The following is a 114,933-nucleotide window of genomic DNA, read 5'->3' on the forward strand; positions in this document are numbered from 1 at the left end:
AACTCCGGCGCGCGCAAGGTGCAGTGCATCAAGGTCCTCGGCGGCTCCAAGCGCCGCTATGCAGGCCTTGGCGACGTCATCATCTGCAGCGTCAAGGAGGCAGCTCCTAACGGCAGCGTCAAGAAGGGCGACGTTGTCCGTTGCGTCGTCGTTCGCGTGAAGAAGGAAGTCCGTCGCAAGGACGGTTCTTACATCCGCTTTGACCAGAACGCCGCCGTGCTGATCGACAACTCCGGTGCTCCCAAGGGCACCCGCATCTTCGGCCCCGTGGCTCGCGAGCTGCGTGACAAGAAGTACATGAAGATCGTGTCTCTGGCACCTGAGACGCTCTAAGGGAGGTGCACGAAACATGAACAGCATGAAGGTCAAAAAGGGCGACAAGGTTCAGGTCATCGCTGGTAAGGACAAGGGCAAGCAGGGCACCATTCTGCGCTCCGTTCCTACTCGCAACCGCGTTGTCGTCGAAGGCTGCGGCATCGTGAAGAAGGCCGTTCGCCCCACCCAGCAGAACCCCCAGGGCGGCATCATTTCCATGGAAGCCCCCATTCACGTTTCCAACGTGATGCTGGTCTGCCCCTCTTGCGGCAAGCCGGTTCGCACTGGCAAGCGCATCAACGACGAGGGCAAAAAGGTCCGCGTCTGCAAGAAGTGCGGCAAAGACATCGACTAGAAATAGTCCACCGGTTGAATAACCAGTGAATTTTAAGGCGCATCCTGCGGATTTTCTGTGGGATGCGCCTTATGCCGTGTAGAATATGGCCCTGGCTGCCTTAGGCGGGCAGGGACGCAGGGTCGGTAATCCTGCGTTTAATTCATCGACAAAGGAGAAACTTACCAATGGCTACTCCTCGCCTGAAAGAACTGTACAAATCTGAAATCGTCTCCAAGCTGGAGAGCGAGCTCGCTATCGACAACATCAACAAGGTTCCTCGCCTTGAGAAGATCGTTGTGAACATGGGCGTCGGCGAAGCCGCGTCTGACTCCAAGCAGCTCGACGCAGCTATGAACGATATGCGCATCATCACGGGCCAGCAGCCCTGCGTCACCCGCGCCAAGAAGTCCATCGCAGGCTTCCACATCCGCGAAGGCCAGGCTATCGGCTGCAAGGTTACCCTGCGTGGCGACCGCATGTGGGAGTTCCTGGACCGCCTGCTGTCCATGGCTCTGCCCCGCGTTCGCGACTTCCGTGGCATCTCCCCGAAGAGCTTCGACGGCCGTGGCAACTACACCCTCGGCATCACCGAGCAGCTCATCTTCCCCGAGATTGAATACGACAAGATCGATCGTACCCGCGGCATGGACATCACCTTTGTCACCACTGCCGAAAACAACGAACAGGCCAAGGCTCTTCTCGACGCTTTGGGCTTCCCGTTCAAGAAATAGTAATTCATTCGGCAAAATCCGAGTGGAGATAGAGGAAAGAAGGAAAGCATGGCAAAAAAATCGATGATCGCCAAGGCTAATCGCGAGCCGAAGTTCTCGACTCGTGCCTACACCCGCTGCACCCGCTGCGGCCGTCCGCGTTCTGTGTATCGCAAGTTCGGTCTGTGCCGCGTGTGCCTGCGCGAGTTGGCTAGCAAGGGCGAACTCCCCGGCGTGACCAAGGCTTCCTGGTAGGCCCACGCTAGGTGCTTGCCGGTAAGGCGCACACGCCACGGGCGTCATTGCGTACCTCCGGCTGAGCTCATCACGAACCAAAGGAGAATCAAATGACCATTAACGACCCCATCGCAGATATGCTTACGCGCGTGCGTAACGCCAACTCTGCGGGCAAGGCGACGGTCTCGATGCCGTCTTCGAAGAAGCTCGTCGAAATCGCTCGCATCATGACCGAAGAGGGCTATGTCCAGGGCTATGAGATCATTGAGAACTCGCCTCGCGACATTCTCGAGATCACGATGAAGTACGGCGAGAAGAAGGCGAAGACCATTCGCGGCATCAAGCGTATTTCCAAGCCCGGCCTGCGTATTTACGCTGGCAAGGACGAACTGCCCCGCGTTCTCGGCGGCCTGGGCACTGCTATCGTGTCCACCTCCAAGGGCGTCATGGCCGACCGCGACGCTCGCAAGGCTGGCGTCGGCGGCGAAGTTATCGCATACATCTGGTAAGGAAAGGATAGGAGCTTACTATGTCTCGTATCGGCAAACAGCCCATTCCGGTTCCTGCCGGAGTTACCGTTACCATCGAAGGTAACAAAATCACCACGAAGGGCGCCAAGGGCGAACTCTCCTACGAGTTCAACCCCATGATGTCCATCGCTCAGGAAGGCGAGGAACTCATCGTTTCTCGTCCTGACGATTCCCGTGAGGCCAAGGCATTCCACGGCCTTACCCGTTCGCTCGTCAACAACATGGTCGTTGGCGTCCACGAGGGCTACGAGAAGAAGCTCGAGCTCGTTGGCGTTGGCTACCGTGCTGCTCTGAAGGGCAACAGCCTGGAGCTTTCTCTCGGCTACTCCCATCCGGTTGTCGTTGAGGCCCCCGAAGGCATCACCTTCACCGTGCCCGACCAGACGCACATCACCGTTTCCGGTGCCGACAAGCAGGCTGTTGGCCAGACTGCTGCCGTCATCCGTAAATGGCGTGCTCCCGAGCCTTACAAGGGCAAGGGCATTCGTTACGAGGGCGAGCAAGTTCGTCGCAAGCTTGGCAAGGCTGCCAAGGGCGACAAGTAGCTTAAGGTCTGAAGGGATATAAGATGAAGAAACTCCAGAAGAAGCAGGCCGGGCTGGCTCGTCGCCACCGTCGCGTCCGCGGCAAGATTTCTGGCACCGCCGCTCGTCCGCGCCTTTGCGTTACCCGTTCCAACTCGAACCTGTACGTGCAGTTTATCGACGATGTCGCTCATGTGACCATCTGCGGCGAGAGCACCCTGGGCGAGGCTTTCAAGGCTACCGGCAAGTCCGGTGCCAATGTTGAAGGCGCTGCTGCCATGGGCGAAATCGCTGGCAAGAAGGCCATTGAAGCTGGCATCACCGAGGTCGTTTTCGACCGCGGCGGTAACCTGTACCATGGCCGCATCAAGGCTCTGGCCGATGGCGCTCGCGCCGCTGGCCTGAAGTTCTAGGAAAGGGTTTGGATATGACTCCTCGCAAAGAAGAAAAGAAGCAGTCCGCCGTTCCTGAGCTTCAGGAGCGCGTGGTCTACATCAACCGCGTTTCCAAGGTCGTCAAGGGCGGCCGCCGTTTCGGTCTGACGGCTCTCGTTGTCGTCGGCGACGGCGAAGGCCATGTCGGCGTTGGCATGGGCAAGTCTCAGGAAGTGCCTATCGCTATTAAGAAGGGCATCGAAGATGCCAAGAAGAATATGTTCGAAGTTCCTATGAACGAAGACCGTACTCTTCCGCACGACATCATGGGCGAGTTTGGCGCGGGCCGCGTTTACCTCAAGCCTGCTGCCCCTGGTACCGGTATCATCGCCGGTGGCCCGGTTCGTGCTCTGCTCGAGCTCGCTGGCTTCAAGAACGTGTTCGGCAAGTCCCTGGGCTCCTCCAACGCGATGAACATCGTGAAGGCTGCCGCTGAGGGCCTCAAGGAGCTTTCTGCTCCCACCGAGGTTGCTGAGCGCCGCAACATGACTGTTGGCCAGATCTATGGCTGGTCCGAGAAGAAGGAGGCGTAATCATGGCTGAAGCGAAGACTCTTCACATCACCCAGGTTCGCTCCCAGATCGGCCGTCCGGCCGACCAGGGCAAAACCCTGAAGGCTCTGGGCCTTGGCAAAATCGGCCGCACGGTTGAGCAGGCTGATACGCCGTCCATCCGTGGCATGATCTTCAAGGTCAAGCACCTCGTCGAGGTTGTTGAGGACTAAGCCCTCTTCGATTTTCGAACCGAAAGCCCGCTGTTCGCAGCGGGCTTTTTGTGTATATGTTTCGAAATTGTTTCGCTTGCCGACGGTGAACGGTTGTGAATACGCGGTAGGTGTCGCATCGGCTACAATTCTTTGCGCATTGATGTGTCCTCGCTTCATGGAAATGCAGCGAGGACACATCAATCGGATCTATTCCTGCATCGAAAGGGGAGACCAGTGTCGCAATTGAGCGATCTTGGCAAAGAAGCCAAGCATGACTTCGACGAAGTATCTGATTCGAAGAAGGATTTGCCCTGGTATAAGCGGCTCTCGCTCACCACGTGGATCTTTATTGCGTTGGCGTTGGGCGTTGTGGCTGGTATTGCGCTTCAGGGCAATGCTGAATTTGCCACCACGTACATCAAGCCACTTGGCACGATTTTCTTGAACTTAATTAAGATGATCGTCGTTCCGCTGGTCATTTTCACGATGACCGCTGGCGTGATTTCACTTTCTGACATCAAGCGCGTTGGTGCTATCGGCGGCAAAACGATCGTCTACTACCTCGCCACAACGGCATTCGCCATTATCATTGGCTTGGCTATGGCGAATATCCTCAACGTTGGCGGTGGGTATAGCCTGCCTGCCGAGGAGCTTTCGTATGAAGCGAAAGAAGCCCCCTCGTTCATTGACACGATCGTGAACATTTTCCCCTCAAACGTCATCCAGCCTATGGCCGACGCTACGATGCTGCAGGTAATCGTGATTGCCCTTGTCTTCGGCTTCGGCATTATGGCTGCGGGCAAGAAAGCCCAGCCCGTCGCCGATCTCGTGAACAGCATGAGCGAAGTGTGCATCAAGATTATGCATGGCATCATCTGCTTTGCCCCCTTCGGTGTTTTCGGCCTCATTACGCCCGTCATTGCAAGCAACGGGCCCGATATTTTGCTGCCGCTGCTGAAGCTGATTGTGGTTGCATATCTCGCTATGATTCTTCATATGGCGGTTGTGTACTCTGGACTGGTGAAGATTCTCGCCAACGTGAGCCCCGTTCGTTTCTTCAAAGACCAGATGTCGGCTATGGTGTTCGCATTCGCTTCCGCTTCCTCGGTTGGCACGCTGCCTGTAAACATGCAGTGCTCCAAGAAGCTCGGTGTTTCCAATGAAGTCTCGAGCTTCGTTTTGCCGCTGGGCGCCACCATCAACATGGACGGCACCTCGATTTACATGGGAGTGTGTTCCATTTTTATTGCGCAGGTGTTCGGCATCGATTTGACTATCGGCCAACAGTTCACCATCGTGCTTACCGCTGTGCTCGCATCTATTGGTACCGCTGGCGTTCCCGGCTCTGGCATGATCATGCTGGCCATGGTGCTGCAATCGGTCGGTTTGCCGGTCGAGGGCATTGCGCTCGTCGCGGGCGTCGACCGTATCCTCGACATGATGCGCACTACCGTCAACATCACAGGCGACCAGAGTTGTGCCGTGTGCGTTGACGCCATGGAGCGTCGCAAGGCCGAGCGCAAGGCCGCGAAGGCAGCGTAGGCAAAGCCTCCGCGAGCGGAAGTCGGTCCGGTATTCCCAAGACCGCGCTCGCCTACCGCTCGCCTTCGGCTCGCTATGCGCCTCGCTCCTTGGCTTCATTTTAGAAGGAAGAGCATATTTGAAGCTCAGAGGGTCTTGAAGAATGCCGGACCGGCTTCCGCTCGTTTCTTTCGCCTGGTTTGCGAATTCGTGTGTGGTATATTCTCATCGAGCGCGGTCAAAGACGGCCCCGCCCCAAACGGTTCCGGTTGACGTGCTCCGTGCGACAACCTCACGGGTGCAGAACCTATGAATTGAAGAGTCGTCGTGCTTGTGCAGGCGGCTCTTTTCTTGTATTCTTTGAAAGCTTGCGTTTTGGGCGTAGTATGCCCGCAAGCGGTAATGTAGTTTGCCGGCGAGCGAGCTGCCGGCGAAGGCGGGGAAGTCTCCCGCCCGAAAAGCGAAAGGATCCATCATGGAGATTAAAGACCTGGTGCCCGCAGAGGGCTCTACTAAAAACCGTAAGCGCGTTGGCCGCGGTCCCGCTTCCGGCCATGGCAAAACTGCCGGCCGTGGTATGAATGGCCAGCTGTCCCGCTCCGGCGGCGGCAAGCGCCCTGGCTTCGAGGGTGGCCAGACTCCGCTGGCTATGCGCCTCCCGAAGCTCCCTGGCTTTCGCAACTTCAACCGTGTTGAGTACGCTGCCGTCAACGTTTCTCGTCTCGAGCGCAAGTTCGAGGCTGGCGACGTCGTCGACGCCGAGTCTCTGAAGGCTAAGGGCATCATCAAGAAGCTCGACACCCCCGTCAAGGTTCTTGCTGGTGGCGAAATCACCAAGCCGCTCACCATTAAGGTTGACAAAATTTCTGCTGCTGCTGTCGCCAAGATCGAGGCGGCCGGAGGAAAGGTCGAGCAGTCTTGCTAACGTCCATCATTGATGCATTCAAGGTGCCGGAGCTTCGCAAGAAGATTCTGTTCACCTTGGGCATCTTGGCGCTGTACCGCTTCGGCGCGTACGTGCCGGTGCCTGGCATCCCCTTTAAAGAGTTCTCAGACGCTTTTGCTGCGAGCGGCGCGAGCATGACCATGCTCGACCTGTTCACGGGCGGCGCGCTGTCGAACTTCTCGGTGTTCTCGCTGGGCATCATGCCTTACATCACGGCATCCATTATCATGCAGCTGATGCAGGGCGTTATTCCCGCTGTGGGTCGCTGGGCGAAAGAGGGAGAAACCGGTCGCCGCAAGATCACCCAGGTCACGCGTTTTCTGACGCTGGGCCTTGGCTTGATTAACGCTGTCGGCTACCTCTTCCTGTTCAAGAGCTCCGCCTACGGTGTGGTGTTCACGAGCGAGGTCCCCGAGATTCTCACCGACATCATCGTCGTCTTCACGCTCGTTGCAGGTACCGCGTTCATCATGTGGATGGGCGAGCTCATCACGCAGCGCGGCATTGGCAACGGCATGTCTCTCATCATCTTCGTGTCCATCGTCTCTCGCGTTCCCGCGGCTATTTTCAGCAGCGTGAACCTTACGGGCGACACGGGCATGGGCATTGCGGTCACGCTGCTCATCGTGCTCGTGGTGCTGCTGTGCATCCCCGCGATTATCTTCGTGGAACGCGCCCAGCGCCGCATCCCGGTGAACTACGCTAAGCGCGTGCAGGGTCGCAAGATGATGGGCGGTCAGTCCACCTACATTCCCTTGAAGGTGAATGCGGCGGGCGTTATCCCGATTATCTTCGCGAGCTGTTTGATTTACTTCCCGGCTCAGATCGCTGCTCTGTTCAACATTGGTTGGCTTACCGCAGCGGCCGACGCCATGTCGACGGGTTGGATCAACTGGCTGCTTACGCTGGCGCTCATCGTGTTCTTCGCGTATTTCTACACTTCCATGGTGTTCAATCCCGAAGAAACGAGCGACAACCTGCGCAAGCAGGGCGGCTTTATTCCGGGCGTTCGTCCGGGTAGCGCTACCACGCAGTACATCAAGAACGTTATCAATCGCGTGACGTTGCCTGGTGGTCTGTTCATCGCGCTTATCGCGGTTGTTCCGTCGATTTTGTTCTACTTCACCGGCAACCAGCTTATTCAGGCGTTTGGCGGCACTTCGATTCTCATTATGATCGGCGTTGCGCTCGACACCATGAGCAAGCTTGAGAGCCAATTGAAGATGTACAACTACGACGGCTTCTTCAAGTAATCGAAAATGCGGGTCAGGTGGCCCGCATTTTTATTGCGAAATCTAGAGCTCCCTTTGCGGGAGCTCTTTTTGTACAACAATAACGTTGATTTAGCGCGGGGGAACGTAAGGAAATAAAGATTCTCGAATGGCATGCAGAGGCGTTCCCTTTCATAATGCTGGGCTTGTTGGGCTATGCAAGGAAAGGAGCGCGGCGTGATCGAATCGAATGCTCGTGTTGGCTTCGTCGGCGCGGGTAAAGTGGGCACGGCGCTCGGTGAGCTTTTCCGAAGCTGCGGCATTGCGGTTTCTGGATACAGTTCGCTGCTGGCAGAAGACGCGCAGGCGGCGGCTGAGAAAACGGCGTCCGATGCTTATGCGGATGCGGCAGAAGTTGTTGAGGCGTCTGACGTTATTTTCTTCACGGTGCCCGATGGCGAGATTTCCAACGCTTGGAAGAACCTTGTGGCGTCGTATGGCGCCGCGGCGTGCGATGCGCTGTTCGGGAAAATCGTATGCCATTGCTCGGGCGCGCTTCCGGCAGCCGTACTTGCCGATGCAGCGGAATATGGTGCGAAGGCTGTCTCGGTGCATCCGCTTTTCGCGATTTCGGGCGGGGGAAGCGCTCAGGCGAAAATCGGCACTGCGCTTTTCACGCTTGAGGGCGACGAGTCGGCTCTTGCAACGGTGTCGGCCCTGCTTGACGTGTGCGGGGTTCACCATAGGGAAATCGCTTCGAGCGATAAGCCGCTTTACCACGCGGCGGCCGTGTGCGCGAGTAATTTGGCTGTAGGCCTTTTCGCAAGCGCCCAAACGATGCTCGAACGATGCGGCTTCGGCGCCGACGAGGCTCGTGGTGCGCTGCGGTCATTATTCGTGGGCAACTGCGAGTCGATTGCTGAGCGAGGCCCCATTGACGCCCTTACGGGTCCCATTGAGCGCAACGACGCCGAAACGGTCGTGGGGCACCTCATGGCGTTTCGGGAGGACCCAACGCTGTTGAAAGAGCGCGACGCGTATACGGCGCTTTCGCGCGTGGTGGTTGAGGTTGCCGCCGCGAAGCATCCCGAGAGGGATTATTCACATATCGCGGAAATACTCAGGGCCGCACGATAGGTTCTGAAAACGACATGAGGGAAGGAAGAGCTTGGCGTGGGTGCCTCGGCTCTTAAAGAAAGGCGAATACCATGAAGAATACTGCCGCAACGTTTGCCGCCGCCAAGGCGAAGGGCGAAAAACTCTCGATGCTCACTGCATATGACTACTCGACGGCGAAGCTCGAAGACGAGTCGGGCATCAACGGTATTTTGGTCGGCGACTCGCTGGGCAATGTGGTGCTTGGCTACGAAGACACCGTTTCGGTAACCATGGAAGACATGATCCACCATGGCGCTGCCGTCGCTCGCGGCGCGAAAAACGCGCTTGTCGTTGTCGATATGCCGTTCATGAGCTATGAAGTGACCGTCGAGGAGGCCGTGCGCAATGCGGGCCGCCTTATGAAGGAAGGCCGCGCGGGTGCCGTGAAGCTCGAGGGTGGCGTGCGTGTTGCTGAGCAGATTCGCGCGATTGTGAAGGCCGGCATTCCCGTTATGGGTCATATTGGACTTACCCCTCAGTCAATCAACGTGTTTGGCGGCTTCAAGGTGCAGGGCAAAAGCGAGGAAGCCGCCCGTGCTTTGCTCGCCGACGCCAAGGCCGTTGAAGAGGCAGGCGCGTTTGCAGTTGTCATCGAGGCTGTCCCTGCGGCGCTTGCCCAGATGATCACCGATGCCGTTTCGATTCCGACCATCGGCATTGGCGCAGGCGCTGGTTGCGACGGCCAGATTCTTGTGTACCAGGATATGCTCGGCATGTTCAGCGACTTCACTCCGAAGTTCGTGAAACGCTATGCCAATGTGGGCGAAGTCATGCGCGAAGCGTTCGCCAACTATGCGGCCGAGGTGGCCTTGGGCGCGTTCCCCACGGAAGAGCACACCTACAAAATCAAAGATGATGTGCTCGAGAAGCTTTACTAAAGAAAATGGCGCGGCGCCCGAAGGAAAGCGGGCTGCCTCGAATCGATAGATTGCAAGGAGTGCTGGCGCACTCGAACCTTGAAGAAAGAAGAACGATGAAAATCGCTTATACCGTGGAAGACGTTAAGTCGCAGGTTCGCCAATGGAAAAAGGAAGGCCTTACGGTTGGCCTGGTGCCCACGATGGGCTATTTGCATGAGGGCCACGAAAGCCTGATCAAGCGAGCAGTCGCCGAAAATGATCGTGTTGTGGTGAGCGTGTTTTTGAACCCCACGCAGTTTGCCCCCAACGAAGACCTCGCGAGCTATCCCCGCGATTTCGAGGCCGATACGAAACTGTGCGAGGGCGCTGGCGCAGCGCTCGTCTTCCATCCGGAGCCGTCCGAGATGTATGCCGAAGACGCGTGCACGTTCGTTGATATGACGGCTGTCACCAAGGAACTGTGCGGAAAGAGCCGCCCGATTCACTTCCGCGGCGTGTGCACCGTTGTGAACAAGCTCATGAACATTTCTATGGCCGACCGTGCATATTTCGGTCAGAAGGACGCGCAGCAGCTCGCTGTCATTCGCCGTATGGTGCGCGATTTGAATATGAACGTTGAGGTTGTGGGCTGCCCCATCATTCGCGAGGCTGACGGTTTGGCGAAAAGCTCGCGCAACACGTACCTCTCTGAAGAGGAGCGCAAGGCTGGCCTCGTTCTGTCGCAGGCCGTGAAGTTGGGACAGAAGCTCGTCGCCGAGGGCGAGAAGTCTGCGGCGGCGGTCACGGGCGCCATGAGCGAACTCATCTCTGCCGAGCCTCTCGCGAAAATCGATTACGTCTCGATGGTGTCATGGGATTCCATCGAGCCCGTTGAGACCATCGAAGCCCCCGTGCTCGTTGCCATGGCGGTCTACATTGGCAAAACCCGCCTGATTGACAACTTCATTTACGAAGGATAGGTCAGTCGAACTTGTTGGTTTGGCGGGGTGGACATGCGGTTCCGCTTCGGGCAGGTCCTGGCTCGCACGGAAGCCACAATAAGTTCAGCTAAGCTGAACGCGCCCGCTCGGGCGCATGGTTGGGGATTGGAATGCCCAATGGGCATTCCAACGTGCGGAATCTTGCGGAACCTCATATCCACCCCGCCAACCCATTCGTATGGGCTTGCGGCTCTGCCTGGGCTTGCCGTCGAAGGTCGTCTGCGTTCATACCTGCTTTATTTCAATGTGAAACGCAGCCAGGCGAGCGCATAGTGAGCGAAGCGAACGGTAGCGAGCCGTGGCCTTGGACGGCGAGCCCAGGCAGAGCCGCAAGAGGTGTTTGGGACAAAAGAGAACAGGAAACCAATGCAACTTAATATGCTTAAAGGTAAGATTCATCGCGCTACCGTTGTTCAGGCTGAGCTTGACTACGTGGGCAGCATCACCATCGACGAAGACCTCATGGAGGCTTCAGGCATTCTGGAATACGAGAAGGTCCAAATTGTCGATGTGAACAACGGCCAGCGCTTCGAGACGTATGTCATTGCCGGCGAAGCTGGCTCTGGCATGATTTGCCTGAACGGGGCTGCTGCACGCAACGTTTCGGTGGGCGACAAGGTCATCATCATGTGCTATTGCCAGATGTCTCCCGAGGAAGTGTCCGCCAATCCGCCGCGCGTCGTGTTCGTCGACGACGACAACAAAATCGCGCGCGTGACGCGTTACGAAAAACATGGTCTTCTGAAAGACATGGAATAGCAGCACGGGCCGCACATGCGGCCTTCGTTGTTTATAATGCAGTGGTTTGAAAGAGTCGAATGGGGGAGTTCGATATGGTAGATCGCCAGCGCGATTTAGAAGGCAAGCGGGTTTTGGTGACTGCGGGGCCCACGCAGGAAGCCATTGATCCGGTGCGTTTTATTTCCAACCACTCTACGGGCCGCATGGGCTATGCCATCGCCGAGGTGGCGCGCGATCGCGGTGCGCGGGTGGTGCTCGTGAGCGGTCCCGTTTCGCTTGAAGCGCCCGAGGGTGTCGAACTCGTGAGCATCGTGAGCGCGCAAGACCTTTTCGATGCCGTAAGCGCCCGTTATGCCGAGTGCGACGCGGTTGTCGCCGCCGCCGCGGTTGCCGATTATCGTCCGAAAACGGTGGCCGACAACAAGATGAAGAAGAAGGATGGCGACTTGTCCATCGAGCTTGAACGTACGCCCGATACGCTTTCCTGGCTTGGCGCGCATCGTGTGGCCGGGCAGCGTTTGTGCGGCTTCTCGATGGAAACGTGCAATGTGCTCGAAAACTCCCGCGGCAAACTTACGCGCAAAAACGTCGATATGATTTGCGCGAACAGCTTGCGTGAGGAAGGCGCGGGCTTTGGCACGGCAACGAACCATCTCACGCTCATCTCTCGCGAGCACGAGGTCGACCTGCCTATGCTCTCGAAGGCCGATGCGGCCGACGCGCTTTTGACGGAGCTGTTCTCGCTCGACCCGCTTCCCGCGTCGACGGAAGGGGAGTAGCCATGCTGCTTACGGTTGATATTGGCAACACCAATGTGGTGATGGGCCTTATGCCCACGCGCGGCGAGCTCGCGAGCCAGTTGCGTTTTCCCACCGACAAGCGTCGCACGGTGCGCGAGTTCATGGATGGCTTCGAGGCGCTCGTCGCCATGCACGGCTTCGATTTCTCCGATGTGACGGGCGCGGTTGTTTCTTCCGTCGTGCCCGAGCTCACGGAATCGGTCGTGGCTTCGGTTCGCGCGAAAACGAATCTCGAGCCGCTTGTGGTGAACTATAAAATGAATTTGGGGTTCTCCATCGATATGGACACGCCCGAGCGTTTGGGCGTCGACATGATTGCCGACGCGGCGGGCGCCGTGAACGATTACGACGGCGCGCTCGCGATTTTCGACATGGGCACGGCCACCACGTGCTCGGTGCTCACGAGCGATCGCACGTATATCGGCTCCATCATTTATCCTGGCGTCGTGATTTCTCAGGACGCGCTTACTGCGCAGTGCTCGCAGCTGCCGTTCATCAAGTTTGAAAAGCCGAAGGGCCTCATTGGCAAGAATACCGTCGAATGCATGTATTCGGGCGTGTTGTATTCCAACGCGGCTACCATCGATGGCCTGATTGACCGCATCGCCGATGAGCTGGGCGAGCCCGTGACCGCAATTGCGACGGGCGGCGTGAGCCGCATGATCGTTCCCGCGTGTCGCCGCAAAATCGTGCATGACCCGAATTTGCTGCTGAAGGGGCTTTGGGACCTTTACAAGCTGAATGCCTAGCAAAGCAGCTACGGCACGTTTCGAATCTCGGAGCGATTAGCGCCCGTTGGTCGTTGACGGCAAGATTCCGCGCATTGTCTGGGTTTTCTTCACGTGCACGCACAAGCTGATACAATGGGGCCACTGCATAAGTTGAAAGGACTTACGAATGAATATCGTTTTGTTGGGCGCCCCGGGCGCCGGCAAGGGTACGCAGGCCGCCAAGCTGGTTGAGGAATTCGCCACGCCCCATATTTCCACGGGCGACATCCTGCGCGCTGCGGTAAAGAACCAGACCGAGCTCGGCAAAAAGGCCAAGGGTTACATGGATGCGGGCGACCTGGTTCCCGATAGCCTGATCATCGACCTCATGGACGAGCGCTTGCGCGAGCCCGACTGCGAGAAGGGCTTCATTCTCGACGGTTTCCCGCGCACCACGGCCCAGGCTGTGGCCCTCGACGACATGCTGGTCCGTCTCGAGCGCCCGCTCGATGCCGCCCTGCTCGTTGATGTTGACCCCGAGGTCATCATCAAGCGTCTCACCGAGCGTCGCTGCTGTAAGGAATGCGGCTACATCGGCACCGCTGCCGACGCCACCTGCCCGAAGTGCGGCGGCGAAATGTATCAGCGCGATGACGACAACGAGACCACGGTTCGCAACCGCCTCGACGTCTACGCCAAGAGCACGAGCCCCCTTATCGACTACTACAAGGGTAAGGGCCTGCTGAAGAGCGTTGACGGCGATCGCCCGGTCGACACCGTCTATGTCGACGTGAAAGCCCTGCTTGGCCTGTAACTCGGGATTTCGAACACGTTTCTTCATAGAGCATCCCTTATGGGGTGCTCTTTTTTATCGATTGGCTCATGCCTCTTTTTTGTTTCGCGTATGGGACTCATCGGCGTCGCGCCATTCGGCCTGCGACCTTGGGTATAATGCGCTCCATGCATGCTTTCTTGACATTACTTGGCGAGTTCATCGCCATCCATCATGCGCGGTTGCGACACTTCGCGAAGGTTGCCTGCGTTATTTTGCTGTGCGCCGCGGCGCTTGAGGTCGTGGTATTCAATTTCAACCATTGGCGCAGCCTTACCTGGCAGCCCATCACGGCGAACGAGCAGTCGAACCTGCAGGAAACAGCCGACGAGCGCCTGCGCATCTCCGCTATCGACAATACGATTGAATTCGATTACGTCGGCGTGCCCGTGCACAATATCAAGCTTGATTTTTCAGGGAATCAGTCAGCGCAAAACGTGCCTGTGAAAATCTGGTTTACCGATGACGCGCATTCGACGTATTTCGATGACGACGAGTACACGGCTGGCGTGCCGGTTACGTATGTCTCCACGAACAACGAAGAGAGCAAATACCTCAATATCAATGCTTCGGGATCGGTGTATAAGCTGCGCATTCAAGTGGGCATCGACGATGGGGAGACGAAGGTCACCTATCCGCTGTATCTGTCGAAGGTCGTGCTCAACGCGCCCGAGCCGTTCAGCTTCAGCGGCGAGCGCTTCTTGTTTGCGGCCTGCATCATGGCGCTCATATACGCGTTTCGCCCCAAGTCGAGCCTCTATCGCACGCAGCTGCGCGAGCACCCGCGTCGCACCAAAATCGCGGTCATCGGCGTTGCCGCGGTGGAGATTTTGGTTGGTGCGGCGTTTCTGCTGTTCGGCACGAACCTCGTGGGCGTTGCCACACAACATTACAACTCGGGTTCGTGGGATGGCGTGAGCGTTGTCAATGTGTTTGAATGCGGCGGCGAAAATGCGCAGCAATACGCCGAGCTTGCGAAATCAATGACGCACGGCAAGCTATATTTGGAAGAAGAGCCGCCTAACTGGCTGCAGAATATGGATGACCCGTATGACCGCGGCGCCCGCGACCAGCTGGTGAAAGAAACCGGCGAGAACTACTTGTGGGATACTGCATATTACGAAGGCCACTACTACGTGTACTTCGGCGTGGTGCCGGTGTTGCTGTTCTATTTGCCGTTCTATCTTGTTACGGGAGCGAATTTCCCTACGGCGATCGGTGTGCTCATCGGCATGGTGTTTTTCATCGTGGGCCTTTCGGCGCTGCTCGACCGCTTTGCCCGCTACCACTTCAAACGCATGACGACCGGCGTGTTCCTGCTGCTGCAAATCGCGATTGTGACGTGCTGCGGCATGCCGTATTTGCTGAAGTTCCCCACGTTCTATTCGCTGCCTATTATGTTGGCGCTCGCGTTTTCGGTGTGGGGCCTGTATTTCTGGATGGTGGGTCGCAGCCATAAACGCCCCGAGGGCTTCTACTTGGCGGGGTCGCTGTGCATGGCGCTCGTGGTAGGGTGCCGCCCGCAGCTTGTGCTGCTGAGCTTCTTGGCGTTTCCGCTGTTTTGGCGCATGTACATTACCGAAGGCCGCATTCGCACGGTGGCGGGCGCTCGCCAGTTTGCGTGCCTTATCGCGCCTTATATCGTGGTGTGCGCGGGCATCATGTGGTACAACAAGGCCCGCTTCGGCAGCCTGTTCGATTTCGGCGCGAACTACAACCTCACGGTAAACGACATGACGAAGCGCGGTATGGCGGTGGGCCGTATCGCCCCCGCGTTGTTCGCGTATTTGTTCCAAACTCCCGCGACTACGGGCGTATTCCCTTATTTGCAGGCTGTCGCGTTCGATACCACCTATTTGGGACAAACGGTTAAGGAAGTTACGTTCGGCGGCATTTTCGCCGTGCTCCCCATTTTGTGGGTGCTTCCGTTCGCTCGGCGTATTTTGCAAATGCGTATCAACCAGCGTAAAACGCGTACGGTGGCAGGCGTTATTGGCGTGCTCATTGGCATCGGCGTGCTTATCGCTGTGGCCGATGCGGAAATGGCGGGCATTCTGCAGCGCTACTTCGCTGACTTCAGCATCATGTTCCTTATGGCGGCGGTATTGCTGCTGTTCATCGTGAACGAAAACATCGAAAACGGCTCGAAGGCGCATGCGGTATTCGTGCGTGTGTTGCCTGTGGCGGTTGCGATTGGCGTGGCCTATACGGTGCTCTTGTGCATCACGGCAGAAACGGGTTGGGTATCGGATGCCTACCCATGGGCATACCAAGGCCTGCTCGAGACGTTTCAATTCTGGACGTAAAGAGCCGCTCTGGCGTCTGGGCGGATGATGCTTCTTGACCAAACGGTTCCGAGCTCATGCAAGCAGCGCATTACGTGCTGCTTGGCTCGTGCGGAACTGCTTGGAGGCGCATCGCCCGCTCAGACGCTTTGCGAAACTTCATTGAACGTTGTACGGAAGGCTTCGGCACGAGGGGTGAAGGTGGAGCCCGAAATGCGCCGCCAGATTGCCAAGCAGCGGCGGCGACTGACGACGGCCGTCAGGTTGGCGGAAGGAGATACATGCAAAAACTTTTAGCTCAAATTGCGAAATTCGGTGTAGTGGGCGTTATTGCCTTCCTTATTGACTACGGTCTGCTCGCGTTGCTCACCGAAGCGTTCGGTGTTAACTACTTAGTGTCGGCCACCATCTCGTTCACCGCGTCGGTGGTATTCAACTATGTGGCGTCGATGCGCTATGTGTTCACGCACAAAGAAGGCATGAGCCGCCGACGCGAGTTCATCATTTTCGTGGTGCTTTCGGTAATTGGCCTTATCATCAACAACGCGTGCATGTGGGCGGGCGTCGAGCTGCTGCACATTCACTACCTCATTACGAAAATCGGCGCCACGGCAATCGTCATGGTGTGGAACTTTGTAACGCGCAAGAAGTTTCTTGATGCGGGGGACGAAGGCAAGTAATCACGCGGCTTGGATTGTTTTCAGGTCGTTCGAATAGCTCGAGGGCGCGGGGCATGCGTTTCCGATAGATTCCGCACGAGCCGGAAGCCACTTGATGTGGCTTCCGTGCGAGTCAGGACTGACCGAGGCGGAAGCGCATGTCCCGTGGCCTCGAGCGATGGGACAGGAGATACAAAATGGAAAATCGCGATGTGCGTGCTGAATTGGAGCATTGGATTGCCAATGTGTCCGACGAGGAGCTTGCGGCTGATCTGGCCGAAATGAAGAAGGCGGCCGATGCGGGCGACGATTCTGCGGCGGTAGACGCATTCTTCCAAGATTTGGCCTTCGGCACGGCGGGTCTGCGCGGTACGCTTGGTGCTGGCACGAATCGCATGAACATCTATACCGTCGGCCGCGCCACGCAAGGTTTCGCGGACTACCTGAATGCGAATTTCGAGAACCCAAGCGTTGCGATTGCGCGTGATTCGCGCAATAAGGGCGAGCTGTTCGTGAAGGTGACGGCCTCTATCTTGGCTGCTAACGGCATTGTGGCGCACGTGTATCCGAAGATTTCCCCCGTGCCCACGCTTTCGTTTGCCGTGCGCGACCTTGGTTGCTCAGGTGGCATTTGCATGACGGCAAGCCACAATCCGGCCGCCTACAACGGTTATAAGGCCTATGGCCCCGATGGCTGCCAAATTACGAGTGAGGCCGCGAAAGCCATTTCTGCTTCTATCGCGAACACCGATGCGTTCTCGGGCGTGAAGACGATGGGCTTCGATGAGGCTGTGGCTTCGGGCATGGTGAAATGGATCGACGACGCGGTGCTCGAGCGCTATTACGATGCGGTTTTGTCCAAATCGGTGAGCAGCCTTTCCGCCGAGCAGGTCGCCGAAGCTCCCTTGAAACTCGTGTACACGCCGCTCAATGGCACGGGCCTGATTCCCGTGACCACCGTGCTCGAGCGCGCGGGCATCACCGATATCACGGTAGTTCCTGAGCAGCGCGAGCCCAATGGCGATTTTCCCACGTGCCCGTATCCCAACCCTGAAATTCGCGAGGCCATGCAGAAGGGCATTGACCTGTGCGAGGAAGTGCATCCCGACCTGCTGCTCGCGACCGATCCCGATGCCGACCGTGTGGGTGTGGCGTGCAAAGACGGCGACGCCTACACGCTGCTCACGGGCAACGAGATGGGCGTGCTTCTGCTCGATTACATCGCTCGCATGCGTAGCGAACGCGGCGAGGATCTGTCCGATAAGGTTGCGGTCACGACTATCGTGTCTTCCGCCATGGTTGACGCGCTTGCTGCGGAATACGGCTTCGAGCTGCGTCGCTGCCTTACCGGCTTCAAATATATCGGCGACATCATCACCGAGCTTTCCGATGCCGGCCAGGTCGACCGATTCATTTTCGGCTTCGAAGAAAGCTATGGTTATCTGTCGGGCGGTCACGTGCGCGACAAAGATGCCGTGAATGCGAGCTTGCTCATTTGCCAAATGGCGCAGGATTATAAACTGCGCGGCATGAACTTGGCCCAGGCTATGCGCGCGCTGTACGAGAAGCATGGCTGGTGGCTCAACCGCACCGCGTCGGTTTCGTTTCCGGGCGCCGCGGGTGCCGAAACCATGCGCGGCATTATGGCGAAGCTGCGCGAACAGGCTCCGAGCGAGCTTGCCGGTCGCGCCGTTGAAGCCGTGGTCGACTACGAGGGTGGCGTGAACGGCTTGCCTTCGGCAAATGTCGTCGAGTTCGACGTTGAAGGCGGCAACAAGGTTATCGTGCGCCCGAGTGGCACCGAGCCCAAAATCAAGCTCTATGTGTTCGCGAAGGATGCCGACCGCGCTGCGGCCGACGCTCTGCTCGACGCCCTTGAGGCCGCGGGCCGCGAATTGCTGAAATAAAGGTTGTATATCGGGCGGCTTTCGGGCCGCCCGTTTTGTACGGAACGTGTACGGGCTTCGTGCCGAGCCGCGTTGTTCCGATCTCTCTTGCGAGGCTCGCTATAATGAGCGTGCCGCGTGGTAATGCGTGGTTTTGGGATTCGCAACAAGGAAGGACATCCCATGATTTTCGGAAATATCGAAAGCACCGATTTGTCGACTATCGGCCACGAAGGCGTTCGCCGCGCAATTAGATGGGCGCGCGAGCATGACTTGTCCGCGCTGCCGTGTGGTCGCAACGATATCGACGGCGATGCGCTGTATGTGAACGTTGCTGAATATGATTCGAAGGCATTCGAAGATTGCAAGTTCGAAGCGCACAAGCGCTACATCGACGTGCAGGTCGTGGCTTCGGGTATCGAGCGCATCGATTCCCAGGTGATTGCCAAGTGCGAAGCCGGCGAATTCGACGAAGAGGGTGACTTCATGCTGCTCGAGGGCGAGGCCGCTACCCAGGTGATTCTTGAGCCGGGCAGCTTCGCGGCATACTTCCCCGACGATGCCCATAAACCGGGTATTGCGGTCGATGGCGCCTCCCATAACAAGAAGTGCGTCTTCAAAGTATTGGTATAGGTTGGCATGCTGTACCTATCAGCGGCGCCCGTACTTAAAAGGTCCTAAGCTTAATTAGCATCGGTGGGCGACGTCGGTAATGCAGAAGAGCGGCTCGGATTTATTCCAGCCGCTCTTCTTCGTTTCCCGAGGTCTTTCGCGTCCTCGATACGACAAGCTGAATAATTCCTACGAAGAGCGATAGGATGGAACAGGCTCTTGCAACAAGGGGAAAGATATCCATTGGAATTCGCCCTCGAATCCAAGATTGAGGGCGTTAAACGTCGGATGCAGAAGCCTGCTAAATGCCTCGAGCATTTAGCAGGCTTCGGTTTCTGGGCGCGCTATCGAGGGCGTGAACCATGCTTCTTCAAAAGCGTCCATACGATAGCGGCCCCAATGGCTGCGGCGCAGGTGTCGACAAGCCAATCCATAGGGTCGCAGCTTCGGCTGGGGGTAAAAATCTGATGGAACTCGTCGCTTACGCCATAAAGGCTCGAGAGGATGAGCGCGATGAGCGGGTTGGGGAAGTCGCCGAGCATGCCTGCGGGGTGCGCGGTCGCGTTTCTCTCGAATATGGTCCACGGCGTGAAACGCAGCGCGTTTGTGAGCGCGGCGCCAAGCAGCAGGTATTCCGTGAAATGCCCCACGGGCGATACGTCGACCTCGTGGCCGAAGAGCGCCGTGGCGCCCGCAACCAAGAAATTTTTGACGATCGAGACGATGCCCGAGTGGTTATCGAGGTCGTTGCCTGTTTTCGCGCTCATGCAGAAAATGAAGGCGAGCATAATCGCGACGGCTGTCCATGAAAGAAGCGCACATGTGCGGCGAGAGAGGCGGGGGCGATTCGAGCCTTCGCGCTCTTCGTTGGCTGTGGCCTTTGGTTCGTCGATGACCTGCGAACTTTTGCGCATGGGAGTGCCCGCGCTTTTGTTTGTGATGCGAGATTGCGTTTTCATGGTTTGTGATTCTATCAAATCGGTGGGTTACGGCCGCAACGGCCAAGGTTTTCGTTACCATTAATAAGGTATATTCACGCGTGCGATACATTCATATTCGGAAAGGCGCATCCATGGCCGAAGACCACACGAACCAGCAGCCCCAGCAGCCGCCGCAACCTGCGGAGCCGCAAGGTTTTGACGCGCAGCAAAGCCAAGCGTACGCCCAAGGTCAGGCGCAGCCGTTTGCCCAGTCCCAGCCGTACGGGCAGGCTCAAGCGCAGCAGCCGTATGGGCAGCCCGGCGCTCATCAATACGCCCAGCCCGGGTGCGGCCAGCAGTATTATGCTCCTGCGGCACAGCCCGTGTATGCCGCGCCCGCGTCGAGGAAGAAAAACATGACGCCCTGGATTGTGCTCGGCGTGATTTTGTTCGCCGTCGTATTCTGCTTTACCATTGGGGCTATGTCGTGCTCGAGCGCGGTGCGTTCCCTCTCGAATTTCGGTATGGGCTCCGTTGAAGAAGAGCTCACCGATGGGCCCACTGTCGCGGTCATCGATATTTCGGGAACCATCCAATACGATGGCACGGCCTGCTCTCCTGAAGGCCTTTCGTCGCTTCTCAATCAGGCTGAAGAAAACGACGATATCGAAGCCGTGGTTTTGCGCGTCGATTCCGGCGGCGGCACCGCAACGGCGGGTGAGGAAATGGCTGAATACGTGAAGCGCTTCAGCAAGCCCGTGGTGGTTTCGAGCGCGTCGATGAATTGCAGCGCTGCATACGAGATTTCAAGCCAGGCCGACCTGATTTATGTGAACAAGACCACCGACATCGGCGCCATTGGCACAGTGATGCAAGTGACCGATCTTTCGGAGTTGCTCGACAAGCTGGGCATCAGTGTCGACAATATTGCGTCGGCGGAATCGAAGGATTCGAGTTACGGCACGCGTCCCCTTACCGACGAAGAGCGCGCCTACTATCAGGAGCTCATTGATGTGACGAACGAGGTCTTCGTCGAAAACGTGGCAGAGGGACGCTCCATGAGCCTCGATGAGGCTCGCGCGCTTGCGACGGGCCTTTCGTTCACCGGCGAGCAGGCTGTCGAGAACGGCCTCGCCGATGAAGTGGGCGTTTTCGATGACGCAATTGAAGCGGCCGCGCAACTCGCGGGTCTCGGTTCCGACTACAATGTGATTACGCTTACCCAGTCGAGCGATTTAGGCTCGCTGATGGATTTGCTTTCTGAAAGCGACAGCGATTCGGCAACCTCGGCCGCCGCCGCGAAATTGATTGAACTATTGAAGAACGAGGGGGTTCTTTCGTGAGCTATACCAGCGAACTAACTTGGCCTGCGCGTGCGGTTGTCACCGCGGGCATGCCCTATGGCAATAAGAAGCTGCACTTCGGCCACGTTGCGGGTGTGTTCGTGCCTGCCGACGCCTATGCGCGCTTCCTTCGCGATCGCATTGGCGAACAGAATGTGCTCTTCGTTTCTGGCACCGACTGCTTCGGCTCGCCTATTCAGGAGGGCTACCGCAAGGCCTGCGAAAATGAGGGCTTTGAGGGTACCATCGTCGACTACGTGCAGCGCAACCACGATGCGCAGAAGGCGACGCTCGATGCTTACGATATCTCGCTTTCCATCTACGAGGGTTCGGGCATTGGTCGCGCGGGCGAAGTACATCAGCGCGTGACGAACGATTTGCTCGAAAAGTTGCACGAAAACGGCCACTTACGCCTTATGGAAACGCTGCAGTTCTACGACCCTGAGGCGGGCCAGTTCCTCAACGGCCGCCAGGTGCATGGCTATTGTCCCGTGCAGGGGTGTAAATCGGAGAAGGCGTATGCCGACGAATGCGACCTGGGCCACCAGTTCGACCCTGCCGACCTTATCAAGCCCACGTCGTCGCTCACGGGTTGCGTGCCCGAGCTTCGCCCCGTGCGCAATTGGTATTTCGACTTGCCGAATTTCCGCGAACAGCTTGGCGAGATTGCCGAAAACCTCGAAGCCGACCCCGAGGTGCGTCCCGTGGTGTCGCAGACGGCCAAGGAATTCCTCGTGCCGCCCGTCATCTATATAAAAAATGAGCTCGAGGCCGATTACCGCGCTATCGAGTCGAAATTGCCTGCGCATGAGTTCCATGCCGCCGAAGGCAACAAACAGAGCTTTGAGCTCGAGTTCGCCAACATCGAATCGCGCGATGCCGCCCGCGACGAGCTCACCGCCGCCGGAATTCGTTTCCGTACGGGCAAGGCGCTCGTTCCGTTCCGCATTTCCGGCAATGTGGAGTGGGGCGTGAAGGTGCCCGAGATGGAAGGCGTGGACGACCTTACGGTGTGGTGTTGGCCCGAAAGCCTGTGGGCGCCTGTGAGTTTTTCGGCCACGGCTCTTGAGGCTCGCGGCGAAGAGTTGAGCGCGGTGCGCGACTGGTGGTGCAGCCCCGATGCGCGCGTGTACCAGTTCATCGGTCAAGACAACCTGTATTTTTACGGCGTCGCCCAGCCTGCGTTGTGGATGGCGCTTGAGAGTGGCAATGCTGAGGTCGCGTACCCGCAGCCGGGCGATTTGCAGCAAACGACGCTTATCGCGAACCACCATATTCTGTTCGGCAAGGTGAAGGCGTCGTCTTCGGGCGCAGTGAAGCCTCCCTCGGCTGACCAGCTGCTCGAGCATTATACGGTTGACCAGCTGCGCGCCCATTGGCTTGGCCTGGGCCTCGATGTGAAATCGGTGGGCTTCAAGCCCAAGCCGTTCGAGGCCGACGAGGCGAAACGCAATGACCCCCGTGTGGCCGATCCCGTGCTCAAGGAGGGCGCGTTGCTCACGAACGTGTTCAACCGCTTAGCCCGCAGCTGCTTCTACGAGGCGCAGAAGAACTTCGAGGGCTTCATGCCCCTTGGCGCTCCCGCGGCCGACGTGGTGGCGCGCTGCCATAAGGCCATGGCGGAATACGAGGCCATTATGCACAAGGCTGAACTGCATTCGGTCATGACGCTCATGGACGACTTCATTCGCTGGGCGCAGAAGCATTGGGCTGACGGCATTAAGGCCGCCGAGGGTGCCGACGATGCTGACATGCGTCGCCAGATTCTTGTCGACAGCTTCTTCACGCTGCGCGTCGCCACGTTGCTCATGCATCCTGTGGCGCCCGACGGTTGCGAGAAGATCGTGGAACATTTGGGCCTTCCCGCCGAGCGCGTGTTCAGCTGGAACGCGCCGTTCGAGGGCATGGCTGAGCTGTGCGACGCCGCCGACGTCGAGGCTTGCCGCCACGCCATTGTGGAGCTTCCGCCGCGCACCGACTTCTTCGCGAAGCACGTATCACAGTTCAAATAAGACGCACGGTGCGGAAAAGGACTCGTATGAATAAGACGAAAGCGTCTGCTCGCCGGAAAGCGCGTCCCGATTCTGTGAAACCCTCGAATCTTCACAGCTTCTCCCTTGCAATGCAGGGTAGGGGCTGTGGTATTATTCGAGGGCTGTGTCCTGCCTTGGTCGGAAACCAAGGCACTCTGTCAAAGGAGAATACCAATGAAGCAGGGAATTCATCCCGAATACGTTGAGTGCACCGTCAAGTGCACCTGCGGCAACGTCTTCACCACTCGCTCCACCAAGAGCGAGCTGAAGATCGACATCTGCAACAAGTGCCACCCGTTCTTCACCGGCACCCAGAAGCTCATCGACACCGGTGGACGCGTCCAGCGCTTTGCCGACAAGTTCGGCTCTGCTGCCGACATGGTCGCCAAGGCTGAGGCCGAGAAGAAGGCCGCTAAGGCTGCGAAGGCTGCCGAGCTCGAGGCCGCTAAGAAGGCCGAGCGCGAAGCCAAGGCTGCTGAGAAGGCTAAGCGTGCTGCTGAGTACGCCAAGAAGGCCGAGGCCGAAGCCGCCAAGGCTGCCGCTGAGGCTCCTGCCGAGGAAGCCGCTCCCGCTGAGGAAGCTGCCGCCGAGGCCACCGAAGCTGCCGCTGAGTAGTTTCAACCGCGAATACATCGCATAGAGAAGAGGCCCACTCATTTGAGTGGGCCTCTTTGTTTGCCTGAAATTCGTGAAACGTCTTGATGGATGATGCGCTATGCGACGAAAGTGCGCTATACTTCCGAGCACAAATGCTAAGACGAAGACAGCGGCTTGCAGACGTGTGCTTTTCAGAGAAGGGCCCCTTGGCTGGAAGGGCCTCAAGCGCGCAGCGACGCCGATTCCCTTCCGAGCAGCATGGTTGAACGCTGGCGGGCATATCCCGCGGATTCGCAACTAGGTCATGCCGGGCGCTCCCGTTACAGGGCATACGAGCGGGCGGCACGCTTGCGCGGTTTCGCGTGAAGGCCGTCAACCAAGGTGGTACCGCGAGAGCCTTCTTTCGTCCTTGGGCTGCGAGTTCGAGCAATCGAATTCGGCCGAGGGGTGAAAGAAGGCTCTTTTTTATTGGTGAAGGTCGCGCAACCTCGGGCGCGGCGGCTGGGCGGCGCGTCCGCTCGGCATAACAACGAAAGGCGAAGGCTATGGCAATAGTCGACGAGCTCAACGAGCTTAATGCCCAAGCCCTGCGCGACATCGAGGCGGCGGCCGACACGGCGGCGCTCGAAGAGGTTCGCGTAGCCGTGCTTGGCAAGAAGGGCACGCTTACGGGCTACCTGCGCGGCATGGGTCAGCTTCCCAAAGAAGAGCGCGCTGAAGTGGGTAAAACCGCGAACATCGTGCGCAATGCGGTGGAGTCGGCGCTCGCGAATCGCAAGGAAGCGCTTGCGAAGGCGGAGCTGCTTGCGAAGATGGATGCGGAAGCTGTGGACATCACGCTTCCCGGCCGCGGCCAGCAGGTTGGCACGCGCCACCTGATCAGCGGCATTATCGATGAGATTTCCGATATCTTCCTTGGCATGGGCTATTCCGTGGCTTCCGGTACCGAGGCCGAGACCGACTACTACAACTTCGAAGCCCTGAATGCTCCCGCCGACCACCCGTCGCGCGGCATGCAGGACACGTTCTACCTGGTCGACCGCACGGGCGAGCAGGCTGCCGTGAAGGGCGAATCGGCGGCTCTTCTGCGTACGCAAACCTCGGGCGTGCAGGTGCACACCATGGAGGAAAACAAGCCGCCTATCTACATCATCGCGCCGGGCAAGGTGTATCGCCGCGACGTCGCCGACCCGAGCCACCTGCCTCAGTTCCACCAGGTGGAAGGCCTCGTTGTCGACAAGGGCATTTCGTTTGGCGACCTGAAGGGCACGCTCGACTATTTCTGCAAGCAGATGTTCGGCCCCGATCGCAAGACGCGTTTCCGTGCGCATTACTTCCCGTTCACTGAACCCTCTGCCGAGGCCGACGTGAGCTGCGGCGTGTGCGGCGGTTCGGGTCACTTGCACAACGGCGAAAAATGCCGCATGTGTAAAGGCACCGGTTGGCTTGAAATTCTGGGCTGCGGCATGGTCGACCCGAACGTCTACGGCTTTGTGGACATCGACCCTGAAGAATACTCGGGCTTCGCGTTCGGCATGGGCGTCGAGCGCATCGCATGCCTGAAGTACAACGTGCCCGACTTGCGTATGCTGCTTGAAGGTGATATGCGCTTCCTTCGTCAATTTTAGGGTTTCGCCGTTCTGCCGAACGGCGAACCTTATCGACGCTGCGCGAACCCCTGGCGAGCGATTTGCCTTTCAATCGTCGCTTGCGTAGCGCTGCTACGCGGCGCTCCTCTTTCAAGGCAACTCACTTCGCCAGGGGCCCGCTCGCTGGCTTTTGGTTGACCTGCGGCGATTGATTAAATAAAAGGCCCGCTCGCTGATTTTTTGATAGATCAGAGATGGTTGTTTAGATAGGACGAATTATGAAAGTTTCTTTGAAGTGGCTTTCCGATTATGTCGAGGTGCCTTCTGACATTAAGGCGTTCTGCGACAAGCTCGACCTTACGGGTACGGGTGTCGAGGGCGTTGACAAGCTTGGCGCTGCATTTGACGGCGTGGTCGTGGGCTATGTCGAGACGTGCGAAGACCACCCCGATTCCGACCATATGCATGTGGTGAAGGTGAATGTGGGTGGCGACGAGCCGATTCAGATTGTGTGCGGCGCCCCGAACATCGCCGCTGGTATCAAAGTGCCCGTCGCTACGATCGGCGCGGTGCTTCCCGGCGATTTTAAAATCAAGAAGTCGAAGCTTCGCGGCGTGACCTCTATGGGCATGTGCTGCTCGAAGCGCGAATTGGGCATGGGCACCGACCATGAAGGCATTTGGGTGCTCCCTGAAGATGCACAAATCGGCCAGCCTATCGCCGATTTCATGGGCCTCATCGATACGGTGCTCGACCTGGAAATCACCCCGAACCGACCCGACAGCCTTTCCGTTGTGGGCTTTGCCCGCGAGGTTGGCGCTATGTACGCCAAGCCGTGGACGAACCCGCTTCAGGACATGGCCGCCAAGCTGGAGCTTGCGGGCGAAGTTGAGCCCAACGCCGTGAAAATCGACGTTGCCGACGCCGTGCGCTGCCCGCGTTATTCCGCTCGCGTGATTCATGGCGTGAAGGTGGGCCCGAGCCCCGACTGGATGGTCGAGCGCCTTGCCGCCATTGGCCAGCGCTCCGTGAACAACGTCGTCGACGTGACGAACTACATTCTGTTCCTGTTCGGCCAGCCGCTGCATGCGTTTGACCTGAACAAGATCAAGAACGCCGAAGGCGTGGCCCATATTGTGGTTCGAGCTGCCGAAGATGGCGAGAAGCTCACCACGCTCGACGGCGAGCATCGTAAGCTCACGAGCGACATGACGGTTATTTCCACGCCCGATCAGGGTGCCGTGGCGCTCGCGGGCGTTATGGGCGGCCTTGATACCGAGGTCACCGAGGAAACGACCGATATTCTGCTTGAAACCGCTGTGTTCGAGCCTGGCCGCACGAGCCGCACGAGCCGCAACCTGGGCTTGTTCAGCGAGAGCTCCATGCGCTATGAGCGCGGTGTTGACGACCATGGCGTCGAGGCACGTTCGGCCGCCGCTGCGGCGCTCATCGTCGAGGTTGCTGGCGGCACCGTTGCCCGCATTGGCGAAGACGGCTGCGGCATCGTTGATGTGTGGCCCGCTCCCAGCGAGCAGCCGCACCTGCAGTTCCGCGTGAAGCGTTTCCAGGCTATGATGGGCGCCGATATTCCGCGCGATTTCATCGTTGATACGCTTGAGCGCCTTGGCTGCGAAGTGGCTCAAACCGAAGATGCCGATGTGCTGTCGGTGGTTTCGCCCACGTTCCGCCCCGACCTTCCGCGCGAGATCGACCTGTACGAAGAAGTGTTGCGCCTCTACGGCATGGACAACATCCCCACTACGCTTCCTGCTGGTCGTGGCCGTATTGGCGTGCGCACGAACGCGCAGCTCGTGGATGCGAAAATCCATCGCACTCTTTCTGCGTGCGGCATCAACGAGACCATGACGTATTCGTTCGCCGCCGGCGACGACCTCGACAAGCTGCGCATGAAAGAAGACGGCCTGGGCGAGGCGGTCGAACTCATCAATCCCATGAATTCGGAGCAGGCGTTCATGCGCCGCACTGTGGTTCCCGGCTTGCTGCGCAGCGTCGCGCATAACCAGGCACATGGCGTGTCGAACATTCAGCTGTACGAAATTGGTACCGTGTTTGCGGCCCACGAAGGCGACCGCAAGCCGAAGGAGCGCCGCAAACTGGCGTGCGTTTTGGCGGGCGCTATGGACGACAAGGGCTGGAATACCGATCCGCGTGCATTCGATTTCTTCGATGGTAAGGGTGCGCTTGAGGCTATCGCTCGCGAGCTCGCGTTGCCGAAAATTCGTTTCAAGGCGCTTTCCGCCGAAGATGCGCCGCATTTGCAGCCCGGTCGCGCGGCCGAGATGCTTTCTGGTGGCGACGTGATTGGCTGGGTGGGCGAGCTGCATCCGCTGGCGGTTGCCGCCTACGATGCCGAGGGCCCCGTGGTGGCGTTCGAACTCGACATGGCTGCGCTTGAGCGCAATGCCCGTCCGGCTCGCGACTATGTCGACGTGCCTCAGTTCCCGGGCGTCGAGCGCGATGCCGCGTTTGTCGTGGACGAGGCCGTGACGTGCGAGAAAATCATGCAGTGCATGCAGAGCGCGGGCGGCAAGCTGCTCGAGAGCGTGCATCTGTTCGACGTGTATCGCGACGCCGAGCGCGTGGGCGAAGGCAAGAAGTCGATGGCGTTCTCGCTGACGTATCGCGCCGCCGACCGCACGCTTACGAGCGAAGAGGTCGATAAGGCGCACGAGAAGCTCGTGACGAAGGTGTCGAAGGCCACGGGCGCAGAGATGCGCGGCTAGCGGCTATTTCGCATACATGAAAATGGGGGCCACATCGGCCCTCATTTTTGTTTTGAGTGATTTTGAGAAATGCGTGCTCGCAAAACGAGCGCGTGGCAAATCTCTGGTTTATTGATCTTGCAACCTGCGGATGACTGCGGCGACGTTTTCTGCATCGATGCTGGAATAGCACATCACGAACACGGTGTCGTCGCCGGCGAGCGAGCCCGCGACGCCCTTGAGCTCGGCCGCGTCGAGCGCCACCGTGACGCCGCTCGCGATGCCGGAAGGCGTGCGCAGCACGATGAAATTGTTCACGACCTCGATGGAATCGACCAGTTCGCCCACCATGCGCTGCAAGCGAAGGTCTTCGGGCAACACATAATAGCCCTCGCGCGATTTCGCCAAGCCCATGCCTGCGATATCGCGAGATACGGTTGCCTGCGTGCAGTCGTAGCCTTCAGCGGAAAGCTGCTCGACCAGGTCGCGTTGGGTTTTGATGTTGCCTTTTCGGATAATGTCACGAATTACATCGTGACGTACGGCGCGTTTCGTCATTTCGTTCCCCTCAGCCGAAATTATGAATGCATAAAATACGTGGCAAAGCCTTCGTGATGCATAAATTGTACTCCTTGCAGCGGAAAAATACACCCATTTCCCCGTTCATTGGGGGATTTTTGAATATACGCGGGGGAGGGGCAAAAATGCGCGAAACGCAATAAAGGGTGCTATCGGGGTTTCTTGTGCGTCACGGTAAAACGTTGCGCAATTGCTTTCATTTTTGAACGCCATTGTCCGTCTGGTCTGCAAACCTCTCCCAAAACCGCGTGTTCGACGGCTGTTGAGCGCGGGGCTTTTGTCATGCTCCCCAACAAGCTGGCAACGCCTTCGTGAAATCGTTTTATGCTCGCGTCGAAATAAGCGCGTTCGCGTTACCATAGACGCCATACATGGTTTAGGCCCGCATGAAGGGTGGCAACGAGTGGGCGTTGTGCTGCGCGGGAGGGAAATGAGGACCTTATGAGGAAAGCAACTGCTGCGCGCAATGCGCAGCTCGCTTCGAGCCAGCCGGCGCGTGAGGAAAACATTGCTGCAATCGTGGCACATTTGCGCGCGGGCGCGAAGGCCGAATGCCGTCGAGTGGGAATCGAACTCGAGCATATTTGCGTCGATGGCACGGGCGATCCTATCACCTACAGCCAACCCAACGGCGTGCGCGACGTGCTCGCCGCGCTTCAAGAGAAATATCCCAAGGCCACCGTTCATGGTGGCGACTTGCTTGGTGTGGCGCGCCCGGGGGCGGCGGTAACCATTGAACCCGCAGCGCAGCTAGAGCTTTCGGCAGGGCCATTCGAGAACCTCATCGACGCCAAACGCGTCTTTCTCGAATTCGAAGATGACGCCTATCAGGCGCTCTCTCCCATTGGTGGGCGGGCGCTTACGCTTGGGTTCGACCCGGTGAACCGTGCGGCTGATAAGGAGCTTATTCCTAAAGCGCGCTACGACTACATGAACGAATACCTTTCATCTATTGGTCCGTGGGGCCCGCGCATGATGCGAGGAAGCGCTTCCACGCAGATTTCCATCGACTACGCCGATGAGGCCGACTGCATTGCGAAAATGCGCGTGGCGCAGGTGCTTGCGCCGCTGTTCGCGCTTATGTGCGACAACACGCCTGTGTTTGAGGGCAGCCGTCGCCCGCATGCGCTTATGCGCACCGAGGTTTGGAAATACTGCGACCCCGATCGCTGCAATTCCGTGCCGGGCATTTTCGACGAAGGTTTCGGTTTTGAAGACTATGCGGCATATTTGCTCGACGTTCCCGCGATCGTTGCGCTCGACGACGACGGCGAGGCGCGCTACGACACGCGCACGTTCGGCGAGATTTTCGCTCGTCGCGCTATGACCGACGACGAGGTGTTCCATGCTATGTCGATGGTGTTCCCCGATGTGCGCCTGAAGAGCTATGTTGAAATTCGTCCGGCCGACTCAATGCCTATTCCCTATGTGCTGGCGTATGCGGCGCTCATTAAGGGCCTGTTCTATGGCAAAAGCTCGCTTGAAACGCTCGTCCGCAGCTGTGCGGGCATTTCCGAATCCGATGTCGCCAAGGCCAAAGACGCCCTTATGGAATCGGGATATGCGGCAGAGGTGTATCAGCGCTCGGCGGCCGAGATTTGCGACGAGCTTATCACGCTCGCACGCCGCGGCTTGCCGGCGGCCGAGTGGTGCTTCCTCGATCCTCTTGCCGAATTGGTGGCGCGCCGCGTAACTCTTGCGGATTTGGATATTTCGACCCAGTAGTTTGCTATAGTTCAAGGTCACGAAAAGAAAGGTTTGACCTGATGTTCAATACATTCCGTGCCCACGCCGGGCAGTTCATGAAAATCGCCGCAATTGCGTGCGCCCTGTGCTTGGCCATGGCGGCTCTTGCGGGCTGCTCGAGTTCCGATTCGCAGCAGGAAAAAACGCCTGCCCAGGTGAATCGCGAGTACATGTCTTCGGTGAATTCCATCAGCCAGGAAGCCGCGAGCGCGCTTTCGAATTTCAGCGACGCTGCCGCGAAGCAAGATGTTGCTGCCATGCGCGTTGCCGCGAGCAACGCCACCAAGGCGCTCGATAAAATCGCCGCTCTGGAAGCGCCCGACGCGCTGAAGGATGTGAAGAGCGAATACGAGGCTGGCGCGAACGATTTGGGCCAGGCGCTTTCCGATTACGTTGAGATTTACGCGCAAATTAAGAACGCCGGCGAAAATCTCGATGCCGCTGCCGAGGCCGCGAAGGGCATCGACGACGTGAAGGCGCGTTACGATTCGGGCATCGAGCATCTCTCCAAGGCCGACTCGATGGTCGCCGATATGGCTGACAGCTCCACTTCCGACGACGCTTCGAAGTAATGGCGGGGCAGAACAACCATCGCAGTGTAAAACGCGGGTCCAACAAGGGCCCGCGTTTGTCGTATGCTGCCCAAAACCAACAGGGAAGCGCCGGGCGCGAAGGCGCACAGGAACCGCGGAAATCTCGGAGTCCCCAAAAGCAAGGCGCGGGCAAGCCTGCTCGCAAAGGCGCCAGCGGGTATGCGAAGAATGCGGCGGCTCAAGCGAAATATGCTGGGAAGGGCGCTTCTCGCAACGTTGGTGGAGGCCGCCAGAAGCATGCCGTCGTACATCACGCGCCGCGCAGCGCATTTCTTCCCGTGAATATGGACGACGTGCGGGCTCGCGGGTGGGATGGCGTCGATTTTACCTACGTGTGCGGTGATGCGTACGTCGACCAGTCGTCGTTTGGCATGGCGATTATTTCGCGTGTGCTCGAGTCACACGGCTACAAGGTGGGCATTATCGCGCAGCCCGACTGGCGCGACCCCGAAAGCGTGAATGTGTTCGGCGAGCCGCGCTTGGGCTTCCTTGTTTCGTCGGGCAATATGGACTCTATGGTGAATCATTACACCGTAAACAAGGTTCCACGCAGCCAAGATGCCTATTCGCCGGGCGGTGCGCCCAATAGGCGCCCCAACCACGCCACAGCGGTGTACGGCAACCTCATTCGACGCACGCACAAGCACACGCCTATTATTTTGGGCGGCATTGAGGCGAGCCTGCGTCGCTTGGCACATTACGACTATTGGTCCGATTCGCTTAAGCGTTCCATTCTGCTCGATTCTGGTGCCGACTTGCTTATTTATGGCATGGGCGAGCGCGCTATTGTCGAAATCGCCGATGCGCTTGCGGCGGGCATTGCCGTGGAAGATATTACGTTCGTCGACGGAACTGCCTACAAGGCTCGATCGCTCGAATGCGTGGAAGACGCCATCGAATTGCCCGCGTTCGAGGCTCTCCAGGCCGATAAGCTCGAATACGCGCGCAGCTTCAATGTGCAGTGGGAAAACTCCGACCCCTATCGCGGAAAGCGTTTGGTAGAGGAATACCCGCACAATGTGTTCGTGGTGCAGAATCCACCGCAAAAGCCGCTTTCCACCGAGGAGCTCGATGCGGTGTATGCCTTGCCGTATGCGCGCGACTATCACCCCGATTACGAAGCCGCGGGCGGTGTGCCGGCAATTAAAGAAGTGAAATTCAGCCTGTCGAGCAATCGCGGATGCTTTGGCGAATGCAGCTTTTGCGCGCTCACGTTCCATCAGGGGCGCATCGTGACGGCGCGTAGCAAGGCATCGCTCGTTGAAGAAGCGAAACAGCTTACGCGAGATCCTGAATTCAAAGGGTACATCCACGACGTTGGCGGCCCCACGGCGAATTTCACGGCGCCGGCGTGCAAAGCGCAGCTGCGTCGCGGCGCATGCGCGCACAAGGCATGCCTGTTCCCTGAACCCTGCAAGAAGCTTGAGGTGAACCATAAGCCTTACCTCGATGTGCTGCGCGCCCTGCGTGCGCTGCCTGGCGTGAAAAAGGTCTTCGTGCGCAGCGGCGTGCGCTTCGATTACGTGATGGCCGATTCTGACGACACGTTTTTGCGCGAGCTTTCACAGTATCACGTGAGCGGCCAGTTGCGTGTGGCGCCTGAACATGTGAGCGATGCGGTGCTTTCTGTGATGGGCAAGCCGAAAAACGAAGTGTACCAGGCGTTTTGCAGGAAGTTCGAAGCCATAAACGACAAGCTCGGCTTGAAGCAGTTCGTGGTGCCGTATTTGATGAGCTCGCATCCGGGGTCCACCTTGAAAGAAGCCATTGAGCTGGCCGAATTCTGCCGTGATATGGGGTTCAATCCCGAGCAGGTGCAAGATTTCTACCCAACGCCTTCCACGATGTCCACGGCGATGTATTACACAGGCGTCGACCCGCGCACCATGAAGCCGGTGTACACGCCGAAAAGCTCGCATGAGAAGGCGCTGCAGCGCGCGCTTATCCAATACCGCAACCCCGCCAACCGCGACCTTGTGCGTGAGGCGCTGCGAAAAGCCCATCGCGAAGATTTGATTGGCTTTGGGGCGAAATGCTTGGTGCGTCCGGGGGATGGCAGAAGCGGCGGCTCTGGCGGAAAAGGCGGCAAGGGAGCCGCTGCCAGCGGCGGCAATAGCGCTCGAAGCGGTAAGGGAGCCAAGGGCGTACATGGCTCTCGGGGTATCGGTGGCGGCAAGGGTGTGTCGTCGGGCCGTGGTTCCAAAGCTGGCGCGACGAAGCGCGGCGGTAAAGGCGGCCTGTCGAATGGCCGCGGGGAACATGTTGGCACGCATCGTCCCAACGCCGGCAATGGCTCAAAACGCCCTCGCCGTTAGCGGGGCATGAAGGCAAACGACCCGTTTCGTATCTGAAAAGCGGCGCTCCCGTACTTCGAAAGCGTTTGAGGCCTGCTTCTCTGAAAAACCAGGGAAGCAGGCCTCTTTTCCATTGTGGATGGATTGCTGGACCGGTCGGCGCGCCAGAAGCGGTCGAAAATATGAGGCAGGTCAGAAGAGGGAATGGGCGTGCCGGTATTGGTCACCTGGACGATGGCATGCTTGCCTTCGCGCTTCGCGCCCACGACGACGCGTCCATCGGCTTCGGCGTACTTGCACGCATTGTCAATGAGAATGCCAAGCACACGTTCGATGTCGCCTCGCACGCCGTCAATGAACACGGGGGCCGAGGAGCTTTCGGCCGCATTGATTTCAACACCACGCTCGAAGGCGACGGCTTCGAATTGAAGAACCGCGCGCTGGGCCATGCCGGCCAAATCGAGCTTTTCTTGCTGCTTGCCCATGGTTGCTTGCGCGTCGACTTCGGCGGTGTCGTGCTTGGCCAGGGTGAGCATATCTTCAACAAGGCCCTGCATGCGTTGCCCCTCGACCTGAATGCCCTCAATCCACTGGCGTTGGCTTTCGACGGTGCGCTCGGGATGTTCGAGCGCGATGGAGGCATCGGCCAGAATCACGGTAAGCGGAGTTTTCAACTCGTGCGAGGCATCGGCGATGAATTGGCGCTGAGATCGCCACGTTTGCTCGACAGGGCGCAGCGCCCAGCGAGAGAAGAACAGCGATATCACGAAAAACGCCGCGAGCGCAGCGATTGCCGCATCCACGAGCGTAAGCGCGAGCGACTTCCAGCCGGCGGCAGAATTGGCATCGGCGAACGCGAGGTACGTGGTGTCGCCAATCGTTCGCTTTTCGAAGAAGAGCCCCAAGTCAGAGAAAGAACCTGTGCCGTCTTCTGCGGGGGTAAGGCGCGAGAGCGCGGTTTCGAGCACCTCGTCATTGATGTTGGCGGTACCGGCGGGCGAGGCGTTCATCGCGCTGCCTTCGGCGTTCAGCGCATATACTGCAACGGGAATCGTTTGGCCCTGGCCTCCGCCGATTTTGGGGGCGAGAGCTCCGCTTTGGGCTTCGTCATGGCTGATGGCATCATCGTTCGATGAGGCATCGTCGCCATCGCCGACATCTGACTCGCTCTGCGGTTCGCTCTCGCTGTTCTGCACGCTGGCGTCGGTCGTGCTTACCCAGTTTCCGCCAAATTCGTGCTTGGGCGGCCTGTCGTTGTGTATTTCCCTGCGCTCGTGCTGATCAATTGCGTTGTCGAGGGAGCTGGCGATGGCTTGCTGAACCCCTGCGACGTCCTGCTTCCAGTCGAAAATGCAAATCGCGGTGAATGAGACCGCGATTACGGCCATAACGCACACCATATTTAGCGCAATGAATTTCTTTCGCAACTTGAAGAGCACGGGGTTGCCTTTCGTGCCTTTACGCATCGCGACCCTCCGCTAGGCGGTAGCCCACGCCACGAATTGTCTCTATGTGCGCGTTGGCTTCGAGGAATCGCAGCTTCTTGCGCAAGAACGAAACGTACGCTTCGACGTTGTTATCCTCGGTAACGCCCGTGGTGCCCCATACGCGATCGATGATGGTTGCTTTCGGCACGGTTTTGCCGGCATTCGACATGAGTACGCGGGCGAGTGCGAATTCTTTTGCGGAAAGGTGGATGGAGGATGATTCGGACGCGAATTCGCGTTCGGTCAAATCGAGGGTCAGGTTGAATGCGCGAAGGGTCTCGAATTCAACCTCGCCTTGGCAGCGGGTGAGCGCGCGTAGGTGCGCCATGAGCTCTGCGGGCGAGAACGGCTTGGTCATGTAGCCATCGGCGCCCGAATCGAGCCCGCGGATTTTGTCGGGCACCGCATCGCGTGCGGTGAGCATGAGCACCGGGGTGGCGATTCCGGCGCGGCGCAGGTCAGAGACGATGTCGAACCCGTTTTTCTTGGGCAGCATTACGTCGAGAATCGCGACGTCGTATTTTCCCTGAGACGCGTAGGCGTAGCCAGTTTCGCCGTCGTTCGCCGTGTCAACCGCGTGGCCAGCCTCTTCTAGGATATGGGCGAGTGCACTTGCTAGTCGCACGTCGTCTTCAACGATAAGCAGGTTCATGGTCGATGCCTTTTCTTAATCTCGGAGTCGTGCCCTGCGCGAGGTCGCTCTCGGACGCGTTTGGCACGACGCATTTTTCTTCAATGGAGCGCGCTGAGGGTTTCGGAGGCTGGCGGGCTTTCCCGAAATCGCGCTGCGGCTACCGCTCGCCATGCTCGCTATGCGCCTTGCTCTGCATGCATTGAATAAAGTCAGCTTGCTTGCAGAAGGTTTCGGGAAAGCCTGCCAGCCTCCGAAACCGAAGTGCTTTTTCAGCAATCCTTATTTTACCTGCGGCGCTGAAAGAAACCTGAAAGCTCTCGCGGCTTTTCAGCGCCCTTTCAGGCATGCGTTTTAGCATGGCGCCATCGAATTTGCCTCGATTTTACGAGATTGGAGCAGCTATGGCTGAGTTTACGGGGACGTTTGAACGCAAGGAAGTGAAGTACCGTCTAAACACCATGCAGGTTCGCGCGATAAAGCAGGCTCTGAGCGCGCATATGGCGCCTGATGAATATGGGCAAACGTCCATTACGAGCGTGTATTACGACACGCCGAATCGTGACATGATTTCTCGGTCGCTCGAAAAGCCCGCGTATAAGGAAAAGCTTCGCTTGCGCACGTATGGCCCGCGCAATGCCAGCGCCCCGGTGTTTGTCGAACTGAAAAAGAAACATGAGGGCATTGTGTATAAACGCCGCATTGCGGCAAGCGAGCCGGCGGCACAGTTGCTCATGGTGGGCGTGCCCTACGAAAGGGCGATTTCTCGCCATCCGTTGGCCGACGAGGCGCTCGAAGCGGATTCGCGCTCGGCGAGAAATCTGCAAATCGCGGAAGAGATTGCGGCATGCGTTCGTCGCAACGGTCCTGTGCTTCCTTCGATGGCCATTCTGGTTGAACGCGTGGCATGGGCGCCTCTGCTGGATGCGCGTGGGGCCGAAGCGGAGGGCGTGCGCATTACGTTCGACGAGCGCATTCGGTATCGCGATTTGTTCGCACCAGAAGGAAAGCGTGCTTCGGTGCCTTTGCTCGCTGCGGGCGAGGCAATTATGGAAGTAAAGGTTCCGGGCGCCTATCCCTTGTGGCTCGTGCGCGCGCTCGATGATTGTGGGGCCTATCCGACATCGTTTTCTAAGTATGGCGAAGCGTATTTGGCGTGCGTGGGCAAGGCTGCTCCAAAGGCCTATCGCGAGCAAGTTGCATTCGATGAGGCTATGCGCGGCGAACAGGAGCGTTCCCGGGACTGGCCCCAGGACGGCCAATTGCTCGAATTAAGTTCGTCTACGCGTGCGACCGACATTGCCGTCACGAATTCGTTGGCTTCGCAGCTTCCCAATATCGTTATTGGCGCATAAGTCTTTGTTCATCCCGTTTCTTCTAGAGGAGTTCTCTCATGTTCGACCTTGTATCTACGTCGTTGTTCGGAACGGCTGATTCCGCCATGGCGAGCGTTTCGACGCCCGAGTTCTTGATGTGCTGCGCGGCATCGATTGTGCTCGGCGCGGCATGTGCGGCCATTTACATGTTCCGGCACAACTATTCGAAGAACTTTGTGGTCACGCTTGCGCTTTTGCCACTCATCGTGCAAATGGTCATAACCCTTGTAAACGGCAATCTGGGCGCTGGCATCGCGGTTATGGGTGTGTTCAATCTCGTCCGCTTCCGCAGCATTCCTGGATCTGCGAAAGACATCGGCAGCGTGTTTTTGGCGATGGCCATTGGCCTGGCGACGGGCATGGGCTTCATCGGCCTCGCGATGCTGTTCACCATTATTGTGGCCGTCGTGAATGTCGTGTATGTGTGCACGCCGTTTGGCAAGCCCGCCGAGCCGGGCAAACGCCTGTGCGTATCGGTGCCCGAAGATATCGAATTCGATGGCATGTTCGATAGCGTGCTGGGGCGCTTTACCTCGAGCCACGAACTCGTGGAAATTCGCACGACGAATATGGGCAGCCTGTATCAACTCGAATACGAAATTCGTATGCGCAAGCCCGGTCTTGAGAAGCGCATGATCGACGAAATGCGCACCATGAACGGCAATCTGAAAATCACGCTTGGCCGCGCGCCTATGGCGAAGGAGGTCTTGTAATGACAAGGAAAACGACCGATTCTCGATGTGAAGAAGGCTCCTCCCGCACCGATTTTGTGGGCATGCTTCGCGGGGCCGGATTGCTGCTTGCGGGTTGCGGCGCCGCGGTACTGCTTTTTTCTGTGGCGGGCTGTTCGGCGACCGATGCCGGCGAACCTTCAATCGCATCGACCGCGGAAGTTCTTGAGGAAAACGCGTCTGAGAAGAGCGTTGAATACGCGATTTTTGAAGAGGTTGCTGCTGCGTTTGATGCCTCCGCCCTCAATCTTGAATATTCCAAGCGCGATATGGATGCTTCCTTTGATGAATCGTCTGCAACCAAGATAACACTCTCGGGTGATTCGGCGAGCGTATCGGGGTCGGGTGCTGTAGTAGAAGGTTCTACGGTAACGATTTCCACTGCGGGAACCTATATTGTGTCAGGAAATTTGACTGATTGATCGATTACGGTAACTACCAGCGAAAACGATAAGGTTCAGATTGTTCTTAACGGTGTAAAGATAGCGTCTTCCAGCGGGCCTGCAATTGATATTCAGTCGGCAGATAAGTGCTTTATCACGCTGGCGGAAGGAACGCAAAACAGCCTATCCGATGGAAGCGCATTTACAAGCGAAGACGCGAATGCGTGCATATACGCGACATGCGATTTGACGATCAATGGTTCGGGCTCGCTCGATGTTTCAGGTAATTATCGCCATGGGGTATTCTCGAAAGACGACCTGGTTGTCTATGGCGGATCAATCAACGTGAGTGCCGTCGAGGATGGCCTCAACGGCAAAGATTCCGTGAAAATTGGCGCGGGAGATATTTCGATTGACTCGGGTGCCGATGGCGTGAAATCGAGCAAATCGACCAATCCCGAAAAGGGCTTCGTGTATGTGAACGGTGGGTCGCTTTCGATTGACGCCGAAGACGACGGCATTCAGGCGAAGACGTACCTCTGCATAGCTGGCGGGTCGATTGAAATCGATGCCGCTGACGATGCATTGCATTCCGATTTGGAAGGCGCGCTCAACGGTGGATCGACTACGGTGCGCAGTGGTGATGACGCATTTCATTGCGAGACGAAGCTTGAAGTGAATGATGGGTCGTTTGTTGCCGAAACGTGCAGCGAGGGCTATGAGGCCGAACAGGTTGTCGTCAATGGCGGCGATACTAATATTTGCGCGCTCGATGACGCCATGAACGCTTCTGCGGCCGACTTGAGCGACGATTCCGAATCGTCCGATGCGGATACGTCGACGATCGCTCCGTCGGGCGAGCCAGGCGCGAATGCAGCCCAGCCCGATGGCTCGATCGGTGCGTCCGATGGATCGAGTGCCAATGCCGATTCGAATGGGCAGCAGAATACGGTGCCGCAGGGCGCAGGCCAGCAAGACGGTGCGACCTCGCCCGAGCTTCCGAGCGACGATGGCGCTCAGGGTGGTCAGGCGGGTGAGGCTCCGAGCGACCTTGGTCATGCCCCCGATGTCCAAGGTCGCATGGAGCGCGATGGCCAAGCCCCTGGCGGGCAGGGTGGCGCACCTGGTGCAAGCGATTCGAATTGTCTCATCCAAATCAATGGCGGCAAGGTTGTGCTTGATTCCCAGGGCGATGGCGTTGATTCCAACGGCAATGTCGAAATTACCGACGGAACGCTTCTGGTGAATGGCCCCTCGAGCGACGGCGATGGCGCGTTCGATTACGACGGTGAAGCGACGATTTCTGGCGGTACAGTGCTCGTGGCGGGCGCTGTGGGCATGGCGCAAAGCTTCACGAGCGGTACGCAGGCGTTTGCTCTCGTACAGGCGAGCGGTTCGGCTGGCAGCGTGATTGAAGCGACCGATGCGGACGGCAATGTGATTGCGACGCTTACGGCGACTAAGGCCTTCGGTTGTGTGCTCGTGAGCGGCGCGGGCGTTTCCGATGGCGATACGATAACGGCGTCGGTGGATGGCGCCGCAACTATGGCGACGGCATCCACGGCGGGCACGAGCGGCATCGCCACGGGCGGCCTGGGCGGCATGGGCGGCGGCCCCGCGAAGGGCAATCGTCCCGAGGGTCAAGGCGGCCCTGCTTAAGACGCGCCGTATATCTCGTCCTTGCTTCTCTTCATTCCTGCGTTCCTGCGCGGCTCCGTCGTTTTCGGCGGGGCCGTTCTCGCTCTAGGCATCGTTGCGGCAATCGAGGTATTCCCTGAATCGTTCTACGGCGAGCGACGGTGAGCTCGTTTTGCGCGTCAGGAAGCCAAGCGTTCGAAAGGCCCGAGGGGCGAGGGGACGCGTGGCGATGCGATAGGGCACGCGCCGTAAAACAAGGCTCGGAAGAATGCTTACGGCGAGGCCATTTTCGACCATGGACATCACGGCATAATCGTCCCAAGTGGTGAAACTTGCGTTTGGCATGTGTTCGAGCCCTGCGAAAATTTCAGCGACCTCGTCGTTTTCGTCGCGCTTAAGCTGGATGAACGCCTCGTCGGCAAATGCTTCGACGGGTATTTCTTCCAACTTTGCAAGTTCATGGTCGGCGGGAAGCACGGCGCGCAGCTCGTCTTGCTCAAGGGGCGTTTCGTTTAAGAGATAGCGGGCCGGCAATCGGGAGAATGCGCAGTCGATGCGCCCGTTTGCCAACGCGCCTTCGAGTTCTTCGTAATCGCCTAGGAACAATTCGTAGCGAATGCCGGGGTAGTCGGTCTGAAATGCCGCGATGATTTTCGGCAGCCAATGGGTTGCGATGCTCGAGATGGTCCCTATTCGAATGAGGCCCGAATCGAGGTTGTGGACTTCAGCCACGCGCGTCTCAAATGATTGTTGCGCGGCGACCACCTCGCGTGCCGCTGGAAGCAAAGTTAGGCCTTCGGCGGTAATCTGAACGCCTGAACGCGACCTCTCAAATAAGGTGGCGCCGCATTCGCGCTCTAAATCGATGATGATTTTGCTGACGGCCGATTGGGAATAGCCCATTCGGGCAGCAGCTTTTGTGAAGCTGAGCTCGTCTGCGACGAGGCAAAATGCCTCAAGGTGCTGGATGTCGTACATGGGTTTATCCTTTGCATAATTCCAAAATATCATGCAAAACATAATAAACATGAAAATTAGGAATAACAAGCAGTTCGCTTCGTGTGGCGCCGTGCTCGGAAGAAGGCGAGCTGCGGCGGGGAAGATCAACATAGGCGCGAGGGCGGTGTTTCCGCGATGGGGCTCTTAGTATGAACGATGACGGCATGTGCGGTTTTCGGTGCTTCGGTTACATCGTTGGCTTTCTTGTCGCAACGATTGCGGCATGCGGCTGCCTTGAGCCGGCGGTTTTGGCTGCTCGTCGGGCGAGCGCGTTCATCCGCCTTTGATTGGCGCGACAAAATGGATGTGGGTTGCTCTGGGCGATTGGATGGAGGGGCGCTTGTCTCATTTGGCACGATGCGCGGTTTTTTGTTAGGCTCAGAGCGTTGATTATTGGGAAGAAGAGGGAAAGGCGCGCATGGGAAGTTTTAGGAATGCGGCATGGCGTGCTCGCGACTTCTTCCGACGCGATGCCGTGCTGGCAATCGCGTGCGTGCTCGCAGCGGCGTCGTGCGTAGCGGTTCCGCCCGATGCGGGCTATGCCGACTATATTGACTGGCGCACAATTGGCCTGCTGTTTTCCCTTATGGTCGCTACATCGGGCCTGGCGCGCGCGGGCGTGCTGGCGCGGGCGTGTCGCGCGTTGGTTCGCGCTTGCAAAAGCGGCGGTGTGCTTATCGCGGCGCTCGCGGGGCTTACGTTTTTTGTGAGCATGGTGGTCACCAACGACGTGGCGCTTGTGGCCTTCGTGCCGCTCGCCCTTGCCGCCTTGCGCGAGGCGGGCCTCGTGCGTCGACTTGCGTTCGCCATAGCATGTATGACCGTCGCGGCGAACGTAGGCAGCATGCTCACGCCCATCGGCAACCCGCAGAACATCTATCTCTTAAGCGTATCCGGCATGAGCGCGGTGGAACTCGTGGGCATCATGGCTCCGTATTCTGCCGCGGCATTCGTGTTGCTTGCGGCGGCTATCGGCATTGCCGAATTGCGTGATCGCAAACGCTTCAAGCATATTCCGTCACAGATGGCGGGCGTAAATCCGAAGGCGCCGCAAGAGTCGTTCGCGCTGCGCGATGTGCTGCCGTGGATTGCGCTTTTTGTGATGTGCCTGCTGTGCGTGGCGCGCATCGCGCCGGTATGGCTGGTCGTTGTGGCGGCGATCGCTCTCGCGCTCGCTTTCGACATGCGCGCGCTTCGTCATGTTGACTATGCGTTACTGTTCACATTCGTCGCGTTCTTTGTGTTTGTGGGCAACGTCGCGCGCATTGAGGTGGTGCGCGAAGCAGTGGCCGCGCTGGTCTATGGGCGTGCCTTGCTCGTAGGCGTTGTTGCGAGTCAGATTATCTCGAACGTTCCGGCTGCGATTCTTGTCTCGGGTTTCACGACCGATTGGCCGGCGCTGCTCGTGGGCGTGAATATCGGCGGCTTGGGAACGCTTATCGCTTCTATGGCGAGTCTCATTTCGTATAAGCAGCTCGCCGTGGCATATCCCGAACTCAAGACTTGCTACTTCCGCTTATTCACGGGATTGAACTGCGCGTTTCTCGCTGCGTTGCTTTTGCTTGCGGCGGCGATAGCCTAACGAGCTCCTTGTTTCCGGCGGCGCTTTGCTGCTCATGCTGTGGCTGCTCGCACAGATATTGTTCGCATGGTTGCAGTCGTTCTTACCGTTGGTCGTTGCCGTTTGCGTCGTTGCTGCGTGCGCTGCCGCCGTTGGGGTTAGGATCGTTCGTGCTGCGCCTATTCGAGCCACTGTTGTGCGGCGCATCTTGCTACTCGCGCCTTTTTTCGCTGCGGCGTTTTCCTCGCAGGCTCCTGGGTTTGTTCAAAATGGGCCTCGAATGTGGTGTTCTTTAGGTGGAGAAGAAAGCGTGCGTATCTCCTTAAGGAATCTACCTGGGGTTATGTTGAGCCGCAACGAAGGCGATGCCGGTTTGGCAGCTGAGGTGCGGAAAAATGCCACATTCGAGGCCAGTTTTGAACATTTTTGAACATTTCGTCTTGGGGTTCCACCGAGGGCTTCGTCCCGTGGGCCTTTGCCTGCGTGTCGTTCCATGGTCTCGTTTTGGGGCCTCAGGCCTCATCTCGTGCGGTTTGAGACTCGAGACGTTCCCTGGCAGCCGCATTCGCGCGCAGCTTAGTTTTCTAAAAGAGAAAAAAGAAAGGCGAAACATAAGCTTCGCCTTGATGAATGATGAACGCTTGCGCCTCTGAGATTCGGGGCGCATATCCGCTTGAGTAGTAGGGCTTGGGCGCGTTGCCTGTTGCGTATGCGGGCGAGGTGATCGATCGTGATCGTGCGCCTCTACCATCTTGAGCGCGGCTGCCGCTGCGCACCGTGCCTTCGGCCAAGCCTACGGACGCAGGCCGCTGCCGCCCTGGACGGTGATGGTTTCGCCGGAAACGTAGGCCGACAAATCGCTCGCGAGGAATACGGCCACGCCGCCGATGTCGGTTTTCGGGTCGCCGAAACGTCCCAGCGGAATGCCCTTGATGGTGGCGGCGAACGTGTCGGGGTAGGCTTCCTTCCACGCTGCGAGCTGCTCGGTCATCGCCAGCGGGCAAATGCAATTCGCGCGCACGCCGTCGGGGCCCCACTCGGTGGCGGCGACGCGCGTCATGCCGCGAATGCCTTCCTTTGCCGCGGCATAGCTTGACTGGCCGGGCTTGCCGAACAGGCCGGCGCCGCTCGCCAGGTTGATGACGCAACCCTTCGTCTTTTTGAGCTCGGGGAAGGCGTGCTTCATATAGAAGAAGGCTCCGTACAGGCCCGTATTGATGGCCAGGTCGAAATCTTCTTTCGTGTGATCGATAAGGTTGGTGCCGCTCTTAGAGGCCTGAGCGTTGTTCACCATAACGTCAAGTTTGCCAAAATGCTCGATGCACTTTGCGACAGCCGCCTCGACCTGAGCCTCGTCGGAGCCCTCGGCAACGGTGTAGGCGACATCGGCGCCGTATTCGCCCTTAAGCTTTTCAGCCGCTTCGGCCAGACGCCCCTCGGTGCGGCCGGTAATAAACAGGCTTGCACCCTGTTCGGCGAACGCGCTCGCAATGCCGAAACCGATTCCCTTGCCGCCGCCGGTGATAATGGCGACCTTTCCATCCAAAAGACCCATGGGGCACCCCTTTCGATTGCTTTTCTTGGAATGCTACAGCGCAAGTGGCAATTTGGTGTGGGGAAGGCGTGAAGGGAGGATAACGGGTCGATTTCAACGGAGCAGCGGCGGAACGTGCGCTGCTAGGATGGGCAAAATCAAACTGTTTGACCGTATTCTGGGGAGATAGATGAATTCAATGAACGAACAGCCGACGGAGCGCGTGGCGAACGGTGTTGGAAGCGGGAGCGCAAGCGCCCAATCCTCGATGCGCTCGGCCGATGCGTCGCTTGAGGCGACACGTGCCATCCCCGTGCGTCAGGTTGTTTCGTATTCCCCCGACCAGCCGTTTTCCTCACAGCCGACGATCGCTTCGCACCCCGTTGCGCAGGCCGAGAAAACGGCGCGCATGAGTGCCCAGCCCGCAACCGGAGGTGGATATGTGCGCGACCCCTTCGAGCCAAGCACGCCGGATCCAACCACATTCCCGCAGCAGTCGTGCGCCCCGGGCTCAACCGCTCCTGTCGCGATGCGTTATTCGGAAAGTTCCCGTATGAAGAAAAAGCAACCTCTTGCCGTGATTTTCATTGGCGCCGTGGTGGCGTTGGCTGCGTGTGCGTTTGTGCTCTTCCATACGAGTGGCACGGCGGGCTCGGCCGCAACGCCCGGCGGAGGCGTCACCCAGGCGCAGCGCAGCGAGGCGGAATCGGGCGAGCCATCTTTTAAAACGCCAGGCGTGCAGCAGAATGCTGCGACGCTCACGGTCGATACGTCCGATTTGGTGGGCGAGAAGTGGTCTAATGCGAAGAAGATTCTCGAGGTGCGCGGCGCCGATGTGGGCTCCATCGTGGTGCTGACCGACGACGGCAAAGATGTGTGGGATGCCTCGAATTGGACGGTTGAATCCATCGCGGTGGAAGACGGGGCGCTTACGGCCCATTTGATGCATGACTCGGGCCTGGGCGTAGCCGACGCCGTGTCGGGCGCTTTGGAAAACGGGGCGACCGAAACGGCTGGAGACGTGCTCGATGCCGCGGGCGAGGCGGTGAAATCGACGGGCGAAACCGCCGCGGAAAAGGCGACTGACTTTATCGGATCGCTGTTCTAGTGGCGGTCGGAATCTAGGGGCCGATCGGGTATTGATGAGGGTGCCTGATAGGTGGAACGTAACGTCACTCGGGGCATCTGATAGGCGGTTTGTGACGCGGAGGCCCCGCTATCGGTGTCGAACAATCATTCGACAGCCGTCGGCGGTGCTGCCTCGAATCTCGAGAGCGTCTTGCGAACCGCGATCCACTTCAAGATACAAGTCGTTCCACGAGCCGAAGCTCGCCTCGTGACGCGCTGGCGACCGGCGAGCTGTAATTGTCACTTTCGACTTCGGCGCGTAGCCCTTCGTTCCGTCATGCTGTTCCGCATAGCGGCAAAGGACGCTGCGGGCGAGAGAGAACATGCGAGGTTTCCCGCCGGCGCCGCTTTCTTATATGATGGCAGCGTTTGAAGAAAGGACGTGCATTCATGATTCGACTGAATAACGACTACTGCCATGGCGCGATACCCGAAATTCTCGAGGCGCTGCAGACGACGAATTCGGAAGCGTATGCGGGCTACGAGCTCGACGAATGGTGCGAGCGGGCTGGCTCGCTCATTAAGGAGGCGGCTGCATGCCCCGATGCCGCGGTGCACTACATCGTAGGCGGAACACAGGCCAACGTCGCGCTCATCGCACATGCGCTTCGCCCGTGGGAGAGTGTCGTGTGCGCCGATTGCGGGCATATCAATGTTCACGAGACGGGCGCAACCGAGCATATCGGCCACAAATGCGAAACGGTTCCCGCGCGCGACGGCAAGCTCGCCGCTGCCGATTTGCGCGCCGTCGCCCAGGGCTATGCGGAAAGCCCCGTGTCCGAGCACGTCACGGTGCCGCGCATGGCGTACATCTCGTTCCCCTCTGAATCGGGCACGGTCTATTCGCTCGCAGAACTCGAAGCGCTTCGGGCGGTATGCGACGAATTCGGCATGTACCTGTTCGTCGATGGGGCTCGCTTGGCCTATGGCCTCGCCGCGTCGGGCAACGACGTGACGCTGCCCGACATCGCGCGACTTTCCGATGCTTTCTATATTGGTGGCACGAAATGCGGCGCACTGTTTGGAGAGGCCATGGTTGTGGTGAACCCGGCGCTCCAGCCGTATTTTCGCAATTCCATGAAGCAGGCGGGCACGATGCTTGCTAAGGGCTGGCTTTTGGGCCTGCAGTTTACGAATCTTTTCGAGGGCGGCCGTTATTTCGAAATCGGCAAAGTCGCAGTGGCCCAAGCCATGCGCATCAAGGCGGCGCTCGCCAAACGCGGTTTGTTGGCCGAGCCCGACAGCCCCACGAATCAGCAGTTCGCCCTTATCTCCGATACTCAGCTCACATCGCTTAGTGAGGCATGCATTGTGGAATTCGAAGGTAAAGGGGCTGACAACCGCAACATGGTTCGCTTCTGCACGAGTTGGAGCACGACCGATGCTGAAGTCGATGCCGTAGTGGCGGCAATCGAAGGCCTGCCTGAATAGCGCCGGCTGCGTAGCGTTCCTATCTCCATGAATCATCGAGGGAATCTTGGGCGATTCCCTCGCTTTGTTTTTCCGTGCATCGTAAAATAATTCAGTTAAGCAACAAACGTGTAACAACGCCTGTCTATCGAAGCCCCAACATGGTGCTTCGATAGAATCGACAGATTGAAAATTGGGGTTTCGCGACTTGTCGCGGAATGTGGGCGAGCGTCGCGTGCAAAAGCGCCACGCGATCGTCATAGACCGACTGAATGATTTAAAGGAGATGCGCGTGCACAACGTATTCCGCGTGCTTATGCGCGATTTGAAACGAATCGCGAAAGCCCCGGCAAGCTGGGTCGTTATTCTCGTGCTCATTATTTTGCCGTCGTTGTACACCTGGTTCAACGTGGTGGGTTTCTGGAATCCATACAACAACACCGGCGCGTTGAAGGTGTGTGTCGTGAATGAAGATGAGGGCGCGCACAACGACTTGCTTGGCGATTTGCGGCTGGGCGACCAAATCATGGATCAGCTGCACGAAAATACGCAGCTGAATTGGGAATTCACCGATTATGACGACGCCATGGCGAAAATTTCGTCGGGCGAGGCATATGCGGCGTTCGTTATTCCCAGCGATTTCAGCGAAGACATGACCACGTTGCTTACGGGCGAGTTCCAGCGGCCTCAGCTGGAATACTATGTGAACGAAAAGCTCAACCCCGTGGCGCCGAAAATCACCGACACGGGCGCTTCGACCCTCGACAACACGATTAATGATACGTTCGTTTCCACTGTATCGTCGGTTGTCGCCGAAACGCTCAACGACAAAATCGCCGAATCGCAGGAGTCGTTCGACGCGTCGAAGGCGAAAGTCTCGGCCCAAATCGACAAAGTTGACGCAAACCTATCCGATGCGCGTGAGAGCGTGAGCGGTCTTTCGACCGCCTCAAGCGACGCCATCGCCCAGGCGAACAGCGCGAAAGCATCGCTTTCCGACGCCCGCCGCGAAATCGGCGATATGACGCTGGCACTTTCCGAGGCTTCGGCTCTTGCCGCAACACTGAATACCGAAATCGTGAGTTTCTCGGGCAATATGTCGACCGCCATAAGCGGCGGCCTTTCGACCGTTTCTGCGGCTTCCACGAGGGCGAATGCCGCGGTGGGCGATGCCGCAACGGGAATTCAGGCGGCGCAGGGCGATGTGGAATACGCGACGAGCGTTGCCCAGAACGTCATCGATGGCAACAAGGAAATCATTTCCTATTTGCAAGCCATGGCCGATGACACCCATCTTACTCAAGACCAGCGCGATGCCGTTAACGCGGCCATCGCTACGCTGTCGCAGAGCAACGCCAATGCCGAAGCGAACCTCAAATCGATGAATGCCCTCGCGGCGAGCGCCTCGAGCACGGCCGGCTCCATTGCCAATGCGTCGAGCACCGTGAATGATGCGGTGCAGAAGTCGGTCGACAACGGTCGCGCATACAACGACGACCTGTCGAAAAATACCATTCCCGCTGTAAGCCAGGGCCTCTCGGGCCTTGCGAGCACCGCGGGTTCGCTTTCGGGCACCGTCGCCCGTCAGACGTCGCTCATCGATCAAACGTCGCTCGTGCTCGACCAGCTCATCTCAACGCTTAACACAACGGTTGATGCGCTGGGCCAAACCGACGCGCTGCTTGCCGATGTGCAAGGCGATATCGACACCGTGCGGACCGACGTGGTGGCGCTGGGCACGTCGGGCGCTCTCGCGAAGCTGTTCGGCGAAGATGGCACGCTCGACGTGAACAAAATCGCCGACTTCATGCAGTCGCCCACGCAGCTCGAAACCGAGCAGCTCTATCCGCTCAACGCCTATGGCTCAGCCATGTCGCCGCTGTTCATCAACCTCACGCTGTGGATCGGCGTGTTCATGCTCATGGTCATTATGCATATTGAGGTTGACGATGAAGAGATTCGCAACCTCACCATCGCGCAGCGTTTCTTGGGTCGCGGCATTCTGTTCGCCATCATGGTTTCGCTGCAGGCAATCGTGTGCGTGACGGGCTGCCTGTTCCTCGGCGTGCAAGCCGAAAACGTCGCCGCGCTCTATATGACAGCGGTCGCATGCTCGCTTACGTACCTGGCGATTCAATACACGCTTTCCACCACGCTGCAGCATGTGGGCAAGGGCCTGTGCGTCATTTTGGTGTTTGTGCAAATCCCGGGTGCGACGGGTTTGTACCCGGTCGAGCTTACTACGAGCTTCTTCCAGACGGTGTATCCGATCTTCCCGTTCACGTATGGCATCAACGCCATGCGCGAATGCATCTGCGGTTTCTACGGAAATATGTGGCTTGGCTTCATGGGCGTGCTTGCGTTGTTCTTCGCAGTTTTCCTGTTCATCGGCACATTTGCGCGCCCCTTCCTCACGAACCTCAATCGCATGTTCGCCAAGCAACTCGCAGAAAGCGATATCGTGAACTGCGAAGAAGTGCAATTGCCCGAACGTCGTTATAGGACGGCTCAAATTGTGCGCGCCATGAGCAACCACGAAGAATTCCGCGCCTACCTGCTGGAGCATTCCACGCGATTCATGAGGCTCTATCCGAAATTGAAGCATGGCGCATATGCGCTGGGCGTGGTCGTTCCTGTTTTGTTCACGGCCTCGATGGCTTTGTGGAGCCCGGGCAAGAAGGTCGTGGTGCTCACGGTGTGGCTGTTGTGGCTTATTGCCGTCGTCGCGTTCCTCATAATTGTTGAGCATATGAAAGACAGCCTCGAGCGCCAGATCGCGCTGAACGCAATGAGCGATGAAGAACTGCGCACGCTGTTCGCCGCGCGCAACAGCCTCGAACATGATCCTTGCATTCAGGGTGGCGAGCCTGCCGTCGGCTATGCTTCATCGGTTGCCGTGGGCCCTGAAAGCGCGCATGTGCGCGTACCCGTCGTTCCAGCCGCAGAGCCGGTGCCAGAGTCTATTCTTAATGCGAATGGTGAAAGCGGCTCTTCGGACGCGTCGATGGATGTGGCTTCGTCGACTCGCTCGCCTGCGTGCGACGACTTCTCTTCGATCGAGGTTGCGCCTGAATATGCGGGGGAAGAACCCGTCAAGCATGCGCCTGTGTCTGCTGAAGGCAATCGCGGTGCGGAAGACGGGCAAGCGCCGATTGCGGATTCCTCGAACACATTTGCGAGCGCCTTTGGTGCCGCGGAAAGCGAATACGACAAACCCGTTGACGGCTTCAATGAGCCGGCCGACGATTTCGATATGGGTGACGATGCGCCCGAAGGCACGCGCGGCGTGAAAGGGGGCGATGCACGATGAAGAAGATTTGGCAGCTATTTGTGGGCGATTTGAAGCGCCTGCGCTCGAACGTGGTTACGGGCATCATCGTGCTGGGCCTCATTGCTTTGCCGTCGATTTTCTCGTGGTATAACATGATTGCCGCGTGGGATGTTTTCGGCAATACGGGCAACCTGAAAATCGCCGTGGCGAGTGTTGACGAGGGCTATGAAAGCGATCTCGTCCCCGTGAAAATCAACGTTGGCGAGCAAGTGATTTCGTCGCTTCGAGCAAACGATCAAATCAAGTGGGTATTCACCGATAAGGAAGACGCCATCGATGGCGCCAAGTCGGGCAAGTATTATGCGGCGGTGGTGATTCCCGAAAGCTTCAGCCGCGACATGATGACGTTTTATTCCGACGATGCCAAGCACGCGAAAATCATCTATTACTCCAACGAGAAGAAGAACGCCATTTCGCCAAAGGTGACCGACCAAGGCGCCGATGCCATTTCGGTGCAGGTGAACCAGGCGTTCGCAAAAACGCTTTCCGACACGGCTCTGAGCTTGGCGCAGGGGCTTGTGACCTACGCCGACAATGCCGACGTCGATGGCCATATCGGCGAGCTGGCCAACCATGTGGGGTCGCTTTCGACTCAGATGGCCAAGGCTTCTTCGGTGCTGCGCACGTATTCCACGGTGCTTACGTCGTCGCAAGACCTCATTACGAGTTCTGCGAGCCTTCTGTCTTCGGCGAAGGGTTCAGCAGAAGAAGTCGCCGGCCAGGTGGGCGATGCGAAGGCGTCGGCCACGACGATCGCCGATGCCATGGATGCCTCGACCGATTCGCTCGCCAGCGCGATTGATGCGAGCGTAGCGAGCTTCGACGGCGTGTCGGCTGCGGTAGACGACGCGTTCGCGACGGCGCACGATGGCCGCGAAACCGTCTCGCAGTCGCTCATCACGAACGCCGATGGCCTGGCCGATCAGGCGGCGAACTACGCCCAGCTGGCCGATTCCCTCGACGCGCTCGCCAAAGGCATGCCCGATGGCAGCTCTGTTGAGCTTACTCAAATGGCAAGCACTCTGCGTGCCGTGAGCACGACCATGGAGCGCCTCTCTCGCCAGCTCGGCACCACGGCGGGCGATTTGGAATATGGCATTTCTGGCGCCGAGGTTGCGCGCAACGACATCGATGCACAAATCGCCGAGGCAAAACAGCAGGTGCAAGACGCTAAAAACCAGTACAACAACGACGTGAAGCCGCATCTCGACGACCTCGTGAGCTCGGTGACCGACGCGACGTCGCTGCTTTCGTCGAGTGCTTCCAAGCTCGACGATGCGGCGGGCGCGCTTACGGGTTCGGCCGGCGCGGTTTCCGAAAAGCTTGGCGATGCGAAGTCGAAACTCGACAGCTCCGCTGACGAACTCGACGAATCGGCCAAGAAGCTCGATGACTTGTCGACGAATATGAAGGATGCGCTTGCAAACGGCGATACTGAGTTGCTCCGCGAAGTGCTCGGCAGCGATGCAAGCGAGCTCGCTACGGCGATATCGGCGCCCGTCGAGCTCGATCGCCATGCGTTGTTCCCCGTCGAGAATTTCGGCTCAGCCATGTCTCCGCTTTACACAACGCTTGCTTTGTGGATTGGCGCGCTGCTTATCATGGTCACTATCCGACCCACTCCCTCGCGCCGCATCGAAGAAGAACTCGGGGGCATTTCGCTTCCGCAGCAATTCTTGGGGCGTTTCGGCATTGTGTCGCTGCTCTCGTTTGCGCAGAGCACCGTGCTCGCGATTGGCAATATGCTCTTCTTGGGTGTGCAGGTTGAAAACCCGCTGCTGTACTTGCTTGTATATTGGATTGGCGGCCAAGTTTTCGCGTTCATCATCTACACGCTCGTGGTGTCGTTCGCGAATCTGGGCAAGGCCATCTCGGTTATTCTTCTTATCGTGCAGGTTGCGGGCGGCGGTGGCGCGTACCCATTGGCCATTCTGCCGCAATTCTTCCAAGATGCGAGCGTATGGCTGCCGGCCACGCATGTGATTAATGCCATGCGCGCGGCGATGTTTGGCGTGTACCAGGGCGATTTCTGGGTAGAAATCGGGTGCGTGCTGCTCTATGTGGTGCCGTTCGCGTTGCTTGGTTTGGTATTGCGTAATCCCACCATGAAATTTGTTAACTGGTTCGTGGAGCAAGTCGAAAAGTCGAAAGTCGTATAGGAATCGAGAGGGGCTGCGGCCCCTCTCGTTGTCTTTTGTGTGGCTCGCGTTGTACGTGGCGCGCAACGCGGTAGTATTGCGCGCATGAATAAGAGCGAGAACATCCAAGCGAATCGGACGGAAGACGGCGGCCTGCCGCCTCGACAGCGCCATATGGTGCTCGGCATTATGATGGCGGGCACTACGGCGGCGTGCATTTCCCAGTCGATGATGATTGCTGCGCTGCCTACCATCATGCAGGAGTTTTTGGTCGGGGCGGGCTTGGCCCAGCTCATTACCACGGCCTACATTTTCACGCTCGGGTTGTTTTCCGCCATGAGCGCCTATCTCGTGAGCAAGCTCGATGCGCGACGCCTGTTCTTTATCGCCATGGTCGGTTTTATCGTGGGATGCTGCGCTTCGCTTTTCGCGACGAATTATCCGGTGCTGCTCGCATCTCGCCTGGTGCAGGCGATTGGCGCGGGCATTTTGCTCCCGCTTATTCAAGTGGTGGCGCTTTCGGTATATCCCAAAAGCCAATACGGCAAGGCCATGGGCATTGTGGGGATCATTATCGGGTTCGCGCCCGCAATCGGCCCGGCAATCTCGGGTTTCATCGTCGATGCGTGGGGGTGGCGAGCGGTATTCGTCGCGCTTGGCACGGTCTCCGCTGCGGTGACGCTGCTTGCGATTCCGTTTTTGCCGAATGTGATGCGCAAGCCCGCAACGCATCAGCATTTCGATACGCCCTCCGCGGTGCTGTTCTCGTTTGGCGCGATATGCCTGCTTGCCGCGACGGCGTGCATTGAACAGTCGGGATGGGGCGTGGTGGCCGCGGCAAGCATCACGTTGGGCGCTGTGCTCCTGTTTGCATTTGCTCGTCGGCAGCTGAGAATTCCGAACCCGCTTCTTAAAGTTTCATGCTTTGCGAATCGCCAATTCACGGTCGGGCTTGTGCTCGTGCTGCTCGGCAATCTGTCGTTTATGGCGGCTTCCATCATGGTTCCGCTGTTCGTGCAAGATGTGCAAGGCGCCTCGGCGGCGGTTTCTGGCTTGGCCATTCTGCCCGGCGCGGTGCTGTTAGGCTTTCTGAACCCTATAACGGGCCGCTTGCTCGATTCGCACGGGCCGTGGCCGCTGCTTGTTGCGGGTTGCGCGTTGCTGCTGGGCGGAACGCTCGCGTTCGTCGCGTGCGATGCGGAAACGCCGCTTTGGGTAGTAACGGTGCTCTATGGCGTGCGCATCTGCGGCGTCGCGTGCTTGCAAATGCCCATGACGGCCTACGCGAGCAAGCAGTTATCGGGTGATGACGTCGCGCAGGGCACGGCGATCATCACGTCGATTCGCCAGATTTCAAGCGCGCTGCTTTCTTCGGTGCTCATCGGAATCATGGCGCTCGCTTCGAGCGGCGATTTGGGCATCGATGCGCACGGCTTCGGCGTGGCGTTCAGCATTCTTGCGGCGTTGACTATTGTGGGGTTTGTTTTCGGCGCGGTATTCCTGCCGAAACGGAGGAAAGCGAGCGGGCGACGCTAAGGGATGATTGCGATTATCGTCTTCGGGCTGCCTTGCATGCTTGCGCTCTGTGTATTTGCGTTTCGCATGCCAGCGTTTTGCTCGCCTGCGCTTTGCGTGTCTGTGTTCTATATGCTGGCGCTTTGCCTGCCTGCGTTCTGTGCGTTTTCGTTTCGTGTGCTTGCGCGCTGCGTGCTTGCGCTTTGCATGCGTTCGCTTCGGTGCCAGCGTTTCGCACGCCGGCGTCTTCGTTTGTTCAAAACGGGCCGCGAATGTGGCATTGTTAGGCCTAATGTGTGCGGAAAACGACCAAAGGAAGTTCTTTCTCGCAAGAAATGACTGGTCAAGACGTTGCGCTATTTCAACATGAAAAGTCGCCCGTAATTTTGACCACATTCGAAGCCCGTTTTGAACAAAATTGAAGTGGGCTTCGTGCCCGCCGAAACGGTTGCGGTTTTATCGTGTCGAGTCTTTGCTCTTGTAGTACGCAACGGCGATTTGCGTGCGATTCTTCAAGTTCATTTTCGAGAGAATGCTGCTTATGTTGTTGCGTACGGTGCCTTCGCTCAAATAAGCGGTCGCGGCGATTTCTCGATTATCGAGTCCCTCGGCCACAAGGCGCGCGACTTCGTATTCGCGCTCGGTCAGGCAGGCGAACGGGGTGGGGCGCAGCTGCTCGTGCGATGCGTTGCTGTGGACGAAATCGTCTGAAGTGCTGCCGTCTGACTCGCGCTTCACACGGCCGTTGCTCAAGGCGCCGCCGACCCCTGTGCCGTCCGTCACCCCGCCGCCGACTCTCGCGTCGCCCGTTGTTTCGCTGCCGCCGTCCAGCTTGCGCCTCGAACTGCCGTCCGACTTGCGCCTCGCGTCACCGTCTAACCCGCACGTCACGTCGGCGCCTGGCTCGCGCGATGGGCCCCCGCCCGACTTGCTCGCCGCAATCCCGAGGGCACATTCGTGCGCGGCGGTTTCGCCAGTTGATTTTTGCTCTGCAGCTTCGCCGCCAGTCGCTCCGTTTTCATCGTTTCTTGCCGCTATCGCCGACATCCTATCGAGCGAGTCTCGAAGGTTGCGATTCCTCTTGCGAAGTGAAAGCGCCTGGGAGGCCAGTGCGTCCCGCGTGCTCCAGGCAATGCGCTGGCGGGCGAGCGTTGTGCTCGTGCGAACCGAAAGAACGCAGGCCGCGGTCGCAGAGCAAAGAAGCGATGCCGTCGAAAGCGGCGGCATTGTCGCGCGCATAAGGCATGCGACAATCGCGATAAGGGCGAGCGCGCCCGAGAAACGCAAAACGTCCGCGCGATGGACGCAGCGCGCGCAGTCATAGAGGGCAAGCGGTACGAAGGCGAGCGCAGTGGGAACGAAGAGCGCCGCCGCGCAGTATGCCGAAAGGGCCAGTATGCCCGCGGGTGTCGAGACGGCTTCGGTGAGCGCGGAGCATAAAACGGCGATAAGCATGGCGATGGCGAGCGTGAGCAATCGTGCGTCGGACGCTGTGGGCTCGGCTCCGCTGCTGGTCTCGACCAAAAAGCAGGCGGCCGTAAGCAGGCAGCCTGCCAGAACGATTGTTTTGTCGAGAATTCTTTCCATGGCTGCATGGTAGCAAACCCTTTTGCCCGTGTGTTTTGCGGAAAGCCCCCTTGTGCTCCTAAAGCGTTCTTGTCGTACAATTTACCTGGGAAAATGCCATTTCATGACAAATGTCACTGGTTTGCGCTCCGTCCTTCTTTCATGATGGAGGCAAGGAAGGGCGCCCCCATATCTCGCTACATGTGGGTGATGCGCCGCGAAAGAGGAAGGCCATGCAATGAAAGAAAACGAGAGCGCGAATTCGGTGGTTTCTGTACGCAGCCTCGTAAAGCGTTATGGCGACATTCTCGCGCTTGATCACTTTAATCTCGAAATCGGCAAAGGCGAAATTTTCGGCCTTTTGGGCCCGAATGGCTGCGGCAAAACGACGGCAATTAACTGCATGCTGCAGCTACTCGCCTACGATAAGGGCGATATCGAGCTGTTCGGCGAGGCAATGAAGCCGACGCGTTATGACCTTAAGCGGCGCATTGGCGTGGTTCCTCAGCAGGTGGCAGTATTTGACGAGCTCACCGTTTTCGAGAACATCGACTGCTTCTGCGCCTTGTATGTGAGCGACAAAACCCGCCGACGCGAGCTGGTGGAAGAAGCCATCGAATTCGTGGGACTTGAAGATTACCGCAAAATGCGCCCCAAGAAACTGTCGGGCGGCCTGCTTCGCCGGCTGAATATTGCGTGTGGCATTGCGCACAAGCCCGAGCTCATTTTCTTCGACGAACCTACGGTGGCGGTTGACCCGCAAAGCCGAAATGCAATCCTCGACGGCATCGTGCGCTTGCGCGACGAGGGTGCGACGGTGGTGTACACGAGCCATTACATGGAAGAAGTCGAGCAAATCTGCAGCCGAATCATGATCATGGATGGCGGTAAAATTCTGGCGCTCGGCACCGCCGATGAGCTCAAGCGCGGCATTGCGGTGGGGGAGAAAATCGTCATTGAGCTTCCTGGCGCCGTCGAGGCTCGCGGTTGTGCGGCAGCTCAGACTGTCGGGGCGCTTCCGCATGTGCTCTCGTGCGAATTCGCCAATGGCGAGCTGCACGCGGCGTGCGAAGCGAGCGAGCGGAACTTGCTCGATGTGCTGGGGGCGCTCAAGTCGTCGCGTGTGGCGGTTGGGCGCGTGTATTCCGAGCCTCCCACGCTCAATGACGTGTTTCTTGAAATCACTGGCCGCGAGCTGCGCGATTAGGAGGCTGTCATGGGCGCTTTATTCGCGCACACCGTGCGCATGCTTGTGAGGCAGCGCGACGTGCTCATATGGGTCATTCTGTTTCCGTTGGCGCTTGCCACGCTCTTTCATGTGATGCTTTCGAATATCGACGAAAGCTATCGCGTCGACCCTGCGAGCTGCGTGGTGGTTGCTGATGACAACTTCAACTCCGAACGGGCCGTGTTCTTCCGTGAAATGCTCGACGAGGTGTCGGCGCCGGGCGCGGGCCAGCTGCTCGATGTCGCAAAGGTTGCGACGCTTGAAGAAGGGCGCGAAGCGGTGCTTTCGGGTGACGCGGCGGCATGCATTACCGTGGATGAAGAAGGCTTGCCAAGCATGCAGGTGTCTCCGCTTGCCGCGAGTCTTACGACGGGTTCGATCGACCAGAGCGTCGTGCGCGCCGTGCTCGACCAATATTGTCAAATCTATGCCGAAATGAAGCAGACGTTTTTATCCCAGCCTTCCGCGCAAGGCATGCAGGCGCCCCCGAGCGAAGGCGAGCTTGCGGAGTTTGCCCGTTCGGCTGGCATGAGCGAAGCAGCTTCGGCATTCATGTCCGACGCCGTGAGAACCCAGCAGGTCGACGTGCTTCGCGTGCAGGCGAGCAGCACGGTGCGCTATTACTACGCGCTTATGGGATTTGCGGCGCTCATGTCCATCACTGTTTCGATTAACGCGGTGTCAGCCGCGCGCGCGAACACATCGGCGGTTGGCGCGCGCCGACAGGTTTCGGGCGTCTCTCCCGCGAGGCAATTGGCGGTCGCCATGGCTGCGAGTTTCGTCACGGTATTCTTCTGTCTGCTTCTGGCATTTGCCTATATGCGCTTCGTGCTGGGCGTGGAATTCGGTGGACGCGATGGGCTGGCGATGCTTGCGCTTGCCGCATGCGCGCTCATGTCGACGGCGTTGGGCGCGGCAATTGGGGCCATTCCGAAAATCTCGATCCCCGGGAAAACGGGCATCGCGACGGGAATCACCTGTTTCTGTGCGCTTTTCGCCGGCCTGTATGGCGAGCCTTCTATGCAGCTCGCCGACCGCGTGTCGCAAAGTGCGCCTTGGGCTGTGCTCGTCAACCCTGCGGCGCAGGCGGCAAACGCGTTCTACGATTTGACCTATTACGATTCGCTCGCGCCCTTTTTCGCGACGCTGTGCGTGCTCGCTGTGATGGCCGCGGTGTTCTTCGTCGTGGCGGCTTTGCTTATGAGGAGGCAGAATTATGAACGTCTTTAAGCTTGCCGTCACGATTATCGCAAGGCACTGGAGCTATTTGCTTATATACACGCTTGCCTTGGGATGCATGGCGATTCTTGGCTCGGGCGCCATTGAAGCACCCCAGGCGAGCGAGTTTTCCAACGATGCGCCTAAGGTTGCGGTTGTCGATCGGGATGGCAGCGAGCTGTCGGCCGCCCTCAAAGATTTCGCCCTCAAAGATGCCGTAGAAGTGCATGTGGAAGATTTCACGTTTGCCCTGCAGGACGCCGCGGCGAAAGACCTTGCGAGTTATGTGCTCATTATTCCCGAGGGTTTCCAAGAGGGCCTCGTGGAAGCTGCGCACAGCGGCGCCGACGCGCCGACGCTCGAAACCGTGGTGAGCTACCAGGGCGCGCGTGGCGCGCTCATGGACCAGCGCGTGAAAGCATACGTGCAATCGCTCTATGGCTTTGCCTCGACTGACGTTCAGGCCAGCGCTCACGACATCGCGAACAATGCAACGGCCGCGTGCGGTGACGAGACGCCTGTGGAGCTTTTTTCGGTCGATTCGGAAGGCCTTTCGGCGAAGTACATCAACTTCGCTGCCTTTTCGGCATATGCGCTGTTCACCTCGTCAGCGATTTTTATCGCAGTTGGTTTGGCGTCGCTGCGCAAAACCGAAATGCGCCGTCGTCTTGTGGTGGGTCCCGTGCGCAGCGAGAGTTATGGTGCGCAGGTGGGACTCGCGTGTGTGCTCGCTTCGCTGGTAATTTGGGCGGTCATTGCTGCGGCGGGTCTCGCGGTGTTCAGGCCTCTCGCCGGCGGAGCTGCGCCTGCCTCGGTCGCGATTGTGGTGTTCGGGCAGCTCGGCGTAGCGCTTATCGGCGCCGCGTTCGGGTTTCTGCTGTGGCAGCTTGGGGCGAGCGAAAGCGTGGCAAATGGCGCCGGCAACATCGTCGGTTTGGCGTGCAGCTTTTTCAGCGGCGCATGGATTCCCCTCTCGATTGTGGGCGAGGGTGTGCGCGTGGCCGCGGCGTTCACCCCATTTTATTGGGCGACCAATGCGATGATCGAGGTCTCGCAGGCTCCCCAAATCACGTCGGGGCTGGCTCTTCAGGCGGCGGGGGAGGTTGGCGTCACGTTCTTATGGGCGCTCGTAATCGCGATTATCGCCGTCGCAATTGGACGCGTGCGCCTGCGTGAGCGCGGCGCATAGGGAAATTTCGGTTGCGGGCACAGGGAAGCGTTGGCCGCGGCGCATAGGGAAATGCCGACGAGGGCGTATTGCGAACGTCGATTGATTTGCTCAAAAAGGCCTTCGAATGTGGCATGCGAGGCGTGCGGTTCCGCCCGATTCTTCTGCATAATGTACGCATAAACAAGGAAACCCCTGGTCGCAGTGTTGTGCAACCAGGGGTTTCCGGCTTTTTATCGTGACGCGATGCCACATTCGAGGTGTGTTTTGCACATTTCGAGGCACCTGTTCATCTCGAAACTCTTGCGCATGTCGAGACGTGCCTCGCTCGTTACGCGGCGTTCTCCTCACGCAGCATGGCCTGCTCGTAGTCGCGCGTGCCCTTGAACACTTCGTGAGTGTAGGGGTTCACGCCGAGTTTCTTGGCGCGGTAAATCACGTAGCCTACGGCGGCGACGTTGGCTACAAGGGCGAGAATCGAAACGACCAGGTTCACGTCGGGGTTGTTCACCGACTGCACCGCGAAGATGGAGTCGTTCGCGAACATGGGAACTACCTGGCAGAACATGCACCACAGGCTCAGCGTGTAGGCGCGGTTCTGAATCCAACCGCCCTTGTTCCAGAAGAAGTTGGCAACCGTGGGGGCGAGCAGCAGCGCCAGGCCGCAGTACCAAGAATGGGTGGGCAGGCAGTTGTAGGTGTAGCAGAAGTTCCAAATGTCATAGCTCAGAATGAAAACCCACGTCATGTCGGGCCAGAGCATGTCCTGCTTCTTCTTGGACACGTAGATGCCCCACCAACCGGTCATGACGAAGATGTTCAAAATGCCGGCAACGCCGTTGAATACGTTGTGCCAGCCGCCGTACAGCGTGACGCCTTCGCTGGAAACCCATGTGGTGCCGAAGGCGCGCACGGCGCTTTCGAAGTCGCTCACTACGGCAATCAGAATGTTAATGGCGACGATGACGAACGGGAAGCACTTGAACCATTCGGCCTTGCCGAGCGATCCCCAGTGATACTTCAGAATAAGGAAGCCGATGCAGCCTGCGGTTGCGGCGTAAAGCTTGGCATAATGGAACCAGCTGTTCATGTAGAGATACGTGGGGTTGTTGAGCGCCCACTCGGCACCCGCGGCGGCTCCCGCGTAAATCGCGATGAAGTATGCGGTAAGAATTCCTGGAATCACCAGGAAGCACGTGATGCCGCCGATTTTCGTGCGTCGTGCGATTTCGTTGAACCCGACGAGGGCCAGAAACACGATAATCCATCCAATCCATTGGTATACAGCGTTGTCGCCATAAACGTCAAACAGCATTGGATGCCTCCTTTCTTTTGCTGCGCGGGCTTACGACCCGCGCACCCCTGTGCCGCTGCGGACGATTCTGTCGGATCTCGGTTCGCATCCGCGAATCGGCGGCGCATCGAAGCGCACGAATTCGCGTGGCATCCTTGAGCTGATCGCCAGAATTTTCCTCGCTGGTACCCTTTGGATCTGCCGACTGAAATCGCTTCCCATTCTTGAAGCCAGCAGATCCCCTTTATCCCCTCGGCTCTACGCCGTATGGTGGCTTTGCTCGCGCTCGCGTTCGAAGTGAAGCGTTTGCGCGATGATGCCCTTCAGCACGTCGTCGCTTGCTTCGGGATGCTGTCGCATGTAGCCGACGATGCCCAATATGAGCATGTAGAACGTTTCGTATACGTGGTCGATGCGCACTTTATGCAAGCGTCCAAAATCGGCCACGGTGGTTTCGACGATGTAGGTCGCCGACGCATCGGCGACGCGATTGATGAATCGCAAATAGAGCGAGGCGTTTTCGTGTGTGGCGAGCGCCCGGCGAAACGGTTTGTGCGCGTTGTCGTTATCGAAAAGCTAGTCGCGAATGAGCGCCACGATCGTGTCGAGCGCGCCTTCGATATCGCCCTCAACGCGTTGCGCGTTCCACTCCTTCAGGCTTGCGATGAACTCGTCAACGTAGGTGTCGAGTACGGCGGCGACCAAATCTTCCTTGCTGGGGAAGTAATGGTAGAACAACGTGCGCGCCACGTTCATGCGTTCGGCGATTGCGGCGACCGACGTTTTCGCGAGGCCGCGCTCTTCGATGAGCTCGCGTGCGCACTGGATAATTTCAAGCTTGCGATCCATGCCCTTCTCCTTCCCCTAAAGATGAGGCTTTTGGAATCTCCGCTTCACGATGTGTTCACAATACGACGGAACTGAACAGGGTGTCAATGTACAGAATTGATAAAGCGTCAATTCTGTATTCGCTCTCAAACTGGGACTATCGAGACTTTATGAAATATGTTATAGTGTGCTAAAAGTTCATCGGAGTAACAAAAAAAGAAATTCGATGAAGTAATGAATGGGGATTCAAGCATAAGGGAAGGGGTACCGATGCGAACGAATACTGCAAAAGGAACCCGCGCGATTGCCGCATGCGGCGCATGCGTGCTTGCCGTTGCCATGACGGGCTGCGGTGCATCGTTCGAGGGGTCTGGCAGCAAAGACGCGGCAAGCGCCGAGCAGCTTGCCATGCATGCTGACGATCCATGGGCTGTCGAGATAGGCGCGAATTCGAAGGCTCAAAGCGACTTCACGCTGGTCGATGGCGTATACACCGGCACGGGCTTGGGCATGGACGGTCTTATCACGGTGACGCTTGCGGTGCAAGGCAACCATATTAACTGCATTGAGGTGACCCAGGAAGGCGAAACACAAAGCGTGGGCGGCTTCGAGGCCATTCGCGACGGCAAGTACGCCGCCATGATTGACGCCGAGCAGGGTCCCGATATCGATTGCATTTCGGGCGCGACCATCACCACCGCCGGTGTGCGTCAGGCCACGACCGACGCTCTTATTCAGGCGGGCGCCGACTTGCAGCCCGTGGAAGTGGGCAGCGGCACCACCATCGACAAAGTGCAGAAGGGGGAATAGCCATGGCAGCTCTTGAGAATAAAGGCGTTTCCCGCCGCGATTTCTTGACCGGAGCGGCGGCTTTGGCCGGCGGTTTGGCTGCGGTGAGCGCAATACCGGCGGCGGCGCATGCCGAAGAGGCGGGCGTGATCGGTGACTGGGCGGCCGACGGCAGCAAAGCCGTTGCCGTAGCCCCCTCGAAAGACACGAACGCGAGCGCGTCCGATGGCACATATCGCGAGCACGATGCAGCGGCATTTCCTGCGAACGATGCCACGGCTATCGAGCCCCGCAAAGTTCCCGATGCGTGGGATTACGAATGCGACGTCGTGGTCGTGGGCGCGGGCGGCGGCGGTTTGAACGCTGCGGCGCGTGCGGCCGAGCTGGGCGCTTCGGTCATCTGCGTAGAAAGCATGGCGTCATGGGGCGGCAATGCGCAATCGGCCGGCATGTGCGGCATTCTGGGCGGCTATTCGAAGCAGGAAGAAAAGCGTTTCGCATTCCCGAGCTATCCGTTCGACCCCAAAGCGCTCACCGACTGGGCGATGGACGAATACCACTACGCGGCCGACCCGAAGCTCATCTATAAAATCGCGTGCGAAGGCGGCCACTCGCTTGACTGGATGGCCGATTGCGGCGTGAAGTGGCGCTTGGGCGAAGTGCCGGTGTATGTTGCGCCGAAGAATTCCACGCTCGACCACCACGTGCTGAAAATGAAAGACGCGACCGACGCCATGTACGATTACGGCGTATCCAAGGGCGTTGAATTCATTTTCCGTTGCCCCGCCGAGGCGCTTGTGCAAGACGAAACGGGCCGTATCGTGGGCTTGGTCGCCAAGCAAGATTTCCAGCACGAGGTTTATATCCACGCGTCTAAGGGCGTCATTCTTACCGCGGGCGGCTTCTGCAACAATAAAGCCTTGCTCGATCGCTACATTCCCACGGCGGCCATGGGCTGCGCGTCGAGCTATCTCGTCGGCGGCGAAACGGGCGAGTGCTTCCGCATGGGCTTGGGCGTTGGCGCCGATGTGTCGGGCTTCAACAGCTCCGCGAGTTTCGATGGCGGTGTCGATTGGCAGGCTGAAGGCGGGCAATGGGCGCGCTTCCTCTATGACGGCATGACGCAGCTCTCGCGCCAGCCGTGGCTCACCATCGACCGCGCGGGCAACCGCCTGCGCTATATGGACAGCCGTGTGGGCGAAGACGGTGCGAACGCGATTTACGCGCTGGGTGACTTGGCGACCATTCAAATGGTGCCTCCTGGGCATCGCTCCTACATCATTTTCGATGCGAATTATGAAGACCACTTGGCGGGCTTCGCGCAGGAACACTGCCGCAAGCTCATCACGCCTGATTTGGAGCAAATCGACAAGGTGCCCGAGCATTACCGCGATTGGCACCACGGCGTGCAAGACGCCATCGATGCCGACGTGCTCAAGCGCCGCGATACGCTTGAGGAGCTCGAGGCCGATTTAGGCTTCGCAAAAGGCGTGCTCACCGATGCTGTTGCGAAGTGGAACGAATGCTGCGAAAAGGGCGAGGACGACTTCCTCTATCCCATGCCTCCTGAATGGCTCCATGCCATTACTACGCCGCCGTTTTATGGCTGCCGCATTGGCGGAAACCTGTATGGCACTAAGGCGGGCCTGCTCATCAACGACCAAATGCAGGTTGTGGGCACCAATGGCCTCGTGATTCCCGGCCTGTATGCGGGTTGGCATACCGCTGGCGGCGCATGCGGCGAGAACTCCTATATCGGCGATCCTATTCTTGGTTCGCTTATGGGCGATGTGGGCTTGGCATTCTGCGGCGGGTATTTGTGCGGAACGTCGGTCATCGACAACGAGTTTTAGGGAGGCCTGACATGAAAACCCAAATGAAGGCCATGGCCAGGCCGTATGTGACCTTGTTCGGAATGGCTCTTATCGTGGCCGTTGTGGCGCGCATCGGCTTGGGTATTATGGATGCCACAGGCGCGCTTGCCTATGACTACATTTCGGCGAGCGATGTCGCCATTCTTGACACGATTTGCTCCATTCTCACGGGTTCGGCGTTCGTGGCGTTCATGTTCGCCGCCTCACTCGCGCTCACGCTTTCGGTTGCGGGCGTGGCTTTGTATGCGGCGATCGCTCGTCGCGAGGGTGGCCAGGCCAGCGCGGCAAGCGCGTTTCTGTGGGGATGGGCTACGGCGCTCGTCGCAATCGTATGCCTGGTTATTGTTGGAGGCGGCATTCTGTCGGCCGTGCAGGTTGGCTCTATGAGCTCGAAACTTCCCGGCACGGGCGTGCTCGTGGTTGCCGCAATCGTATTCGCCGCATTTCTTGGCACGCTGCTTGGTGCAGCGTCTATGGTTGCCGTGGCGTGCGTGCGACGCGCGAAAACGTCGAAGCGTGCCTGCGTGAACCTGCTTGTGGCGTGCGCGGTGTGCGGTTTGGCGGTCATGGTGCTCACGGTGGGCACGTTCTCTACGCTCAATCACGTGAGCATCGATACCTCGGCGCTCGGCATGTGGTTCGCCGCCGATGCGATTGTGAACATCGCCATGCTGCTTGCTGCAAGCCGTTTCGCGAAATAAGCCTGTCGCTTGATGTCGCTTGAGGGCTGTCGCTTTGGTGGGCTCGGGCGCATGGCGGTGAGAGTCGTCGCAGATTCGTGGAAAAGGCAAAAGCTGCAGAAACGGCAGCTCGCGTCAGTTGGGTATGGCTCGCGACAATACATTGGGCGGAAGGTATGCACGCCCCTCCCAAGCGAGTCCGCACGCGGGCTCGCTTTTTTGCGCGATAACGCTGCGGCGTGTTCGGTGATAGGAGGGAGACAGCTGCTATTTCTTCCCGAAAAAAGAAAACCCGCATCATGCGGGTTCGAGGAAAATCGGAATGGTGCCCCAGATAGGATTCGAACCTACGGCTTTCTGCTCCGGAGGCAGACGCTCTATCCCCTGAGCTACTGGGGCACATCGCAGTCGTTCATTATACGCTAAAATGTCTCTCGCGAGAAAGAGGAACTATGCCAGAAACTATTACCATCGATCGCCTTGCCTATGGCGATGCGGGCATCGGCCGTGCGGAAAATGGCAAAACCGTATTCGTGAACGGCACATGCCCGGGAGATGTCGCCTTGGTCGAAATCGATCGCGACAAGGGCAATTTCTGCGAAGGCCACGTGGTCGAGCTCGTTGCGCCGTCGCCCGATCGCGTGCTGTCGGCATGCCCGCTTGCGAGCGTATGCGGCGGTTGCGGTTGGCAACATATATCTTACGAGCGTCAGCTTGCTGCGAAGCGCGATGCCGTTGTGTCTCAGCTGCGTCGCATCGGCGGCTTCGATGCGGAGCGCGCCGAGCGCATCGTTGGCGCATGCGTGCCGTCGAAGCGACAAATGGAATATCGCAACAAGCTCGAGTTCAGCTGCGCTTTCGATGCGAAGCAGGGCTTCCAAATGGGCTTTCATCAAAAGGGAAGCGACAAAATCCTTGCCGCCGACGCATGCCCGCTTGCGCATAAACAAGCCCAAAAAACGCCGAAGGCTCTGCGCGGCGCTCTACGCTATCTCACGGGTCGCGAAGATTTAGGCATCCATCGCGTAGGCGTGCGCCATTCTCACCGTTCGGGCGATTTGGAAGTGGCTTTGTGGACGACGCCTGGTCCGTTTCCGCGCAATGCCGTGGCGAAAACCCTGTCCACGGCCGTGAAGGCTTCGTCAATCGTGCGCGTGATGACGGCCGATGCGGGCAGTGCGCGCAAGCTCAAGGGCCTCGAGATTCTCGATGGCCGCGGTTTTTGGCGCGAAACCGTCGCAGGCATTGAACACGGCGTGAGCGCGCCCTCGTTCTTCCAGGTGAACACGCCTCAGGCCGACAAACTGGTGCAGCTTGCCCTTGACGGCCTCGAGCTCGATGAAGATTGCGTTGCGGCCGACCTGTTCTGCGGCGTGGGCACCTTCACTATTCCGCTCGCGAAGCGCTGCGGCGGTGTGTACGCTGTGGAGTCGTATGGCTCGAGCGTGCGCAATTTGCGCCACACCGTTGAGCAGGAAAACGTCGATGTCGAGGTTATTGGCGGCGACGCGACGCGTGAGCTGCCCGAACTCGGTGAGCTTGACGCGCTCATCGTCGATCCGCCTCGAAGTGGCCTCGCGAAAGAAATTATCGGCTCCATCGCCGAGGCGGCGCCCTTGCGCGTGGCGTATGTAAGCTGCGACCCAGCTACGTGGGCGCGTGACGTAAAGTTGCTCGAAGCGGCCGGCTTTGAGCTTTTGCAAGCAACGCCTGTCGATATGTTCCCGCAGACCTTCCATGTCGAGACGGTTTCGATTTTCGCGAATAAGAATCAGTAAAACGGCCGATTTATATGGGGCTGCCATGTGCGCCTCAGAAGGAAAAAGCCCCAGCTGCGCCCGCGCGAATGCTCTTATTTGCGCGGGCGTTTCGCATATGGGGGAGCCGCTCTCGGCGCTGGCGCTCGCCTTCGCGTGCTCAAACCTCCGCCCTTTTTTCAGGTTCGAGACGTTTTCGTGCTGGAATTCCATCGAGTTCATGAGCAATTTTTATGGCGCAGGCCTGCAAAAAGCCATTGAGCGGTATCATACAAAAGCTTATGTGCTGCCGAACGCGGCAAAAGAGGCGCCGCTTGCAGCAACGATGCTTCGACTTCGCGCCGATTACCGGCGCCAGACGCAGTTTCAACGCACGATAAAGAAGGAGTTATCGACTATGGCACTGTATACCCCCGAGTATCAGCCCAACGGCAAGGAAATCGCCGTCATCAAAACCTCCAAAGGCGACATTCGAGTTCAACTCGCCGGCGACGACGCCCCCATCCACGTGGGCAACTTCGTTGAGCTCGCTCGCAAGGGCTTCTACGACAACCTCAAGTTCCATCGCTATGTTCCCGGCTTCGTCATTCAGGGCGGCTGCCCCAACACCCGCGACCTCGATTCCGCACAGGTTATCGAAGCTGCCGGCAACCCGTGGGCTGGCCTTGGCACGGGTGGCCCGGGCTACTGCATCAAGCAGGAGTACACCACCAACCCGAACAACTCCCACGAAGACGGCGCGCTGGCTATGGCTCGCAGCGCGAACCCCGATTCTGCGGGCTCCCAGTTCTATCTGTGCTTGGGTCCCCAGCATAATCTCGACTCTGGCTACACCGTGTTCGGCCAGACCGTCGAAGGCAAAGATGTCATCGGCGAGCTTCGCGTGGGCGATGTCATTGAAACTATCGAAATCGAAAACGCCGACTAGCCACAAGCTTTCACGCGTATTCAAGGAAGACAGGAATTCATGGACAACCAATACGTAGCCCAGGCGCAAGCCGCATACCAGGCACGCGACTTTCAGGCCGCAAGCCAGGCATACGTCCAGCTGCTCCAAGATCCCAGCGTGCCGAAGGGCCCGGGCGATTTGGGGTATCTGTACCATCAGCTGGGCAACTGCTTGCTGCAGCTGAAAGATTTCGATTCGGCTATCGAGTCGTACACTCAGGCGACCGCCGATTCCGCCTACGATGCCGTGGGCGCGGTGAATTGCAACTTGGGCAAAGCGTACGTTTTCAAGCACGATTACGAAAACGCCGTGTCTCATTTTGAAATCGCCACCTCCGATGCCAAATACGACACTCCCTACAAGGCCTATTTGGGCATGGGCAATGCGCTTTTGAAGCTTGGCAAAAACGCCGAAGCCGGCGTCGCATTCCGCGAGGCCGCACTCGATTCGCGCAACCCCGATCCGAGCAAGGCGCTGCTCAACCTGGGCGTATGCTTCATGGCCCTCAATCGTCCGGCCGATGCCGTGGCATCGTATGAAAGCGCGCTGCAGTTCGACATGGATGCCGCAACGCGCAACAAGATGTATGCGAATCTTGGTCAGGCCTACGTTGCTCTGGGCCAAATGCAGAAGGCCATGAGTGCGTTCGAGTCGGCCCTCGCCGACAAAACTTACTTCCTGAGCGAGTCGGCGAGCGTCGACTACGCCCAGGCTGCCAAGTGCATGGCGACGGGCACCATCGCGATGCCCGCCATTGGCCAGCAGGCAGCGCCCGCACCCGCGGCTGCGTCCAACGACGGCAACGACATGTCGGGCCTCGACGTTCCGGCCGATGGCGTGCCCACGCAAGACGATGCCTATCCGGTGGAAACGTACGCCGACCCGCAGTATTACCCGGCCGAGGCCTATGGCTACGAGCCAGTCGATAACTACAATTCGGGCGACGAGCGTTTCTTCAGCGCGAGCGACGAAGAGCTCGAGCGCTATTCGAAGGGCATTGCGCGCCAAGATCGCAAGCGCCGCAACGTTGGTCTGAAAATCCTGGTCGCGTTTTTCGTGCTTCTGCTGCTCGCTGCCGGCGCAGGCGTGTTCCTGTATACGCAGGGCTACGGCTATCCCACCCAGGAAAGTGTAGTGAAGAGCCTGTTCGCCGATACCGAGAACGCTTCGAGCTATTTCGTTTCGTCGATGAGCTCCGATAAAGTCGACGATGCCATGCGTGGCGTCGTGTCCGATTCCGATGTCGCCATCGATGGCATGGACAAATCCATGTCGAACTCCACGGTGTATGTGACGGCGTCCACGCCCGAGGGCGGGGAAGTGTCCTACACTGTTTCCATGGTGCGCGACATGCTTGGCTGGAAGGTTTCCGGCGTGCAAATGACGTTCGCCTCCCAGCAGTCATAAATGCTGCAACGCCTGGGTAGCCAGGTTGCAATATAGTGCGTCGCCTGAGTGCGTCGTGCCTGTTAGAAAGCCGTTTTTCTTCAAGAAAGGGAACAATCATGGCAATTGAAAAGACCTACTCCATGCTCAAGCCCGACGCTGTGCGCAATCATCACATCGGCGAGATCGTGAGCCGCATCGAGCGCGCTGGCCTCGTTATCGAGCGCATGGAGCTGGCCAATGTTACCCCCGAGCAGGCTGCTGCGAACTACGCCGAGCACGAGGGCAAGCCCTTCTACAACGGCCTCATCGAGTACATCACCAGCGGCCCGGTTGTGAAGATGGTCGTCTCCGGCGAAGGCGCCGTCAAGAAGATGCGTACCCTCATGGGTGCCACCAACCCGGCAGAAGCTGCCCCCGGCACGATTCGTGGTGACTTTGGTCTCATTATGGACGAAAATGTTATTCACGGCTCCGACTCGCCCGAGTCTGCCGAGCGTGAAATCGGCATCTTCTTCGGTGCATAAATAATCTACGCTAAGCCTTTCGGGCGAACACGTCGGCAAGCCGCTCGCTTTCATTGTCGGATTGAAGGAGGAGCTTGTGCTCTACCGCATCATTGATGCTGGCGACGTGCCTTTGCTCATTCGGGCTTTCATGGATTCTTACGAACTTGTGGCCCCGGTCGAATGCGACCAGGGCCACATTTTCGATACCATCGACGACCCCAATGACGTGGTGCTTGATTACTCGACCACCATCGCCTCTCCCAAAAAATATTTCTTGCCTCCTCGCGAGATTCTTTTCAAATTCGATGTGGCGCAAAACGATGTCGACGCGTACGAGCTCGACGTGAAGCCACGTGTTCTTTTCGGCGTTCACCCTTGCGATATGAATGCCATCGAAAAGCTCGATTCCGTTTTTCTTGAAGGGCCGTACCCCGACCCGTATTACCGCGCGCGCCGCGAAGCCACGCTCATCGTGGGCGTTGGATGCACGCCTTCTCAGTCGTGCTTCTGCCATCGCATGGATGCCGACGAAGCGCCTGCCGGATACGATTTGTTCCTGCAAGATTTGGGTGACCGCTTCTGGGTCTCCATTTCTTCGGTCGCTGCAGCGGAAGTTTTGGAAGAATCGACCACGTTGCGTGAAGCTACCGACGAAGATCGCGCCGCTTTCGCCGCCGCCACCCGTCGCCGCAACGAGGCATTCTCTTCCGACATTCCCTTTGTGCAAGATGTTGCCATGCTTATGGACACGTATCACTCCGATCCGTTTTGGGCCGAACTGGGTTCGCGTTGTCTGAATTGCACCGCGTGCGCATCGGTGTGCCCCACGTGCATGTGCTTCGACATCGTCGACGAACTTGCCTTCGACGGCAAGACCGGCGAGCGTGTGCGCGAGTGGGATTGCTGCACGAATCCCCAGTTCGCAACCGTTGCAGGCGGTCATAATTTCCGCCCGAGCGAACGTGAGCGCGTGCGCCATCGCATGTATCACAAGCTCAATGGTTTCAAGGAAAAGCACGGCAGCATGCTTTGTGTAGGTTGCGGCCGCTGCGTCGATGCATGCAAAACCGGCATCAACCCTATTGAGGTGTTGAAGTTCTTTGACGAGAAAACGCGCGGTGCGCATGACGCCCAGCAGGGAAAGGGGGCGACCAATGGCGAATAGGCATGCTTTCACGACTTCGGTCGAGGTATCTCCGCTCGCCGCAGCGGGCCATGTCAAAACGGGCGCTGAGCTCATGGCTGAAAATCCCTATCGTCCGTGGCCTGCGCGCATCACGTCTATCATGGAGCTTACCGCAACCGAGAAGCTCTTCGAATTCCGCTTGATTGACGAGCGCATTCGCGAAGCGTTCCACCAGCAGCCCGGTCAGTTCGTCGAGCTGTCCATCTTCGGCGTGGGCGAAGCTCCCATCTCCATTTCTTCGTCGCCTTCCAAGCAGGGCTTCATCGAGCTGTGCGTGCGACGCGCAGGTAAGTTCACCGAAGAGCTGCACAAAATGCAGTGCGGTGACGTGGTTGGAATTCGCGGGCCTTTCGGCCGACCGTTCCCATTCGAAAAAATGAAGGGCCACGACATTTTGCTTGTCGCGGGCGGTTTGGGCATCGCGCCCCTGCGATCGCTGATCAACAATATTCACGATGAGCGCAGTGAGTTCGGCAAAGTTACCATCATCTATGGCTCGCGCAACCCGCGCGAAGTCATGTTCCGCGACCAGTTCGAGATGTGGCGCCACCGTCACGACTTCGATCTTCACCTGACCGTCGACAATTACGAAGACGGATGGGATGGCGAAGTGGGCCTGGTCACCAAGCCTTTCGAGCATTTGGAAGTCGATGCTGACAATACGTTCGGCGCATTGTGCGGGCCTCCTGTCATGTATCGATTCGTCGTTGAGGAAATGCGCAAGAAGGGAATTCCCTACGATCGCATTTACATGAGCTTCGAGCGCCATATGAAATGCGGCATGGGCAAATGCGGCCATTGTCAAGTGGGCCATCAGTATGTGTGCATTGACGGTCCCGTGTTCAATTATTGGGAAGCGAAGAATATTCAGGGGTCGATGTAGATGGAATGCCAAACGAAAAGGAACGCCACGCCGCGCGTGGTGGTGCTGGGCTTGGCGAGCTGCTTCGGCTGCCAGCTGCAAATAACGAATGCCGAATCGCATTTGCTCGAAATTCTGGGCCAAATCGATGTGCAGTATTGGCAAATGGCCTCAAGTGCGCCCGAGCCCGAGGGCGATGTCGACGTCGTAATTATCGAGGGCGCCGTTTCCACGGTTGAATCCCGTGAAATCGTTGAGCGTTGGCGCAAACGCGCGAAATGCCTGATCGCTATGGGTGCATGTGCGGTATGCGGAGGAATTCCTTCCATTGCGGCGCATCATTTGGATGAGCGCGCGAAAAGCGTGTATGGCGATGCACTCCCTTCCGCCTGCGGAGAAATGCTTGTTCCTCAGCCGGTCAGCAGCGTGGTCGATGTCGATTTCGAAGTTCGCGCATGCCCTATTGATCCCGCCGATTTCGTTGCGGTGATGCAGCATGCTATATATGGCAGCAACGCCACGGTGCAAACGGGAACGTTGTGCGGCAGCTGCAAACGCAATGAAAGCGGTTGCTTGTGGCGCGAAGGAAAAGTGTGCCTAGGCCTCGTGACCCAAGAGGGCTGCGGCGCGAAGTGCGTGCAGCTTGGCCGCGAATGCAATGGCTGCCGTGGCCTGTCGGCTAACGCGAATCTTTCGGCGGCGCGCGCGTTCGCCGAAAGCACGAGCGTCGGCGCTGCTCGCTTTGACGAGGCGCTTGAATTGTTCAACCTGGTGAACCCCATGCTTTCATCAATTTCGGAAGGGGAGGAGTAGCCCATGCGCACGACGCTTTCTATGCACCATATTGCTCGCATCGAGGGACACGGCAACATCTCGCTTTCTATAGAAGATGGTCGCGTGTCCGATGTGAAGATGAACGTGGTGGAACCCGCCCGTTTATTCGAGTCGATGGTGGGAGGACGTCCCTTCACCCAAACGAGCTATATCGCCTCGCGTATTTGCGGAATTTGCTCGTCGAGCCACGTGATAACCGATTTGCTTGCGATTGAGCAAATCTTTGGCGTGAAGACGAGCGAGCGCACGCGCGTTTTGCGCGAACTGCTCGTGTATGGCAGCTTTCTTCAGAACCACGCAGCGCACTTGTTCGTTTTTGCCGCTCCCGATTTCGAAGGGCTCGACAGTGCTTTCCCCCTTGCGGAATCGGCGCCCGAGCTTTTCAATGGCGGAATGGCTATTAAGGCGCTGGGCAATGAGCTGTGTACGCTCGTTGGCGGGCGCTCCATTCATCCCATCACATGCGTTGTGGGCGGTTTCACCCATGAGCCGTCTCGTGACGACTGCCTTGCCATGGCCGATAAAGTTGCCGCCGCGCGTGAATTCTGCGAAAAAACGGTCGATGTTTTCGCGGGCTTCAAGGTCCCACAGATTGAAACCTCTGGCGATTTTATGGCGCTCGTGGAAAATGGCCGTTATTGCGTGGTTGGCGATACTGCGGCTTTCGCATCCGATGGCGCACGTTTTGTCGCGGCCGATTACGCCGACCATATTGAGGAATACGCCGTCGATCATTCGGCTGCGCGATTTTCGCGCCGCGCGAGCACGAAGAAAAACATCACGACGAGCGCGCTTGCGCGCGTTAACTTGAGCTGGAATGAGCTTTCGCAGCCTGCGCGATTGGCTGCGGCGAAAGCGGGCCTGCGTCCTCCGGCGCGAAACCCCTTCTTGAACAATGTTGCGCAGGCCGTCGAGCTCGTCGATGTGTGCGTTCGTTGCGAGGCGATGCTTCGTTGGCTCGCATTCGGCGAAGGAACGAGCAAGCCCGTCGATTTCGAAGTTCGTGCGGGCAGGGGCGTTGGCATGACCGAGGCTCCGCGCGGCACGCTCATTCATGAGCTGGAAATTGGGGAAGACGGTCGCGTCAAGCACGCGAGCATCATCACGCCTACGGTCCATAATCTGGGCGATACTGAATCGAGCGTGCGCACGCTTGCCGATTTGCTGGCCGAGCAGGGTGCTTCCGAGGAAGAAATTCGTTTGGAGGTCGGAAAACTCGTTCGTGCGTACGATCCATGCCTCTCATGTTCCGTGCATTAGGCGATTTTTGCGAGTTTTGAGGCTCGAAAAACGTCTCAAGCGCCGGTTTCTACGATAATTCGAGCCGCCTTTGTGCGGTTCGAATAGTTTAATGTGGACAAAATGTGAGCAGACAAGTAGTAATTCATTCAAATACGACCGCTCACGTCTAATAACATACCGTTCACCGAAAGTGAAAAATTTTTTTCGGGCAAATATTTCGGGAAAATGACCGAAAACAGTTGGATAAATTCGTAATCCGTGAATTGAAAAAAGCCGTTTGACGTGGTCAAACGGCTTTTTGTTTACGAACCATAGGAAGGCGGTTTAAAGCACGCGGCGTAGCTGTTGTTCCTTGATTTCGCTCTCGAGGGAGGAGTGAATGATGTTTTGGAACGGTTCGACGTCGCTCAAAATGCCTGCGTTCGAGAGCTCGGGGTCGGAAATTCGATGCACGAGATAGCTGATTGCGGCCCCCGTATAGAACTCGGCAAGGAAGTGCACGGCCGAATCGCTCAACGATCGGTTGCTCAAAATGAATCGAATATCGCGCTCCAGCGCCGGGACATAGAGCTTGTAGAGATACGAGCGCAGCCCATCTTTTTCGGTGCTGTGGAGCGCCTTGGCGTAATATGCGCGGCGCTTTTCGAGTGTGTCGGCGAGCGCTTGGAAGAATTCAGATCCATCGAGTGAGCGCACGCCGACCTTCTTAAAGGCGTAATACGGCTTGTCGGCAATAGCCCCGTCTTCTTCACGCTCATACACCAAATGGTCGGAATCGAAGCGCTCAAGCAGCGTTTCGGCAAGGTCGTTGCGGAAGACCCAACGAATGAGATGGGCCTTGTCTTCGAAGTGGTAGTAAAACGTTTTGCGGTTTTTACCCGATGCGGCAACGATGTCGGAAACCGAGATTCTTTCAATGGGGAGCTTCTCGGCGAGGCTCACGAACGATTCGCCCATAAGCTCCATGGTGTCGGAAGATGCCATAACGCTCCTTACATTACGAGTGATTTAGGACAGTTTTGCGAGTGCGTGGTGAAAACAAGCATGTGCATGGGAACGGCGCCTTGCATAAAACTATCCATATTTTAGCATCAGAGTCCGACACAAGCATCGATATGTCCTACTAGTTTTATAAGTAAAACATGCTTATTTCACTTGCAGGGATGCCATTTTGCCTGGTTTTACCTGTGAAAATATATGCCAATCCTATATATCGAACCACAAAGCTACAGAATTAGTTATATGTCCCGCAAAACGGCCTATCTTTACCCAGAACCTTGGAACTGACCATGCTCGAACGGACAGGAAGAGCGTATTCTGCCGATATCGAAACCTGCGCCTTGTAGCGAAGGGGACAGGTTGGTCGAAAAGTCGACTCTTAACTAGGAGGAAGCAATGGATTTCGCTTTGACCGATGAGCAAGAGCTGCTGCTCGAAAGCGTGCGCGAGTTCTGCGATCGCTATTTCACCGACGACGTCGTGAAGGAAATGTACGAGAACGGCGGCATGCCCGACGAAATCGCCGCGGCATATCGCGACGCTGGCTTTGGCCTGATGGGTATTCCTGAGGAGTACGGCGGAATCCCGGCTGACAAAGTCACGTTGGGCCTGATGATCGAGGAGCTTTACCACAGCGCTGGCTGCATGCACATTCTCTATCAGAACTCCCTGTCCATGTTCGACATCATGGAGTTCGGCACCGAAGAGCAGAAGCAGCAGGCCGTTGACCACTACATGGAGACCGGCTGGCCTATCGCTTCTCTGTCCATCTCCGAGCCGGGCGCTGGCTCTGACAATGGCTCCATGACCTGCGTCGCTAAGAAGCAGGCCGACGGCACTTACAAGCTTTCCGGCCAGAAGACCTGGGTCACCATGGGTGAGAAACTCCCGTACACCATCGTCGTCGCCAAGGACGAAGATCCCAGCCGCGAGAACCGCAACATGTCCCTTTGGTACATCCCCATGGACACCCCGGGCGTTTCCACCGCTTCGCTGCACAAGATCGGCCAGCAGTGCATCCCGTTCTGCGAGGTCTACTTCGACGACGTCGTCGTTACCGAAGAGCAGCGCATGGGCAAGCCGGGCGAGGGCTTCATGATGCTCATGAAGAACTTTGAGGTCGAGCGCTCCTTCATCGTCGCCGAGCAGGTTGGTCTGGCTCAGGCCGCCCTCGAGGACGCTGCCAAGTACGCCAACCAGCGCATCGCCTTCGGCAAGCCGATCACCAAGCTGCAGATGATCCAGGAGAAGCTCTGCGACATGGAGATCAAGGTTCAGAACACCCGCAACATGCTTTACAAGACCCTGTGGAAGCTCGACAACGGCGAATCGGTTCAGCTCGACTCCGCGATGCTGAAGCGCTACGGCTGCTCCGAGTGCTTCCAGGTCGCCGACATGGCGCTCTCCATCTACGCCGGTTTGGGTTATACTACTGAAGTCCGCATTGGCCGCATCTGGGCCGACCTGCGCGGCAATATGTTTGGCGGTGGCACCCACGAAGTCATGGCCTACATTGCTGGCCGTCAGGTTGCCAAGAAGTACGCCAATTAGTAAGTCACGCATAAGACAGTCTGTTAAGAAACGTATCCGAGAAGGGAAAGGTACAAGATGAAAATCGTTGTTTCTTTCAAGGTCGTTCCTGACGATCAGGACATCCAGGTGTCCGGCGACGGTAGCCTCGACTACGCCAAGGCTCACCAGATCGTCTCGACCTACGACTTGAACGCGATGGAAGCCGCCGCTCAGCTGGCTGCTGCCAACGAAGGTTCCGAAGTCGTGGGCATCACGGTCGGCGGTAAAAAAATCGACGACTCCAAGACCAAGAAGAACGTGCTTGCTCGCGGCATTGATCAGCTCTACATGACCGCTGACGACGCGTGCGCCGACCTCGACGCTGGCGCTACCGCTGCGGCTCTCGCCGAGCTCGTTGCCAAGGTGGGCGAATATGACCTCATCATCTGCGGCGACGGCTCTGCTGACAACTACGCTCAGCAGGTTGACGTGCAGCTGGCCGCTAAGCTCGGTCTGCCCGTCGTCAATGGCGCTACCAAGATTGAAGCTGGCGACGGCGTTGTGACCGTTGTCCGCACCCTCGAAGACGTCGTCGAGACCGTTGAGGTCCCGCTGCCTGCCGTTGTTTCGGTTGCTCCCGACGTCGCTCTGCCCCGCATCCCGGGCATGAAAGACATTCTGGCCGCCGGCAAGAAGCCGATGAACGTCTTCGCCGCTGAGGGCACCTTCGCCAACAGCATCGAAGTCGTCGACTGCAAGGCTCCCAAGCAGGCCGACCGCAAGCTCGAGATCATCGACGCCGCCGACGATGGCGCCATCGAGAAGTTCGCTGCCGCCATCAAGGCCGCTCTGTAGTTCGCGGAATTAGGAAAGGATCGAAAACAATGAAAGCATTTGTTCTCGCTGAGCATTCCGACGCCGCCCAGGAGCTCTGCGCTGGCGCTCGCACGATGGCCGATGAGGTCGTCCTGGTTGCTATCGCCGACATGGAGGTTCCTGCCGCCGTCGCCGATAAAGTCCTGCACGTTGCCCTTCCCGAAGGCGCTGTCGTTGACGACGCTGCCGACACCGTGATTGCTGCGTTTGACGCTGAGCAGCCCGGCGTTGTGCTCGTTGAGCCGACCCGCCACATGAAGGTCGTTGCTGGCAAGGTTGCCGCTCATGCTGGCGCCTCCATCATCCCCGACGTCATCGAGTTCGATGGCGACGTTGCTACCGACATGTACTTCGGCGGCGTGGGCATGAAGAAGCAGAAGGCCACCGGCGTTGCCTTCTATGGCGTTGGCGCTGGCGTTTTCGCTGAGGCTGCCGCTTCTGGCGCCAATGCGACCGAGGAACTCGCTTGGGTTGCTCCTGCCAAGGCCATCAAGCTCGTCTCTTCTGTGCCCGTCGAGAAGTCTGGCGTTGACCTGAACAAGGCTGACGTTGTCGTTGCCGCCGGTCGTGGCTTCGGCGCTGAGGAAGACCTCCAGATGGCTCGCGACCTCTGCGACAAGGTCGGCGGCGGCCTCGGCTGCTCCCGTCCTCTCACCGAGGGTGTCAACTGGCTTCCCACCGAGGTCTACGTTGGCGTTTCCGGCCTCATGCTCAGCCCCAAGGTTTACATCGCAGCTGGCATCTCCGGCCAGATGCAGCACATGGTCGGCTGCAACCGCGCGACCACGCTGTTCGCGATCAACAAGGACAAGAACGCTCCTATCTTCAAGCAGTGCGACTACGGTCTGGTTGGCGACATCAAGACTGTCCTGCCCGCGCTTGTTGCTGTGCTCTAAGTCGAATTCGACTTCGTAAACCGGCGTAGGCGTTTCCTGCGCCGGTTTTTCTTATCGCTTTCAAGGAAAGGAAGAGTCAATGGCAGACTTCGACGCAATCGTCGTCGGCTCTGGCTGCGCTGGCTCCGTTGCCGCATATGAGATCGCCAAGGCCGGCAAGTCGGTCCTGGTCGTTGAGCGCGGCAATTTCGCTGGTGCCAAGAACATGACGGGCGGCCGTATCTACGGCCACTGCCTGCGCGCCGTGTTCCCCGACAACTTCGACGAGATCCCGTTCGAGCGCAAGGTTTCGCACGAGCGCATCTCGCTGATGTCCCCCAACTCCAACTTCACCATCGATTTCGCCTCCGAGGACCTTCTCAAGGATGGCCAGGAATCTTACACTGTGCTTCGTGCGCCCTTCGACCAGTGGCTGGCCGAGCAGGCCGAGAACGCTGGCGCAGAGTACATCTGCGGCATCGCCGTTGAGAAGCTCATCAAAGATGAGAACGGCAAGGTTATCGGCATTTTCGCTGGCGAAGACGAAATCACCGCTGATGTCGTCGTGCTGTGTGACGGCGCGAACTCGCTTCTGGTCGAGCAGGCCGTGGGCGCCAAGCGTCCCCCGGCGTCCCAGATGGCCGTTGGCGTCAAGGAAGTCTTCGAGCTTCCCGAAGAGGAAATCGACAAGCGCTTCCAGTGCGCACCCGGTGAAGGCACTGCATGGCTGTTTGCTGGCGACGCCACTCATGGCTCCTTCGGCGGCGGCATCATCTACACCAACAAAGACTCCATCTCTGTTGGCATCGTTGCTGGCGTTGAGGCTACGGCCAAGGGCAACGTCCCCGTGTACCAGATGCTCGAGGACTTCAAGAATCGTCCCGAGATCGCTCCTGTGCTCAAGGGCGCCAAGCTCGTCGAGCACTCCGGCCACCTCGTTCCCGAGGGCGGCATCACCACGATGCCCGAGCTCACTGCCGATGGCGTCATGGTTGCTGGCGACAACGCCACCATGTGCGTCAACCTCGGCTACACCGTGCGCGGCATGGACTACGCCGTGGCTTCTGGCCAGATGGCTGGTCAGGCTGCTGTCAAGGCGCTCGACGCGGGCGACACCTCCAAGGCTGGCCTGAAGTGCTACGTCGACGCTCTCGAGGATTCCTTCGTCATGAAGGACATGCGTCAGTTCAAGAACGTTCCTAACTTCATGGAGCACTTCGACCGCATGTTCTGCGGCTACCCCGAGATGATTCGCGACATGATGAACACGATGTTCGTCGTCGACGGCAGCCCGGTTCAGCCCATGAAGAAGTCCATGATGCCCATCGTTAAGGGTGCCGGCTTCATGAACCTGTTCAAAGACGTTAAGGGAGCGATGAAGGCACTATGAGTGATATCAAATTCACGGTGAACGTCGATGAGTACCTGTCTCTGAACAAGTACGAAGTCGATGAGTCCAATGCACATATCGAGCTCGTTGAGGATCCTTCTGACGAAGAGTTCGACAAGCTCATCCTGGTTTGCCCCGCTGCGCTGTACAAGCGTGACGAGGATGGCAAGAAGTCTTTCGACTACGCCGGCTGCCTGGAATGCGGCACCTGCCGCTTTGCTTGTGGCGACACCATCATCAAGAAGTGGGAAAACCCGCAGCCTACCATGGGTGTGGAGTACCGTTTCGGCTAAGCCAAGCGCGATATATCGCATATAAAGAAAGGAGCCTTCGGGCTCCTTTCTTTTCTATACGGCCCAGACGCATCACGGTTTGGGCCTTTGCTGCTCTTTCGACTCTGCATGGCGTTGGGTTCGCTTTGGGTCACGGCTCGCTACCGCTTCGCCCTTCGGGCTACGCTATGCGCTCGCCTGGCTTCGCTTAGCTTTTAAATAGGGGCAAGTATGAGCTCAGACGACCCTAAGCGAACCCAACGCCATGCAGAGCCGCCGCGTCATTGTTTTGCAAGCGGCGAACAGAAGTCTCGGATCAGGCTATTTCGCGAGCAAAACCTCAACGGCGGCGAGCTTCACACAGCATACGAATACTTCCATGGCCTGCTGGAGCTCGGAAAGCGGTGGCAGGGTGGGGGCGATGCGAATGTTCGTGTCGCGTGGGTCTTGCTTGTAAGGCCATGTTGCGCCAGCGCCCGTCATAGTAACGCCTGCTTTTTTGGCGAGCTCTACCGTACGCTTTGCGGTCCCCTCCAATCCATCGAAGCTGACGAAGTATCCGCCCACGGGGTTCGTCCACGTTGCGATGCCCTCGTTGCCCAATCCTTCTTCGAGCATGCGCGCTACGAGTTCGAATTTCGGGCGAATGATAGCCGCATGCTTTTTCATGAGCGCGTCGACGCCTGCGGCGTCTTTCAGGAAGCGCACGTGGCGCAGCTGGTTCATTTTGTCGTAGCCCACCGTTTGCACGCCCACGCGAGCTTTAATTTCCGCGATATTCTCGTCCGATGCGGCAACGGCGGCGATGCCGGCGCCCGGAAGCGTGACTTTCGACGTGCTGGCGAATTTGAAATAGCGGTTCGGGTTGCCGGCCGCCTCGCACGCAGCGGCGATATCGGCGACGTGTTCGCGCTCGTCGTCGTAGAGATGATGCACGCAATACGCGTTGTCCCAGAAAATGCGGAAGTCGCTCGCGGCACAGGGCATTTCCGCAAGGCGATGAACCGTTTCGTCGGAATACGTGATGCCGGTGGGGTTGGCGTATTGAGGCACGCACCATATGCCCTTGATGGAATCGTCTTCGGCGACAAGTCGCTCGATTTCGTCCATGTCGGGACCGTTTTCGTTCATCGAGATGGGAATCATTTCAATGCCGTAGCTCTCGGTGATGCCGAAGTGGCGATCGTAGCCAGGTACGGGGCAGAGCCACTTTACTTCCGGAAGCTTGCACCAAGGCGTACTGCCCAAATAGCCGTGCGTGTATCCAGCGGTTACCAAGTCGAACATGATGTTGAGACTCGAATTGCCGAACACGCATACATTGGCAGGGTCGTGCTCCATGACTTCACCCATCAAGCGCTTCGCTTCCGCGATGCCGTCCATGACGCCGTAGTTGCGGCAGTCGGTGCCATCTTCAGCAATTAAATCGCTCGAAGAGGTGAGCTCATCGAGCATGGGCAAGCTCAATGCAAGCTGGTCGCATCCGGGCTTTCCACGTGCCATGTTCAAAGAAAGCCCCTTCGCGCAGTGGCTCGCATATTCAGTTTCGAGGGCCGCTTTCAGCGTTTCGAGCTCGCTGGTGGACATATCGACGTATGACATATATATGTCACGCTCCTTATGTGGGTTCATGCCGTTTGCGCGACCACTTTACCAAAATAAAGCGCTCCTGATTACGTATCGCGGCATATACCGTATAATCGGCAGGTATTTTCGTACTTTGCGGCACGTGCCGCTCTAGAAGGGGGTATCGATGTCATCAGGCGACATCCAGGTCATTCTTGCGATGGCCCTATACTTCATCGTCGTGCTTTCGGTGGGCTTTTTCTATCTAAGGCGCTCGAATTCATCGTCCGAGAACTATTTCCTTGGCGGCCGAGGCTTGGGCCCCTGGCTCACAGCGCTTTCGGCCGAGGCATCCGACATGTCGGGCTGGCTGCTCATGGGTTTGCCGGGCGTTGCCTATTTCACGGGCGCTTCCGATGCCATGTGGACTGCGATCGGCCTCGCCATTGGCACGTATCTGAATTGGAAGTTCGTGGCGCGCCGCCTGCGCAAATATTCTGAGGTTGCCGGCAACGCCATCACTTTGCCCGATTTTTTCAGCAACCGCTTCCATGATGATCGCCGCATTCTCATGAGCGTCGCGGCCGTCATCATTTTGCTGTTCTTCTGCATCTATTGCGGCAGCTGCTTTGTAACGTGCGGCAAGCTTTTCTCCACGCTGTTCGGGCTCGACTACACCACCATGATGATTCTGGGCGCCCTCGTCGTGTTCGTGTACACCTTCGTGGGCGGATACCTCTCGGTATGCACGACCGACCTTATTCAGGGTTCTATCATGATTTGCGCGCTCGTGGTGGTTTTCGTGGGCAGCGTCGGCATGGCGGGCGGTGTGGAAAACACCGTCGCGTTTTTGCAAGACATCCCGGGCTTCCTTTCGGCCACTATGACGGCGCAACCTGTTATGGGCGCCGATGGCCTGCAGGTTGTTGAAAACGGCATGCCTCTGTTTGGCGAAGCGACGGTATACGGAGCCGGCGCAGTGACGATTGTCGGATGCCTCGCGTGGGGCTTGGGTTATTTTGGCATGCCGCAAGTGCTCGTGCGCTTCATGAGCGCGCGTCATTCCGATGACATCAAGAAGAGCCGCATCATCGCTACGGTTTGGGTTGTGGTGTCGCTTGCGAGCGCCGTGTGCATCGGCCTTGTGGGCCGCGCAGCGCTGCCCACCGAATTCCTTACCGCATCTGCCGCAGAATCGATTTTCGTCGTGCTTGCGCAAATCATGCTGCCTTCATTTGTGTGCGGCCTTGTGGTTTCGGGCATTTTCGCGGCAACGATGTCGTCTTCGTCGAGCTATTTGCTCATTGCAGGATCGGCTATATCGCAGAACCTTTATAAGGGCCTCATCAATCGAAAGGCGACCGATGCTCAGGCGATGTTCGTCTCGCGCGTGGCGCTTACGGCCATCCTTATCTTCGGGATCATTATCGCGCTCGACCAGAACTCTTCGATCTTCCAAGTCGTTTCATACGCATGGGCCGGTTTCGGCGCGAGCTTCGGTCCCCTTATGCTTCTATCGCTGTATTGGCGTCGCGCGAATTGGCAGGGTGCTCTTGCGGGCATGCTTACGGGTGCGGCAACTGTAATTGTGTGGAACCTTTGGGTGAAGCCTCTCGGCGGCATCTTTGGCGTCTATGAGCTTTTGCCCGGATTCATTTTCGCGCTTATCGCCATCGTGGTGGTTTCGAAGCTCACGGCTGAGCCCTCTAAAGAAGTTCTCGATGAGTTCGATCACTATATGGAGACGGATGTTTAGGGCATAAAAACGCGAAACGGAGCTTTGTCGAAAGGGAAGGGGCGCTTAGGAAAGCGCCCCTTTTTTCGCGTCTTGGAGAAAAAAATTGCCAAAAATTTTTTTGAAAAGATTTTTTTGGCAATTTGACAATTTTAGGCGATATGAGCGAAATACGCCGAGAAAAAGACCAGTTCAAAGCGGTCTTGTGATGGAAATATGTATGGATACGCCCGGCACCGTGTAAACGTTTGACACGACTAGGGGGTCACGGTAATATAACCACGCTCTTGCAGAGAGGAAAGAAAAACCGCCCTGCAAAAGCCGCAGCTTGATAAGTACACATAACGTATCCGAGCACTTTGCGAACTGGGCGTGTGCCCGAGTGGTTAAAGGGGACGGGCTGTAAACCCGTTAGCTCTGCTTACCTAGGTTCGAATCCTAGCGCGCCCACCAGTTTTGCCCGTGTAGCTCAGACGGTAGAGCACTTCGTTGGTAACGAAGAGGTCACCGGTTCAAGTCCGGTCGCGGGCTCCATCTTAGCTTATATTCACGATGGAGCTAATTCAATTAGAAAAAGCCAAGCGATTTTCGCAGTCGTGATTATATGGCGGTGTAGCTCAGTTGGTTAGAGCACACGGTTCATACCCGTGGCGTCACTGGTTCGAATCCAGTCACCGCTACCATTTGTAACGAACACGCGTCCTTTTGGGCGCGTGTCTTAATATGAAGTAAAAGAGGCCGAAAGGCCCCCACAGAGGAGGAATAATGGCTAAGGAGAAGTTCGAGCGCAGCAAGCCGCATGTGAACATTGGTACCATTGGTCACGTTGACCATGGTAAAACCACTTTGACGGCTGCTATCTCCAAGACGCTGTCCATGAACGACGGCTCTCACGGCACCGCAAACGCTGACTTCACTGCCTTCGACATGATCGACAAGGCTCCTGAAGAGCGTGAGCGCGGCATCACCATTTCTATTGCCCACATCGAGTATCAGACCGACGCTCGTCACTACGCTCATGTTGACTGCCCCGGCCACGCCGACTACGTCAAGAACATGATCACCGGTGCTGCCCAGATGGACGGCGCTATTCTGGTTATCGCTGCTACCGACGGCCCCATGGCTCAGACTCGCGAGCACATCCTGCTCGCCCGTCAGGTTGGCGTTCCCTACATCGTTGTCTTCCTGAACAAGTGCGACATGGTCGACGACGAAGAGCTCATCGAGCTCGTTGAGATGGAAACCCGTGAGCTCCTCACCGAGTACGGTTTCCCCGGAGACGACACCCCGATCATCCGTGGCTCTGCTCTGAAGGCCCTCGAGGGCGACGCCAAGTGGCAGGAGAAGATTTGGGAGCTCATGGACGCTGTTGACTCCTACATTCCGACCCCCGAGCGCGACGTCGACAAGCCGTTCCTGATGGCTGTCGAGGACACCATGACCATCACTGGCCGTGGCACCGTTGCTACCGGTCGTGTTGAGCGCGGCGTTCTGCATGTCAACGACCCGCTGGAGATCGTCGGCATCAAAGAGACCTCCAACACGGTCTGCACCGGCATCGAGATGTTCCGCAAGCTGCTCGACGAGGCTCAGGCTGGCGACAACATCGGCTGCCTGCTCCGTGGCGTCAAGCGCGAGGACATCGTTCGTGGCCAGGTTCTCTGCAAGCCCGGCTCGGTTACCCCGCACTCTGAGTTCGTGGGTCAGGTCTACATCCTTACCAAGGATGAAGGTGGCCGTCACACCCCGTTCTTCGATGGCTATCGTCCTCAGTTCTACTTCCGCACCACCGACGTTACTGGTGTTGCTCACCTGCCCGAGGGCGTCGAGATGGTTATGCCTGGCGACAACGTTGAGATTACTGGTGACCTCATCCACCCGATCGCCATGGAGGAAGGCCTTCGCTTCGCTATCCGCGAGGGTGGCCGCACCGTTGGCTCCGGCCGTGTGACCAAGATCATCAAATAACTCTTTTAAGAGCCATTTGATTACTGGTTAGCTTATGAGTGGAGCTCGAGCAGTCGAGCTCCACTTCTTCAGCCGAGTGCTTTGTTGTATGTGTACAGATTCAAACTGAATTTCGATTTTTCTTAAAGGAGAGTTCATGCGTACGTTGGTCACCCTGGCCTGCACCGAGTGCAAGCGCCGCAACTACACGACCAAAAAGAACAAGCAGAATAATCCGGATCGACTCGAGATGAAGAAATATTGCAAGTGGTGCAAAAAGCACACCCTGCATAAGGAAACTCGATAAGATAGGGAACACAGGCCAGTAGCTCCAAGTGGTAGAGCGGCGGTCTCCAAAACCGCATGTTGTGGGTTCGAGTCCTACCTGGCCTGCCAGCTTGTTCAAGCAGCTTAAGTACGTAAGCTGCTTGTTTTGGTGTTTAGGGAAATTTAATTTCCAAGGATGATTCGGCGGTTTCTTCTCAAAGAAGCCGTATGAGAGAAAAAGAGACTATGGCGAAAAAGTCTAAAACGCAGAGGGCGAAAGCTTCCGCAGCGCGCCAAGCGCGCAAAGCGCAAGCTGCCGAGCTCGAAGCCAAAGGCATCTCCGCTGAAGAGGTTGAAGCTCAGAAAAAGGCCGAAGCTGCTAAGCAGGAGAAAAAGGCCGTCGAGAAGGCAAAGCCCAAAAAGCAGCGCTTTAAGTTCCTCAAAGAGGTTCGCTCTGAGCTTAAACGCGTTACGTGGCCCACGCGAAACGAAGTCCTTCGTTGGACGGGTGTTGTCGTGGGTGCGTTGCTGTTCTTCGGCATCTTCGTCGCTGTGCTCGATAACCTCATTGTTACGCCGATCGTCGTAGGCATCTCGAGCATTGGAGCAGGTGTCTAGTATGGCAAGAAAATGGTATGTCCTTCACACCTATTCCGGTTACGAGAATAAAGTGAAGACGAATCTCGAAAGTCGCATCGAAACGATGGGCCTCGAGAACAATGTATTCGGGATTGAGATTCCCACCGAGACGGTTACCGAAATCAAAGAAGGCGGCCGTCGCGTTGAGAGTGAAAAGAAAGTATTCCCGGGCTACGTTTTGGTTCGCATGGATCTTGACGATCGCAGCTGGGCTGCGGTTCGCAATACCCCAGGCGTTACCGGGTTCGTGGGAAGCCTCGGCAAACCCGAACCGTTGACTCGTGAAGAGTTCAACAAAATCATGAAACGCTCGTCTGTTGTTGCTCCCAAGAAGACCGTGTCGTCTTCTCTGGAAGTTGGGCAGGTTGTCAAAGTTACGAGCGGTCCTTTTGCCGAGTTTGATGGCACGATTTCTGAAGTCATGCCTGAGGCTGGCAAAGTCAAGGTCATGGTCTCCATGTTTGGCCGCGAAACTCCTGTCGAGCTTACGTTCGACCAGGTTGCGACCATCTAATTTTGGCTATTCCCAGCCGCTGTGAGCCTGGGTGGACAGGGCTTCTCTTGCAGTGGCTGTGTATGGGAAATAACAAAACGGCAAGGTAAGGAAACAACGACAATGGCTGAGAAGAAAGTCACCGGCTTCGTTAAGCTGCAAATTCCGGCTGGCGCTGCTAACCCGGCTCCTCCGGTCGGCCCCGCTCTGGGTGCTCAGGGTGTCAACATCATGCAATTCTGCCAGGCGTTCAACGCCGCTACGCAGGAGCAGTCCGGCACCATCATCCCTGTTGAAATCACCATCTATGAGGACAAGACCTTCACCTTCGTGTGCAAGACTCCTCCGGCGGCTGTTCTCATCAAGGAAAAGCTCGGTATTAAGAGCGGCTCCGGCATTCCGCAGCTGAAGACCGTGGGCACGCTGTCCCTCGATCAGCTCCGCGAAATCGCCGAGATCAAGATGCCCGACCTCAACGCTAACGACATTGAGGCCGCCATGGAGATCGTTGCTGGCACCGCCCGTTCCATGGGCGTTCGCATCGAGGGCCGCGAGATGAAGAAGGTTTATGTGCCTTCCAAGAAGCTCGCTGCTGCGCTCGCTGGCCGCGAAGAGTAATCTTCGCATAGCGTTTATTTGAACGCACTGTAAGTGGAAGGGTCTCACGACCCGCCATCACCACGTAAGTGGAAGGGTTTGAAGAAAACCCGCCATTACCACGAAAGGATAGAAAGACATGTCTCTTTCCAAAAATCGCAAAGCTGCCCTCGCTAAGGTCGAGAAGGACAAGCTTTACGCTCCCGTCGAGGCCATGAACCTCGTCAAGGAATGCTCTTCTGCGAAGTTCGACGAGACCGTCGAAGTTCACTTCCGTCTCGGCATTGACACTCGTCAGGCCGACCAGCAGCTGCGCGGCATGGTTTCCCTGCCGAACGGCTCTGGCAAAACTGTCCGCGTTGCCGTCTTCGCTGAGGGCGCGCAGGCTGACGCCGCCCGTGAGGCTGGCGCCGATATCGTTGGCTCCGATGACCTCGTGGCTGACATCCAGGCTGGCAACATTAACTTTGATGCTGCCGTGGCTACCCCGAACCTCATGGGCAAGGTTGGCCGCCTGGGCAAAATTCTTGGCCCCCGTGGCTTGATGCCGAACCCCAAGCTCGGCACCGTGACCATGGACGTTGCCAAGGCCATTTCTGAGCTCAAGGGCGGCAAGGTCGAGTACCGCGCCGACCGCTACGGCATTGCTCACGTCATCATTGGCAAGGCGAGCTTCACCGCTGAGCAGCTGTCCCAGAACTATGGCACCGTGTACGACGAGATTGTTCGCATGAAGCCGTCTTCGGCCAAGGGTAAGTACATCAAGTCGATCACGGTTTCTTCCACCATGGGCGTCGGCATTTCCGTCGACCCTGCCGTTTCTCGCAACTTCGATCAGGCTGCTGAGTAGTCTTCATTGAATTGCAACCGTCGTATCCACCATGCGATGGTTTAAAGCCCGCTCTTCGGAGCGGGCTTTTCTTTTGTGGTAGCATGGCGTGCGTTATGCGTTGAAAGAAGGCTTTTCATGAGGCTGAACATCATTAAGAAATCACCTGCAGAAATTGAGGCGATGAAGGAGGCGGGACGGCTTTCCGCCTATGTGCTCCGCAAAGTGGGCGAGGCGGCAAAGCCAGGCGTGTCGACGCTCGAGCTCGATGAATTGGCTGAAATGCTCATTCGTGCCGAAGGCGGAATCCCGGCCTTCAAGGGCTATGGCGGCTTTCCTGGTTCCATTTGCGCCTCGGTGAATGATCAAATCGTGCACGGTATTCCCTCGTCTAAGGCAATTCTTCGCGAAGGCGATATTCTTTCGATTGATACGGGCGCCACAGTTGATGGCTGGGTTGGAGATAATGCCTGGACGTATCCCATCGGTAAAGTATCGAGTGATGTTGCCATGCTGCTCGAGACTACTGAGAAATGCATGTGGGCGGGCCTCTCGGCTGCGCGTGCTGGCAATCATCTCGGTGACATTGGCCATGCCGTTCAGAGCATCGCTGAGGCGCAAGGATATGGTGTTGTTCGCGATTATGTGGGCCATGGCATTGGTCGCCATATGCACGAAGACCCTAATGTGCCTAATTATGGTCGCCCTCATAGCGGCATAGAGCTTGAGGTTGGCATGGTGCTGGCAATTGAGCCTATGATTAACATGGGGACTCGTAAAACGCGCGTAGGCCGTGATGGCTGGCTCGTGACGACGCGCGACCATAAGCCAAGCGCCCATTTTGAAAAAACGGTCGCCATTACCGAAGATGGCCCGCTGATTCTCACAACCGAGCCCGGCTTTACGCGACCCGTTTCAAAAACCTGTTAAATGCTCGTAGCGTTAAGCAGGTTTTACTCGCGATAAAGCCTGGCGGCATTGTGATGCTGCCGGGTTTTTGCCGGTAATTACCCTTTGCAACCTGCGGCTCGGCCTGTTGAACGCTTGCGCATTGAGCACGCGAGCATTGAGAGCGGCGTTTTTTTTGAAGCTGTCGTCTCTTTGCCGTTATTCCCTTATGCGATCCAATGGCCCAACCTGTTAAATGCTACGAGCATTTAACAGGTCATAGCATTCGAGGGGTTCGAGCTGCTAAACGCTACGAGCATTTGGCAGGTCGGGGAAGTGCTCTCGTCTTGTGAATGAGGGTCGATTTGGCGTTTATCGGCGAAGCTTGCCTGCGATTTTGTTCGCGATGTTCGCCACAAAGCTCGCTTCTTCAAGGTGGAGCTTCAAGGCGATGCCGAAGGTCACGACAAGCGCTGTGGCGCCGCCTGCGACGATGCTGATAAGGGCGTTGACGATGGAGCCATTCATGGGTGCCACCACCATGCATGCTTGCATCACGAGCCAGCCCGCGAAGGCTCCTGCAGCGCCGAGCGCGAACGAGCGAATGGCTGATGCAACCATACCGCCAAAGCCAAACGCGCCAAGTCGATGGCGCAGGTATGCGAAGCATGCTGCATCGAGCACGACGTAGAAAACCGTTTCGCTTAAGGCGACGGCGGTGATACCGAGGTTGAGAGAGCCTGCGGCCGGCGTTGAAAATACCATGATGAACGCAATCTGCAAAACGGATGCGCACAGCATAAGGCCTGAATAGGGCTTCATTGCGCGCAACGCGGAAAATGCCTTCTGTAAATAGGTGTTCACTGCGTAGAACGGCAACGAAATCGAAAGCACGATGAGATAGCTTGCAATTTGCCAGATGTTTTCCTGCGTGAAGGCGCCGATGTGATAAAGCGTGACCAGGGGCTCCGCAAACACAATGAGGTAGAGCATGAACGGCAGCATGAAAAACAGGATCTGCTTGCTGCCCGAGACCACGCCGCGTTTGAAGGAATCGGTGTCGCCCCTTGCGATTATGTGCGAGATTTCGGTGAACATGGTCGTGGTGATGGGCACTGTGAGGAAAGCGTAGGGGAGGGTGAACCACAGGCGCGCATACGCAATGATGGAAGGTCCGTTGTCGAGGCAGCCGTAGGCGGCCGAGTTCTGAACGGAGACGATCGCGAGGCCGGCGGTCATAACTACGACGGCGGGCACGCCAATCGAAAGCGTTTCCTTGAGCGCCGGGTCATGCAAGTCGACATGCGGGCGCAATTTAATGCCGTTTCGGCGCAGCGCCGGCAGCTGAATGGCCATTTGCATGAACACACCAAGCGGGTTGCCTATGGCGATGATGAACTTCGCGAGCTCGGGATTGCTCGGAGCCACAAAGGCGTAGGCGACGAAAGTCACGGTTACGATGATGTTGTTGAAGATGGGCGCGGCCGATGACCACAGATAATCGCGCGAGGCGTTGAGCAGGCCGCTTACGATGGTCGAGATACCGTAGAACACAATTTGCATTGCGAAGAATCGGAAGAAGAAGATGGCGTCGCCCATCGTCGACTGGTCGTTCATGAAGCTTTGGGTGTAAATGAGCGCCGGCGCGAAAATGGTGCAGAGCAGCGCGACGAAACCAAGCACAATGAACGTGAGCGAAAGCAGGTTCGACGCGTATTCGTTGCCACCCTTAACGCCGAGCCTGTCTTTTACCGAAACGTAGACGGGCAGAAATGCGGTTACCAGCATGCCGCCCACAACGAGCTCATAGAGCATGTTGGGCAGGTTGTTCGCCACTTGATAGGAACTTGCGAGCATGGTGGAGCCCAGGGCGAATGCCATCGCCCACGTGCGCATGAAGCCAGTGATACGCGAAATAATGACGAAGAATGAAATAAGAGCAGCGGACGATCCGACGTTTGCGACGTCGGAGGCAGCGCCTTCCGCGCTTTCGTTGGGTTCGTTCGTTATGGAATTGTTCGTAGTAGTCATGTTGCCCTTAATGTTTTGGGTATACTAATGCGGTTAAAGTCGATTGCAAATCAACCGCAATCATAGCGCGCGCGGTACAAATCGTGAAACGAGGCACCATGAACATCCTGATTATCCGCAACAACTCCAACGCCGAGGCCATCGATGCGTCGATGATGCTTGCGACGTATTTGGAGTCGCAGGGAATTGGGCATACCGAACTCGATTCCATGCCGTTTTCCATCGAGTCGGTCATTGACATGTGCGACGACATCGATGTGAAGTCGTTCGACATGGTTGTTTCCCTTGGCGGCGACGGAACCATGCTTCGCGCTGCCCGTCTCGTGGGCAAGCATCGCGTGCCTATTTTGGGTATCAATTTCGGTCACTTGGGCTTCCTCGTGAATTCCTCCAAAGATGGCGTGATTCCCATTGTCGCGGCTGCGCTTGCGGGCGATGTGGTGCGCGAAGAGCGCTCGAGCCTGCATATTGAGCTGTGGAGCGGCGAGACTCAGGTCGCAAGCCGTTTCGCGCTGAATGAGTTCTCGGTCACACGCGGCGAGTTGGGCCGCATCATCGATTTTGGCATCAACATCGCCGGCACGCATGTGGTTGATATGCGCGGCGACGGCCTGGTCGTTTCGTCAGCGACGGGCTCTACCGCTTATGCGCTTTCTGCGGGCGGTCCTTTGTGCTCGCCTGAGTTCCGCGGCTTGGTTGTTGTGCCTCTGGCGCCGCATACGCTGCTTTCTCGTTCGGTTATTACCGGTCCGAGCGACATTGTGGAAATCGACCTGTCGAAGAATCCCGAAAGCCGCGAGGCGAGCTACTTCGTCGATGGCGAGATCGTGATTCTCGATGAGCCTATCGATCGCGTTCTGGTGCGCAAGAGCAACAACCCCACCATTCTGCTGCGCTATAAGAGCGATGGATTCTACGCCGAAGCGTCGAGGGTGTTCTTCCGCGACGATCGCAAACAGTAAAACAAAATGCCCGCAGTGCTGCGGGCATTTTTTTATGGCTCAATACGGTTTCGAGCGGACAGTGCTTGTTTGGGTGCGAGCGTAAGGGAAGGCGAGCCTTCGCAAAAAAAATCCCGGCCTCGGCTTGTGCTGAGCCGGGTAGCGCCCGCTCGGGCGCGAAAGTTTGGGAAATAAAGTGCCACTGGCAAGAAGACCCGGCCTCGGCTTGCGCCGAGCCGGGTAGCGCCCGCTCGGGCGCAGAAATTGGGGAAGTAAATTGCCACTGGCAATTTACTTATGGAAGAAGCGGCGCTTTTCGTATTTCGGCTCGCAGCATACGTTGATGCCGAGCGTGCGGTAGAGCTTCTCGTCGGTTTCCGAAATAATCACGCTGAAGAATGCATCGCAGCCGTGCAGGTCGCCGGCGTGGTCGATGAGCTCTTTGGCTACGGGGTCGGTTGCGGAGCTCACGGAAAGCGCAAGCAGCGTTTCGTCGGAATGCAGGCGAGGGTTGTTCGCGTGCAAGGTATTTTTCTTCAGCTTGCAAATGGGCTCGATGACCTCGTCAGAAATGACGAACAGATCTTCGTCAACGCCCGAAACGCCCTTCAGGGCATTCATGAGCAGGGAAGATGCCGCGCCGAGCAGGTTGGAGGTTTTGCCGGTGACCACTCGGCCATCGGGCAGCACCATGGCGCCTGCGGGTGCCCCGGTCGCCTCTTCCTTCAGAAGCGCCGCTTTGCGGGCAGGCGAGAAGTTCGCGTCAACCCCCACCTGGTTCATAAGCAGCTCGAGGCGTTGCACCTGGTCGAGATGCGTGCCCGTGCGGCGCTGGTCAACGGCGGCGGTGAAATAGCGGCGCACGATTTCCATCTTCGCGGCATCGCGGCATGCGTCGTCGTCGCAAATGGCGAGGCCGGCCATATTCACGCCCATATCGGTGGGCGACTGGTAGGGACTTTCGCCCAAAATGCCCTCGAGCATGCTCTTCAGGACGGGGAAAATCTCGATGTCGCGGTTGTAGTTCACGGTTGTGACGCCGTACGCCTCCAAATGGAACGGGTCAATCGCATTCGCGTCGTCCAAATCGACCGTTGCGGCTTCGTAGGCGACGTTCACGGGGTGCTTTAGCGGCAGGTTCCAAATGGGGAACGTCTCGTATTTAGCATAGCCGGCCTCAACGCCGCGCTTGTGCTCATGGTAGAGCTGCGACAGAGCGGTGGCCATCTTGCCCGAGCCCGGGCCAGGTGCGGTTAGCACGACGAGCGGGCGCGTGGTTTCCACGAATTCGTTTTTGCCGAAACCGTCATCGGAATTAATGCGTGCGATATCGTAGGGGTAGCCAGCGATAGGGTAGTGCAGATAGCTCTTCACGCCGAGCGACGAGAGCTTCTGACGGAATGCTGCGGCAGAAGGCTGGTTCTCGTAGCGCGTAATGACGACGCCAGCCGTGGCAAAGCCCATGTTCGCGAAAATATCGAGCAGGCGCAGCACGTCTTCGTCGTAGGTGATGCCCAAGTCGCCGCGCATCTTGTTTTTCTCGATGTCGTTCGCGTTGATTGCGACGATGATTTCCACGTCGTCGGCGAACTGCTTGAGCATGCGAATTTTGCTGTCGGGCTGAAAGCCTGGCAAAACGCGGCTTGCGTGGTGGTCGTCGAAGAGCTTTCCGCCGAACTCGAGGTACAGCTTTCCACCGAACTGGCCGATGCGCTCACGAATATGCTCCGCCTGCAGGGCAATATATTTGTCATTGTCGAAACCGATGCGCATAAAGCCTCCTGGTAATCTGGACGTGGCACGCGAAGCGTACGTATGCATGAACGACTTATTTTAGCGCTCTGCGCAACGCGTGTGGGCGACTGTGTTTCCGCCATGTAAAAACACCGCATTCCTTTGCAATCGCGTGCGGCTCTTGGCGCCGCGCGCGTAAAATAGAACAACGTTTGAGTGAGGCATGTGCTTGCGCGCAAGCGTATTTTGGTGCAGCGCATGTCGTAAAAAGAAGGCACGACAAGCGCAAAGGAGCATCATGGCCAAGCACATTTTCGTGACGGGCGGCGTGGTTTCGTCGTTGGGCAAGGGCATTACGGCGGCATCGCTCGGGCATCTTTTGAAAGCCCGCGGATACCATGTGACCATGCAGAAAATCGACCCGTACCTCAACGTCGACCCGGGCACGATGAGCCCGTTTCAACATGGCGAGGTGTTCGTGACCGACGATGGCCATGAAGGCGACCTTGACCTGGGCCATTACGAGCGCTTTATCGACGAAAGCCTCACGCGCGACTCCAACTTCACCCAAGGCTCTATCTATCAAAGCCTCATCGCCCGCGAGCGTCGCGGCGATTTCCTGGGTGGCACCGTGCAGGTTATTCCTCATGTGACCAACGCTATTAAAGAGCGCCTCTATCGCATCGCGAGCCAAACGAACGCCGATATCGTTATTTCCGAAATCGGCGGCACGGTGGGCGACATCGAGAGCCAACCGTTCATCGAGGCCGCTCGCCAGTTCAAGAAGGAAAAAGAACCCGGCGACGTGATTTTCGTGCATGTGACGCTGGTTCCTTACATCGCCGCGGCTCACGAGGTGAAAACCAAGCCCACGCAGCATTCCGTCAAAGAGCTGCGCAGCGTTGGCGTGCAGCCCGACTTCATCGTATGCCGCAGCGACCACGAGATTTCCTCGGGCGTTCGCGACAAAATCGCCCTGTTCTGCGACGTTGACCCGGGCAATGTGCTCGCGTGCATTGACGCGCCGAGTATTTATTCGGTGCCCCTCGCGCTGCATGACCAGCATTTCGACGAGAAGGTGCTCGCGAAGCTGGGCCTTCCCGTGGAAGACGTCGACCTCACTCCGTTGCGCAAGTTCCTCTCGGCGCAGGCCGATTGCGAGGGCGAAGTGAACATTGCCATCGTGGGCAAATACGTGAAGCTTCCCGATGCGTATCTCTCCATTATGGAAGCGCTCCATCATTCGGGCGTGGCAAATGGCGTGAACGTGAACCTGAACCTCATTGATGCGGAAAAGGTCGACGACGAAACTGCCGAAGAGCTGCTTGGCGCCATGGACGGCATTTTGGTGCCGGGCGGTTTTGGCCAGCGCGCTTTTGAGGGTAAAATCGCGGCTGCGCGTTACGCCCGCACGCACAACGTGCCCTACTTCGGCATTTGCTTGGGCCTGCAGGCTGCCGTGTGCGAGTTCGCGCGCGACGTTGTCGGCCTGTCGGGTGCGACGTCTTCGGAGTTCGATGAGAATGCCGAGTATCAGGTTATTTCGATTATGCCCGATCAGAAAGATATCGACGAAAAGGGCGGCACCATGCGTTTGGGCGCGTACCCTTGCAAGCTCCAAAAGGGCACCAAGGCATTCGACATCTATGGTGAGGAAGTCATCTACGAGCGCCATCGCCATCGTTACGAGGTGAACAACGAGTATCGCGGCAAGCTCCAAGAGGCCGGCATGGTGATTTCCGGCGTCTCGCCCGATGGCCGTCTTACCGAGATGATCGAGCTGCCGAACCATCCGTGGTTCGTGGCGAGCCAGGCTCACCCTGAATTTAAGAGCCGCCCCACCAAACCCCATCCGCTGTTCAACGGTTTCGTTGCCGCTGCGCTCAAACATCGCGACGAGGAATAAAAACCTGAGGCCTAAAAAGAATGAGGAGCGATCGCTTGGTGCGGCGCTCCTCTTTTTTTAGGGCGGAGGATAGAAATCGTGTTTGCCTCAGAAGGCATCGATTCGGGTCGATGCTTTCTTTGCATGCATGGGGTTCGTCGGGCCCATGGAAACGTTCGGGCAAAATGCGCGCCTGCGTAGTCGCCGTTGCGGTGTTTTGGCCGAGATGTGCGCGGAACGATTTCGCAAACCGCGCGTGTGCCAGCATTTTTGATGGGCCCCTTGTCTTTCGCGGGGTTGGACGGGCGATGGGCTTGTGCTATGACCGATGAATCTGCCGTATACTCTGTCTATGCCAAAGGAATCTTTCATATATAGTCTCGATGACACGGATGCGGCAGCGCGCCCCTTTCTTCAATACGCCCGCGACTATGTGGCGCATTTGGGCGTTGAGCGCGGGTCGTCTCGCCTCACGCTTGCGGCGTATGAGTCTGATTTGCGCGATTACTTCGCGTTTCTTCTTGGCCGCGGCGTGCTTGCGCCATGCGACGTATCGCGAGCCGATATCGTCGCCTATGAGTCCGACTTGGTCGAACGGGGGTATGCCGCGTCGACTATCTCCCGCCGCGTTTCGGCGGTGAAGGGCTTCCATCGCTTTCTTGTTTCAGATGAGCTGGTGCAAACGAACCCGGCAGAATCGATTTCTCTGCCCCAAAGGCCCGATCGTTTGCCCGATGCGCTTTCCGTCAATCAAATCAATGCGTTGCTCGACCAACCTTTCGGCAAAGGCCCCCGAGCGCAGCGCGACAAGGCGATGCTCGAGATTCTGTATGGCTGCGGTTTGCGTGCAAGCGAACTCGTGGGCCTCGATATGGGCTGCATTGATTTCGACGGCGGGGTGGTGCGCGTGCTCGGCAAGGGCTCGCGCGAGCGTTTCGTGCCAATTTCGGGAACGGCCGAGACGGCGCTGAAAGCGTACGCATACGGCGGTTCTCGTGCGGAGCTTTCCATGAAGGGCAAAGGCTCGCCGGCAGTGTTCCTGAATGCCCGAGGCGCGCGCATGACGCGCCAGGCGGTGCATCGCATTGTGGCGCATGCGGGTGAAGCGGTGGGCATCGCCGATCTGCATCCGCATATGCTTCGCCATAGCTTCGCGACCCATATGCTTGAGGGCGGCGCCGACTTGCGCGCCATTCAAGAAATGCTTGGGCATTCCGATATTTCAACCACGCAAATCTACACGCATGTCAGCCGCGCTCACATTCGCGAGGAATACCTTTTGGCACATCCTCGCGCATAGCCCCAACGTGCGGTGCGTCACGAGGAAAGAGCGCTTTTCGCCGGCCACTATATATGGTGGCTGTTTCATTCCTTACACAAGTCGCTTCGACCTCGATTTGGCCTCAAGCGCCTTCTGTGCCCACATGTTCGTCACATTCGCACTCGTTTTTTCGGAATTCGGGTGCATCCGGTAAAAATTTTTCCCACTTTCTCCCACTGACTTTTTTCATCGTTCGCGCAAAGCGGAGCACAAGATGTTGTGCTCCGCTTTTTATTTTGCGCGAAATAGCTTTGAGGTCCTGCGCCGGTGGAGGAAAAGGGGGTGGAAGTGGAGGGGAAGGAAGGGGGCGATGGGGGAGGAATTGGGGGCGAATTTGTTGTGGAGTGGGGCAAAGTGGGATAAAATGGCGGCACCGGTTACGAAACGCGCGAATAACAACGAACAAAGGAGGTGTCCATGGCTGGGCTCAATGGCGAATATCGTCATAAGCTCGATGCCAAGGGGCGTCTGTCTTTGCCGTCGTCTATTCGCAAGCTTCTGACCGAGGAAACCCAAATGGTCGTTGTTCCCGATGCGCGAAACGAGTTTCTGTCGGTGTATACCAACGAGGCTTTCGACGTATGGATCGACACCTTGTTTGAAAAACGCGGTGGCTTTGACCCCAACAAGCGTGAGCACATGTTGCTGAATAGCATCCTTCGTGGCAATGCGACTCCGGTGACCATGGACTCCGCGGGCCGCATCACCTTGCCGCAGAGCTTGCGCGAGCGCGCGGGCATCGACAAGGAAGTCACCCTGGTTGGCGCTGGCAGCCACTTCGACATTTGGGATACCACGCGTCGTGAAAACCTGCTGGCGAGCATCGATCTTGATGCCCTGCTCTATTCGTAGGAGTTCTGACGTGGAAGAAACGACAAACCAATACAGGCATACACCGGTCCTGCTTGCCGAGTGCCTCGAGCACTTGAACCTTAAACCGCAGCACACGTTCGTGGATTCAACGCTCGGCGGAGCAGGGCATTCTTCCGAAGTCGCCAAACGGCTTGGGGAGGGCGGCCTTCTTATCGGCATCGACCAGGACGAAATGGCCTTGGCTGCCGCCAAGAAGCGCCTCTCTTCGGCTTCCGCCGAAAATGCATGCGAGGTCATGCTGCTTCGCGGAAACTTCGGCGACTTGGATGAATTGCTGGTGGAAGCGCAGGTCCCTGGAATCGATGCGATTCTATTCGACCTTGGCGTTTCCTCACCGCAACTCGACCTCCCGCAGCGTGGCTTCTCGTTCAGGGAAGACGCCTTGCTGGACATGCGAATGGACCCGGGTAGACAAACCATAACCGCAGCAGAGCTCGTCAACACCTTATCCGCAGCAGAGCTCACCCGGATCATTCGCGACTACTCCGACGAGAAGTGGGCGAGTCGCATTGCGCAATTCATCGTGGAGCGCCGCGAGAGCCATCCCATCGAAACGACGGGCGAACTCGTGGATATTATTAAAGCGGCCATTCCCGCTTCGGCGCGTCGCGCTGGCGGGCATCCCGCCAAGCGAACGTTCCAGGCGCTTCGCATCGAAGTGAACGGCGAGCTTACCGTGCTCCGTCGAGGTCTTGATGCCGCCATTCGGTGGTTGAATCCCGGCGGTCGTATCGCGGTCATCAGCTATCACTCCCTGGAAGATAGGGCGGTGAAGGAAGCTTTCGCCGAGCATTCGAAGAAATGCACATGCCCTCCTGGTTTTCCGGTGTGCGTGTGCGGCGCGAATCCCGCGTTGAAAGTGATTACTCGCAAACCCATTCTGCCCACCGAGGCGGAAATTGAAGTTAACCCCCGCGCCCGCAGCGCCAAGCTGCGCGTTGCGGAAAAGATCAGATAGGCGCTCTGGTGCCTAGATGGTCGATACGCCGACTGTAAACGCAGCTTAAACACAGAAAGGAGGCAGGCATGAGACAATACGATTCATACCGCGCCTCCCAGCCGGCCTATGTCCATGGTTCTGCCGCGCCCGATTTGCGCAGGCAGGGCAACCCCGATGTCAATGTCATGCCCGGACGCCGCAATGGCGTCAATCATGCCGGTGTGCCCGAGAGCATTTTTGGCGTGGTGGGCGTTGTATTCGCCGTGGCAATCGTTATCGCGATTTTCGCATGCGCTCGTGTGCTCCTTTCCGCGGCGAGTGTAACCACGACTATTGCAACCGATGAGCTTTCCACGCAAATCGCCAACGAGCGCACGCTCGGCAACGATCTTGAGGTGCAGCAGAGCCAGCTTTCCAACTCCACGCACATTCGCTCCGCGGCTGAGGGCCTCGGAATGGCGGCGCCTGCCGCTACCGAAAGCATTGAGCTTGGCGCCGACGTCGTTGCGACCGACGCTTCGGGCAACCTCTCGCTTTCCGGAAGCTTGTCTTCTATGGCAAGCCAAGGCTAGGTGCGCTTCGTGTCTCGCGACGCGCGCCGTCAGGCGCCGAAATATTCCTTCGGCTCAAATCGCTTTAGGGTGCTCCTGGTTTTTTTTGGAATCGTCCTTTTGTTGCTCGTAGGACGTCTTGTCCAGCTTCAGATTATTCTTGCCGACGATTACAGCACCCAGGCTGCCAATTCGCGCACGGTGTCGGTTGAGCTCTCGCCTCGCCGCGGCACGATCTACGACCGTAATGGCAAAGTGCTCGCCTCTGACGTGCAGGCGACGACCATCTATTGCAATCCGAAAGAAATCACCGACGTGAAAAGCACGGCCGAGAAGCTTGCCGGCGTGCTTGGCGGCGACGCATCTATCTACGAAGGCGCCCTTTCGACTGAAAACACCACGTTCGCATACGTGAAGCGCAAGGTCGACCAAGATAAAGGCGAAGAGGTACAAGCCCTCGGCCTCGATGGCATTTATTTCCTTGACGACATGAAGCGCGTGTATCCGTATGGCAGCATCGCGGGCCAAATTCTTGGTTTGGTCGATGTCGACGGCAACGGCCAAACCGGTCTTGAATTGTATTACGACAGCATTTTGAAAGGCGAGCCGGGCAAGCTCGTGCTGCAGCAGGGCGCATACGGCATGCCTATTCCAGGCGGCACCGAAGTTGACGAGCCCGCCAAAGATGGCCAAGACATCATTCTTTCTATCGATATCGACATGCAGCAATATGTCGAAGAGCGCCTTGCGAAGGGCGTGAGCGACATTGGCGGTGAAGACGGTTCAGCCGTGCTTTACGACGCCGATTCGGGCGACATTATCGCCATCGCCTCAACGCCTTATTTGGACCCCTCCGACCGCAGCAACATCGAAGAGGGCGCTACGTCGGTGAAAGCTATTACCACGCAGTTCGAGCCGGGCTCCATTTTCAAGACCGCGTCATTCTGCGCGATGCTTGAGGCGGGCGACATTACCGCCCAAACTACGGTGGACTGCCCGGTGTATCTTGAGGCGGACGAGTACAAAATCTCTGACGCCCACGAACGCGCTGCAACTACGATGACCGCAGCCGAGGTGCTCGCGCAATCGTCGAACGTCGGCACGTCACTTCTCGTGCAACAGCATCTGGGCTTCAACGGCTTGTATGACAAGATTCGCAAATACGGCCTCAATGATGCTACGGGCGTAGACTATCCCGGCGAAGCTGAAGGCTATTTGACCAACGTGAGCACGTGGTCGCTCATTCAGTCATACAACGTAACGTTCGGCCAGGGCATTTCGCTGAGCCCTCTTATGATCACGCGCTTTTATGGGGCCATCGCGAGTGGCGCGGGCGTTGCCCATACGCCGCATTTCCTTATCTCGAAGCCCTCTTCGGGAGAGGAGGTCACGTGGAATAGCGAGCAGATCATTGACAACACCGATGCCATCGCGCCGCTTACCGACATGCTGGTAGGCGTTGTGGAAAACGGCACGGGCAAAACGGCTGCTGTCGAAGGCTATACGACGGCGGGCAAAACCGGTACGGCGGAATACGCCGACGATACGGGCTCCTACGTGAAGGACATGTACAACCTCGACTTTGTTGGTTTCCTGCCAAACGCGACTTCGAATCTGGTGTGTTTTGTCGGTGTGAACCATGTGCCTTACGATCGAAATACGTGCGAGGTGTTTAAAGATATAATGACCGAAGCAAGTAGCCGATATAAAATCGCGCAGAAGTAAACGCCGCCTTCGTGCGGCGTTTTGCCTGATTAAGCGATTCCGTTGAGGTGGATTGAATGGAACTCGAAATAGGACGTGTAATTGAGGCATGCGATGCTCGTGTGCTCGTGGAGCCCGAGAGCCGCGATGGTGCGGTCTTGGGCCTTACGTGGGACTCTCGTGAGGTGAAGCCGGGCTTCGTGTACGCGGCCATCGTTGGCGAGCGCGTCGATGGTCACGCCTTTGCGGTTTCCGCGATCGAGGCGGGCGCCGTGGCAGTGCTGTGCACGCGTGAGCTTGACGATGCTGCGCTTGAGGTGGCCCATGCTGCCGGCGCTTGCGTGCTCAAGGTTGCCGATACGGCGGAAGCGATTGCCGAAATCGCCGCCGCATGGCGTGCAACGCTTTGCGCCACGGTGATTGGCGTCACCGGCTCGGTGGGGAAGACCACCACCAAAGGCCTCGTGCGCGACATCCTCTCTACGAAATACGAAACCTGGGCGACGAAGGGCAACTTCAACAACGAGCTCGGTGCCCCCTATACGGTGCTCACGGCGCCCGCGTCGACCCAGATGCTCGTTGTTGAGATGGGCATGGATCGCCCGGGCCAAATCGCGCACCTCGCCGCCATGGCGAAGCCGAGCTTGGGCGTCGTGTCCATCGTGGGCACATCCCATTTGGAATATCTGAAAACGCGTGACAACATCGCGCTCGCGAAAGCGGAGCTGCTCGATGCGCTGCCCGAGGGCGGCTGGGCGTTTTTGAATGCCGGCTGCGATAAATCGGCGTTTATGGCCGAGCATGCGCGCCTTGTCGAGCGCGGCGTGAATGTATGCGCGTTTTCCGCGCTCGGCGAGCCCGATGCCTCTTTGGGCGCATGGGCTGCCGACAGCGCCGTGTGGGCCGAAAATGTCACGATTGACCCCGAAGGCCGTCCGCGATTCGAATTGTGCGCGCGTGGCGCGCTTGTGGGCGGCGAGCGTTGTCGCGAGCAGGTGGCGCTTTCTTTGCGCGGCGCGCAAAACGTTTCGAACGCATGTGGTGCCGCAGCGGTATGCATAGCGGCGGGCATGGAGTTTTCCGAAGTCGCAACAGCCCTTGCCCAAGCGCAGCCCGAATCGGGCCGCGCTGAACTAGTGCGCGCGAAGTGCGGAGCCGTGGTGTTCAACGACGCCTACAATGCCGCTCCCGAATCGATGTGCGCCGCTCTTGCCACGCTTGCGTCGTATGAGACCGCGGGCCGTCGCATTGCCGTGCTCGGCGATATGGGCGAACTCGGCGTATCGAGCGTCGAGGGCCACGCGAAGGCCGGTCGCGTCGCGGCCGAGGTGGGCATCGATGTGCTCGTGTGCACGGGCGACCTGTCGCGGGGCATGGCCCGCGCCGCCGAAGAGGCTGGCATGCCGCGTGAGCATATCGTGTGCGTGAACGACGCCGACGAGGCGCTCGCCTACGTTTCGAAAACCATTTCCGAAGGCGACGCCGTATTGGTGAAAGCCTCGCACTATATGGGCCTTGATCGAGTCGTTGAAGGGATCATCGAATAATGCTGAGCTCGCTGTTTTCCGCATACCCGTCGTTTCTGGTGTTTCTGGGCTTCATCGTCGCCACGGCTTTGACCATGGCGCTCATGCCGGCCTGGATTCGCCTCCTCACCCGCACGCATATTGGTCAGCAGGTGCGCGCCGACGGCCCGCAAAGCCATTTGGTGAAGCAAGGCACGCCTACCATGGGCGGCGTCATTATGCTCATCGCCATTGTGATTACCGTGCTTTTGGTGGTGCCTCCTTCGTGGGGCTTCGTCGCGGCGCTTCTTGCGACGTTGTGCACCGCGGCTTTGGGTCTGTTTGACGATGCCGAAAAGGTTATCCATGAGCGCTCCTTGGGCTTGACGCCTAAAGGCAAGCTCATCGGCCAGTTCGCCATCGCCACGCTGTTCACGCTTTATGTCGTCAATTGGCTCGGCATTGCCCCCACCGTGCAAATCCCGTTTTTGCAGCCGTGGAATTTCGGCGTGCTCACCACGTCTATTCCGTGCCCCATCTGCCCCGATGGCTCGCTTGATATCCCCTGGTTGTACCTCGTGTTCTGCTATTTGCTCATCATCGGCATGTCCAATGCGGTGAATTTGACCGATGGCCTCGATGGTTTGGCCGCCGGAACGGTCATGGTCGTCATGATCGTCATGGCCGCTATCGCGTATCGCGAGAATATGCTTCCTATGGCCGTGTTCGCCGCCACCATGGCGGGCGCATGCGTGGGCTTTTTGTGGTTCAACGCGTATCCGGCCGACATTTTCATGGGCGACACGGGGTCGCTCGCGCTGGGCTCGGCGCTTGCCTGCATCGCCATCATTACGAAAACCGAAGTGTTCTCGCTCATCATCGGCGGTCTGTTCGTTGCTGAGGCGTGCTCGGTTATTCTGCAGGTCGTGCATTACAAGCGTACGAAAAAGCGCTTGTTCCTTATGGCGCCTTTGCACCACCACTTCGAGAAGAAGGGTTGGAGCGAAACGAAGGTCGTCATTCGATTCTGGATCGTTTCGGGCGCGCTTGCCGGTTTCGGCTTCGTGCTGTTCTTCATTCAGCCCATCGTCATGGGCATGGTCGCTTAAACGCCGATGGAAAGGGATAGTGTCATGGGCGCTTCTATCATCGAAGGAACCAAGGCCGCGCCAACGTGCTGGGGCGACGTGCTTATTCTGGGTTTGGGCAAAAGCGGCAAGGCTGCTGCGTCGTATTGCCTGAATTTGCTCGGCGGCCGCGTGAAGAGCGTGACCATCGCGGCTGGCGAGAAAAACGATGCCGCGCTCGAGTTCGCCGCGCGCTGCGAGGCGCTTGGCGCGCATGTGGTGTTTGATATGTATACGTTCAAAGACGCCTATGACGTGTGCATCGTGAGCCCGGGCATTTCCCAGTTCTCTCGTTTTTACGAAAATGCGAAGGCGGCTTCGACTGAGGTTATTTCCGAGGTGGAATTCGCTTGGCGCGAGAGCCCTGCAGATAGTCGTTGGGTTGCCGTGACGGGAACCAATGGCAAAACTACCACGACGTCGCTTATCACGCATATTTTGAAGTGCGCCGGCGAGCGCGTTGCCGCCGTGGGCAACATCGGCAATACGTGCATCGAGGCCGTGGGCAACGGCGAGGCCGACGTGTATGTGTGCGAGGCGAGCTCGTTCCAGCTGGCGAGCTGCCAGGCGTTTGCGCCCGAGGTTGCTGTGCTGCTCAACATCACGCCCGATCATTTGTATTGGCACATGACGTTTGAGGCGTATGCCGAGGCGAAAAAGCAGGTGTATGCGAACCTGGGCAAGAATCAGGGCACGCTCGTCATCGACGCCGTGTGCGATGTGACGCGTGACTGCGTGAAAGAATTCAAGAACGACCCCAAGCGAGCTTTCGACTACATTCCCGTAGGGTGCGCTGCGGGCATCGACCATTCCATGAAGGAGGCTTGTGGGTCTGAAAACGCCGCATTCCTCGATGGCGATATGCTGCGCGTCGATTTCAAGGGCGAAGAAGTGGAGCTCGTGGGCGAAGGCGATCTTCTGATTAAGGGCGAGCATAACGTGTCCAACGCGCTCGCGGCGGCTGCGGCCGCGCTTGCGTGCGGCGTTGACGCCGCTTGGGTGCGCGAGGGCCTCGTGTCCTTTAAGCCGCTCGAGCATCGCCTGGAGCCGTGCGGCGAAATCGGCGGCGTGAAGTTCGTGAATGATTCCAAGGCGACCAACGTGGACGCCACGCTGAAGGCGCTTTCGGCGTTTGCTCCTCATACCGCCATTTTCTTGCTCGGCGGCAACGACAAGGGAACCGACCTTGACGAGCTCGTTGAGGCGTGCGACGCGAAATGCAAGGCCGTGGTGTGCTTTGGCGCGGCGGGCGAGCGCTTCTTCGATGCGTTCGCGAATGCGGGCGTGAAACATGTTCGCGTCGAGCATATGGAAGACGCGCTCGATACGGCGATTTCCATGGCTCAGCCCGGCGATGAGGTCGTGCTTTCTCCTGCCTGTTCGTCGTTTGACGAGTTCGACTCGTTCGAGCACCGCGGCAAAGTCTTCAAACAGCTCGTTGCGTTTCGTGCCAGCAATGCCCGCTAGGTTGTAGCCAGTGGCTCGAGCGACGCGTGCCGGCTCGTCTGCCGGCTTCCCTGAATTGAATAGAAGAGGCGGCGCACGGGGCAGTGTGCCCGCCGACATCATGATGCCGCGTTTGGGCCTTCTGGTCGCGGTTGTCCTGCTTGTGCTCGTCGGCATCGTCATGGTGTTTTCGGCATCGACGGTTGAGGCGATCCACAATGGCGAGTCTGCTACCTCGTACGTTGTGAAGCAGGCGATATTCGCCGTGTTCGGCTCTGCTCTGGCTCTGTTCGTGTATACGCGCGATTACCGATCGTTGCAGGGCGGCCCCTACTTTTGGGTGTTTTGGGGCATATGCGCCGCTCTGCTTTTGGCCGTTCCTGTTATTGGCACGAATATTCTTGGCGCCACGCGTTGGATTTATATCGGTGGTTTCAGCGTGCAGCCGACGGAATTCGCCAAAATCATGCTTGTGGTGGCTGCGGCGAAGGTGCTTCTTGAATATCGCGATCAGATTCGCGATACGAAGCAGGCGCTCATTGCCGCTTTTGTGCTCGTCTTGCTCCCGCTTCTCTTTTTGTACAAAACGCAGTCGGACATGGGTTCTGCCGTCGTCATTCTTGTGGGCGCCTTCGTGGTTATGTGGCTCGGCGGGCTTCCTGGGCGTTTCGTCGCTGTGCTCGGCATAGCTGTCGTGGTGGGCGGCGTATTCGGCATCGCAGGATATCGCGCCGACCGCGTTTCGGTATGGCTTGACCCATGGAGCGACCAGTACGACACGGGCTACCAGATGATTCGCTCGTTCTTCGCGTTTTCCGAAGGCGGCATTCTGGGCGTTGGCTTGGGCAATTCTCGCGAGAAGTTCTTATATTTGCCCGAGGCTGAAACCGACTTCATTTTCTCGATTATCGGCGAGGAGCTCGGCCTTATTGGTGCGCTGTTCGTCATCGCGCTTTTTGTGGCGGTGCTCGTGTGCGGTTTGCTTATTGCCAAGCGCGCCGCCGACGACTTCGGTACGATGATTGCCGGCGGCCTTACCTGCATGCTTGTGGGCCAGGCGTTTTTGAATATGGCCTGCGCTACGGGATTGTTCCCCACGACGGGCAAGCCCCTGCCGTTCATTTCGTCAGGCGGATCGTCGGTTGTGGCGTCGCTTTTGATGGTGGGTATCATCATGTCGGTTTCGCGCGTGGCGGGCGAGGAAGCGCTTACGCCGCATCGCGCGAGCGCCGAGCGACGCCGCGCGAACCTGAACTATATTCGCGTGGAAGACGAACCGCCAGCGCGTTCGCGCTTCTCTTCGTCTGAATCGGCGCCCGTCGTCGATGCCTCGGCTCGTTCGAGGCACTCTCATGGCGACCCGTTTGGCGGCCTTATGGCTCCGAGCGGCGGCGCATCGAGAAACGCTTCGCGAGGCTCGTCTCGCCCAGAGGGAAATGCTTCTTTGGGCTCGCGGGCGTCGCGACGCCATGATTCTGGAATGGAGCGCGGCGCCAATCGTCGCGGCAGCGGAAGGAACTCACGATGAAATTCGTTCTTACGGGCGGCGGAACGGCCGGCCACATCAACCCCGCTCTTGCGCTGGCTGAGATTTTGCAAGAATGCGACCACGAAGTGTTTTTCGCTGGCACGCCGCAGGGTGTTGAGGCGCGCTTGGTCGGCCAAACCGATATTCCGTTCGTGGCTTTCGAGGCTTCGGGGTTCGATCGCGAGCGTCCCCATACGCTCGTCACCTCTTCGCTGAAAATTTTGCGCTCGGCCCGCAAGGCGAAGGCGTGGATGTGCGAAGTTCGACCCGATGCCGTTGTCGGCTTTGGGGGATATGTGTCCATTCCGGTGGGCATGGCGGCCGAGCAGCTGAACGTGCCGGTGGTTGTGCATGAACAGAATTCCGTCATGGGCATGGCGAATAAATTCTTGGGCAAGAAGGCCGCTGCCGTCGCGCTTACCTATGAGGTTGCTGGCAAAGACATCGCCGACGCATCCAAGCTCATCGTCACGGGCAATCCGGTGCGTTCTTCGGTGCTTTCCGCTACGCGCGAGCAGGGCAGGGAAATGCTGGGCATTCCGCAAGATGCCACGATGCTGCTCGTTTTCGGCGGCAGCCTGGGCGCGCGCCACATCAATGCCGCTATCTCGTCGCTCAAAAAGCAGCTGCTCGCGATTGACGGATTGTATGTGGTGCATATCACGGGGCCGAAGGAATACGAGGCGACGTGCGCAGAGCTCGCTTTGACCGATGAAGAGGCTTCTCGCTGGACCGTGATGCCGTATCAGGATCGCATGGCCGAAACCCTGCGTGCGGCCGACTGCACGATTTCGCGCGCAGGCGCCACGTCTCTCGCCGAGATTTCGGCGCTGGGGTTGCCTGCTTTGCTCGTGCCGTTTCCCTATGCGGCCGAAGACCACCAAACCACCAACGCTCGCGCGTATGTTGAGCGCGGCGCGGCGGAAATGATGGCCGATTCCGAGCTCGATAGCGAAGAATTCGCGAACAAGGTGCTCGCCCTGGTGACCGACGCGGATTTGCGCAATCGCATGCGCGCTGCCGCCGCAACGTTCGAGACCGAAAACGCCGCAGCGAAATTGGCTGATGTTGTGGTTGATGCGGCGATGCGTGGCGCGCTGCGATAGAATAACCGATTGCTGAAATACGGGGCGCTTATGCGCTCGTTCGGTTCGAGGAGGCATAAACAAATGACGGATAATTGCAAACGCGTGCATTTTATCGGCGTTGGCGGCGTGGGCATGAGCGGCATCGCTCGCGTTGCGGCTGATGCGGGCATGCGTGTGAGCGGCTCCGACATGAAGTCGTCGCGCTATACCGACGACCTGGTTGCCGCCGGCATTCCTATTTTCATCGGCCACGATGCCAAGCATGTGACCGACGACATCGATGCCGTGGTTATTTCTACCGCCATCCCCGAAACCAATCCTGAGCTTGTCCGCGCGCGCGAGTTGGGCATTGCCGTTTGGCACCGCGCCCACATGCTTGCCGAGCTTGGTCGCGGTAAGAAAACGCTTGCGGCCTGTGGCACCCATGGCAAAACCACGACGTCATCGATGCTCGCCACCGCGACCGACGCATTGGGCCTTGAGCCCACGTTCGTTGTGGGCGGCATTGTGGACGCGTATCACACCAATGCCGTTTCAGGCAAGGGCGAATATTACGTTGTCGAGGCCGATGAGAGCGACGGGTCGTTCTTGAACCTGTCTCCCTATGTCGCGCTCGTCACCAATGTCGAAGCCGACCACTTGGACCATTACACGGGCGGCATCGAGGAGATTCGTGCGACGTTTCTGCAGTTCATGCAATCGGTGCCCGAGGAAGGCGCCGTTGTCGTGTGTGGCGAGGATCCCAAGCTCGTGGAACTCGCTAAGAAGAGCGGCCGTCGCGTGGTTGCCTATGGCTTCGGCGAGGGCTGCGACACGCGTATTTCGAACTACCGCACGCATGGCGTGGGCTCGCTGTTCACGCTCTCGTTCGCCGATGGTACTGTGGTCGATGTCGAATTGAAGTGCAACCCTGGCATCCATAACGCGCTCAATGCCGCAGGCGTGATTTCTGTCTTGTGGGCGCTTGGCGAAGACGCCGCTGCCGCTGCTGCGTCTCTTTCGAATTTCCAGGGCGTCCGTCGTCGTTTCGATTTGGTGGGCGAGGCATGCGGCGTGACCGTTGTTGACGATTACGCCCATCACCCCACCGAGATCAAGGCAACCCTGGCTGCCGCTGCCGCGCTCGATTTCAAGCGCGTGGTCGTGCTGTTCCAGCCCCATCGCTACTCTCGCACCGAGTCGCTCGCGAGCGAGTTCGGCGAAGCGTTCAATGATGCCGATGAGCTCGTGCTCATGGATGTATACGCGGCGGGAGAGGATCCTATCGAAGGCGTCGATGGCCGCCTTATCGCCAACGCCGTGAAGCAGAATGGCCACGTTGCCGATGTGACATACGAGCCGAGCAAGGAAGCGACGCCGGCGCTGGTCGCCTCGAATCTGAAAGAGGGCGACCTGCTCATCACCATGGGTGCAGGTGATGTGACGACGTTCGGCAAGAAGATTCTCGCTGAGCTTTCCCGCGAAGAGGCTTAGCATCATCATGATGCGGAGCCTTGCGCGGCTTTTAGGCGACGAATTTTCGGGCTTTGTGCTCGAAAACGAGCCGCTGAGCCGACATACCACCATACGAATCGGCGGCCCCGCGGCCTTCTTTATCGAGGCGGACGACCTTCGTTCGCTCACTTTTGCGTGCGATGCATGCCGCAAGCTCGGCATTCCTTGGACGATGTTCGGCAAAGGTTCCAATTTACTCGTTTACGATGCTGGTTTTAACGGCGCGGTTATTACCTTGGGCGCTGGTTTTGCGAAGTGCGCATTCGACGCCGAGTCAGGCGTGTTCACGTTCGGGGCGGGGCTGCGGCTTTCGCAGGCTGTTCGAGAGGCCACATCCCTTGGTCGTTCGGGCCTGGAATTCGCCGTGGGCATTCCGGGCACGGTGGGCGGTGCCGTTCGCATGAACGCCGGCACGCGCCGAGAGTTCTTGGGCCCGCGTATCGTCTCGGTCACCACGCTGCGGCCGGGGGAGGGCCTTCGCCGATATGCCGCGCGGGATATTGAGTGGAACTATCGCGAAACATCCATTCCCTTCGATGAGGTCGTGCTTGAATGCGAAGTTGCGACGACTGAAGGCAGCGAGCAAGAGATTCGTCGCGCTATGCAGAAATCGCAGGAGCGCAGGCGCATCACGCAGCCTTTGGGCTTGCCTTCGTGCGGAAGCGTTTTCCGCAACCCCGAAGGCGAATCTGTTGGCCGCCTGATTGAAAACGTGGGGCTTAAAGGAGCCCTGTGCGGAGGCGCCCAAATTTCGGAGCGCCATGCGAATTTTATTGTGAACAAGGGCGGCGCGAAAGCCGTCGAGGTATTGTCGCTCATCCATGCCGCCTCGGATGCGGTTGCTGAGCGCTATGGTGTAGAACTTGTGCCGGAGGTGCGCTTCCTTGGCTTCGAATAGGAACAACCGCAACACGCGTCAAGCTCCGCGCGCTCGCTCGGGGCAGGCTCCCGTGCGCCGCGACACCACGCCGACGTATCGTGCGTCGAATCGCCGGACACTTGGTTCGGCCGCCCCGCGCGTTTCCACGGTTAAGCTCGGCGATCTTGATGCCGCGAGTGCCAAGGGGTCGGTCCATCGTGCGCGTGCCCAGGCGTCGTATAAAAACTACCAGGCGAAAGTCGTCGCTGTGCTCGTTGCCATCGCCGTGCTTGCTGGCGTGTTCGCGGGCGCATACTGGTCGAATCTTTTCGCGGTTCAGCAGGTGACGGTTTCCGGTGTCGAGCATCTTACGGCAAGCGAAATGGCCCAGCTCGCCAATGTGCCGAGCGATACCACGCTTCTGCGTGTCGATACCGCGACCATCGAAAGCAATATCATGCGTGATGCATGGGTTGAAAACGTGCATGTGCAGCGTGTGTTCCCGAACACGCTCAATTTGGCCGTGACCGAACGTACGATCGGCGCTACGGTCGAGATTGGGGTCGACGATGGCAAGTCGACCGAAACATGGGCGCTTTCGACTGACGGAATATGGTTGTGCCGCATTCCCGATAAAGATTCCGAAGCGGCGCAGAATATTTCGCCGAAGATCTATGAAGATGCCGAGAACGTATTCGTCATTACCGATGTGACGTATGGCGTGAAGCCCGAAGTCGGCAAAGTGTGCACCGATGAAAGCGTGAAAAACGCGCTCGACGTGGTAACGAGCCTTTCGACCGACTTGAAAGATCAGGTGAAGCAGGTTTCGGCGACGTCGACCGAGAACACGACGCTCACGCTCGACTCGAATGTCGAAATCGCGTTTGGCGCGGCGAGCGATGTGCGCGATAAGGAACGCGTCATCAAGCAAATTCTTGCCGACCATCCAGGCGAGGTGAGCTACATCAACGTTCGCGTGGTGAAGTCGCCCACATGGAGGACGGCATAAGCCCGCATCGATGCGCTCGTATTTCTCGCCGCATGGGGTTTGCGTGGGTGAGAGCCCGATCGAGGTGGGCGAGAGACCCTGAAATAGCCGTCATATGACGGCTATTTTTGTCGCCTGCCCCTCATTTCCGTGGTGATTCGACGGAAGCTCGTTTCCTGTGGGCGGTACCGTCCTTGAAATGCTCGCTCGTTTGTGTAAAGTAAGCGTGTTATAGTTTCTCGTAGTGAGAATTGATTTTATGTGCCTGCCGTGGCGGGCGCGGATTAAACGCAGCCGTAAATGCAGCATGTTGGAGGAAACATGGCGAAAACTGTTGGTTCAGAGCATCTGGCCGTCATTAAGGTCGTTGGCGTCGGTGGTGGTGGCACCAACGCCGTCAACCGCATGGTTGAAGCTGGCCTGAAAGGCGTTGAGTTCATCGCCGTCAACACCGACAAGCAGGCGCTGCTTATGTCGCAGGCCGATAAAACTATTCATATCGGCGAAGAGTTGACGCGCGGTTTGGGCGCTGGCGCAAATCCTGAAATCGGCTGCCAGGCTGCCGAGGAATCTCGCTCTGAGATTCGCGAGGCGCTGGCTGAGGCCGACATGGTCTTCGTGACCGCTGGCGAAGGCGGCGGCACGGGCACGGGCGCAGCTCCCGTGGTTGCCGAAATCGCCCGCGAGGAAATTGGCGCGCTCACGGTTGGCATTGTCACCAAGCCGTTCGGCTTCGAAGGCCGTGTTCGTCGCAATCAGGCCGAGCAGGGCTGCGATCTGCTTTCCCAGAAGGTCGACACTCTCATTGTTATCCCGAACGACCGCCTGCTCGAGGTCATCGACAAGAAGACTTCTGCGCTCGATGCGTTCCGCATTGCCGACGATACGCTTCGTCAGGGCATCCAGGGCGTTACCGACCTCATTACCATTCCTGGCTTGATCAACCTCGACTTCGCTGACATCCGCACTGTCATGAAGGACGCCGGCACGGCCATGATGGGCATTGGCTTTGGCACGGGCGAGAATCGCGCCCTCGACGCCGCGACGCAGGCCATCAACTCCAACCTGCTCGAGGCTTCCATCCAGGGCGCAAGCCGCGTTCTGTTCTCCATTGCTGGTGGCAGCGACCTTACGCTCGCCGAAGTCGACGCTGCAGCGCGCGCTATGGAAGCCGTTGTCGACGAAGACGCCAATATCATCTACGGCCAGATCATCGACGATACCTTGGGCGACCAGATTCGCATTACCGTTATTGCTACGGGCTTTGCGCGCCAGTCGCAGGCCGCGATGGACTTCGATTCCGCTCGCAACGACCTGTTTGCGGCAACTCAGGCTGCTTCGGCTCCCGCATCGAGCTCCACGGTTGGCGCTTTTGGCCGCGACACCTATACATCCAACCAAACCCACGCAGCGTCGCCTGCCGCATCTTCGATGAATGCTGCATCTACGCGCGTCGCCGACGAGGAATACATTCCCGATTTCCTTCGTCGTCGATAAAACGGAAGCGATGTGCCATGACGGGTATGACCAACGCGTCAGGGCTTGAAGCGACCCTCGATTTGCCGCTCCCGCGGCTTGTCGAGGGTCGTTTTTCTAACCTGACCGCATTTACCGATGAGGCCCTGTTCGAAGCATGCGGCGTACGCATCGCGTTTACCGAGCGTTCGGGCGGCGTGAGTGAGCCGCCGTACGATTCGTTGAACCTGGGCCTTCATGTCAACGATAATCCCGAAAGCGTGCGTGAGAATCGCCGCAGGGTCTGCGAGGCGTTCGGCATCGATCCGACGAGGCTTATTGTGCCCAACCAGGTGCATGGCGCCGATGTCGCCGTGTGCGAAAACGCTGGCGATATCGCCGAGACGCGAGAGTTTGCGGCCGAAGGCAGCGACGCGGTCGCCGTGGGCTGCGATGATGTCGCGGCCTTGCTGTGCTTCGCCGATTGCACGCCTGTTATCATCGTGGCGCCTTCCGGCAAGTTCGCCGTGGCGCATTGCGGATGGCGCGGGGTCGTGTATGGCGCCTGGGCGACGGCGCTTTCGACGCTTTGCGAGCTTACGGGCGATGACCCCGAACGCTTCAACGTATATATCGGCCCTTATATCCATGCGTGCCATTTCGAGGTCGGCGAAGAAGTCGCCAAGCAGTTTTTCGATTCGTTCGGCGAGGCAAGCTTGATCGATGAGCGCCATGTCGATATGGGCGCTGCGCTTCGCTGCGGCTTTGCGAGCATGGGTGTTGCGCCTGAGCGCATTGCCGACGTCGATATGTGCACGGTGTGCGATGCCGGTGAGCGTTTTTATTCGTATCGCGCCTCGGGCGGCACGTGCGGTCGCCATGGCGCGTTTGCGGCTCGTATTCTTGGATAGGAAGAAGCTTTCTTATGACTACGTTGGAACAACGTTGGGAATCTGTCGAAGAATCTGTTGAGGAGGCGTGCGCGGCTGCGGGTCGCGCCCGGAGTGACGTGCGCGTCATTGGCGTGTCGAAGACCGTTGGGCTTGATGCGGTTGCTGAGGCAATTGAGGCGGGCATTCACGATTTCGGGGAAAACCGCCCCGATGAGCTCGTTCGCAAGCACGACGCGTTTCCGAGCGAGAACTGGCATTTTATTGGCAATATCCAATCTCGCCAGCTCGAGAAGGTGGTGGGGCGCGCATGCCTCATCCATTCTTTATACCAGGAAAGCCACGCCGATAAAATCGATCGACTGGCTGCCGCGGTGGGCATTGTGCAGGACGTGCTTATCGAAGTCAACGACGGCGAGTCGAACAAGCAGGGCGTGGCCGACGAAAATCTTATCGCTATGCTTACGCATTGCGCCGCCTTGAAGCATGTGCGCGTGAAAGGCCTTATGATAATGGCTCCCATCGGCGACGCCTCGGTTGCGCGTGCAACGTTTAAGCGCCTGCGCGAGCTGCGCGATGCGGCGCAAAGCGACCTTGCGGCACGTGGCATCGATATGGAGCTCCATGAACTTTCAATGGGGATGAGCAACGATTATTCCGAAGGTATTGGCGAGGGGGCTACCATGGTTCGCATCGGTCGAGCCATATTCAGTGCCGACTATGCGGGTTAGCCCGCTTGATTGATAGGTGGACACGCAATGGATTTCAAGATTCCTAAATTTGATGAACTGAAAGATCGGCTGGGTATTGGCGAGGCTTCGGGCCAGGCGGGCTCGCGCTCCTCGCGCGCTCGCGATTCTCGCGATGACGCCGTCGATTATGGCGATTATGGCGAATACGGCTTCGACGATTCCGCTGATTACGTGGTGGAGAACGACTCGCCTTCTTCGAGCTTCACGGCGTCGTTGCCCAAGCTCGTCACGTCTGACGACGTGCGCGCCAATATCCAATACACGCCGAGCGAAGCCCCCGAGACCGCCGATGCGTCGCAGGCAACGCGTCCGAACCGCGATTTCGGCGCGCTTCGTGAAGATTCGCATCGCTCTCCTGGCGTGAATTCGCTGTTTGAGCCCTCGTCTGCCGCTCGGCCGGCCGCGTCGGCGCCCCAGGCTGCCGCGAGCTCCACGGGCGCTTATGCGCAAACCACGGGAGCGATTCCTGCGCCTGCATCGCCTTCTGGCGAAGGCCGCGTGGTGCAGCGTCCGGCGCGTATCGTGACCATCGTCAAGCCTGAGTCGTATGACGATGCCGAACGCATCGCCAAGGTGCTCAAGAGCGGCGATGTCGCTGTTGTCTCGCTGCGCAACACCCCCGAAGCGCTCGGCAAGCGCATTCTCGACTTCAGCTTTGGTGTGGCATGCGCCTTCGAGGCTCAGGTCGAATGCGTTTCGGGCCACGTGTTCGTTATCACGCGCGGCGCGGGCTTGAGCGATGCCGAGGCGTCTCGTCTCAAAGCCCAAGGGTTGATGTAGATGTATGCCCTGCAGCTTTTCATCGTGAAGCTCGCCGACGCGTACACGACGATTCTGCTCGTGTATGTGCTCATGAGTTGGATTCCGAACAGAAGCGGCATTCTGGCCGATATCGAAACGGTGTTGGGGAAGGTTTGCGATCCGTATCTGAACCTTTTCCGTAAATTCATCCCGCCGATTGGGGGCATGGTGGACGTAACGCCTATCTTTGCCCTGCTTGTATTACAATTCTTGGTGCGCTTGATTGTCGGCATTCTTTAGCCGCAGCGGCGCGAATATGTTCATTGGGGCGCAAGGCGTCCTGCAGGCTGTGCGATTCATATCGCAGGCCGCCCTGGGTTTCCGGGGTATATACCGAATGAGATTGGAGTAGGCATGGCCATCACTTCCGAAGACATCCACAACCAGAGTTTCACGGTTGATCGCAAGGGTTACGACGTTGACGAGGTCGATGTGTTCCTCGAGCATGTCGCAGCCGAGATTGACGGCTTGAATGCCCAGATCGAAGAGCTTCTCGCTCGCATTGACGAGCTCAATAATAACCAGATGGGCTTCGATGATGACGAACCTATGGATATGGACGCCGCTTTCGCCGAGCCCGCGATGCCCGAACCCGAGCCCGAGGCAGTCAAAGAGGAAGCCGCCGATACGACTTCGGTGCTTTCTGGCGATGAAAAAGACGCTCGCATCGCCGAGCTCGAGAAGCAGCTTTCCGAAAAGGAAACCGACGCTTCCGCCATTGCCAATGCGCTCGTGACCGCCCAGCGTTCCGCCCAGGAAGTGCTCGATGCTGCCCGCGCCGAAGCGAAGCGCATCCACAACGACGCTGAAATCGAGGCGAGCGACATCGTCGACCGCGCGAACGCCGAGAAGGCCAAGATTGAAACCGCCATCGAAGAGCTCGACCGTTCCCATAAGAAGACGTGCGAGGCGTATTCCGAGGCCCTGAAGAGCTTCATCGACGATGCGAATGCCAAGCTTGACGATATCGAGGACGAACTCGCCAAGAAGGAGGGCAAGAAGCGCTCCCATGGCCGTTTCGCAAGCCCCGCTCAGGCCCCGGTTCACAAGCCCATGTTCGGCGCCACGGGCGCCGTTGCTCCGAGCTATGTCGCTCCCGCCGCAGGCGCTGTTGAATCGGCCCCTGTGACGCCCGCTGTGACCGCTGCTCCCGCAACCGCCGCGGTTATTCCGGCGCAGAGCACTGCTCCCGCTCCGGCTCCGAGCGTCGAGAAAGACCTTTCTGGTTTCGGCGATGCTGCCGAGGCCTTTGATTTGGGCGATATCGACTAGTTCGGCTTTGCCGCCCTTTCGGGCGGCGAGATAATGCGATGCTGCAAGAACCCTTGGTGCTGCATTTTTGGCTCAGCCTTTGATTCGCGTGCTGAAGTACGCGTTGCTCAGGCTTCGTCTGAACTGCCATGCGCGAGGGGTTCTTTTCGTTGATGCTTGGCGCGAAAGCGTTGCGCCTCGATAAACGACGAAAGCCCGCGTGAGCGGGCTTTCGTTTTGC

At 58.0% G+C, this 114,933-nt stretch carries 105 protein-coding genes and 5 tRNA genes (1 of these 110 cut by a window edge); 94 read left to right on the forward strand and 16 right to left on the reverse strand.

The window, feature by feature from the left end; genetic code table 11:
* The 23 genes from rplN to DMP05_RS00370 all read left to right on the forward strand — a co-directional run.
* Positions 1-333, forward strand: partial view of a 50S ribosomal protein L14 gene (rplN, locus tag DMP05_RS00255; RefSeq protein WP_114614846.1) — the 3' portion only. The gene continues 36 nt to the left of window position 1, outside the view; 333 of the gene's 369 nt are visible here — the last part of the coding sequence; its start codon lies off the left edge, out of view; the stop codon is at positions 331-333.
* A gap of 16 nt (positions 334-349) precedes the next feature.
* On the forward strand, positions 350-670 hold the full coding sequence (rplX, locus tag DMP05_RS00260; RefSeq protein ID WP_114614847.1) for a 50S ribosomal protein L24: 321 nt from the start codon (positions 350-352) through the stop codon (positions 668-670).
* A gap of 167 nt (positions 671-837) precedes the next feature.
* A complete protein-coding gene (rplE, locus tag DMP05_RS00265) occupies positions 838-1,383 on the forward strand; it encodes a 50S ribosomal protein L5 (RefSeq protein WP_114614848.1) in 546 nt (181 codons plus the stop codon).
* 48 nt (positions 1,384-1,431) lie between these two features.
* The gene (locus tag DMP05_RS00270; RefSeq protein ID WP_114614849.1) at positions 1,432-1,617 is read left to right on the forward strand and encodes a type Z 30S ribosomal protein S14; all 186 of its coding nucleotides are present in this window, start codon (positions 1,432-1,434) and stop codon (positions 1,615-1,617) included.
* A 92-nt stretch (positions 1,618-1,709) separates the two neighbouring features.
* On the forward strand, positions 1,710-2,108 hold the full coding sequence (rpsH, locus tag DMP05_RS00275; protein WP_114614850.1) for a 30S ribosomal protein S8: 399 nt from the start codon (positions 1,710-1,712) through the stop codon (positions 2,106-2,108).
* A 20-nt stretch (positions 2,109-2,128) separates the two neighbouring features.
* Positions 2,129-2,674 carry a 50S ribosomal protein L6 gene (rplF, locus tag DMP05_RS00280; RefSeq protein WP_123218658.1) on the forward strand — a complete coding sequence of 182 codons (546 nt, stop codon included), beginning with the start codon at positions 2,129-2,131 and terminating at the stop codon, positions 2,672-2,674.
* Between the two features lie 23 nt (positions 2,675-2,697).
* On the forward strand, positions 2,698-3,066 hold the full coding sequence (rplR, locus tag DMP05_RS00285) for a 50S ribosomal protein L18 (protein ID WP_123218659.1): 369 nt from the start codon (positions 2,698-2,700) through the stop codon (positions 3,064-3,066).
* Between the two features lie 14 nt (positions 3,067-3,080).
* Positions 3,081-3,620 carry a 30S ribosomal protein S5 gene (rpsE, locus tag DMP05_RS00290; protein WP_114614853.1) on the forward strand — a complete coding sequence of 180 codons (540 nt, stop codon included), beginning with the start codon at positions 3,081-3,083 and terminating at the stop codon, positions 3,618-3,620.
* 2 nt (positions 3,621-3,622) lie between these two features.
* Positions 3,623-3,811: a 50S ribosomal protein L30 gene (rpmD, locus tag DMP05_RS00295; RefSeq protein ID WP_123218660.1), complete on the forward strand. Its 189-nt coding sequence runs from the start codon at positions 3,623-3,625 to the stop codon at positions 3,809-3,811.
* A 216-nt stretch (positions 3,812-4,027) separates the two neighbouring features.
* Complete coding sequence (locus DMP05_RS00300) at positions 4,028-5,335, forward strand: dicarboxylate/amino acid:cation symporter (RefSeq protein ID WP_211326822.1); 1,308 nt, start codon at positions 4,028-4,030, stop codon at positions 5,333-5,335.
* A 454-nt stretch (positions 5,336-5,789) separates the two neighbouring features.
* Positions 5,790-6,239 (forward strand): 50S ribosomal protein L15, encoded by a 450-nt coding sequence (gene rplO, locus DMP05_RS00305; protein ID WP_114614855.1) that lies wholly within the window; start codon positions 5,790-5,792, stop codon positions 6,237-6,239.
* Positions 6,233-7,513: a preprotein translocase subunit SecY gene (gene secY / locus DMP05_RS00310; protein WP_123218661.1), complete on the forward strand. Its 1,281-nt coding sequence runs from the start codon at positions 6,233-6,235 to the stop codon at positions 7,511-7,513. The genes rplO and secY overlap by 7 nt, the downstream gene beginning before the upstream one ends.
* A 174-nt stretch (positions 7,514-7,687) precedes the next feature.
* Positions 7,688-8,608 carry a Rossmann-like and DUF2520 domain-containing protein gene (locus DMP05_RS00315; protein WP_123218662.1) on the forward strand — a complete coding sequence of 307 codons (921 nt, stop codon included), beginning with the start codon at positions 7,688-7,690 and terminating at the stop codon, positions 8,606-8,608.
* A gap of 71 nt (positions 8,609-8,679) precedes the next feature.
* Positions 8,680-9,507 carry a 3-methyl-2-oxobutanoate hydroxymethyltransferase gene (gene panB, locus DMP05_RS00320; RefSeq protein WP_123218663.1) on the forward strand — a complete coding sequence of 276 codons (828 nt, stop codon included), beginning with the start codon at positions 8,680-8,682 and terminating at the stop codon, positions 9,505-9,507.
* Positions 9,508-9,602: 95 nt separating this feature from the next.
* The gene (gene panC / locus DMP05_RS00325) at positions 9,603-10,448 is read left to right on the forward strand and encodes a pantoate--beta-alanine ligase (RefSeq protein ID WP_114614859.1); all 846 of its coding nucleotides are present in this window, start codon (positions 9,603-9,605) and stop codon (positions 10,446-10,448) included.
* A gap of 387 nt (positions 10,449-10,835) precedes the next feature.
* Positions 10,836-11,228, forward strand: a complete 393-nt coding sequence (gene panD / locus DMP05_RS00330; protein WP_114614860.1) for an aspartate 1-decarboxylase — start codon at positions 10,836-10,838, stop codon at positions 11,226-11,228.
* Between the two features lie 59 nt (positions 11,229-11,287).
* Positions 11,288-11,989: a phosphopantothenoylcysteine decarboxylase domain-containing protein gene (locus DMP05_RS00335; protein WP_123218664.1), complete on the forward strand. Its 702-nt coding sequence runs from the start codon at positions 11,288-11,290 to the stop codon at positions 11,987-11,989.
* Positions 11,990-11,991: 2 nt separating this feature from the next.
* On the forward strand, positions 11,992-12,759 hold the full coding sequence (locus DMP05_RS00340; protein WP_123218665.1) for a type III pantothenate kinase: 768 nt from the start codon (positions 11,992-11,994) through the stop codon (positions 12,757-12,759).
* Positions 12,760-12,907: 148 nt separating this feature from the next.
* Positions 12,908-13,534, forward strand: coding sequence for an adenylate kinase (locus tag DMP05_RS00345; RefSeq protein ID WP_114614863.1), 627 nt, complete (start codon positions 12,908-12,910; stop codon positions 13,532-13,534).
* Between the two features lie 146 nt (positions 13,535-13,680).
* Positions 13,681-15,858, forward strand: coding sequence for a cytochrome C oxidase Cbb3 (locus DMP05_RS00350; RefSeq protein ID WP_123218666.1), 2,178 nt, complete (start codon positions 13,681-13,683; stop codon positions 15,856-15,858).
* Positions 15,859-16,118: 260 nt separating this feature from the next.
* On the forward strand, positions 16,119-16,517 hold the full coding sequence (locus tag DMP05_RS00360) for a GtrA family protein (protein ID WP_123218668.1): 399 nt from the start codon (positions 16,119-16,121) through the stop codon (positions 16,515-16,517).
* A 176-nt stretch (positions 16,518-16,693) separates the two neighbouring features.
* Positions 16,694-18,403, forward strand: coding sequence for a phospho-sugar mutase (locus DMP05_RS00365; protein WP_123218669.1), 1,710 nt, complete (start codon positions 16,694-16,696; stop codon positions 18,401-18,403).
* A 162-nt stretch (positions 18,404-18,565) separates the two neighbouring features.
* Complete coding sequence (locus DMP05_RS00370) at positions 18,566-19,015, forward strand: NanQ anomerase/TabA/YiaL family protein (protein ID WP_161957427.1); 450 nt, start codon at positions 18,566-18,568, stop codon at positions 19,013-19,015.
* Between the two features lie 323 nt (positions 19,016-19,338).
* Here the strand turns inward: DMP05_RS00370 and DMP05_RS00375 are convergent, their stop codons facing one another.
* The gene (locus DMP05_RS00375; protein WP_244594976.1) at positions 19,339-19,953 is read right to left on the reverse strand and encodes a VanZ family protein; all 615 of its coding nucleotides are present in this window, start codon (positions 19,951-19,953) and stop codon (positions 19,339-19,341) included.
* A 113-nt stretch (positions 19,954-20,066) separates the two neighbouring features.
* Here DMP05_RS00375 and sppA point away from each other — a divergent pair, with 113 nt between their 5' ends.
* From sppA to pheT, 5 genes are all read left to right on the forward strand, one after another.
* Positions 20,067-21,257 (forward strand): signal peptide peptidase SppA, encoded by a 1,191-nt coding sequence (gene sppA / locus DMP05_RS00380; protein ID WP_123218671.1) that lies wholly within the window; start codon positions 20,067-20,069, stop codon positions 21,255-21,257.
* Complete coding sequence (locus tag DMP05_RS00385) at positions 21,254-23,269, forward strand: class I tRNA ligase family protein (protein ID WP_244594977.1); 2,016 nt, start codon at positions 21,254-21,256, stop codon at positions 23,267-23,269. The genes sppA and DMP05_RS00385 overlap by 4 nt, the downstream gene beginning before the upstream one ends.
* Positions 23,270-23,464: 195 nt before the next feature.
* Complete coding sequence (gene rpmE / locus DMP05_RS00390) at positions 23,465-23,905, forward strand: 50S ribosomal protein L31 (RefSeq protein WP_123218672.1); 441 nt, start codon at positions 23,465-23,467, stop codon at positions 23,903-23,905.
* 527 nt (positions 23,906-24,432) lie between these two features.
* A complete protein-coding gene (pheS, locus tag DMP05_RS00395) occupies positions 24,433-25,515 on the forward strand; it encodes a phenylalanine--tRNA ligase subunit alpha (protein WP_123218673.1) in 1,083 nt (360 codons plus the stop codon).
* 239 nt (positions 25,516-25,754) lie between these two features.
* On the forward strand, positions 25,755-28,220 hold the full coding sequence (gene pheT, locus DMP05_RS00400; protein WP_123218674.1) for a phenylalanine--tRNA ligase subunit beta: 2,466 nt from the start codon (positions 25,755-25,757) through the stop codon (positions 28,218-28,220).
* Positions 28,221-28,328: 108 nt separating this feature from the next.
* Here the strand turns inward: pheT and DMP05_RS00405 are convergent, their stop codons facing one another.
* A complete protein-coding gene (locus DMP05_RS00405; RefSeq protein ID WP_114614874.1) occupies positions 28,329-28,757 on the reverse strand; it encodes an arginine repressor in 429 nt (142 codons plus the stop codon).
* Between the two features lie 462 nt (positions 28,758-29,219).
* Here DMP05_RS00405 and DMP05_RS00410 point away from each other — a divergent pair, with 462 nt between their 5' ends.
* The 3 genes from DMP05_RS00410 (at position 29,220) to DMP05_RS00420 (ending at position 33,432) form a co-directional block, all read left to right on the forward strand.
* Positions 29,220-30,503 (forward strand): glutamate-cysteine ligase family protein, encoded by a 1,284-nt coding sequence (locus DMP05_RS00410; RefSeq protein WP_123218675.1) that lies wholly within the window; start codon positions 29,220-29,222, stop codon positions 30,501-30,503.
* Between the two features lie 41 nt (positions 30,504-30,544).
* A complete protein-coding gene (locus DMP05_RS00415) occupies positions 30,545-31,096 on the forward strand; it encodes a hypothetical protein (protein ID WP_123218676.1) in 552 nt (183 codons plus the stop codon).
* A 299-nt stretch (positions 31,097-31,395) separates the two neighbouring features.
* Positions 31,396-33,432, forward strand: coding sequence for a YgiQ family radical SAM protein (locus DMP05_RS00420; RefSeq protein WP_280176475.1), 2,037 nt, complete (start codon positions 31,396-31,398; stop codon positions 33,430-33,432).
* On the opposite strand, the gene DMP05_RS00425 is transcribed toward DMP05_RS00420, so the two are convergent.
* The 3 genes from DMP05_RS00425 to DMP05_RS09725 form a co-directional block, all read right to left on the reverse strand.
* Positions 33,429-34,850, reverse strand: coding sequence for a histidine kinase dimerization/phospho-acceptor domain-containing protein (locus DMP05_RS00425; RefSeq protein ID WP_148039668.1), 1,422 nt, complete (start codon positions 34,848-34,850; stop codon positions 33,429-33,431). The genes DMP05_RS00420 and DMP05_RS00425 overlap by 4 nt on opposite strands.
* A gap of 19 nt (positions 34,851-34,869) precedes the next feature.
* Positions 34,870-35,550, reverse strand: coding sequence for a response regulator transcription factor (locus DMP05_RS00430; protein ID WP_123218679.1), 681 nt, complete (start codon positions 35,548-35,550; stop codon positions 34,870-34,872).
* A gap of 139 nt (positions 35,551-35,689) precedes the next feature.
* Entirely contained in the window at positions 35,690-35,890 is a 201-nt protein-coding gene (locus tag DMP05_RS09725) for a hypothetical protein (protein ID WP_148039669.1), read from the reverse strand.
* 43 nt (positions 35,891-35,933) lie between these two features.
* Here DMP05_RS09725 and DMP05_RS00435 point away from each other — a divergent pair, with 43 nt between their 5' ends.
* Genes DMP05_RS00435 through DMP05_RS00450 form a run of 4 tightly spaced genes read left to right on the forward strand, consistent with a single transcriptional unit; the run spans position 35,934 to position 39,678 of the window.
* Positions 35,934-36,884 carry a polyphosphate polymerase domain-containing protein gene (locus DMP05_RS00435; RefSeq protein ID WP_161957428.1) on the forward strand — a complete coding sequence of 317 codons (951 nt, stop codon included), beginning with the start codon at positions 35,934-35,936 and terminating at the stop codon, positions 36,882-36,884.
* A 38-nt stretch (positions 36,885-36,922) separates the two neighbouring features.
* Positions 36,923-37,618, forward strand: coding sequence for a DUF4956 domain-containing protein (locus DMP05_RS00440; RefSeq protein WP_123218681.1), 696 nt, complete (start codon positions 36,923-36,925; stop codon positions 37,616-37,618).
* Entirely contained in the window at positions 37,618-38,058 is a 441-nt protein-coding gene (locus tag DMP05_RS00445) for a hypothetical protein (RefSeq protein WP_123218682.1), read from the forward strand. Before DMP05_RS00440 ends, DMP05_RS00445 begins: the two co-directional genes overlap by 1 nt.
* A 3-nt stretch (positions 38,059-38,061) precedes the next feature.
* On the forward strand, positions 38,062-39,678 hold the full coding sequence (locus tag DMP05_RS00450) for a carbohydrate-binding domain-containing protein (RefSeq protein WP_123218683.1): 1,617 nt from the start codon (positions 38,062-38,064) through the stop codon (positions 39,676-39,678).
* A gap of 84 nt (positions 39,679-39,762) precedes the next feature.
* Here the strand turns inward: DMP05_RS00450 and DMP05_RS00455 are convergent, their stop codons facing one another.
* Positions 39,763-40,635: a LysR family transcriptional regulator gene (locus DMP05_RS00455; protein ID WP_123218684.1), complete on the reverse strand. Its 873-nt coding sequence runs from the start codon at positions 40,633-40,635 to the stop codon at positions 39,763-39,765.
* 170 nt (positions 40,636-40,805) lie between these two features.
* Here DMP05_RS00455 and DMP05_RS09790 point away from each other — a divergent pair, with 170 nt between their 5' ends.
* Positions 40,806-40,943 (forward strand): hypothetical protein, encoded by a 138-nt coding sequence (locus tag DMP05_RS09790; RefSeq protein WP_161957429.1) that lies wholly within the window; start codon positions 40,806-40,808, stop codon positions 40,941-40,943.
* A gap of 131 nt (positions 40,944-41,074) precedes the next feature.
* Positions 41,075-42,238, forward strand: coding sequence for an SLC13 family permease (locus DMP05_RS00460; protein WP_123218685.1), 1,164 nt, complete (start codon positions 41,075-41,077; stop codon positions 42,236-42,238).
* 772 nt (positions 42,239-43,010) lie between these two features.
* Here the strand turns inward: DMP05_RS00460 and DMP05_RS00465 are convergent.
* Positions 43,011-43,772: an SDR family NAD(P)-dependent oxidoreductase gene (locus DMP05_RS00465; protein ID WP_123218686.1), complete on the reverse strand. Its 762-nt coding sequence runs from the start codon at positions 43,770-43,772 to the stop codon at positions 43,011-43,013.
* A gap of 178 nt (positions 43,773-43,950) precedes the next feature.
* Here DMP05_RS00465 and DMP05_RS00470 point away from each other — a divergent pair, with 178 nt between their 5' ends.
* From DMP05_RS00470 to DMP05_RS00495, 5 genes are all read left to right on the forward strand, one after another.
* The gene (locus DMP05_RS00470; protein ID WP_123218687.1) at positions 43,951-44,859 is read left to right on the forward strand and encodes a hypothetical protein; all 909 of its coding nucleotides are present in this window, start codon (positions 43,951-43,953) and stop codon (positions 44,857-44,859) included.
* A 410-nt stretch (positions 44,860-45,269) separates the two neighbouring features.
* Entirely contained in the window at positions 45,270-46,310 is a 1,041-nt protein-coding gene (locus DMP05_RS00480; RefSeq protein WP_123218689.1) for a threonine aldolase family protein, read from the forward strand.
* A gap of 271 nt (positions 46,311-46,581) precedes the next feature.
* Positions 46,582-49,599, forward strand: coding sequence for a YhgE/Pip domain-containing protein (locus DMP05_RS00485; protein WP_123218777.1), 3,018 nt, complete (start codon positions 46,582-46,584; stop codon positions 49,597-49,599).
* Positions 49,596-51,779, forward strand: coding sequence for a YhgE/Pip domain-containing protein (locus DMP05_RS00490; protein WP_123218690.1), 2,184 nt, complete (start codon positions 49,596-49,598; stop codon positions 51,777-51,779). Before DMP05_RS00485 ends, DMP05_RS00490 begins: the two co-directional genes overlap by 4 nt.
* 84 nt (positions 51,780-51,863) lie before the next feature.
* Entirely contained in the window at positions 51,864-53,294 is a 1,431-nt protein-coding gene (locus tag DMP05_RS00495; RefSeq protein WP_123218778.1) for an MFS transporter, read from the forward strand.
* 435 nt (positions 53,295-53,729) lie between these two features.
* Here the strand turns inward: DMP05_RS00495 and DMP05_RS10030 are convergent, their stop codons facing one another.
* On the reverse strand, positions 53,730-54,860 hold the full coding sequence (locus DMP05_RS10030; RefSeq protein ID WP_244594979.1) for a response regulator transcription factor: 1,131 nt from the start codon (positions 54,858-54,860) through the stop codon (positions 53,730-53,732).
* A gap of 217 nt (positions 54,861-55,077) precedes the next feature.
* Here DMP05_RS10030 and DMP05_RS00510 point away from each other — a divergent pair, with 217 nt between their 5' ends.
* Genes DMP05_RS00510 through DMP05_RS00520 form a run of 3 tightly spaced genes read left to right on the forward strand, consistent with a single transcriptional unit; the run spans position 55,078 to position 58,474 of the window.
* On the forward strand, positions 55,078-56,046 hold the full coding sequence (locus DMP05_RS00510; protein ID WP_123218692.1) for an ABC transporter ATP-binding protein: 969 nt from the start codon (positions 55,078-55,080) through the stop codon (positions 56,044-56,046).
* 9 nt (positions 56,047-56,055) lie between these two features.
* Positions 56,056-57,297, forward strand: a complete 1,242-nt coding sequence (locus tag DMP05_RS00515) for an ABC transporter permease (RefSeq protein ID WP_123218693.1) — start codon at positions 56,056-56,058, stop codon at positions 57,295-57,297.
* Positions 57,284-58,474, forward strand: a complete 1,191-nt coding sequence (locus DMP05_RS00520) for an ABC transporter permease (protein ID WP_123218694.1) — start codon at positions 57,284-57,286, stop codon at positions 58,472-58,474. The genes DMP05_RS00515 and DMP05_RS00520 overlap by 14 nt, the downstream gene beginning before the upstream one ends.
* Positions 58,475-58,784: 310 nt before the next feature.
* On the opposite strand, the gene DMP05_RS00525 is transcribed toward DMP05_RS00520, so the two are convergent.
* The 3 genes from DMP05_RS00525 to DMP05_RS10040 form a co-directional block, all read right to left on the reverse strand.
* Positions 58,785-59,768: a DUF5692 family protein gene (locus DMP05_RS00525; RefSeq protein WP_123218695.1), complete on the reverse strand. Its 984-nt coding sequence runs from the start codon at positions 59,766-59,768 to the stop codon at positions 58,785-58,787.
* A 237-nt stretch (positions 59,769-60,005) separates the two neighbouring features.
* A complete protein-coding gene (locus DMP05_RS10035; RefSeq protein ID WP_244594980.1) occupies positions 60,006-60,251 on the reverse strand; it encodes a hypothetical protein in 246 nt (81 codons plus the stop codon).
* A 72-nt stretch (positions 60,252-60,323) separates the two neighbouring features.
* Positions 60,324-60,596, reverse strand: a complete 273-nt coding sequence (locus tag DMP05_RS10040) for a TetR/AcrR family transcriptional regulator (protein WP_244594981.1) — start codon at positions 60,594-60,596, stop codon at positions 60,324-60,326.
* 249 nt (positions 60,597-60,845) lie between these two features.
* Between DMP05_RS10040 and DMP05_RS00535 the strand changes: the two genes are divergently transcribed.
* Genes DMP05_RS00535 through DMP05_RS00545 form a run of 3 tightly spaced genes read left to right on the forward strand, consistent with a single transcriptional unit; the run spans position 60,846 to position 63,939 of the window.
* Positions 60,846-61,385 carry an FMN-binding protein gene (locus DMP05_RS00535; protein WP_123218696.1) on the forward strand — a complete coding sequence of 180 codons (540 nt, stop codon included), beginning with the start codon at positions 60,846-60,848 and terminating at the stop codon, positions 61,383-61,385.
* A gap of 2 nt (positions 61,386-61,387) precedes the next feature.
* Positions 61,388-63,217: an FAD-dependent oxidoreductase gene (locus DMP05_RS00540; RefSeq protein ID WP_123218697.1), complete on the forward strand. Its 1,830-nt coding sequence runs from the start codon at positions 61,388-61,390 to the stop codon at positions 63,215-63,217.
* A gap of 11 nt (positions 63,218-63,228) precedes the next feature.
* Positions 63,229-63,939, forward strand: a complete 711-nt coding sequence (locus tag DMP05_RS00545) for a hypothetical protein (RefSeq protein WP_123218698.1) — start codon at positions 63,229-63,231, stop codon at positions 63,937-63,939.
* Between the two features lie 302 nt (positions 63,940-64,241).
* Here the strand turns inward: DMP05_RS00545 and DMP05_RS00550 are convergent.
* Positions 64,242-64,317: transfer RNA gene (locus DMP05_RS00550), tRNA-Arg, on the reverse strand.
* A gap of 53 nt (positions 64,318-64,370) precedes the next feature.
* Here DMP05_RS00550 and rlmD point away from each other — a divergent pair.
* The 8 genes from rlmD (at position 64,371) to DMP05_RS00590 (ending at position 72,661) form a co-directional block, all read left to right on the forward strand.
* A complete protein-coding gene (gene rlmD, locus DMP05_RS00555) occupies positions 64,371-65,696 on the forward strand; it encodes a 23S rRNA (uracil(1939)-C(5))-methyltransferase RlmD (protein WP_123218699.1) in 1,326 nt (441 codons plus the stop codon).
* Positions 65,697-66,072: 376 nt separating this feature from the next.
* A complete protein-coding gene (locus DMP05_RS00560) occupies positions 66,073-66,603 on the forward strand; it encodes a peptidylprolyl isomerase (RefSeq protein ID WP_123218780.1) in 531 nt (176 codons plus the stop codon).
* 39 nt (positions 66,604-66,642) lie between these two features.
* Entirely contained in the window at positions 66,643-68,031 is a 1,389-nt protein-coding gene (locus DMP05_RS00565) for a tetratricopeptide repeat protein (RefSeq protein ID WP_123218700.1), read from the forward strand.
* Positions 68,032-68,129: 98 nt separating this feature from the next.
* Positions 68,130-68,537, forward strand: coding sequence for a nucleoside-diphosphate kinase (gene ndk, locus DMP05_RS00570; RefSeq protein ID WP_114614901.1), 408 nt, complete (start codon positions 68,130-68,132; stop codon positions 68,535-68,537).
* Between the two features lie 76 nt (positions 68,538-68,613).
* A complete protein-coding gene (locus DMP05_RS00575; protein ID WP_123218701.1) occupies positions 68,614-69,684 on the forward strand; it encodes a 4Fe-4S dicluster domain-containing protein in 1,071 nt (356 codons plus the stop codon).
* The gene (locus DMP05_RS00580; protein ID WP_114614903.1) at positions 69,674-70,588 is read left to right on the forward strand and encodes an FAD/NAD(P)-binding protein; all 915 of its coding nucleotides are present in this window, start codon (positions 69,674-69,676) and stop codon (positions 70,586-70,588) included. The genes DMP05_RS00575 and DMP05_RS00580 overlap by 11 nt, the downstream gene beginning before the upstream one ends.
* Positions 70,589-71,380, forward strand: a complete 792-nt coding sequence (locus DMP05_RS00585; RefSeq protein WP_123218702.1) for an NADH-quinone oxidoreductase subunit B family protein — start codon at positions 70,589-70,591, stop codon at positions 71,378-71,380. It begins immediately after the preceding gene.
* A gap of 3 nt (positions 71,381-71,383) precedes the next feature.
* The gene (locus DMP05_RS00590) at positions 71,384-72,661 is read left to right on the forward strand and encodes a Ni/Fe hydrogenase subunit alpha (protein WP_123218703.1); all 1,278 of its coding nucleotides are present in this window, start codon (positions 71,384-71,386) and stop codon (positions 72,659-72,661) included.
* Between the two features lie 306 nt (positions 72,662-72,967).
* On the opposite strand, the gene DMP05_RS00595 is transcribed toward DMP05_RS00590, so the two are convergent.
* On the reverse strand, positions 72,968-73,627 hold the full coding sequence (locus DMP05_RS00595) for a TetR/AcrR family transcriptional regulator C-terminal domain-containing protein (protein ID WP_114614906.1): 660 nt from the start codon (positions 73,625-73,627) through the stop codon (positions 72,968-72,970).
* Positions 73,628-74,038: 411 nt separating this feature from the next.
* Here DMP05_RS00595 and DMP05_RS00600 point away from each other — a divergent pair, with 411 nt between their 5' ends.
* The 5 genes from DMP05_RS00600 to DMP05_RS00620 all read left to right on the forward strand — a co-directional run bounded on the left by DMP05_RS00600 (position 74,039) and on the right by DMP05_RS00620 (position 78,588).
* A complete protein-coding gene (locus DMP05_RS00600) occupies positions 74,039-75,193 on the forward strand; it encodes an acyl-CoA dehydrogenase family protein (protein WP_114614907.1) in 1,155 nt (384 codons plus the stop codon).
* Between the two features lie 57 nt (positions 75,194-75,250).
* Positions 75,251-76,009, forward strand: coding sequence for a putative electron transfer flavoprotein FixA (gene fixA / locus DMP05_RS00605; RefSeq protein ID WP_114614908.1), 759 nt, complete (start codon positions 75,251-75,253; stop codon positions 76,007-76,009).
* A gap of 29 nt (positions 76,010-76,038) precedes the next feature.
* Entirely contained in the window at positions 76,039-76,926 is an 888-nt protein-coding gene (locus DMP05_RS00610; protein WP_123218704.1) for an electron transfer flavoprotein subunit alpha/FixB family protein, read from the forward strand.
* 79 nt (positions 76,927-77,005) lie between these two features.
* Entirely contained in the window at positions 77,006-78,295 is a 1,290-nt protein-coding gene (locus DMP05_RS00615; protein WP_123218705.1) for an FAD-dependent oxidoreductase, read from the forward strand.
* Positions 78,292-78,588, forward strand: coding sequence for a ferredoxin family protein (locus DMP05_RS00620; RefSeq protein WP_123218706.1), 297 nt, complete (start codon positions 78,292-78,294; stop codon positions 78,586-78,588). Before DMP05_RS00615 ends, DMP05_RS00620 begins: the two co-directional genes overlap by 4 nt.
* A 300-nt stretch (positions 78,589-78,888) precedes the next feature.
* Here DMP05_RS00620 and DMP05_RS00625 read toward each other — a convergent pair whose 3' ends face one another.
* Positions 78,889-80,169, reverse strand: a complete 1,281-nt coding sequence (locus tag DMP05_RS00625; protein ID WP_123218707.1) for an aspartate aminotransferase type Ic — start codon at positions 80,167-80,169, stop codon at positions 78,889-78,891.
* Positions 80,170-80,320: 151 nt separating this feature from the next.
* Between DMP05_RS00625 and putP the strand changes: the two genes are divergently transcribed.
* The 12 genes from putP (at position 80,321) to map (ending at position 87,570) form a co-directional block, all read left to right on the forward strand.
* The gene (putP, locus tag DMP05_RS00630) at positions 80,321-81,889 is read left to right on the forward strand and encodes a sodium/proline symporter PutP (protein WP_123218708.1); all 1,569 of its coding nucleotides are present in this window, start codon (positions 80,321-80,323) and stop codon (positions 81,887-81,889) included.
* Positions 81,890-82,236: 347 nt separating this feature from the next.
* Positions 82,237-82,321, forward strand: a tRNA-Tyr gene (locus tag DMP05_RS00635).
* A 5-nt stretch (positions 82,322-82,326) separates the two neighbouring features.
* Positions 82,327-82,402, forward strand: a tRNA-Thr gene (locus tag DMP05_RS00640).
* Positions 82,403-82,474: 72 nt separating this feature from the next.
* Positions 82,475-82,551 (forward strand) — tRNA-Met (locus DMP05_RS00645).
* Between the two features lie 82 nt (positions 82,552-82,633).
* A complete protein-coding gene (gene tuf, locus DMP05_RS00650; RefSeq protein ID WP_114614914.1) occupies positions 82,634-83,836 on the forward strand; it encodes an elongation factor Tu in 1,203 nt (400 codons plus the stop codon).
* Positions 83,837-83,972: 136 nt separating this feature from the next.
* Positions 83,973-84,122: a 50S ribosomal protein L33 gene (gene rpmG, locus DMP05_RS00655; RefSeq protein WP_114614915.1), complete on the forward strand. Its 150-nt coding sequence runs from the start codon at positions 83,973-83,975 to the stop codon at positions 84,120-84,122.
* Positions 84,123-84,134: 12 nt separating this feature from the next.
* Positions 84,135-84,211, forward strand: a tRNA-Trp gene (locus DMP05_RS00660).
* A gap of 117 nt (positions 84,212-84,328) precedes the next feature.
* On the forward strand, positions 84,329-84,700 hold the full coding sequence (secE, locus tag DMP05_RS00665; RefSeq protein ID WP_123218709.1) for a preprotein translocase subunit SecE: 372 nt from the start codon (positions 84,329-84,331) through the stop codon (positions 84,698-84,700).
* A gap of 1 nt (position 84,701) precedes the next feature.
* Entirely contained in the window at positions 84,702-85,235 is a 534-nt protein-coding gene (gene nusG / locus DMP05_RS00670) for a transcription termination/antitermination protein NusG (RefSeq protein WP_114614917.1), read from the forward strand.
* Positions 85,236-85,337: 102 nt separating this feature from the next.
* The gene (rplK, locus tag DMP05_RS00675) at positions 85,338-85,832 is read left to right on the forward strand and encodes a 50S ribosomal protein L11 (RefSeq protein WP_114614918.1); all 495 of its coding nucleotides are present in this window, start codon (positions 85,338-85,340) and stop codon (positions 85,830-85,832) included.
* 118 nt (positions 85,833-85,950) lie between these two features.
* A complete protein-coding gene (rplA, locus tag DMP05_RS00680; protein ID WP_123218710.1) occupies positions 85,951-86,661 on the forward strand; it encodes a 50S ribosomal protein L1 in 711 nt (236 codons plus the stop codon).
* Between the two features lie 117 nt (positions 86,662-86,778).
* Positions 86,779-87,570 (forward strand): type I methionyl aminopeptidase, encoded by a 792-nt coding sequence (map, locus tag DMP05_RS00685; protein ID WP_123218711.1) that lies wholly within the window; start codon positions 86,779-86,781, stop codon positions 87,568-87,570.
* 330 nt (positions 87,571-87,900) lie between these two features.
* On the opposite strand, the gene murJ is transcribed toward map, so the two are convergent.
* Positions 87,901-89,559 carry a murein biosynthesis integral membrane protein MurJ gene (gene murJ / locus DMP05_RS00690; RefSeq protein WP_123218712.1) on the reverse strand — a complete coding sequence of 553 codons (1,659 nt, stop codon included), beginning with the start codon at positions 89,557-89,559 and terminating at the stop codon, positions 87,901-87,903.
* A gap of 98 nt (positions 89,560-89,657) precedes the next feature.
* On the opposite strand from murJ, the gene DMP05_RS00695 reads away from it, so the two are divergent.
* Positions 89,658-90,521 carry an NAD(+)/NADH kinase gene (locus DMP05_RS00695; protein WP_123218713.1) on the forward strand — a complete coding sequence of 288 codons (864 nt, stop codon included), beginning with the start codon at positions 89,658-89,660 and terminating at the stop codon, positions 90,519-90,521.
* A 270-nt stretch (positions 90,522-90,791) separates the two neighbouring features.
* Here DMP05_RS00695 and DMP05_RS00700 read toward each other — a convergent pair whose 3' ends face one another.
* Positions 90,792-92,273 carry a DUF1846 domain-containing protein gene (locus DMP05_RS00700; protein ID WP_123218714.1) on the reverse strand — a complete coding sequence of 494 codons (1,482 nt, stop codon included), beginning with the start codon at positions 92,271-92,273 and terminating at the stop codon, positions 90,792-90,794.
* 259 nt (positions 92,274-92,532) lie between these two features.
* Here DMP05_RS00700 and DMP05_RS00705 point away from each other — a divergent pair, with 259 nt between their 5' ends.
* From DMP05_RS00705 to DMP05_RS00800, 20 genes are all read left to right on the forward strand, one after another.
* Entirely contained in the window at positions 92,533-94,140 is a 1,608-nt protein-coding gene (locus DMP05_RS00705) for a CTP synthase (RefSeq protein WP_123218715.1), read from the forward strand.
* A 331-nt stretch (positions 94,141-94,471) separates the two neighbouring features.
* Complete coding sequence (locus tag DMP05_RS00710; RefSeq protein WP_123218781.1) at positions 94,472-95,419, forward strand: site-specific tyrosine recombinase; 948 nt, start codon at positions 94,472-94,474, stop codon at positions 95,417-95,419.
* A 438-nt stretch (positions 95,420-95,857) separates the two neighbouring features.
* Positions 95,858-96,292 carry a division/cell wall cluster transcriptional repressor MraZ gene (locus tag DMP05_RS00715; RefSeq protein ID WP_114615971.1) on the forward strand — a complete coding sequence of 145 codons (435 nt, stop codon included), beginning with the start codon at positions 95,858-95,860 and terminating at the stop codon, positions 96,290-96,292.
* Positions 96,273-97,271 (forward strand): 16S rRNA (cytosine(1402)-N(4))-methyltransferase RsmH, encoded by a 999-nt coding sequence (rsmH, locus tag DMP05_RS00720; protein ID WP_123218716.1) that lies wholly within the window; start codon positions 96,273-96,275, stop codon positions 97,269-97,271. The genes DMP05_RS00715 and rsmH overlap by 20 nt, the downstream gene beginning before the upstream one ends.
* 68 nt (positions 97,272-97,339) lie before the next feature.
* Positions 97,340-97,825 carry a cell division protein FtsL gene (locus DMP05_RS00725; RefSeq protein WP_114615973.1) on the forward strand — a complete coding sequence of 162 codons (486 nt, stop codon included), beginning with the start codon at positions 97,340-97,342 and terminating at the stop codon, positions 97,823-97,825.
* A 99-nt stretch (positions 97,826-97,924) separates the two neighbouring features.
* Complete coding sequence (locus DMP05_RS00730) at positions 97,925-99,529, forward strand: peptidoglycan D,D-transpeptidase FtsI family protein (RefSeq protein WP_123218782.1); 1,605 nt, start codon at positions 97,925-97,927, stop codon at positions 99,527-99,529.
* A 56-nt stretch (positions 99,530-99,585) separates the two neighbouring features.
* Positions 99,586-101,055, forward strand: coding sequence for a UDP-N-acetylmuramoyl-tripeptide--D-alanyl-D-alanine ligase (locus DMP05_RS00735; protein WP_123218717.1), 1,470 nt, complete (start codon positions 99,586-99,588; stop codon positions 101,053-101,055).
* The gene (gene mraY, locus DMP05_RS00740; RefSeq protein ID WP_114615975.1) at positions 101,055-102,122 is read left to right on the forward strand and encodes a phospho-N-acetylmuramoyl-pentapeptide-transferase; all 1,068 of its coding nucleotides are present in this window, start codon (positions 101,055-101,057) and stop codon (positions 102,120-102,122) included. The genes DMP05_RS00735 and mraY overlap by 1 nt, the downstream gene beginning before the upstream one ends.
* A 24-nt stretch (positions 102,123-102,146) precedes the next feature.
* Positions 102,147-103,607 (forward strand): UDP-N-acetylmuramoyl-L-alanine--D-glutamate ligase, encoded by a 1,461-nt coding sequence (murD, locus tag DMP05_RS00745; protein ID WP_123218718.1) that lies wholly within the window; start codon positions 102,147-102,149, stop codon positions 103,605-103,607.
* 85 nt (positions 103,608-103,692) lie between these two features.
* Positions 103,693-105,114 (forward strand): putative lipid II flippase FtsW, encoded by a 1,422-nt coding sequence (gene ftsW, locus DMP05_RS00750; RefSeq protein ID WP_244594982.1) that lies wholly within the window; start codon positions 103,693-103,695, stop codon positions 105,112-105,114.
* Positions 105,111-106,220 carry an undecaprenyldiphospho-muramoylpentapeptide beta-N-acetylglucosaminyltransferase gene (gene murG, locus DMP05_RS00755; protein ID WP_123218719.1) on the forward strand — a complete coding sequence of 370 codons (1,110 nt, stop codon included), beginning with the start codon at positions 105,111-105,113 and terminating at the stop codon, positions 106,218-106,220. Before ftsW ends, murG begins: the two co-directional genes overlap by 4 nt.
* Positions 106,221-106,283: 63 nt before the next feature.
* Positions 106,284-107,675, forward strand: coding sequence for a UDP-N-acetylmuramate--L-alanine ligase (gene murC, locus DMP05_RS00760; RefSeq protein ID WP_123218720.1), 1,392 nt, complete (start codon positions 106,284-106,286; stop codon positions 107,673-107,675).
* A gap of 7 nt (positions 107,676-107,682) precedes the next feature.
* Positions 107,683-108,594, forward strand: coding sequence for a UDP-N-acetylmuramate dehydrogenase (gene murB, locus DMP05_RS00765; protein WP_123218721.1), 912 nt, complete (start codon positions 107,683-107,685; stop codon positions 108,592-108,594).
* The gene (locus tag DMP05_RS00770; protein ID WP_123218722.1) at positions 108,581-109,564 is read left to right on the forward strand and encodes a cell division protein FtsQ/DivIB; all 984 of its coding nucleotides are present in this window, start codon (positions 108,581-108,583) and stop codon (positions 109,562-109,564) included. Before murB ends, DMP05_RS00770 begins: the two co-directional genes overlap by 14 nt.
* A 300-nt stretch (positions 109,565-109,864) precedes the next feature.
* Positions 109,865-111,040 (forward strand): cell division protein FtsZ, encoded by a 1,176-nt coding sequence (gene ftsZ / locus DMP05_RS00775; RefSeq protein ID WP_114616023.1) that lies wholly within the window; start codon positions 109,865-109,867, stop codon positions 111,038-111,040.
* A gap of 17 nt (positions 111,041-111,057) precedes the next feature.
* Entirely contained in the window at positions 111,058-111,909 is an 852-nt protein-coding gene (locus DMP05_RS00780) for a purine nucleoside phosphorylase YfiH/LACC1 family protein (RefSeq protein ID WP_244594983.1), read from the forward strand.
* Between the two features lie 14 nt (positions 111,910-111,923).
* Positions 111,924-112,619, forward strand: a complete 696-nt coding sequence (locus tag DMP05_RS00785; protein ID WP_123218723.1) for a YggS family pyridoxal phosphate-dependent enzyme — start codon at positions 111,924-111,926, stop codon at positions 112,617-112,619.
* Between the two features lie 27 nt (positions 112,620-112,646).
* Positions 112,647-113,420 (forward strand): cell division protein SepF, encoded by a 774-nt coding sequence (locus DMP05_RS00790; protein ID WP_123218724.1) that lies wholly within the window; start codon positions 112,647-112,649, stop codon positions 113,418-113,420.
* Positions 113,421-113,681: a YggT family protein gene (locus tag DMP05_RS00795; protein WP_114615982.1), complete on the forward strand. Its 261-nt coding sequence runs from the start codon at positions 113,421-113,423 to the stop codon at positions 113,679-113,681.
* Between the two features lie 114 nt (positions 113,682-113,795).
* Entirely contained in the window at positions 113,796-114,713 is a 918-nt protein-coding gene (locus DMP05_RS00800; RefSeq protein ID WP_123218725.1) for a DivIVA domain-containing protein, read from the forward strand.
* Positions 114,714-114,933 lie beyond the last annotated feature (220 nt).

It is taken from the genome of Slackia isoflavoniconvertens, assembly GCF_003725955.1.
GTDB classification, from domain to species: Bacteria; Actinomycetota; Coriobacteriia; order Coriobacteriales; family Eggerthellaceae; genus Slackia; species Slackia isoflavoniconvertens.

Excerpts from the sequence above, each read along its gene's own strand:
- rplX (WP_114614847.1), top strand. The coding sequence starts at position 350 with ATGAACAGCATGAAGGTCAAAAAGGGCGACAAGGTTCAGGTCATCGCT.
- rplE (WP_114614848.1), top strand. The coding sequence starts at position 838 with ATGGCTACTCCTCGCCTGAAAGAACTGTACAAATCTGAAATCGTCTCC.
- DMP05_RS00270 (WP_114614849.1), top strand. The coding sequence starts at position 1,432 with ATGGCAAAAAAATCGATGATCGCCAAGGCTAATCGCGAGCCGAAGTTC.
- rpsH (WP_114614850.1), top strand. The coding sequence starts at position 1,710 with ATGACCATTAACGACCCCATCGCAGATATGCTTACGCGCGTGCGTAAC.
- rplF (WP_123218658.1), top strand. The coding sequence starts at position 2,129 with ATGTCTCGTATCGGCAAACAGCCCATTCCGGTTCCTGCCGGAGTTACC.
- rplR (WP_123218659.1), top strand. The coding sequence starts at position 2,698 with ATGAAGAAACTCCAGAAGAAGCAGGCCGGGCTGGCTCGTCGCCACCGT.
- rpsE (WP_114614853.1), top strand. The coding sequence starts at position 3,081 with ATGACTCCTCGCAAAGAAGAAAAGAAGCAGTCCGCCGTTCCTGAGCTT.
- rpmD (WP_123218660.1), top strand. The coding sequence starts at position 3,623 with ATGGCTGAAGCGAAGACTCTTCACATCACCCAGGTTCGCTCCCAGATC.
- rplO (WP_114614855.1), top strand. The coding sequence starts at position 5,790 with ATGGAGATTAAAGACCTGGTGCCCGCAGAGGGCTCTACTAAAAACCGT.
- DMP05_RS00315 (WP_123218662.1), top strand. The coding sequence starts at position 7,688 with ATGCAAGGAAAGGAGCGCGGCGTGATCGAATCGAATGCTCGTGTTGGC.
- panB (WP_123218663.1), top strand. The coding sequence starts at position 8,680 with ATGAAGAATACTGCCGCAACGTTTGCCGCCGCCAAGGCGAAGGGCGAA.
- panC (WP_114614859.1), top strand. The coding sequence starts at position 9,603 with ATGAAAATCGCTTATACCGTGGAAGACGTTAAGTCGCAGGTTCGCCAA.
- panD (WP_114614860.1), top strand. The coding sequence starts at position 10,836 with ATGCAACTTAATATGCTTAAAGGTAAGATTCATCGCGCTACCGTTGTT.
- DMP05_RS00335 (WP_123218664.1), top strand. The coding sequence starts at position 11,288 with ATGGGGGAGTTCGATATGGTAGATCGCCAGCGCGATTTAGAAGGCAAG.
- DMP05_RS00340 (WP_123218665.1), top strand. The coding sequence starts at position 11,992 with ATGCTGCTTACGGTTGATATTGGCAACACCAATGTGGTGATGGGCCTT.
- DMP05_RS00345 (WP_114614863.1), top strand. The coding sequence starts at position 12,908 with ATGAATATCGTTTTGTTGGGCGCCCCGGGCGCCGGCAAGGGTACGCAG.
- DMP05_RS00350 (WP_123218666.1), top strand. The coding sequence starts at position 13,681 with ATGCATGCTTTCTTGACATTACTTGGCGAGTTCATCGCCATCCATCAT.
- DMP05_RS00360 (WP_123218668.1), top strand. The coding sequence starts at position 16,119 with ATGCAAAAACTTTTAGCTCAAATTGCGAAATTCGGTGTAGTGGGCGTT.
- DMP05_RS00365 (WP_123218669.1), top strand. The coding sequence starts at position 16,694 with ATGGAAAATCGCGATGTGCGTGCTGAATTGGAGCATTGGATTGCCAAT.
- DMP05_RS00370 (WP_161957427.1), top strand. The coding sequence starts at position 18,566 with ATGATTTTCGGAAATATCGAAAGCACCGATTTGTCGACTATCGGCCAC.
- DMP05_RS00375 (WP_244594976.1), bottom strand. The coding sequence starts at position 19,953 with ATGAAAACGCAATCTCGCATCACAAACAAAAGCGCGGGCACTCCCATG.
- sppA (WP_123218671.1), top strand. The coding sequence starts at position 20,067 with ATGGCCGAAGACCACACGAACCAGCAGCCCCAGCAGCCGCCGCAACCT.
- rpmE (WP_123218672.1), top strand. The coding sequence starts at position 23,465 with ATGAAGCAGGGAATTCATCCCGAATACGTTGAGTGCACCGTCAAGTGC.
- pheS (WP_123218673.1), top strand. The coding sequence starts at position 24,433 with ATGGCAATAGTCGACGAGCTCAACGAGCTTAATGCCCAAGCCCTGCGC.
- pheT (WP_123218674.1), top strand. The coding sequence starts at position 25,755 with ATGAAAGTTTCTTTGAAGTGGCTTTCCGATTATGTCGAGGTGCCTTCT.
- DMP05_RS00405 (WP_114614874.1), bottom strand. The coding sequence starts at position 28,757 with ATGACGAAACGCGCCGTACGTCACGATGTAATTCGTGACATTATCCGA.
- DMP05_RS00410 (WP_123218675.1), top strand. The coding sequence starts at position 29,220 with ATGAGGAAAGCAACTGCTGCGCGCAATGCGCAGCTCGCTTCGAGCCAG.
- DMP05_RS00415 (WP_123218676.1), top strand. The coding sequence starts at position 30,545 with ATGTTCAATACATTCCGTGCCCACGCCGGGCAGTTCATGAAAATCGCC.
- DMP05_RS00430 (WP_123218679.1), bottom strand. The coding sequence starts at position 35,550 with ATGAACCTGCTTATCGTTGAAGACGACGTGCGACTAGCAAGTGCACTC.
- DMP05_RS09725 (WP_148039669.1), bottom strand. The coding sequence starts at position 35,890 with ATGCTAAAACGCATGCCTGAAAGGGCGCTGAAAAGCCGCGAGAGCTTT.
- DMP05_RS00435 (WP_161957428.1), top strand. The coding sequence starts at position 35,934 with ATGGCTGAGTTTACGGGGACGTTTGAACGCAAGGAAGTGAAGTACCGT.
- DMP05_RS00440 (WP_123218681.1), top strand. The coding sequence starts at position 36,923 with ATGTTCGACCTTGTATCTACGTCGTTGTTCGGAACGGCTGATTCCGCC.
- DMP05_RS00445 (WP_123218682.1), top strand. The coding sequence starts at position 37,618 with ATGACAAGGAAAACGACCGATTCTCGATGTGAAGAAGGCTCCTCCCGC.
- DMP05_RS00455 (WP_123218684.1), bottom strand. The coding sequence starts at position 40,635 with ATGTACGACATCCAGCACCTTGAGGCATTTTGCCTCGTCGCAGACGAG.
- DMP05_RS09790 (WP_161957429.1), top strand. The coding sequence starts at position 40,806 with ATGAACGATGACGGCATGTGCGGTTTTCGGTGCTTCGGTTACATCGTT.
- DMP05_RS00460 (WP_123218685.1), top strand. The coding sequence starts at position 41,075 with ATGGGAAGTTTTAGGAATGCGGCATGGCGTGCTCGCGACTTCTTCCGA.
- DMP05_RS00465 (WP_123218686.1), bottom strand. The coding sequence starts at position 43,772 with ATGGGTCTTTTGGATGGAAAGGTCGCCATTATCACCGGCGGCGGCAAG.
- DMP05_RS00470 (WP_123218687.1), top strand. The coding sequence starts at position 43,951 with ATGAACGAACAGCCGACGGAGCGCGTGGCGAACGGTGTTGGAAGCGGG.
- DMP05_RS00480 (WP_123218689.1), top strand. The coding sequence starts at position 45,270 with ATGATTCGACTGAATAACGACTACTGCCATGGCGCGATACCCGAAATT.
- DMP05_RS00490 (WP_123218690.1), top strand. The coding sequence starts at position 49,596 with ATGAAGAAGATTTGGCAGCTATTTGTGGGCGATTTGAAGCGCCTGCGC.
- DMP05_RS00495 (WP_123218778.1), top strand. The coding sequence starts at position 51,864 with ATGAATAAGAGCGAGAACATCCAAGCGAATCGGACGGAAGACGGCGGC.
- DMP05_RS10030 (WP_244594979.1), bottom strand. The coding sequence starts at position 54,860 with ATGGAAAGAATTCTCGACAAAACAATCGTTCTGGCAGGCTGCCTGCTT.
- DMP05_RS00510 (WP_123218692.1), top strand. The coding sequence starts at position 55,078 with ATGAAAGAAAACGAGAGCGCGAATTCGGTGGTTTCTGTACGCAGCCTC.
- DMP05_RS00515 (WP_123218693.1), top strand. The coding sequence starts at position 56,056 with ATGGGCGCTTTATTCGCGCACACCGTGCGCATGCTTGTGAGGCAGCGC.
- DMP05_RS00520 (WP_123218694.1), top strand. The coding sequence starts at position 57,284 with ATGAACGTCTTTAAGCTTGCCGTCACGATTATCGCAAGGCACTGGAGC.
- DMP05_RS00525 (WP_123218695.1), bottom strand. The coding sequence starts at position 59,768 with ATGCTGTTTGACGTTTATGGCGACAACGCTGTATACCAATGGATTGGA.
- DMP05_RS10040 (WP_244594981.1), bottom strand. The coding sequence starts at position 60,596 with ATGGATCGCAAGCTTGAAATTATCCAGTGCGCACGCGAGCTCATCGAA.
- DMP05_RS00535 (WP_123218696.1), top strand. The coding sequence starts at position 60,846 with ATGCGAACGAATACTGCAAAAGGAACCCGCGCGATTGCCGCATGCGGC.
- DMP05_RS00540 (WP_123218697.1), top strand. The coding sequence starts at position 61,388 with ATGGCAGCTCTTGAGAATAAAGGCGTTTCCCGCCGCGATTTCTTGACC.
- DMP05_RS00545 (WP_123218698.1), top strand. The coding sequence starts at position 63,229 with ATGAAAACCCAAATGAAGGCCATGGCCAGGCCGTATGTGACCTTGTTC.
- rlmD (WP_123218699.1), top strand. The coding sequence starts at position 64,371 with ATGCCAGAAACTATTACCATCGATCGCCTTGCCTATGGCGATGCGGGC.
- DMP05_RS00560 (WP_123218780.1), top strand. The coding sequence starts at position 66,073 with ATGGCACTGTATACCCCCGAGTATCAGCCCAACGGCAAGGAAATCGCC.
- DMP05_RS00565 (WP_123218700.1), top strand. The coding sequence starts at position 66,643 with ATGGACAACCAATACGTAGCCCAGGCGCAAGCCGCATACCAGGCACGC.
- ndk (WP_114614901.1), top strand. The coding sequence starts at position 68,130 with ATGGCAATTGAAAAGACCTACTCCATGCTCAAGCCCGACGCTGTGCGC.
- DMP05_RS00580 (WP_114614903.1), top strand. The coding sequence starts at position 69,674 with ATGGCGAATAGGCATGCTTTCACGACTTCGGTCGAGGTATCTCCGCTC.
- DMP05_RS00585 (WP_123218702.1), top strand. The coding sequence starts at position 70,589 with ATGGAATGCCAAACGAAAAGGAACGCCACGCCGCGCGTGGTGGTGCTG.
- DMP05_RS00590 (WP_123218703.1), top strand. The coding sequence starts at position 71,384 with ATGCGCACGACGCTTTCTATGCACCATATTGCTCGCATCGAGGGACAC.
- DMP05_RS00595 (WP_114614906.1), bottom strand. The coding sequence starts at position 73,627 with ATGGCATCTTCCGACACCATGGAGCTTATGGGCGAATCGTTCGTGAGC.
- DMP05_RS00600 (WP_114614907.1), top strand. The coding sequence starts at position 74,039 with ATGGATTTCGCTTTGACCGATGAGCAAGAGCTGCTGCTCGAAAGCGTG.
- fixA (WP_114614908.1), top strand. The coding sequence starts at position 75,251 with ATGAAAATCGTTGTTTCTTTCAAGGTCGTTCCTGACGATCAGGACATC.
- DMP05_RS00610 (WP_123218704.1), top strand. The coding sequence starts at position 76,039 with ATGAAAGCATTTGTTCTCGCTGAGCATTCCGACGCCGCCCAGGAGCTC.
- DMP05_RS00615 (WP_123218705.1), top strand. The coding sequence starts at position 77,006 with ATGGCAGACTTCGACGCAATCGTCGTCGGCTCTGGCTGCGCTGGCTCC.
- DMP05_RS00620 (WP_123218706.1), top strand. The coding sequence starts at position 78,292 with ATGAGTGATATCAAATTCACGGTGAACGTCGATGAGTACCTGTCTCTG.
- DMP05_RS00625 (WP_123218707.1), bottom strand. The coding sequence starts at position 80,169 with ATGTCATACGTCGATATGTCCACCAGCGAGCTCGAAACGCTGAAAGCG.
- putP (WP_123218708.1), top strand. The coding sequence starts at position 80,321 with ATGTCATCAGGCGACATCCAGGTCATTCTTGCGATGGCCCTATACTTC.
- tuf (WP_114614914.1), top strand. The coding sequence starts at position 82,634 with ATGGCTAAGGAGAAGTTCGAGCGCAGCAAGCCGCATGTGAACATTGGT.
- rpmG (WP_114614915.1), top strand. The coding sequence starts at position 83,973 with ATGCGTACGTTGGTCACCCTGGCCTGCACCGAGTGCAAGCGCCGCAAC.
- secE (WP_123218709.1), top strand. The coding sequence starts at position 84,329 with ATGGCGAAAAAGTCTAAAACGCAGAGGGCGAAAGCTTCCGCAGCGCGC.
- nusG (WP_114614917.1), top strand. The coding sequence starts at position 84,702 with ATGGCAAGAAAATGGTATGTCCTTCACACCTATTCCGGTTACGAGAAT.
- rplK (WP_114614918.1), top strand. The coding sequence starts at position 85,338 with ATGGCTGAGAAGAAAGTCACCGGCTTCGTTAAGCTGCAAATTCCGGCT.
- rplA (WP_123218710.1), top strand. The coding sequence starts at position 85,951 with ATGTCTCTTTCCAAAAATCGCAAAGCTGCCCTCGCTAAGGTCGAGAAG.
- map (WP_123218711.1), top strand. The coding sequence starts at position 86,779 with ATGAGGCTGAACATCATTAAGAAATCACCTGCAGAAATTGAGGCGATG.
- murJ (WP_123218712.1), bottom strand. The coding sequence starts at position 89,559 with ATGACTACTACGAACAATTCCATAACGAACGAACCCAACGAAAGCGCG.
- DMP05_RS00695 (WP_123218713.1), top strand. The coding sequence starts at position 89,658 with ATGAACATCCTGATTATCCGCAACAACTCCAACGCCGAGGCCATCGAT.
- DMP05_RS00700 (WP_123218714.1), bottom strand. The coding sequence starts at position 92,273 with ATGCGCATCGGTTTCGACAATGACAAATATATTGCCCTGCAGGCGGAG.
- DMP05_RS00705 (WP_123218715.1), top strand. The coding sequence starts at position 92,533 with ATGGCCAAGCACATTTTCGTGACGGGCGGCGTGGTTTCGTCGTTGGGC.
- DMP05_RS00710 (WP_123218781.1), top strand. The coding sequence starts at position 94,472 with ATGCCAAAGGAATCTTTCATATATAGTCTCGATGACACGGATGCGGCA.
- DMP05_RS00715 (WP_114615971.1), top strand. The coding sequence starts at position 95,858 with ATGGCTGGGCTCAATGGCGAATATCGTCATAAGCTCGATGCCAAGGGG.
- rsmH (WP_123218716.1), top strand. The coding sequence starts at position 96,273 with ATGCCCTGCTCTATTCGTAGGAGTTCTGACGTGGAAGAAACGACAAAC.
- DMP05_RS00725 (WP_114615973.1), top strand. The coding sequence starts at position 97,340 with ATGAGACAATACGATTCATACCGCGCCTCCCAGCCGGCCTATGTCCAT.
- DMP05_RS00735 (WP_123218717.1), top strand. The coding sequence starts at position 99,586 with ATGGAACTCGAAATAGGACGTGTAATTGAGGCATGCGATGCTCGTGTG.
- mraY (WP_114615975.1), top strand. The coding sequence starts at position 101,055 with ATGCTGAGCTCGCTGTTTTCCGCATACCCGTCGTTTCTGGTGTTTCTG.
- murD (WP_123218718.1), top strand. The coding sequence starts at position 102,147 with ATGGGCGCTTCTATCATCGAAGGAACCAAGGCCGCGCCAACGTGCTGG.
- murG (WP_123218719.1), top strand. The coding sequence starts at position 105,111 with ATGAAATTCGTTCTTACGGGCGGCGGAACGGCCGGCCACATCAACCCC.
- murC (WP_123218720.1), top strand. The coding sequence starts at position 106,284 with ATGACGGATAATTGCAAACGCGTGCATTTTATCGGCGTTGGCGGCGTG.
- murB (WP_123218721.1), top strand. The coding sequence starts at position 107,683 with ATGATGCGGAGCCTTGCGCGGCTTTTAGGCGACGAATTTTCGGGCTTT.
- ftsZ (WP_114616023.1), top strand. The coding sequence starts at position 109,865 with ATGGCGAAAACTGTTGGTTCAGAGCATCTGGCCGTCATTAAGGTCGTT.
- DMP05_RS00780 (WP_244594983.1), top strand. The coding sequence starts at position 111,058 with ATGACGGGTATGACCAACGCGTCAGGGCTTGAAGCGACCCTCGATTTG.
- DMP05_RS00785 (WP_123218723.1), top strand. The coding sequence starts at position 111,924 with ATGACTACGTTGGAACAACGTTGGGAATCTGTCGAAGAATCTGTTGAG.
- DMP05_RS00790 (WP_123218724.1), top strand. The coding sequence starts at position 112,647 with ATGGATTTCAAGATTCCTAAATTTGATGAACTGAAAGATCGGCTGGGT.
- DMP05_RS00795 (WP_114615982.1), top strand. The coding sequence starts at position 113,421 with ATGTATGCCCTGCAGCTTTTCATCGTGAAGCTCGCCGACGCGTACACG.
- DMP05_RS00800 (WP_123218725.1), top strand. The coding sequence starts at position 113,796 with ATGGCCATCACTTCCGAAGACATCCACAACCAGAGTTTCACGGTTGAT.